Genomic DNA, 111,855 nt, shown 5'->3' on the forward strand with positions numbered 1-111,855 from the left:
GGCGGGGAGTTCCGTGGTGACCGTCGGGGTTCGCGGGATGACCGTGGCGGGTTCCGTCGTGATGATGCGCGTGGGTCTTCAGGCGGTTCGTTCCGGCGTGATGACGCGCGTGGGTCCTCCGGCGGGTCCTTCCGTCGCGATGACGCGCGTGGGTCCTACCGGCGTGATGACGCGCGCGGAAGCTCGCGTGGGGAGGACCGGTACGGCCGGGACCAGGGCGACGGACGTGACTCGCCGCGCGCCCGCAGGGACGGCGGTACGCGGGCCACGTACGGGCATGACGGCGGCCGTTCCGAGCGGCCCGCGCGGGACGACCTCGGTCTCTCCGGCGAGGACATCGAGTACGAGTCCTCCGGCGGCGGCCGTGCGGAGGAGCGCGGCGGGTTCCGGGTGGACCGGAGCGGGCGCAGGGAAGGCCCCCAGGGTTCGTCGCGGGCCCGTTACGGCAGGCGCGACGAAGGAGACCGCGGCGGCGCGGGCCGCACGCCCCGGCGGGACGAAGGCGCCCGCAGCGGGCGGGTGTCCAAGCGCGACGGCGTCCACACGCTGGGCGACTCGCGGCGCGGCGCCGGAGACCGGGCCACGCCCAAGGACCGGTTCAAGACCGCACGCCAGCCCGTCCGCGACCGCGACTTCTACCCCGAGGGCTACACCGACGAACGCGACACCACCGAGGTCCCGGGCGGGGTGCGCCTGCAGAAGGTGCTCGCCCAGGCCGGGGTCGCCAGCCGCAGGGCCTGCGAGGAGATGATCGGCGACGGCCGCGTCACCGTGGACGGCCAGGTGGTGCGCAGGTTCGGCGCCAAGGTCGACCCGGCCAAGCAGGTCATCCACGTCGACGGCAGGCGTATCCCGACCGCGCCCGACCTGGTCTACTACGCGCTGAACAAGCCGATCGGCGTGGTGTCGACCATGGAGGACCCGCAGGGCCGGCCGTGCCTGGCCGACTTCGTGGAGGAGCTGGCTCCGCGGCTGTTCCACGTGGGCAGGCTTGACACCGAGACCGAGGGCCTGCTGCTGCTCACCAACGACGGCGAGCTGGCCAACCGGCTCACCCACCCGAGCTACGGGGTGCCGAAGAAGTACTGGGCCAAGGTGCCCGGCCCGATCCCGCGCGACCTGGGCCGCCGGCTCAAGCAGGGCATCGAGCTGGAGGACGGCATCGCCAAGGCCGACGACTTCCAGATCGTGCAGGAGCACGGCCAGCAGGCGCTGGTCGAGGTGGTGCTGCACGAGGGGCGCAAGCACGTCGTACGACGCATGCTGGAGGAGTCCGGCCACCGGGTCATCGACCTGGCCCGCATCGAGTTCGGCCCGGTGAAGCTGGGCCGCACCAAGCCCGGCACGCTCAGGGCGCTGACGCTGCGTGAGGTCGGCGAATTGTACGCCGCGGTGAAGCTGTAACCTGGCCACGACGCTGGAGCCCGTGCGAATCTCCGCACGGGCTCTCCCGCTATAGAAGGAGCGAAGCGCATGGTGCGGGCGATCCGCGGCGCGATCCAGGTGGACGCCGACGACCGTAACTCGATCATCGAGGGGACGACCGAGCTGGTCGCCCAGGTCATGGAGCGCAACGAGCTCACCACGGACGACGTGATCAGTGTGCTGTTCACCGCCACTCCCGACCTGACGGCGGAGTTCCCGGCGCTGGCGGCGCGCAAGCTGGGGTTCCACGAGGTGCCGCTGATCTGCTGCACCGAGATCGGCGTGCCGGGTGCGCTGCCCAGGGTGGTGCGGCTCATGGCGCATGTCGAGACCGATCGGCCCCGCTCGGCGATCCAGCATGTGTATCTGCGCGGCGCCGTCGCGCTCCGTCAGGACATCGCCCAATAAATCGCCCAATAATCTGCCCGTACGACTCCCGTACCGAAATCAGGACAACGACATGGCCTCCGAACTCCGCACCGTGCTGGTTGTGGGCACCGGTCTCATCGGCACCTCGCTGGCGCTCGCGCTGCGCAAGCACGAGGTGCGCGTGCTGCTCGCCGACCGAGACCAGGGGGCCGTGCGGCTCGCGCGCGAGCTCGGCGCCGGTGAGGAGTGGCGGCCCGGCGAGAGCGCCGACCTGGCGGTGATCGCGGTGCCGCCCGGTTACGTCGCCACCGAGCTGCGGCGGCTGCAGGAGGGCGGCGCGGCGCGGTTCTTCACCGACGTGGCCAGCGTCAAGGCGGAGCCGATCGACCGGGCGCGCGAGCTGGGCTGTGACCTGTCCGCGTACGTGGCCTCGCACCCGCTGGCGGGCCGTGAGCGGTCCGGGCCGGGCGCGGCCAGGGCCGACCTGTTCCTGGGGCGGCCGTGGGCGTTCTGTCCCACGCCCGAGGCGTCCGCGGAGGCGACGGCGGCGGTGCTGCGGCTGATCGAGCTGTGCGGCGCGAACGCGGTCGAGGTCGACGCGGCCGAGCACGACCGGGCGGTCGCGGTGATCTCGCACGCCCCGCACGTCGCGGCCTCGGCGGTGGCGGCTCGCTTGGCCGACGCCTCCGATGTGGCGCTCGGCCTGGCCGGTCAGGGGGTGCGCGACGTGACCAGGATCGCCGGCGGTGATCCCGGCCTGTGGCTGGGCATCCTGTCCGGCAACTCGGCCCCGGTCGCCGAGGTGCTGGAGGCGGTCTCCCGTGACCTGGCGGAGGCGGCGTCGGCGCTGCGGGCGCTGTCCGGGGGCGACGGCACCGCGTCCGGCGAGCTGACCCAGCTGCTCAAGCGCGGGGTCGTGGGCCACGGGCGGATCCCGGGCAAGCACGGCGGCCCGGCTTCCGCGTACGCCGTCGTCCAGGTCGTCATCGGTGACAGTCCGGGCCAGCTGGCGCGGCTGTTCCAGGTGTGCGACGAGGTCGGGGTCAACGTCGAGGACGTCCGCCTGGAGCACGCTCCCGGCCTGCCCCTGGGCGTGGCCGAGCTGTCGGTGCAGCCCGACGCGGCCGGCTCGCTGAGCCAGGCCCTGCGCGAGCGCGGCTGGCAGGTGCCGTAGCGGCATGGTGAAGGGTCCCGGCGTGGTGCCGGGACCCTAGGTGGTTCAGCGCCGGGTGATCGCTTGGCTGACGGCGTTGGGGCCGTCGTACTCGCGGTCGGGCATGGCTTCCAGGGCGCGCATCGTGTCCTGGTCGGCGCCGTGTTTGCGGGCGGCCTCCAGCAGGTCGGCCTTGGAGGCCGGGTAGTCGACACCCTTGAGGTGCTTCTGCAGCTGGATCGGGTTCGGTGCTGTAGTCATAACCCATTGCTACCCAAAAGTCACAGATTGTAACGATCAAGCGCCTTTCGTGCTCGTTCGACCTCCGGCGGCAGTGCCTCGCGCCGGGCCAGGGCGCGGCGGATCCGGGGGAGGGCGTCGAGCAGGCCGCGCCGGCCCGCCCTGCCTTGACGCAGGGCGTCCAGCGACCGCCGGGCCACCACCGGCCACGGACGGCGCAGCACGGCCGTCAGCAGCGCGTTGCGCGCCGCCAGGGCCTGCCGGGCCGCAGGGTCGCGGGGAGGCGTCGGGTGGTGGTGTGCCACCACGTCGTCGGCGTAGGCGAGACCCCAGCCGCGCGCGGCCAGGTCCAGCGCCAGCCGCTCCTCCTCGCCGAAGAAGAACACCACGTCGTCGAAGCCGCCGGCCTCCAGGAAGGCGTCCCTGCGCACCACCGCGCCGCACGCCAGGAAGCCGAGCACGCTCGGGCCGGGCAGGTCGGCGGCGACCCCCAGCGGCGAGCGGCGCATCTCCTCGCTGACCGGGTCGAGCCGCTCCTCGGGCCCCACCAGCAGGCGCGCGCCGAGCACGGCCAGGCGCGGGTGGGCGTCGAAGAGCCCGGCCGCCCGCTCCAGCGCCCCGGGCGCCCACCACGAGTCGTCGTCGGCGAAGGCCACGTACGGGGTCCGCGCCAGCCGCACGCCCACGTTGCGGGCGGGCGCGCCGAGGTTACGGCCGTTCTCCACGACCTGGACGTGCGGGTGGTGGCGGCGGACGAACCCGGCGGTGCCGTCGGTGGAACCGTTGTCCACCAAGATCACCGGGCCGCGATGGCGGGGGAGCGAGCGCTGCAGCGTGCGCAGGCGGTCGCGGGTCACCACCACCACCGTCACCTTGCTGTCAGCTCTCACGCACGGCTTCTCACCCGAGGGAGTCCGCTCATGCCTTGACGGGCCGGGGAAGCCGGGATAGAAAGACGGTAACAGCGTTACCGAGAAGAAACGGCGTTACCGAACATGAGCGTGACCGCGTACCAGCAGGCCCAGCAGGAGGGGCAGGGCGTCGTGCGGGCAGTGATCCTCGACGCCGCCAAGAGCCTGCTGATCGGCGAGGGGCCCGCGGCGCTGACCGTGCGGCGCATCGCCGGCGAGGCCGGCTGTTCCACCAAGGTCATCTACACGCTGTTCGGCGGCAAGGACGGGCTCTGCCGGGCGCTCTGGCTGGAGGGTTTCGCCCGGTTCGAGCGGCGGCTGCTGGAGGTGCCCCACGACGACGACCCGCTGGAGCGGCTGCGGGCCGGCGTCGCCGCCTACCGGGAGTACGCGCTGGAGGAGCCGGAGTACTACCGGCTGATGTTTCAGGGCGCCCTGTCCGGCTACATCCCCGACGAGGCGGCCAGGGATGCCGCCCGGCGGACGTTCCGCCTGCTCGTGGGCGGCGTGCGGCGCTGCCTCGACGAGGGGCGGCTGCGCGGCGGCGACGCCGCGGAGATCGCCGACGTGCTCTGGATGGCCATGCACGGCGCGGTGAGCCTGGAGCTCTCCGGCTTCTTCGACCGGGCCGAGGCCGGGCGCCGCTACCGGCTGCTGTGGACCTCGGTGCTGCATCCCTTCCTCGTTCCAGACGAGAGGACCACCCCATGACGTCCCACCCGTACCGCGACGGCTTCGCCCCCGTCACCGAGGAGATCACCGCCTACGACCTGGAGGTGACCGGCCGGATCCCGGCCGAGCTGAACGGCCGCTACCTGCGCAACGGCCCCAACCCGCTGAGCCTGGACGACCCGTCCGCCTCCCACCTGTTCCTCGGCGAAGGCATGATCCACGGCGTGCGGCTGCGCGACGGCCGCGCCGAGTGGTACCGCAACCGGTGGGTGCGCAACGCCGCCGTGGCCCGGCGGCTCGGCGAGGAGCCGCGCTCCACGCTCACCCACGAGGGCATGGACTTCGCCCCCAACACCCACGTGCTCGGCATCGCCGGGCGCACCCTGGCCACCGTCGAGGCCGGGGCACTCCCGTACGAGATGAGCTACGAGCTCGACACCATCGGCCCGTGCGACTTCGACGGCGGCCTGCCCGGCGGGTTCGCCGCCCACACCCACCTCGACCCGGCCACCGGCGAGCTGCACGCCATGGCGTACTTCTTCGGCTGGGACCACCACCAGCACATCGTGCTCGACGACAAGGGCACGGTCGTGCGGACCATGGACATCCCGATCGCCGACGCGCCCATGCTGCACGACTTCGCGCTCACCGAGAAGTACGTGGTCATCTACGACCTGCCGGTCACCTTCAGCATGGCCCACGCCGAGCAGGGCGCCTCGCTGCCGTACGCGTGGAACCCCGGCCACGCCTCAAGGGTCGGCCTGCTGTCGCGGGCGACCGGCGAGGTGAGCTGGGTGGAGGTGCCGCCGTGCTGGGTCTTCCACACGCTCAACGCCTACGACGACGGCGACCAGGTGGTGGTCGACCTGGTGCGTTACCCGCAGCGGTTCGTCGACGCCCGGCTCGACCTGGGCGGCACGCCGACGCTCGACCGCTGGCGTGTCGACCCGGTCGCCGGCACCTTCACCGAGACGCGGCTGGACGACAGGGCGCAGGAGTTCCCGCGCATGGACGAGCGGCTGACCGGCAGGCCCTACCGCTACGGCTACACCGCGGCCGCCCGCGACCTGATCGACGTGGTCTATCCCGACGACACCGAGCTGGAGGACCTGCCCGACGAGGCGTTCGACAACACGCTGATCAAGCACGACCTGGCGGCGGGCACGCAGCAGGCCCGCCAGTTCGGAGTCGGCGCTTACGTGGGCGAGCCGGTGTTCGTGCCGTCGGGCGACGCGGAGGACGACGGGTACGTGCTCACCTTCGTCAACAACCCGGACAGAGGCGCGGCCGACCTGGTGATCCTGCCGGCGCAGGATTTCACCGGCGACCCGGTGGCCACCGTCCACCTGCCGGTCAGGGTGCCGCTGGGCTTCCACGGGAGCTGGGTCGCCGACTGACCGGCTCGTCGCGGTGGCGCGAGACGGTAACCTCGTGAGGTTGGGTCAGCACACGTGAAGAGGGAGAGCCGTGGCCGGTCTGGTCGTCGCCATGGACGGCCCTTCGGGGTCGGGCAAGTCGAGCGCGTCGCGCGGGGTGGCCCGCGCGCTGGGTCTGCGCTACCTGGACACCGGAGCGCAATACCGGGCGATGACCTGGTGGATCCTCCGGCAGGGCGTCGACCTCGCCGACTCCGCCACGATCGCGGCCCGCTGCGGCGAGCCTGAGATCGTCTCCGGCACCGACCCCGACAGCCCTGCCATCCACGTCGGCGCCGTCGACGTGGCGGGGCCGATCCGGGAGGACGAGGTCACCTCGGCGGTCTCCGCCGTGGCGGCGGTGCCCGAGGTGCGGGCCAGGCTCGTCGCCCTCCAGCGGGAGATCATCGGCGCCGGCGACATCGTGGTCGAGGGCCGCGACATCGGCACCGTCGTCGCCCCCGACGCCCCCGTCAAGATCTACCTGACGGCCAGCCCCGAGGCCCGCGCCCAGCGCCGGTCGGCGGAGCTGGCCGGCACCACGGCGGAGGCGCAGCAGGCGGCCCTGGCCAGGCGCGACACCCTCGACTCGACACGCAAGACGGATCCACTCTCGATGGCGGATGGCGCCGTCGAGCTCGACACCACCGCGCTCAACCTCGACGAGGTGATCGCGGAGGTGTTGAGACTGGTCAAGGAGCGCACCTGAGCGGTGCGGGACTCATAAGGATGAGACACCATGTCTACGGGGGATTGGGTCGAGGCTGAGCTCGACGATCTCGAGGTTTCCGGCGACGTCGGCGATAGCACGCCGCTGCCGGTCGTGGCCATCGTCGGGCGGCCGAACGTCGGCAAGTCCACGCTGGTCAACCGCATCATCGGCCGCCGGGAGGCGGTCGTGGAGGACGTGCCGGGGGTGACCCGCGACCGGGTGACCTACGAGGCCAACTGGCGCGGCCGCCGCTTCACCGTGGTCGACACCGGCGGGTGGGACCCTGACGCCACCGGCATGGGCCTGCGCATCGCCGAGCAGGCGCAGGTCGCGACCGAGCTGGCCGACGTGATCGTGTTCGTGGTCGACGCGACCGTGGGCGCCACCGACGCCGACGAGATCGTCGGCTCCGTGCTGCGCCAGTCGGGCAAGCCGGTGATCCTGGCCGCCAACAAGGTCGACAACCAGCAGGTCGAGCTGGAGGCCGCCGCGCTGTGGTCGCTCGGCCTCGGCGAGCCCTACCCCGTCTCCGCGCTGCACGGCCGCGCCAGCGGCGACCTGCTCGACGTGGTGCTCGACGCGCTGCCCGAGACCCCGCGCGAGCGCTTCGCCGACGAGCGCGGCCCCTACCGGGTGGCGCTGCTCGGCAAGCCCAACGTCGGCAAGTCCTCCCTGCTCAACAAGCTGGCGGGGGAGGAGCGGGTGTTGGTCGACCCGATGGCCGGCACCACCCGCGACCCCGTCGACGAGCTGATCGAGCTGGGCGGCCGCACCTGGCGGTTCGTCGACACGGCCGGCATCCGGCGGCGCGACCGCGAGCTGCAGGGCGCCGACTTCTACGCCGCCATGCGCACCCGCTCCGCGCTGGAGCGCTCGGAGGTGGCGGTCGTGCTCATCGACGCCAGCGAGCCCCTCACCGAGCAGGACCTGCGCATCATCGGCCTGGTGATCGAGTCCGGCCGGGCCATGGTGGTCGCGTTCAACAAGTGGGACCTCGTCGACGAGGACCGCCGCTACTACCTGGAGAAGGAGATCGACCGGCAGCTCGTCCGCACCCCGTGGGCGCTGCGGGTCAACATCTCCGCCAAGACCGGCCGCCACGTCGACCGGCTGGTGCCGGCCCTGGAGCGGGCGCTGGAGTCCTGGGCGACCCGGGTGCCGACGTCCCGGCTGAACGCGTTCCTGACCGAGCTGGTGCAGCAGACGCCGCCCCCGGTGCGCGGCGGCAAGCAGCCGAAGATCCTGTTCGCCACACAGGCGTCGATCGAGCCGCCCAAGTTCGTCCTGTTCACCTCCGGCTGGCTGGAGGACACCTACCGGCGCTTCATCGAGCGGCGGCTGCGCGAGGAGTTCGGCTTCGCCGGCTCGCCGATCGAGGTCACGATGAAGATCAGGGAGAAGCGCCAGAAAAAGGATCGCTGATACCATCGTCGGCAACGCGTCGACGGAGACGAGTAGCCGGGGTCCACGCGGGCCGAGAGAGCCGCCGATGCTGTGAAGGCGGTCCCGCGCCCCCGGTGAAGACACTCCTGAGTGCGGGGAGGAAATGCCCCGCCGGCCTGACCCCCGTCACCGGGTCCGAGAGGCCGCCCTTTCCCGGGCGGCGAAAGTGCGGTGGCACCGGGAGCTCCCTTCTCCCCCGCACTCCCAAGGGGTCATACACCTTCCTCATCAGGAGCTGTCATGATCTCTCGTGTCCTGTCCGCCGAGCTCGCCGAGCACGCCGGGCAACGAGTGACGATCGCCGGCTGGGTCCATCGCCGCCGGCTGCTGAAATCCGTGTCCTTCCTCGTCGTCAGGGACCGCTCAGGGCTGGCCCAGGCGGTCACCGCGGGCGACCTGCCCGCCGAGGAGAGCGTCGTCCAGGTCACCGGCAGGGTGACCGTCAACCCGCAGGCGCCGGGCGGCGCCGAGTTGACCGAGCCGGAGATCGAGCTGCTGTCACGGCCGGTCGAGCCTCCGCCGTTCGACCTGTTCAGGCCCGTGGTGGCGGCGACGCTGCCGACGGTGCTCGACCACGCGCCCGCCGCCCTGCGCCATCCGGCGCTGCGGGCGCCTCTGGAGATCTCGGCCGCGAGCGTGGCGGGGTTCCGCGCAGCGCTGGACCGGCTGGGGTTCACCGAGGTGCACACCCCGAAGATCGTCGCGTCGGCCACCGAGTCCGGCGCGAACGTGTTCGGCATCGACTACTTCGGCCGGCCCGCCTACCTCGCCCAGTCGCCGCAGTTCTACAAGCAGGCGATGGTGGGCGTGTTCGAGCGGGTGTACGAAGTGGGGCCGGTCTTCCGGGCCGAGCCGCACGACACCGTACGCCACCTGGCCCAGTACACCAGCCTCGACGCCGAGCTGGGCTTCGTCCGCGACCACCGGGACGTGATGGCGGTGCTGCGCGAGGCCGTGGCGGGCATGCTGGAGTCGGTACGCGAGCGCGCCGCCCCGGCCGTGGCCCTGCTCGGCGCCGAGCTGCCGGGGGTGCCCGACGAGATCCCGGCGATCCACTTCACCGAGGCGCAGCGGATGACGGGCGAGGACGAGCCCGACCTCTCACCCGCCCAGGAGCGGTGGCTGTCGGAGTGGGCGCTGAAGGAGCACGGCTCGGAGTTCCTGTTCGTCACCGGCTACCCGATGGCCAAACGGCCCTTCTACACCCATCCCGACCCCGGCAGGCCCGGCTACTCCAACGGCTTCGACCTGCTCTTCCGCGGCCTGGAGCTGGTGACCGGCGGGCAGCGGCTGCACCGCCATCAGGACTACCTGGACGCGCTGGCCGCCGGCGGTGAGAGCGCGGAGCCGTACGAGGGATATCTGCGGACGTTCGCGTACGGGATGCCCCCGCACGGCGGGTTCGCCATCGGGCTGGAGCGGTGGACGGCGCGCCTGACGGGCGCGGCGAACATCCGCCAGGTCACCGCGTTCCCGCGCGACCTGCACCGCCTCACGCCGTAGCGGCCCGGCCCGCCGTCCGGGCTCACCGGACGGCGGGTCAGCCGGTACGGGGGAGCGCCAGCACCTTGCGCAGTCCGGGCAGCACGCACAGCCCGGTCACCGTCTGGCTGATCAGCAGGGCGTAGCCGACGCCGGTGACGCCCGCCACCGGGAACAGCGCGATCACGGTGGCGAACACCAGCAGCGTCATGCCGATCTGCACGGTGGCCAGCTTCCTGGCCTCGCTGCGGGCCCGCAGCGTGCCGAGCCGGATCTCCACCAGCGCCATCGGCAGCACCCCGACGGCCATCAGCCGCAGCAGCGGCGTGCCGGCCTCGGCCAGCTCGGGCCCGAACACCCGCAGGATCAGCGGCGCCCCGGCCACCACGACGGCCACCACCGGCCCGACGATCAGGAAGGTGCGGCGCAGCGCGTCGCGGGTGCTCCGCGCCAGCCGCCCGGCGTCGAGCGAGCCTTCGACGGTCAGCGAGACCGCCATGTTGGCCGCCAGCAGCCCCATCATGCAGCCGAGCGTGTGGGAGATGGAGAAGTAGCCGAACAGCTCGGCGTCGTTGAGCCAGGCGCCCACCATGACCGGCACCAGGTAGAGCACGAGCAGCGTGGACAGGGTGCCGGAGAAGTCGCCGGCCACGAACCGGCCGATCTCCCGCAGCCGCGGCGGGGTGGCGTTCGCGCCGGTGCGGGCCACGTGCCGGGGCACCGCCACCTTGAAGATCAGCAAGGTGACCGGGATGAGGGCGAGCGCCGTGGGCACCATCCACGAGACGAAGATCCCGCCGTACAGCCCGCCCACCGGCAGGGCCCCGGCCAGCACGACCAGCAGCACCATCTTGGCCAGCCCGAACACCGTGCTGTTGACCGGCACCCAGACGGCCTGCCGGAGCCCGGCGAGCACCACGTCCTGCAAGGTGAAGATCGTCCACACCAGCACCGACGCGAGGAACACCACCGCGGGCACGAACCCGGCCAGCTCCCCGTAGGCGGGCCCCCACAACGGCAGCGTCAGCAGGAACCCGAGCGCCGCCAGCACCGCCGTGATGCCGGCCACCCCGTAGCCGCGCAGCACCAGCCCGCCCGTGCCGCGCCCCGACACCGGGATGAACCGGGCCATCACCCCCACGAACGCCAGCCCGACGAGCGAGGAGAACAGCCGCATCGCCGTGATCATGAGCTGGCCCTGGCCGAACGCGGCCGGGTCGTACAGCCGCACGGCCAGGAACCAGTAGCCCAGCCCGAGCAGCGCCGTGACCGCGGTGTTGACCATGAGGGCGTAGCCCTGGAGGAAGAGCGGGTCGCGCAGGTCGATGCGGAGCCGGGCGACCAGCCCGGTCCGGCGCGGGACCGCCCCTGTGTCACTCGTCATCAGGAGGCGGTCCTTCCAGCGGCGGCCGGACACCCAGCCGCTCCAGCAACGGGATCAGGCGACCGGCGTCGAGCGGGTCGGCGGGCAGCACGTGCCCCGTCCACCAGCGCGCGACACCGGGCGTGGGACCGCTGGGGATCAGACGCTCGGCATCGAGCCGGTCGGCGGTGGGGATCGGGCGGTCGGCATCGAGCCGGTCGGCGGTGGGGATCGGGCGGTCGCCGTCGAGCGGGTCGGCGGGGGGAATCGAGGGGTGGGCATCGAGCGGGTCGGCGGGCAGGATCGTGGTCAGGTAGTCGTCGAGGGGCGGGTCGTACACGAAGCCCGGCACCACGCCGTGCGACTCCAGCGCGGCCACGACCCGGTCGCGGTCGGCCACGAGCAGCGGGACCCGCAGCAGCGGCCGCACCGGCGCGTCCGTCACCCCAGGCGCGGCCCACGGGGTGGCGCGCAGCGCCGCGACCCCGGCCAGCCTGCGCTCCCGCTCGCGCCCGATGGCGCGGATCCGGGAACGGTGCAGGCGCAGCAGGGCGCGGCCGGGGCGCATCCGCCAGTCGTCCAGGTCGATGCGGAGCCACGGGTCCATCGCGTCCAGGTCGCCCGCCGCCTTGGCCACCTCGCCGGCGGTGGTCGGGTAGCGGTGGCCGGTCCACGTCATGAGGCCGAGCCGCTTGAGCGCGTGCCACACCGGCCGCACCAGCCCGGTCCGGTAGACCGCCTCCCGCAGCAGCGGCCGCAGCACGGCCGACACCTGGGCCCGCGCCGGGCCGGGCAGCAGCAGCTCCTCGCGGGCCGCGGCCAGCTCCCGCAGCGCGGCCGGATCGGCGGCCGTCAGGAAGCCGCCGGACATCGCCCGCCCGTGCTTGGCCAGGCTGAACACCCCGGCCTCGCCCCACAGCCCGGCCGGCCGGCCGTCGGCCTCCGTCTGGAAGGCGTGCGCGGCGTCGTCCACCAGCACCAGCCCGTGCCGGGCGCACGCGGCGCGCAGCCGGGCCACCCGGTCCGGCACCCCGTACAGATGCGTGGTGAGCACGCCCGCCAGCCCGGACCAGTCGACCCGGTCGACGTCGATGTTGCCGTCACGGGCCGAGACCGGCGCCATCACCGGCGTCAGCCCCGCGGCCAGGGCGACGAAGAGCACGGTCTCGCAGTTCGTCGGTGCGATCAGCACCCGGTCGCCGGGCCGGAACCAGTGGCGCAGCGCCAGCAGCAGCCCGAACCGGGCCGACGGCACGTGCAGGCAGCCCTGCCCGAGCCGCTCGCCCATCCGGGCCTCCAGCTCGGTCGCCCTCATGACGCCGTCCGTCGCGGGTCGCGGGTCCGGCCGGCCTCCACGACGCGACCCCGCGCTCGCCGGAGCCGGCCGGGGGACCTCACGAGGTCACCCGGCGCTTGCCGTAGCTCTTCAGCACCCGGTCGGCCAGCCGGTACAGCGCGGGCGTGCCGAGGACGGCCCGGCGGGCCAGCCGCACCGGCTCGGTGCGCGCCCAGTGGAGGCCCGCCCGCGCCGTCCGCCGCCGCACCACGCCCTCGGCCACCGGAACGGTCCTGCTGGCGAGCGCGTCCTTGTACTCGTAGCCGGCGCCCACGCTCAGGTCGATCGCGTCCAGCCCGGCCTCCGCCGCCGCCTCGGCCATCCGCAGATGCTGGATCAGCCCGGGGGAGTATTTGGCGAACTCCGGATCGTACGCGGGGAACCAGCCGACCAGCGTCGAGCGGCTGCGCAGCCCGAAGTGGCCGGCGACCGGCGTGCCGTCCGCGTACAGCATCGACAGCACGCCGCCGAAGTCCTTGGAGTCGATGGCGTGCAGCCGCTCCACCAGCTCCACCACCCACGGCCGGGCGAACCGGTCGGCGCGGCCGCTGCGCGCGTACTGCCCCGACTTCCACGTGCGCAGCAGCCGGAACTGCTCGACCTCGCCGGGGCTCACCGCGAACGTGGACGTCACCTCGCCCGCGTCGCGGCCGAGCTTGCGCTCCTTGTACTGGGTCGTCTTGAGGAACTTCGGCGACCGTTCGCGCAGCCCTTTCAGATAGGCCTGGTAGCCCTCGGTCAGATCGAGCACGACCGCGTCCTGCGTCAGAGTCACGTACGGGGCGAACCACGGCTGGTCCCGCACCAGGCAGCCGAACTCCCACACGTGCAGCCCGCACGCCCGCAGCAGCCTGCCCGCCTCGAACACGGCGCCAGGCCGGTGCACCACCCCCTGGCACAGCGACACCCACGCGCCGACGGCAGCCCCGACGCCGGAACGTTCCTCGTATGGGAGGAATCCGGCGATGCCGTCACCGTCGCGGATCACCGCGACCCGGACCCGGTCGCTGACCTCGCCCATCACCAGGGCGAAATCAGGGCTCAGGAACGGGTTGTCCAGATGAGGCTGCTCCCGTTGCATCTCCCGCCAGGCGTCGATCTCCGACGTCCCCAGTTCGCGCGGACGCAGAACACCGATCTCATACACGCTCGCCCCCTGCTTCTCGATGTGAGGAGGAACAGCGTAGTCCCGGTCGATGCTCCAGGAGTGGGAGTTATACGAGCGTTGAGCGTGTTGTGGAGCGACGCGGCATGAACCACGCCAGCGCCGCGCCGAGCAGGCAGATGAACGCCGTCACGAGGAACATCTCGGTGTACTCGACGTGCAGCGCGCCCCGCACCTCGGCGGTGTACTCGGCGAGCCGCCGGGCGTACTCGGCGGGTTCGACGCCGAACGGCACCGGCGTGTCGAGGTGCGCGGTCAGCGACTGGAAGCGGTAGAAACCCCAGGCCGAGACGGCGGCGATGCCGATCAGCATGCCCATCATCCTGGCCACCACGACCGCCGCCGACGCCACGCCGTGCTGCGCCGGCCGGGTCACCCGCAGCGCCGCCGCCGACACCGGCGCGATCACCAGGCCCACGCCCAGGCCCGCCACCACCAGCGTGGCGTCCATCATCAGCCGGGCGTCCGCCAGCTCCAGCGGCCATCGGCTCATCAGCCCGTAGCCGGCGGCGGCCACCAGCAGGCCCGCCGCGGTGACCACGCGGCCGCCGGACCGCCGCGTCAGCAGCCCGCCCAGCAGCGCCCCCACCGGCAGCGCGATCAGGAACCGGCCCAGCACCAGCGCCGCCTCCAGCGCCTCCAGGCCGAGCAGCGTCTGGGCGGTGAACTGCACGAACACCATCGTCACCAGCAGCGCCGCCCCGGTCAGGAAGCTCACGCCCAGCGTGGACAGCAGCGGGCCCTTGGGCACGCCCGTGAGATCGAGCAACCGCACGGGCGAGCGGATCTCCCACCAGACGAACGCCGCCCCCACCAGCGTGCCCGCCCCGATCAACGGCGGGCCCCAGGCGGGCAGCACGGCCGCGGCCGGGTCCGGGTTGTACAACCCCACCACCAGCAGCCCCAGCGCCAGCGCGAGTAACCCGCCCCCGACCCAGTCCACCCGCACCTTCACGGGAACCTCCGGCGGCACGCCCGCGCCGCTCCCGGCGGGGATGCCCCATTGCACGGCGAGGGCGGCGGCGAGCGCCAGGGGGAGGTTGATCCAGAAGATGGCGTGCCAGTCGCCCAGCTCCACCCCGAGCACCGCGAAGCTCGGGATCAGCGCCAGCACCCCGCCGTACACGGGCCCGAGCGCGCTGCCGAGCTCCTGGGCCGCGCCGACCGCTCCCAGCGCCACCGGCCGCTCGCGCTCGCCCCACAGGTCGCCGATGAGCGCCATGGTGATGGGCAGCAGCGCCCCTCCGGCGATCCCCTGGACGGTCCGGCCCGACACCACCATGATCTCGGACGACGCCAGCGCCGTCAGCACCGAGCCGGCCGCGAACGCCGCCAGGCAGGCGTGGATCAGCGGCCGTCTGCCGTAGCGGTCGGAAAGCTGCCCGAGCAGCGGCATCGCGGCCACGTAGCCGAGCAGGAAGCCCGTCACCACGGGTGTGGCCCGCTCCAGCCGGTTCAGCGGGATGCCGAGGTCGGTGGCGATGTCGATGAGGACGGTCACCACGACGTACGCGTCGAGCGCGGCCAGCAGCACCACCGCGCCGCCGACGCCGAGCGCGACCCGGCGCGCGCGCCTCATCCGGCCGACGGGGGCGGCGTGATCGTCACCGGCGCGTCGTAGTCGGCCAGCGTCACGCTCACGCTGCCGCCCTGCAGCGGCAGCTCGACCTTGGTGAGCCTGCTGGTGGCCTTGTCGACCCAGACCGTGCCGTTGACGGGCTGGGTGACTCCCGGCACGAGCGTGCCGAGCGTCTGCTCGGAGAACCCGGTCGCCACCCGGTAGGCGCCGCCCTCCTCGGCCTGGACCAGCGGGTCGGAGGCGGATTCGAGCAGCTGGGCGATGCCCTTGGCGGGGTCGAGGATCAGCGAGGGATCGTACAGCTGGGCCAGCTCCCGCCGGGTCAGCTTCTGGAAGCCGCCGGTCGGGCCCTTGAAGTGGACGGTGTCGCCGATCAGCGCGAAGGTGATCTCCTGGAGGCTGCCGAACACCTCCAGGGTGATGGTGCCGTCGGCGTCGCCCTGCGCCGTCAGCCGGCCGTCGGCCTTCTTGACCGGGACGTTCGGCTTGCCGTCCGTGGCGATCGAGAACGCCGCCGACTTCACCGACCGCATGGCCGCCGCGGCCTTCTTCATCAGGTCGGGCCCCGCGGGCAGCTCCTCGCCACCGCCGGACGAGCAGGCCGTGAGGCCCGCGACGAGGAGGACGAGGAGCAGCTTTCTCAGCATGAAGCGGATCGTAGCGAGCGGTGGCGCGCGCCGCGCGCGCCGCCGGTATCGGTTGGGTGTCAGCGCAGCTTCTTCAGATGCTCCACGATCGGCGCGAAGGCCCCCTCCAGCTCGCCGAGCTGGTCGTCGGTCAGCCGGTCGACGAAGTGTTCGCGGACGCCGGAGACGTGGACGGGCGCCACCCGCTGGATGGTGTCCCAGCCCTCGTCGGTCAGCACCGCGAAGGTGCCGCGCCGGTCGTCGCGGCAGTCCTCGCGGACGACCAGCCCCTTGGCCTCCATCCGGGAGATCTGGTGGGAGAGGCGGCTGCGGGACTGGATCGTCGCGTCGGCCAGATCGCTCATGCGCATCCGCCGGCCAGGGCTCTCCGAGAGGTTGACCAGGATCTCGTAGTCGTTCAGCGACAGCGCGTGTTCCTGCAGCTCCCGGTCCAGGCGGTGCATGAGGAGCTTGTGCAGCGCCAGGTGGGTTCGCCAGGCACGCTGCTCAGCGGGGGAAAGCCAGCGAGGCGCGCTCATGATCTCCTATCCGGGACACGTCCGGCGGCCGGCCACGACGGTGGCGCCGCCTGTGGGACTCGTATCAAGGTTAACCGGGGATGGCGGCTCTCCTGGCAGGGGTGTCGGTGATGGCGGCCACCAGGATGTCCGGCTCCGCCCGCCACTCCAGCAGATGCCGGCCCGCCCAGTCGCCCTCACGGGCGGACAGCTCGTCGAGGGTCAGCTCGCCCCGCTTGATCAGCGCCTCCTTGCGCGCCCACACCCGGATCAGGTCCTCGTTGCCGCCGGCCTCCTTCCGCTCGCGGGGCGTGAGCGCCATCCCGGCGAGCATGCGGTCGAGCGGGCCGGGCGGCACCCGCTCGGCGTCGACGCCGACGCGGCCGTGGCCGGCGGCCGCGCACACGTAGCCGCGCGTGTGGCTCAGGCTGACGCCCACCGCCGGGGCCTCCTCCAGGTACGGCCTGCCGTGGCCGGGGCCGTGCACGTGGCAGACCTGGGCTAGCGTGAGCCGGTGCGGGGCGACGCCGAGGAGCTCGGCCGCGCAGAGGCGGACCAGCAGGTGGGCGGCGACGAAGGCGTGGCGGTCGGCCTCGTGCCGGAACCGCGCGGCCCGCTCCCGTTCGGCGGAGGTCAGCAACGTCACCGGGGCGTCCACCTCGTCAGGCCGACCGCCCATCACCAGCGCCATGTCCGCAACGTACACCGTGACCCGGATTTGCCCATCCGCCAACCAACCACAAATCCGGCGAAACCTACGATTAATTGAGGTTCGCCTATAGCGCGCCCTGGGAGTGCGACATGGTTCAGCTCATCAGAAGCGGGCTCGAAGGACTGCGCGAGAGATGCGCCGGGCGTGTGGTCTCCCCGAAGGACGACGGCTACGAGAGCATGCGGAAGATCTGGAACGGCGCCGTCGACCGCCACCCCGGCGTGATCGTCCGGTGCGGCGGGCCCGACGACGCTGAGGCGGCCGTCGCCTACGCCCGGCAGGAGGACCTGGAGATCTCCGTGCGCGGCGGCGGCCACGGCTTCGGCGGCCTGGCCGTGACCGACGGCGGAGTCATGCTCGACCTCAGCGCGCTGCGGCAGATCGAGGTCGACGCCGCCAGCCGGTGGGCGTCCTGCGGCGGCGGCGCGACCTGGGCCGATCTCGACGCGGCCACCCACGTGTACGGGCTGGCCACGCCCGGCGGCACGATCAGCCACACCGGCGTCGGCGGGCTGACGCTCGGCGGCGGCTTCGGCTGGCTGAGCCACGACCACGGGCTGACCGTGGACAACCTGGAGTCGGCCGACGTCGTGCTCGCCGACGGGCGGCAGGTGCACGCCTCCACCCGCGAGCATCCCGACCTGTTCTGGGCGCTGCGAGGCGGCGGCGGCAACTTCGGCGTCGTCACCTCCTTCGCCTTCCGGCTGCACCCGGTCGGGCCCGAGGTGCAGGTGGGGATCCTGTTCTGGGAGGCGGAGCGGGGCCCCGAGGCGATCGAGACGATCGACCAGGCCGTGCGGAGCCTGCCGGAACACGTCGGCGTGCTGATCGCCTTCGGGATGAGCGCACCGCCCGCCCCGTTCGTCCCCGAGGAGCACCGCCTGCGGCAGGGGCACGCGCTCATCGTGGCCGGGTTCGGCTCGCCCCGGCATCACGCCTCGGTGCTGGAGCCGATCACGCGGGCGCTGCCGCCGCTGTTCTCGTTCGCCGCGCCGATGTCGTACCCGCAGCTCCAGTCGCTGCTGGACGACACCGTGCCCTGGGGGACGCCCGCCTACGAGAAGGCGCTCGACCTGCCGTCGCTCGGGACGGACGCGATCGCCACGCTCTGCGAGCAGGCGGCGCTCAAGGGGTCGCCGATGTCGTTCATACCGGCGTTCCGCCTCGACGGCGCCTTCAGCGCGATCCCTGACGACGCCACCGCCTTCGGCGGCAGCCGCGAGCCGCACTACACGCTGTCCGTCATGGCGCTCACGCCCACGGCGGACGCCCTGGAACAGGAGAGGACGTGGGCCCGCGACGCCTGGTCGGCGCTGCTCCCGTACTCCCGGGGCACCGGTGCGTACGTGAACTTCCTCACCGACCAGGACGAGGACCGCGTGCGGGCTTCCTACGGCGAGGAGAAGTACGCCCGGCTGGCCGCGATCAAGGCCGAGTACGACCCCGACAACGTCTTCCGACTCAACCAGAACATCAGGCCCGCCACCGGCTGAGGAGATAGCCCGGGGTGCCGGGGAACGGAGTGTCCGGCGGCGCGTCGCGCAGGGTGGCCGTGCCCTCCGACGGCGGCACCGCCGGGCAGCGGGCGCCCTGGGCCGGGATCTCCAGGTCGACCAGGTAGCGGTCGAAGACCGCCGTCGCGCAGTCGCCCATGCCGTACACGCCGTGCCCCCAGCCCTCGTAGGTGAGCAGCCGGGCCTCGCGCCCGATCTGCCGCGCGGCGGCGGTGGCCCACGCGTAGGCGGTGGCCGGGTCGTGCAGGGCGTTGGCGAGCAGCAGCGGCGGCGTGCCGTCGACGCGCAGCCGGTGCTGCGGGTTCGGGATCGGCGCCCGCGTGCCGGCGCAGGCCGCCAGCATGCCGTACGCGAGCGGGCTGACCAGCATGTCCGGCGCGATCTTCGCCGACCGGCGCAGGTGGGCGGTGTACTCGCGGTGGTCGCGCACCGGCAGCAGATAGTCGAGACAGAAGACCCGCGACGCGTCGTTGACCGTCTCCTCCTGCGGGGCCGCGGCCAGGAGCCGCTCGGCGGGCCCGCCGGTCTCCAGCGCCACCAGGAACCGGGCCAGCCCGGAGTAGTCCGGCCCGTAGAACGCGCCGAACGCCTGCCTGATCAGCGTCGTCCTGGAGAGCGGCACGCCCGGCTCGCCGGGGAAGGTCAGCTCGCCCCGCCCGGCGCGCTCCAGCAGCTCCGCCCAGACGGCCCGCACGTCCCTGCCGTGCAGCGCGCAGGACTCCGTCCGGCCGCACCAGGAGACGAACTCGTCGAAGGAGTCCTGCGCCGCCCGCGACTCGGTGTCGAGGAAGGCGCGGGTGCGCAGGCTGTGGTCCATGTTGCTGTCGAGCGCCAGCGCCCGCACCCGGTGCGGGTAGCGCTCGGCGTAGAGCTGGGTGATCAGCGTCCCGTACGAGAGGCCGTAGGCGGTGAGCTTCCGGTCGCCGAGCGCGGCGCGCAGCGCGTCGAGGTCCCGCACGACGCTGCCGGTGTCGACGTGGTCGAAGAGCGGCCCGGTGCGGGCCCGGCAGTCCTGCCGGTAGCGCTCGTTGTGGGCCAGGAGCGCCTCGAAGCCCGCCCGGCTGCCGACGGTGAGCGGGTCGGGCGCCCGCAGGGCCAGTTCCAGCGAGCACCGGACGGGGTGGCTGCGGCGCACCCCGCGCGGGTCGTAGCTGACCACGTCGAACCTGCTGGTCAGCTCGGCGGTGAAGGCGATCCGGTTCGTGATCACGGCGTCCACCCCTGAGCCGCCGGGACCGCCCGGGTTGATCACCAGGGAGCCGATGCGGGCACCCGGATCGCTGGCCTTGCGGCGGGCCAGCGCCAGGTCCAGCGTCGGCCCGCCGGGGTCGTCCCAGTCGACGGGCACGGCGAGCGTGCCGCACTCGACCTCCGGCGCTTCGGGACAGGGGGTCCACGCGATCCCGCCCGAGGCGCCGGCCGGTAAGACGGGCACGAGGGGGAGGACCGCGGCGATGACGAGGCTGAGGATCAGGACAGATCTTCGCATGACGCGTCCAATCGTCGGTGGGACCCGATCGTCGGACGGGCCCGCCGGCGGCGCCATCGACCCTGAGTACGGTCTTCGCGTCGTCCTCAGGTATCAGCCGAGCAGGACCGACATCCAGCTCTCCACCTCGTCAGGGTGGCGGGGGAGCGCCGCCGACATCAGCCGCGCCCCGTCGGCCGTGATGACCAGGTCGTCCTCGATGCGGACGCCCAGCCCTCGGAACTCCTCCGGCAGGGTGAGGTCGTCCGGCTGGAGGTAGAGGCCGGGCTCCACGGTCAGCACCTGGCCCTCCTCCAGCACGCCGTCCAGATACGTCTCCGCCCGCGCCCTGGCGCAGTCGTGCACGTCCAGGCCCAGCATGTGGCCGCTGCTGCAGAGCGTGTAACGGCGGTAGAGCCCGGTCTCCATGAGCGCGTCGGGGGAGTCCTTCAGCAGGCCCCATTCGTGCAGGCCCTCGCAGATGACGCGCATGGCCGTCAGGTGGAACTCGCGGAACCGGACGCCCGGCCGCAGCGCCGCGATCGCGGCCGACTGCGCCTCGTAGACCAGCTCGTACACCTGCCGCTGCACCGGCCCGAACCGGCCCGAGAGCGGCAGCGTGCGGGTGACGTCGGCGGTGTAGAGGGTGTCGGTCTCCACGCCGGCGTCCAGCAGCAGCATGTCGCCCGGGTCGAGACGTCCGTCGTTGCGGATCCAGTGGAGCACGCACGCGTGCGCGCCGGAGGCCACGATGCTCTCGTAGCCGACCGCGTTGCCCTCCAGCCGCGAGCGCAGTCCGAACACGCCCTCCAGGTAGCGTTCGCCGCGCGGGTGGCCGAGCGCCTGCGGGAGTGCCCGCACCACGTCCTCGAAGCCGCGCACGGTCGCGTCCACCGCGGCCTGCAGCTCGCCGATCTCCCACTCGTCCTTGACCAGCCGCGCCTCCGCCAGGAAGCTCTCCAGCTCGGCGTCGCCGCCGCCGGGCTCCACCGCCTCGTCCACCGCCGGGTCCACGCCGCGCAGCACCCGCGCGGGTCCCTTCAGATCCAGCTCGCGCGGATGCGCGCAGTCGATCTGGTAGAGCTCCGCCGCCTCCGCCAGGTCGGGCCTGCGGCCCACCCAGAACTCGCCGTAACGGCGGTCCCGGTAGAACTCCTGGCCCTCCTCGCGAGGGGAGCGCGGTCGCGTGTAGAGGGTCGCCTCACCGGACGGCTCGATCACGAGCACGTCACCGGGCTCGCCCGCGCCCGTCAGGTACGAGAAGGCGCTGTGCGGGCGGAACCGGTAGTCGCTGTCGTTGCTGCGCACCTTGAGCGTGCCCGACGGCACGACCAGCCGTTCCCCGGGGAACCGGCTCGCCAGGGCCGCCCGCCGCTTGGCCGCCCACGGGGCGACGGGCAGCGCGCGCACGCCGGTCCGCCGCGTGTCCGCCCAGCCCGTCCGCATGAACGCGGCCAGCTCCTCGGAGATCGGCAGGTCGTGGCTCCCGGTGTTGAGAGGCTCGGTCACAGCGGCTCCAACAGTGGTATTTCATATGGCAAGTACGGTCAGCTTACGGGAGTCCTTGACGGCCTCCCACCCCCTTGCTTGCCTGTAACCACGACGGGGTAACTCCTAGCCGAGGTGGTACGGATGCTGATCAGCACGATCTTGCACGGCAAGGGAAGCGACGTGACGACGGTGGCGCCCGACGCGACCGTCCGTGAGTTGCTGGCCCGGCTGGCCGAGCACAACATCGGCGCCGTCGTCGTGTCCGCCGACGGCGTCACCATCGACGGGATCGTCTCCGAGCGCGACGTGGTGCGCCGGCTGCACGATCGCGGCGCGGGCATCCTCGGCGAGCCGGTCTCGTCGATCATGACCGCCGAGGTGCGCACCGTCGCCCCGGGCGACCGGGTCGACGAGCTGCGCAAGACCATGACCACCCACCGCGTGCGGCACATGCCGGTGGTCGAGGACGGCCGCCTGGCCGGCATCGTCAGCATCGGCGACGTGGTCAAGAACACCATCGAGGAGCTGGAGACGGAGAAGGCCTCACTGGTGGACTACCTCCACCGCTGACGCGGGTGGGACGCTGTCCAGGTGATGTACCGCCCCCCGCCTGACTACCCGCGCGCGTCGAGCAGCCCGACGATCATCCTGCTCGTCGCCGGGCTGACCGGGGTGCTGGGCTTCCTGATCGGCTTCCTCACCGGGCTCGGGTCAGGAGAGCTGGCGGCGGCCCCCGCTCCCCGGGTCACCGTGACGGTCGAGGGAGAGCTCGACCCCGACGCGCAGCCCACCGACCCCGTCCCGTCCGACCCCGTCCCGTCCGACCCCGTCCCGTCCGACCCCGTCCCGTCCGACCCTGCCGCGTCCGACCCTGCCGCGTCCGATCCTGCCGCGTCGCCTCCGGCCGCCGACCCGTCCGCGTCGGCCCCCGTCACCTCGGACCCGTCCGCCGGCGCCCCGGACGACCCCGTCACGTCGAACCCCGGCGATCCGCTCGCGTCGATGCGCACCCTCGTCGTCGGCGTCGACATCCAGCCCGGCACCTACCGCACCACCGGCCCCGCGGGCGGCGGGGGCCAGTGCTACTGGGCCCGCATGAACAGCACCACCGGCGACATCGGGGACGTCATCGACGCCGGCATGCCCTCAGGCCCGGCCACCGTCACCATCGCCGCCACCGACAAGAGCTTCCAGACGGCCGGCTGCGCCGAATGGACCAGGGCCTGACGGACCGCCGGAGCGGTGCCTGTTTGCGGAGGTGACACCCGCGTAGGAGGATGCGCTCAGCCCCACGCGAGGAGGAAGCCATGTCGGTGTTGCGGAGCTTCGTAGACAGTGTGCGCAACGGCGCGATCGAGGTCGTCGACCTCACCGCGCCCCTGTCGGAGGAGACGCCGATCCTCCAGTTGCCCGAGCCGTTCGGCAACACCATCCGGTTCCGGCTGGAGGAGATCAGCCGCTACGACGACCGCGGCCCGGGGTGGTACTGGAACGACATCCACACCGGCGAGCACACCGGCACGCACTTCGACGCGCCCATCCACTGGGCGACCGGCCGTGACGGCCAGGACGTCTCCCAGGTGCCGGTGACCAGCCTGATCGCGCCGGCCGTGGTGCTCGACTTCACCGCCGAGGCGGGCAAGGACCCCGACTTCCTCCTCCAGATCGACCACGTCAAGGAGTGGGAGCGCGCCAACGGCCCGCTGCCCGAAGGCGGCTGGCTGCTCTACCGCACCGGCTGGGACTCGCGCTCCGGTGACCAGGACACGTTCCTCAACGCCGACGAGACCGGCTCGCACACCCCCGGCGTCTCCGCCGAATGCGCCAGGTGGCTCGCCGAGCAGACGCCGATCATCGGGCTGGGCGTCGAGACCGTCGGCACCGACGCGGGCGCCGCCCACTCCTTCGACCCCGCCTTCCCCTGCCACGCCTTCTTCCTCGGCGCCGGCAAGTACGGCCTCACCCAGCTGCGCAACCTCGACCGGCTCCCGGTCACCGGCGCGGTCGTGGTGGCGCCGCCGCTGCCCATCCTCGGCGGCTCGGGCAGCCCGGTGCGGGTGCTCGCGCTGGTGGAGCGGGGCGAAGGGTGATCGTCGCCGAGGCCGTCGGCGGGCTGCTCGCCGCGGCGGGCGTACGAGCCGCGTTCGGGGTCGTCGGCAGCGGCAACTTCCACCTCACCAACGCCCTCGTGAGCCACGGCGTGCGCTTCGTCGCGGCCCGTCACGAGGGCGGTGCGGCCACCATGGCCGACGCCTACGCCCGGATGACGGGCGAGGTGGCGGTCGTCTCCGTGCACCAGGGGCCCGGCCTGACCAACGCGATCACCGGCCTCGCCGAGGCCGCGAAGAGCCGCACCCCGCTCGTCGTGCTGGCGGGCGAGGCCACCGACGCCCGCTCCAACTTCCACATCGACCAGGACGCCGCCGTGCGCGCGGTGGGCGCCGTCCCGATGCGGGTCACCGCCCCCGCCGAGGCGGCCCGGCACACCCTGGAGGCGTTCCGCGTCGCCTGCGACGAACGCCGCACGGTCGTACTCAACCTGCCCCTCGACGTGCAGGCCGCCGAGACGGAACTCGGCGGGGAGCGACCGGAGCAGGCCCCGGGGACGGAACTCGGTGGGGAGCGGCCGGAGCGGGCCGCGGGGACGGGTCCGGGCGGGGAGCGGCCGGACTACACGGGCGCGAGCGAGCTGGACCGGGCCGCGGCGGCTGTTCGTGAGAGCCGTCCCGGCGCGCCCGCCGCCTCCGCCGAGCAGCTCGACGGGTTGCGCCGGTTGCTCGACGGGGCCGAACGGCCGGTGTTCGTCGCCGGGCGCGGAGCACGGCACGCGCGGGCCGAGCTGGTGGAGCTGGCCGAGCGGGCCGGCGCCCTGCTGGCCACCTCGGCCGTGGCCAAGGGCCTGTTCCGCGGCAGCCCGTGGGACCTCGACGTGAGCGGCGGTTTCGCCACGCCGCTCACGGCCGAGCTGGTCCGGGGCGCGGACCTGGTGGTCGGCTGGGGGTGCGCGCTCAACATGTGGACCACCCGCCACGGCTCGCTGATCGGCCCCGGCGCCAAGGTCGCGCAGGTCGATCTCGACCTGGCCGCCGTCGGCCTGCACGTGCCCGCCGACCACGGCGTGGTGGGCGACGTGGCCGAGGTCGCCCGCGCCCTCACGGCCGGCGGCGAGCGGGCCGGCTACCGCTCGCCCGAGCTGGCCCGCCGCATCCGCGAGGAGGGCCGCTGGCGCGCGGTCCCGTACCACGACGAGAGCGGCGGCGGCCGCGTCGACCCGAGGACTCTCACCATCGGCCTGGACGACCTGCTGCCCGCCGAGCGGATCGTGGCGACCGACTCGGGCAACTTCATGGGCTACCCGGCGATGTTCCTGGACGTGCCCGACGAGCGAGGGTTCTGCTTCACGCAGGCGTTCCAGGCGGTCGGGCTCGGGCTCGCCACCGCCATCGGCGCCGCCGTGGCCCGCCCCGACCGGCTGCCGGTGGCGGCGCTCGGCGACGGAGGCGCGTTCATGGGCATCGCCGAGCTGGAGACCGTCGTCCGGCTCGGGCTGCCCATGGTGGTCGTGGTCTACGACGACGAGGCCTACGGCGCCGAGGTGCACCACTTCGGCCCGCACGGCCACCCGCTCGGCACCGTCCGGTTCCCGCCCGCCGACCTGGCCGCGATCGCGCGCGGGTACGGGTTCGCGGCCGTGACCGTCACCGGGCCGGCCGACCTGGCGGGCGTGGCCGAGTGGCTCAAGGGCCCGCGCGAGCGGCCCCTGCTGGTGCACGCCAAGGTCACCGGCGACCGCCCCTCCTGGTGGCTGGAGGAGGCGTTCAGGGGCCACTAGAGCTTGCGGTGGGTGCGGGCCTCCTCGGCGGCGGCCAGCACCACCGCCAGCGCCGCCCCGCCGCCGGCCGCGACCGCCGCGGCGATCGCGCCCTCCACGAACGGCACGTCCGCCAGCACCACCCGGCCGGGCTCCTCCAGCAGGCGGGCGGTGAGCACCGAGCTGCCCAGGTCGGGGATGAGCAGCACGCCGTCGCCCCGGTCGACCTCGCGCACCGCCGCCTCGATGCGGTCGATGCTGACCCCGAGCCCGCCGTCGCCGGTGCCGCCGGCCGCCGCCACGGGCGCCTCCCTGCCCGCGATGCCGCGCGCCAGCTCCGCCGTCTCCGCGGCCAGCCCGGCGCTGTGGGCGACGAGGACCACGCCCACCATCAGGCCGCCGCCTCGGCCAGCGCCGCCATGATCAGCGCCGCCGACGCCGCGCCCGGGTCCTCGTGGCCGATGCTGCGCTCGCCCAGGTAGCTGGCGCGGCCCTTGCGGGCGCGCAGCGGGATCGTCGCCTTCGCCCCCTCCTCGGCCGCGCGCGCCGCCCGCTCGAACGCCTTGTGCTCGTCGGCGCCCTCCTGTACGGCCTGCGTCAGGGCACGGGCGGCCGGAGCGAGCGCGTCGATCATGGTCTTGTCACCCTGGGCGGCCTTGCCCAGGCGCTCCACCGCCTGGACACCGGACTCGAACGCCGCCGCGAACCCGGCGAGCGTCACCGGCGTGTCCAGCGACTTGCCGAGCTGCCGGAACAGCGACCCGTACAGCGGGCCCGAGGCGCCGCCCACCCGGCGGATCAGTGTCGTGCCCGCGGACACCAGCACCTGCGCGGGGGAGGTCGGCGGCCACTCGGTCAGCGCCTTGCCCACCTCGGTGAAGCCGCGGTCGAGGTTGGTGCCGTGGTCGGCGTCGCCGATCGCGGCGTCCAGGCCGGTGAGCCGGTCGCGGTGCAGCCTGACCGCCCTGGCCGCGCCCTCGGTCCAGGCGAGGAAGAGATCGGTGTCGAGCATCCCGGCCATCATCGCCCCCACCGCAGGCCGGGCGTCTCCACCGGGGCGTCCCACAGCCGGGTCAGCTCGCCGTTGAGGCGGCAGACCGTGATCGAGAAGCCCTGCATGTCGAGGCTCGTCACGTAGTTGCCGACCAGCGAGCGCACCACCCGCGCGCCCTTGCCCCGGACGAACGCCTCCACCTCGGCGAACACCACGTACAGCTCGATCAAGGGGGTGCCGCCCATGCCGTTGACCATGACGAGCAGGTCGTCGCGGAGCGGGAGGTCGCCGTGGATCGCCTCCATGGCGAGCGCGGCCAGCTCGCGGGCGGGGGCCATCGGCGCGCGCGACCTGCCCGGCTCGCCGTGGATGCCGATGCCCAGCTCCACCTGGTCCTCGGGCAGGTCGAAGGTGGGCTTGCCGGCCGCGGGCGTCACGCACGAGGTGAGCGCCACGCCGAACGAGCGGCTGTGGTCGTCCACCTCGCGGGCCACCCGCGCCACCTCCTCCAGCGGCGCGCCCTCCTCGGCCAGGGCCCCGGCGATCTTCTCCACGAACAGCGTCGCGCCGGTGCCGCGCCGGCCCGCCGTGTAGAGGGAGTCCTGCACGGCCACGTCGTCGTCGACCAGCACGCTCGCCACCGGGACGTCGTCGCACAGCTCGGCGGCCATCTCGAAGTTCAGCACGTCGCCCGTGTAGTTCTTGACGATGTGGAGCACGCCCGCGCCGCCGTCGGCCGCCCTGGTGGCGTCGATGATCTGGTCGGGCACCGGGGAGGTGAAGATCTCACCAGGGCAGGCGGCGTCGAGCATGCCGTGGCCCACGAAGGCGGCGTGCAGCGGCTCGTGCCCCGACCCGCCGCCGGAGACCAGGCCCACCTTGCCGGGGCGCGGACCCTCCGCCCGGTAGACCACCCGGTCGCGTACCCGCAGCGAGGGGTGCGCCGCGGCGAGGCCGTTGAGGGCGTCCTCGACCACGGATTCGGCCGTGTTGATGAGCTTCTTCATGGTCTGAACATCTGCCCGTTTTCCGCTGGAGGCAAGCACCGGGCGGAGTAGGCTACCGTCTGCACATGGCCGAGATCGTGTACCCGCCGGTGATCGCAGCCGCGCGGACCTTGTTTCGCGTGCTTGACTACCGCTTCCACCTGGAGGGCACCGAGCACGTGCCGTCGACGGGCGGCGCCGTCCTGGTGAGCAACCACATCAGCTACCTCGACTTCATCTTCGCCGGCTACGCCGCGCTGCCGGCCAGGCGGCTGGTGCGGTTCATGGCCAAGCAGGACGTGTTCGACCACAAGATCTCCGGCCCGCTCATGCGCGGCATGAAGCACATCCCGGTCGACCGCGGCGCGGGCGCCGGCTCGTACGCGACCGCGCTGCGCATGCTGAAGGCGGGCGAGATGGTCGGGGTGTTCGCCGAGGCCACCATTAGCCGTTCGTTCACCGTCAAGGAGATCAAGAACGGCGCGATCCGGATGGCGCAGGCCACCAAGGTGCCGGTCATCCCGGTGGCGCTCTGGGGCACGCAGCGGCTGTGGACGAAGGGCAGGGAGCGGCGCATCTTCCAGCGCCACGTGCCGATCACGATCCTGGTGGGCGAGCCCATCCACCCCAAGCGCGGCGAGGACGTCGCCGAGCACACCACGGCCCTCCACGCGCGGCTCTCGGAGCTGGTCGACCGGGCGCAGCGCACCTACCCGGAGATCCCGCAGGGCGTGTGGTGGCAGCCGGCCCACCTGGGCGGCACCGCGCCCACCCCCGAGGAGGCGGCGGCGCTGGACGCCGCGGAGGCCGAGGCCCGCGCCGCGAAGAAGGCGGCGGGCGGCGGCGCCCACGAGGAGCCGGCCGGAACCTAGATGGCCGTCTGGTAGGCGCTCGCCCGCATGCCCGCCAGCAGCGTCTCCGTCTGCGACAGCGAGTAGCGGTGGCGCGGGTCGTGGTGGAGCAGCCCCTCGATGAGCGGGCGCATCACCCCGGCCCGGCGCGGCGGCGGGAACGGCCCGCTGCGCGCCATGCCGAGCACGGTCGCGGCGTCCTGGCCCGGGTAGGGCGGCTGGCCCTCGATGGCGCTGTAGAGCGTGGCGCCGAACGACCACATGTCGGCCTCCTTGCTGGCCGGGCCGCCGTAGAGCCGCTCGGGGGCCATGAACGCGGGCGTGCCGCGCAGCCGCCTGGAGGTCGTGGTCTTGCGGATGTCGCCCTCCGCGGTGGCGATGCCGAAGTCGGTCAGCACCACCCGGTCGCCGGTCAGCATCACGTTGGCCGGCTTCACGTCACGGTGGAGCACCCCTGCCTGGTGGGCGGTGCGCAGCGCGGCCAGCAGATGACGGCCGATCGCCGCCACCGACTGGGCGGGCAGCGTGCCCACCTGGGAGAGCAACTGGTGCATGGAGAGCCCGTCGAGATACTCCATCACGATCCAGAGCTTGCCGCCTTCTTCGATGAGGTCGTGGACCGTGACGATGTTCGGGTGCGACAGCCTGGCCGCCATCCGGGCCTCGCGCAGCACGCGCCGACGCACCATCTCGGCCTCGCCGGTGAGCGTCAGCTCCTTGAGCGCCACCTCCCGGTGGAGAAGCCGATCGAACGCGCGCCATACGACGCCCATGCCCCCACGACCGGCCTCCTCGTTAAGGAGGTACCGTCCGCCGATCTCCCGCATACCATCCCCTCATTGACAGGGGTAATCATGTCATCTCAGCGCACTGTTGTGGGTGCCTAACGTGATCCGGTTATGTCGGGAATGGTAACGCCGCTGGTCACCCGCTTGGAAGTCGGAAAGAATACCACCCGTCCGATCCAGCAGACCGCGAGCAACTGGACCACCGTCGCCCCGGCGAAGACCGCCGGCAGCCCGGCCACCTCTCCCGCGAGCCCGCCCAGCGCCGCGCCGAGGGGCATGCCGCCCATCCCGAGCAGCCGGTAGGCGGCGTTCACCCGGCCGAGCAGCTCGCCGGGGATGATCCGCTGCCGGGTGCTGATCACGAGCACGTTCGCCGCGGCCCCGGACACCCCCCACACGACCGCCGTCGCGTACAGCAGCCAGGGGACCGGCAGCAGGACCGGCACCAGGTGCGCCAGGGCGCAGACCGCCCAGAGCATGACGAAGGCGGGCGCGTCCCCGGCCAGGCGACCGGCCCGGCCGGCCACCAGCGATCCGGCCAGGGCCCCGACGGCGAACACGGTGAGCATGAGGCCGTAGCCGCTCGGCGCCAGGCCCATCGGCGAGCCGTCGCCCACCACCCAGAGCACGAGCACCCCGAAGTACGCGGCGCCGGCCGTGTTGATCAGCCCGGCCGACAGGGCCAGCGTGCGCAGGAACCGGTGCGACCACAGGTAGCGCAGCGACTCGGCGATCTCCCCGGCGACCGGCCGCGGCGCCGCGCGCGGGGCCAGGAACCGGCCGCGCATGCCCAGCAGGAGCAGCCCCGCGACCCCGTACAGGAGTCCCGGCGCGCCCAGCACGGCGGCGGGCAGGACCGTGACGAGCAGGCCCGCCAGCGGCGCCCCGGCGAAGTCGTTGCCCAGGATCTGGACGCCGACGACGCGCCCGTTGGCCCGGGTCAGCTCGGTCTCCGGCACGGCCATGGGCAGCGCCGCCTGGGCGGAGGTGTCGGCGAACACCTCCGACACGCACGCGAGGAACACGGCGGCCAGCAGCACCCACAGGTTCATCAGCCCGAGCGCGGCCAGCGCCGTCGCCACGGCCAGCACCGCGGCGCGCGCGGCGTTCGCCGCCACCATGATCCGCCGGCGGTCCAGCCGGTCGACGAGCGCGCCCGCGGGCAGCGCGAGCAGCAGCCACGGCAGCGTCGCCGCCGCCCCCGCCAGCGCCACCAGGGCGGGGGAGCGGGTGAACGAGACCGCCATCAGCGGCGCGCCGACCTTCAGCACGCCGTCGGCCAGGTTGGACAGCGCGGTGGACGACAGCAGGAAGCCGAAGGATCGGCCGAGGCGTGTCAAGACGGGGCTCCGTTAGTGTGTAAGGAGAACTGTGCATGGATTCCTTTGCAAAGATAGGTTTGCACACTGTGGAGCGCAAGAGCTATTCCGCCAGGACCCTCGACACGGGCGCGCTCAAGTCGTTCGCCCACCCCCTGCGCCTGCGCCTGTACGAGCTGCTGGAGGAGCGCGGCCCCGCCACCGCCACCCAACTCGCCGGCCAGGTGGGGGAGAACACCGGCGCCACCAGCTACCACCTGCGCGAGCTGGCCAGGCACGAGATGATCGAGATCGTGCCGGGGATGGGGCGCGGCAAGGAGAAGTACTGGCGGGTGACGCCGGGCGGCTACTCCTACGGGGAGACCCCGCCGGAGCCGGAGGCGGCCGAGGCGCTGGAGTTCCTCATGGACGACCTGATCCGGCAGCGCGGCGCGGAGCTGGCCCGCTGGCGCGAGGAGGAGCGGGACGCGCCGGAGGAGTGGGTCCAGGCCAGCGGCTTCGGCCGCCGCGCGCTGCGCCTGACGCCCGCCGAGACGACCGCGATGCGGGACGCGATCTTCGCGGTGCTGGAGCGCTACCGGGCCCTGTCGGACGCGCGCATCGAGGAGCCGGCGGCGGACCCGGCGCTCGGCCGCGTCGTCGTCCACTTCGACGTCTTCCCGGTGGGCGCGCGCCGGGATCCGGAGCCGGAGTGAACACCTGCGGGGTCCGCCGCGTACCTCAAGGTGACCAGTCCGAGGATCCGGAAGGGGATGACGGCACGTGCGATCTCGACAGGGACACCGCCGTCTCGCTCTCGCCGCGGCCTGCCTCGTCACCGTCGCCGCCGGCACGGCCTGCACCGCCCCGGCCGTGCCGCAGGCGCCCGACACGGCGCAGGTGGCCGACGCGGTGCCGACGGAGATTCCGGAAGAGCTGATGGCGCCGCCCGCGACGAGCCTGACCCAGGAAGGGGACGCCGAGCCCACCGCGCAGGCTGCGGAGAGCGGCGACGACAGCGAGACCCGGCCGACGAAGTGGGGGCCGTTGTCCGCGGCCGACCGGGATCTGATCAAGAAGGTTCGTCTCGCCACGCTGTGGGAGATGACGATCGCTCAGGAGGCGATACAGCGGGGAAACAGCTCACGCGTACGGGAGATCAGCCGGGAGATCTCCGAACAGCACCACGCCCTCGACAACGAGGCCCGCGACCTGGCGCAGAAGCTGGACGTGCGGTTGCCCGTGCGGCCGACCGAGGACCAGCAGAAGTGGATGGCCGACATCTCCGGCAGATCGGGCCGCGACTACGACGTCACCTACGTGAAGTGGCTGCGGCTGGCGCACGGGCAGATCTTCGCCTTCATCGGGCAGGTGCGCGGCAGCACCCAGAACACGCTGGTGCGCACGTTCGCGGAGTCCTGCAACAAGGCCGTGCTGAACCACCAGCGGCTGCTGGAGAGCACCGGCCTGGCCGGGCCGGAGGCGTTCCCGGATCCGCCGGAGGTGTGATCCGACGAGGGTCGGGGTTTCCGAATCAGGATATGTCAGGTTAGGTTTGCCTAACCTGACATACTTTGAGGAGAGAGACCCGCCATGACCGAGCCCTTCCGCATGTTCGGCGTCCGCGTCGGCAGGCTGGACCGCCTGAGCCCGACGTTCCTGCGCGTCACGTTCACCGGCGACGACCTGCGGCATTTCGCCGACAACGGCTATGACCAGCGGATCAAGCTCATCCTGCCGGTGCCCTCCCACGGACTGAGCCGGTTGCCCGGGGGCTCCGACTGGTACGGGCAGTGGCGCGCCATGCCCGACGAGGACCGCAACCCGATGCGCACCTACACCGTCCGCCGGGCCCGCCCCGAGGCTTGTGAGCTGGACGTGGACATCGTGCTGCACGGCGACACCGGCCCGATGTCCCGCTGGGCGACGGCGGCCGAGGTGGGGGACGAGCTCGTCGTGCTCGGGCCCGACGGCCGCTACCAGGGGCCGCCCTCCGGCCTGGAGTTCCGCCCCCCGGAGGGCACCGGCGCGGTGCTGATCGCCGGTGACGAGACAGCCGCGCCCGCCATCTGCTCCATCCTGGAACGCCTGCCCGCCGGCGTCGAGGGCGAGGCGCTCCTGGAGGTCGCCATCCGGGGAGACTTCCTGCCCGTGGAGACCGGCAGCGCGGTCAAGGTCACCTGGCTGGCCAGGGACGGCGCGCCGCACGGCGCCCACCTCGTCCCGGCGGTGCGCGAGGCGGCCCACCGGCTGCTGCCCGCGCTGCCGGCGTCCGAGGACTTCCAGGACGTGGACGTCGACGCGGGCGAGCTCTGGGAGGTGCCCGAGGCGCCGTCCGGCCCGCTGTACGCGTGGCTGGCCGGCGAGGCCGCGATGATCAGGACCCTGCGGCGGCACCTGGTCGCCGAACGCGGCATGGACCGCCGCGCGGTGGCCTTCATGGGCTACTGGCGGCTGGGACGCTCGGAGGACTGGGCGGCCTGACCGCCGCCCGCGCCGGATCTCCCCTGGTCATGCCGCCGCCGTGAGGGTTTCCTGCCCGGTGGCAGGGTAGCCGGACCGGGACAGGCTGTCGCGGGGGGCACCATGGACGGCTTCGTACTCACCTACGACCACTACGATCCCGAGGCGGAGAAGCTGCGCGAGGCGATCACCTCGACCGGGAACGGCTACTTCTGCACCAGGGGCACCGCCGAGTGGGAGGACATCGGCGAATTCCACTACCCGGGCACCTACACCCACGGCGGGTACAACCGGGAGACCTCGATCTTCGACGGTCACCCGGTGCTCAACGAGGACCTGGTCAACCTGCCGAACTGGCTGCCGCTGAAGCTGCGCGTCGAAGGCGAGGGGGCGGTCCGGTTCGGCGACGTGGAGGTGCTTGGCTACCGGCACACCTACGACATCCGGCTCGCCCTGGTCCAGCGGGACCTGCGCTTCCGCGACGCCGCCGGCCGCGTGACGAGCCTGCGCAGCCGCCGGTTCGTCAGCATGGCGCACAGCCACCAGGCCGCGATCGAGTGGACGCTGACGCCGGAGAACTGGTCGGGCCGGGTCGAGGTGGTCTCCGCGCTGGACGGCCGCATGAGCAACCACATCGTGGTCCGCTACCGCGACCTGGAGGGCCGTCACCTGGATCCGGTGTCGCCGCGCACGTTCGGCCCCGACGTGATCGCGCTGGAGGTGAAGACCCGCCAGTCCAACCTCTACATCGCCCAGGCCGCCCGCACCCGTGCCTTCCACGGCGACCGGCCCGCCGCGACCGAGCGGCGGCTGCACCAGATGGCCGACTACATCCAGGAGGTGCTCAGCTTCGACGTCGAGGAGGGCCGGCCCAGCCGGGTGGAGAAGCTCGTCTCCATGTTCACCTCGCACGACAACGCCATCACCGAGCCGCTGGCCGCCGCCGGCCGGCACGTGCTGCGCTACCCCGACTTCGCCGGGGCGCTGGACAAGCACGAGTCGGCCTGGACCGAGCTGTGGGAGAGCTGCGACGTGCGCCTGCCCGCCGAGCCGCGCGCCCAGCTGCTGCTGCGCCTGCACATCGCGCACGTCCTGCAGGTCTGCTCCCGGCACACTGCCCGGCACGACGCCGGCGTGCCCGCCCGGGGCCTCAACGGCGAGGCGTACCGGGGACACGTCTTCTGGGACGAGATGTACGTCTACCCGTACCTCAACCTGCGCCTGCCCGAGATCACCCGGGCCCTGCTGCTGTACCGGCACCGGCGGCTGACCGAGGCGCGCGCCGCCGCGGCCGAGGCCGGTTACCGGGGCGCCATGTTCCCCTGGCAGAGCGGCAGCGACGGCACCGAGGAGACCCAGCAGCTGCACCTCAACCCGATGTCCGGCGAGTGGGACCCGGACCTCAGCCACCACCAGCGGCACGTCAACGCGGCGATCTTCTACAACGTGTGGCGCTACTTCCAGGCCACCGACGACCTGGAGTTCCTGCGCGACTACGGGGCCGAGCTGATGCTGGAGATCGCCCGCTTCTGGGCGTCGATCGCGCACTTCGACCCCGCCAGGCAGCGGTACGAGATCCACGGCGTGATGGGGCCCGACGAGTTCCACGAGCGCTACCCCGACACCGAGGAGCCGGGGCTGCGCGACAACGCCTACACCAACGCCATGGCGGCCTGGATCGCCGCCACCGCCCCCAAGGTGCTCGACCTGCTGCCCAGCAGCCGCGCGGCGAGCATCCGGCGCAGCCTCCAGGTCACCGACGAGGAGCTGGCGACCTGGGAGGACATGAGCCGCCGCATGTACATCCCGTTCCACGACGGCGTCATCAGCCAGTTCGAGGGCTACGGCGACCTGGAGGAGCTCGACTGGGACCACTACCGCGCCCGCTACCACAACCTCCAGCGCATGGACCGGATCCTCAGGGCCGAGGGCAAGGACCCCAACCGCTACAAGCTGTCCAAGCAGGCCGACACGGTCATGTTGTTCTTCCTCTTCGACGAGCAGGAGCAGCGCGAGCTGTTCGGGCGGCTCGGCTACGACTACGACGCCGACCTGGTCAAGCGCACGATCGAGTACTACGACGCGCGCACCACGCACGGCTCGACGCTCAGCTTCGTCACCTACGCGGGGGTGCTGGCCGCCATCGACCCGGAGAGCTCGTGGGAACGCTACCTGGCGGCGCTGGAGAGCGACGTCAACGACGTGCAGGGCGGCACCACCCAGGAGGGCATCCACATGGGCGTCATGTCCGGGACCCTCGACCTGCTCCAGCGCTGCTACGTCGGCACCAGCATCACCGGTGACGTGCTCAGGCTGTCGCCCCGCCTGGTCGACCGGCTCGACGGCGTCTCGTTCTCCATGCGTTTCCGCGGCACCACGCTCAGGCTGAGCATCGAGGGCGACCAGCTCATCCTGTTCACCCAGGCGGAGGGGTTCCGGGGCCCGCTGCACGCGGGCGTGGGCGACGACGTCCGCGAGCTCGTCCCCGGAGGGACCTGCGTCTTCACCATCCCGGGAGGGCCACCCGCCCGAGAGAGGGGCCGCACCATGCCCGCCGCCGGATTCCAGGGCGCGATCTTCGACGTCGACGGCGTGCTCGTCGACTCGCCGCACCAGCGCGCGTGGAAGGACGCGCTGCGCGAGCTGATGGAGGGGGAGTGGGCGGACGTCCGCGACCGGACCACCTGGTCGGACGACCGGTTCACGCCGGAGGTCTACCAGCGGGTCATCTCCGGCAAGCCGCGGATGAGCGGCGCGCTGGCCGCCCTGCAGTACTTCGAGGTCCCGGACGCCGAGCGGCGGGTCGAGCAGTACGCCGCGCACAAGCAGCAGATAGTGGTACGGCTCATCGACGCGGGGGAGTTCACCGCCTATCCGGACGCCCTCCGCTTCGCGCTGGCCGTCCGCGCGGCCGGCATCCCGTCGGCGGTGGCGTCCTCGTCCAAGAACGCCGACCTGTTCCTGCGGAGGATCCGGCTCGACACGTTCGCGGCCGAGCAGGGACTGTCCTACGACTTCATCCGGCGGGGCCAGACTCTCGCCGACTTCTTCGACGCCGACCTGTCGGGCCGTGACTTCGAGCACGGCAAGCCCGACCCGGAGATCTTCGTCACCGCGGCCGCCGAGCTGCACGTGGCTCCGGAGGACTGCTTCGTGGTCGAGGACGCCGTCAGCGGCGTCCAGGCCGCCAAGGCCGGCGGCATGGCGGGGCTCGGGGTGGCCCGCGCGGACGACGCGCGGATCCTCGCCGGCGCGCACGCCGACCTCGTCGTCACCAGCCTCGACGAGGTGGACCTGGGCGCCCTGGCCGCGCACCGGCTCGACCGGAGGCCCGCCTGACACATCACCACGTACCACCGGCCGAGAAAGGTCTGATCATGAGCAGCGAACTGTCCCGCCGCGCCGGCGCGGCCCGCCCCGCGGCGCCCGTCCGGCTGATCCACCTCGGGCTCGGTGACTTCTTCCGCGCCCATCAGGCCTGGTACACCGAGCACGCGCCCGACGGCGAGGAGTGGGGTTTCGCCGCCTTCGGCGGGCACGAGGCGTCGGACCTGCTCGCCGCCCAGCAGGGCCTCTACACGCTCATCACCAGGAGCGCCCACGGCGACCGGTTCGAGGTGATCGCGACCGTGTCCGAGGCATGGCCCGCGACCGACCACGACGCCCTGCTGCGCCTGTTCCGCGCGCCCGAGGTGGCCGCCGTCACCCTCACCGAGCTCGGCGCCCGCGACCACCCGGACGTCCGGGAGGACGTGGCCGCCCTGCGCGCCGACCCGGCCGCGCCGGTGCGCACGACCCGCGGCCGGCTGCTCGCCGGCCTCGCCGCCCGCCGCCGCGCCGACGCGGGCCCGGTCACGCTGGTGGCGTGCGACCACACGGCCGGCAACGGCGCCATCCTGTCCCGCCTGCTGTACGAGATGGCCGACGAGGTCAATCAGGAGCTGACCGGCTGGCTGGACGAGAACGTGTCCGTCGTCGCCACCGTCGCCGACCGGGTCACCCCGCACACCGGCCCGTCCGGGCTGCGCGCCGTCGCCGAGGCCACCGGCCGCGACGACCGCGTCCCGGTCACCGCCGAGCCGTACGCCGAGTGGGTGCTGGCAGGCCGGTTCCCGGCCGGCCGCCCGCGCTGGCAGGACGCCGGCGCCCTGCTGACTACCGACGTCACCCCGTACGAGCATCGCAAGCAGTGGCTGGTCAACGGCTCCTGCTCGCTGCTCGCCTACGCCGGCTCGATCCGCGAGCACGCCACGCTGGCGGAGGCGATCGGCGACGACGCCTGCCGCGGCTGGCTGGAACGGTGGTGGTCGGAGGCCGGACGGCATCTCGGCCGGGCCGCCGCCGGCCTGAACGCGTACCGCCAGGCGCTGCTGGAGCGGATCGCCAACCCGCGCATCCGCCACAGCCTCGCCAGGATCGCCGCCGACGGCTCCCGCAAGCTGCCGGAACGCGTCCTGCCCGTGCTGCGCGCCGAACGCGCCGCCGGCCGCGTGCCGGAAGGGGCGGCCCTCATCCTGGCCGCCTGGATCAGCCACCTGCGCGGCCACGGCGCCCCGGTCAGCGACCCGCGCGCGGCCGAGCTGACCGTGCTCGCGGCAGGCCCGCCGGCCGAGGGCGCCCACCGCGTCCTGGACGCGCTCGACCCGGAGCTCGGCGCCGACGACACGCTGGTGGCGGCGGTCCGCGACGCCGCCACCCGCTTCGACCGCGTCAGAGTGTCCTGACCGAGATCACCGCTCTCAGCCCATGTGCGGGTAGCGGTGGTCGGTCGGCGGAGTGAACAGCTCCTTGACCGCGCGGGCGCTGACCCACCTGACCAGGTTGTACATCGAGCCCGCCTTGTCGTTGGTGCCCGACGCGCGGGCGCCGCCGAACGGCTGCTGGCCCACGACCGCCCCGGTCGGCTTGTCGTTGACGTAGAAGTTGCCCGCCGCGAAGCGGAGCTTCTCCGACGCCGCCGCGATGGCGTAGCGGTCCTGGGCGATGAACGCGCCGGTCAGCGCGTACGGCGAGACGCCCTCCATCTGGGTGAGCACCGCGTCGAAGTCGGCGTCGTCGTAGACGTGCACGCCCAGGATCGGCCCGAAGTACTCCTTGACGAAGATCTCGTCCGTCGGGTCCGCCGACTCCAGGATGGTCGGCTTCACGAAATAGCCGGTCGAGTCGTCGTACGAGCCCGTCAGCACGTCGATGTGCGAGGCCGAGCGCGCCCGGTCGATGGCGGCCTTGTGCTTGGCGAAAGCCCGCTCGTCGATCACCGCGCCCATGAACGCCGACAGGTCCGACGCCACGTCGCCCACGGTCAGCGACTCGGCCACGGCCACGAAGTCGTCGCGCATCCGGTCCCACACCGAGCGCGGCACGTACGCCCGCGACGCCGCCGAGCACTTCTGGCCCTGGTACTCGAAGGCGCCCCTGATCAGCGCCGTCGACAGCACCGCCGGGTCGGCCGACGGGTGGGCCAGCACGAAGTCCTTGCCGCCCGTCTCGCCGACCAGGCGCGGGTAGCCGCGATAGGAGGCGATGTTCTCGCCCACCGTGCGCCACAGGTGCTGGAAGGTGGCGGTCGAGCCGGTGAAGTGGATGCCGGCCAGGTCGGGGTGGGTGAGCGCCACCTCGGAGACCGCCTCGCCGTAGCCGGTCACCAGGTTGATGACGCCCGGCGGCAGCCCGGCCTCCTCCAGCAGCCGCATCGTGAAGTGCGCGGCGAACTGCTGCGTCGGCGACGGCTTCCACACCACCACGTTGCCCATCAGCGCGGCCGAGGTCGGCAGGTTGCCGGCGATGGCGGTGAAGTTGAACGGCGTGATCGCCAGCACGAAGCCTTCGAGCGGGCGGTACTCCATCCGGTTCCACACGCCGGGCGAGGAGATCGGCTGGTCGGAGTAGATCTGCCGGGCGTAGGCCACGTTGAAGCGCAGGAAGTCTATCAGCTCGCAGGCCGCGTCGATCTCCGCCTGCTGGACGGACTTCGACTGGCCGAGCACCGTGGCCGCGTTGAGCGTGGCCCGCCACGGCCCCGCCAGCAGGTCGGCGGCCTTCAGGAAGATCGCCGCCCGCTCGTCGAACGGCAGCGCGCGCCAGGCCGGGGCGGCGGCCAGCGCCGAGTCGATCGCGGCCCGCACGTCCTGCGCGCCCGCCTCGCGGGTGCGGCCGAGCACCGCGGCCTTGTTGTGCGGCTGCACCACGTCGATGGGCGTGCCGCCGCCCAGCCGCTGCTCGCCGCCGATGGTCATGGTCAGGTCGAGCGAGGCGCCGGACAGCTCCTTGATCCGGGACTCCAGGGCCGCGCGCTCCGCGCTGCCGGGCGCGTACCCGAGAACCCGCTCGTTGGCCGGGGCCGGCACATTGCTGATGGCATCCATAATCACTTGCCTCCAAGGGCACGAAGGAAGAAGGCGACGTTCGCGGGGCGCTCGGCCAGCCGGCGCATGAAGTAGCCGTACCAGTCGGCGCCGTACGGCACGTAGACGCGGACCGTGTGACCGGCTCCGGCCAGGGCCTCCTGCCGGTCCGTGCGGATCCCGTACAGCATCTGATACTCGTAGTCGCCACGGGAGCGGCCGTGGCGGTCGGCGAGCAGTTCGGTGATGGAGATCAGCCGGTCGTCGTGCGTCGCCACCATGGGGTACCCCTTCCCCGCCATCAGGATACGCAGGCATCGCACGTACGCCTTGTCCACGTCCGCCTTGCTCTGGTACGCGACCGAGGCGGGCTCCCGGTAGGCGCCCTTGACCAGCCGCACGCGCGACCCCTCGTGGGCCAGGGCGCGGCAGTCGTCCTCGCTGCGGTGCAGGTAGGCCTGGACGGCCACGCCCGTCGAGGGGTGCTCGCGGCGCAGCTCGCGCAGGATCCGCAGCGTGGAGTCGACCGTGGTGTGGTCCTCCATGTCGAGCGTGACGGTGGAGCCGCCCGCCGCGGCGGCGGCGCAGACGGCCCGCGCGTGCTCCAGCGCCAGGTCCTCGTCGAGCGCCTGCCCGACGGCCGACAGCTTCACCGACACCTCGGCGGCGCGGCCCAGCTCCAGCGGGCGCAGCTCCTCCAGCAGCGTGAGGTACGCCTTGGCGATGGCGGCGGCGTCACCCGCGTCGCGGGTCTCCTCGCCGAGATGGTCGACGGTCACGGACAGGCCGGTCCCGAGCAGCCGGAGGATCGCCTCACGGGCCTCCGGCACGCTCTCACCGGCGACGAAGCGGTCGACGACCCTGCGCGTGAGCGGGAAGCCCGACACGGACCGGCGCACCAACCGGCTCCCCGAAGCGGCGAGCAGCACTTGTCCCAACATGCGTCCAGGCTAAAACCGCAGGTCAGAGGGGTCTATGGACGCGAGTAACGCCAGGTGTGGCAGGCTGTCATACACATGCACAACACCGCTGATCTGCAGGAGATCGTCGACGAGATCGCGGGCCTGCTCGGCGCTTCCGCGACGCTGGAGGACCGCTCGTTCCGCCTGCTCGCGTACGGGGCGCAGCACGGCGACATCGACACCGTCCGCCAGGAGTCGATCCTGCGCCGGCGCGCCTCGCAGGAGGTGCGCGACTACTTCGAACGCTACGGCATCGCCCGGGCCGACGGCCCCGTCCGGATCCCGGCCGACGACCGGCTCAAGGTGCTGGCCAGGATCTGCTGGCCGTTGCGCCACGGCGACGTCACCTACGGCTACCTGTGGCTGCTCGACTCCGGCAGCCTCGCCGACACCCGGCTGCACCGCGTCGCCCCGCTGGTCACCAGGGCCGCCGCCGCGCTCGCCCACGAGGCCAGGAGCCGCCAGGACCTGGGCCGCCGGCTCGACGCGCTGCTGTCGCCCGACCCGCAGGAACGGGCCGCCGCCTCCCCGGAGATGTCCGGCCCGGTGGCCGCCGTCGCGGTGCGCGAGTCCGAGGAGCGCGCCGCCGCGCTGTGGACGCTCCCGCGCGGGGTGCTCGCCCGCGCCGGCTCCCCGGTCGCGCTGCTCGCCCCCGCGCACCTCGCCGCCGAGGTCGCGCGGACGGTCCAGGGCGCGTACGGGACGGCCGCGGGCATCGGCGCGGCCCGGGCCGACCCGGCGGACGCCTGGCTGAGCTGGCGGGAGGCGCGGCAGGCGCTGCGCGTGGCGGAGAACTTCCCCCGGCACGCGCCGGTCGCCCGCTGGGAGGAGCTGGGCGCGTACCGGCTGCTGGCCCGGCTCGGCGTGGGCGACCTGCGCGAGCTGGCCGAGGCGGTGGCGCCGTTCGACCCGGAGCTGGCCCGCACCGTCGAGGTCTACCTCGACCTCGGCGGCCACGCCCAGAAGGCCGCCGCCGAGCTCGGCATCCACCGGCAGACGCTCTACTACCGGCTGGGCAAGGCCGAACGGCTCACCGGCCGCGACCTGTCCGACGGCGACGACCGCCTCACCGTCCACCTGGGACTCAAAGCGTCCCACCTGCGCTGACCGCCCTGCTCAGGCGGCTGTGGCAGGGGGTCAGGCCAGGTGGCGCAGTGCGGCCTCGTCGCCGGGGCCGCCGCGGGCGGCCAGTTCGGCGGCCACCCGCTCGCGCAGTCCGGCGTCCTTGTGCCCGTCGTACTTGAACTTGCCGCGGAGCTCCTCCACCGCCAGCCGCAGCCCCAGCAGCCCCGAGAGCAGCCGCGGCATCCGCGCGGGGTCGCCGTGCCCCGGCTCCTGGTCGGCGAGCTGGGCGCGCAGGATCTCCAGCTTGCCCTCGGGGCCGGTGACGATCTCGGCGTGGCAGACGAGCTGGACCGAGGAGTAGTACGTGGTGGGCACGCCGAGCGACGGGTCGGCGCCGCTCTCGGCACGCCACTTGCCGGGGACGTACGTCCAAGGGCCCGCCACCGACAGGAGGACCTTGGGGTTCTCCTCGATGGCGGGCCAGATGGGGTTGGGCCGCGCGAGATGCAGCCAGATCGTCCGCTCGTCCCGCAGCAGGAACTGGGTGGGCACCACCACCGGCAGGTCCCTACCCCTGCCGGCGGCGATCAGGTGCCCGAACTGGTTGTCCTTCAGGTAGGCGATGGACCGCTCGTCGTCGCCCGCGTCCCAGGGGTGGATCAGCATGTCACGACGATAGGCGACGGGTGACGGGTCAGGCGCAGGCGGCCTCGTACACCCGGACCAGCTCCTGGCTGACGCGCTCCCACGAGTAGCGGGAGCGGGCGCGGTCGGCGCCGGCGTAGCCGAGCGCGGTGCGCAGCGTGGGGTCGGTGAGCAGCTCGCGGGCCAGCCTGGCGGTGCGCGACGGGCGGTCCGGCGGCACCAGCAGCCCGGTGACGCCGTCGATGACGGAGTCGAGGTGGGCACCGACGGACGAGGCGATCACCGGCACGCCGCAGGCCATCGCCTCCAGCGCCACGATGCCGGTCGGCGCCTCGCGCGGCACCGTCACGACCGCGTCGGCGCTGCGCATGAGCTTGGGCACCGCCGCCCGCTTGACCTGGCCGAGCAGGGTCACCTGGGACGCCACGCCGAGCTGCTCGGCCAGCGCGCGCAGCCGGCGCACGTCCGCGTCCTCGTCGAGCAGTTCGGGCGCGGGCCCGCCGGCCAGCACGAGCTCGACGTCGGGAAGCCCCTGCAGGGCCCGCACGATGGTCTGCGCGCCGCGGTCACTGGTGAGCGGGCCCACGTGCAGGAGCCGCTTGCTGGTGCCGCGCGAGGCGGTGACGCCCCGGCGGTGGAAGCGCTCGGTGTCGACCCCGTACGGCACCACGGCGATGTGGTTGCGCGGCACGCCGATCCGGATCAACGCCGACTCCTCGTCGCCCGAGCCGGCGATGACGGCCCTGGCGCGGCGGCCGAGTGCCCGTTCCAGGGGCAGACGCGCGGGATCCACGGTGTGGAAGGTGTGCGTCACCGGAACGTCCAGGTCCTTGGAGCCCGTGACGGCGGCCAGGCCGCTGGTCCAGGAGTGCGCGTGGATCACGTCGGGGCGGTCCTGCCGCCACCGCTTGCTCAGATACTCGCCGACGTCGTTCAGATAGGGCACCACATCGGCCGGGCTGAGGTCACGAGCCGGGCCCACGTCGATGTGTTCCACCGTGACACCCGGGGCCACCCGCGTCTTGGGCTTGCCCTCATCACTGTTACGGCGGGAATAGATGGTGACGTGGTGATCGCGCCCGAGCTCGCGGGCTACGGAGAGAATGTGGTGGCGCTTGTTGCCGGAACCAGAAGCGACGATCGCGATATTCATGGCACACCTCAGCGTGAAAAAAGCTTTCAAGGTGTGCCTGCGTCTTAGGCACGTCTGTGTCTAAGCCGACAATACCCGTATTCCCGGTGTTCGCAAACCCATGCCAATCAGACGCCTCGAAGAGCGAGGACCACGATCTCGTCCCACACCTGCCCGCCGGAGAACGTGTTGCGGTCGGCCTCGATGGCCTTGACCACGGCCGACGGCGCCTGACCTGCGCATCTGCTCAGCACGTCGGCCAGCCGCTCCTCGCCGTACGGCTCGCCCTTGTCGTTCCTGGACGAGATGAGCCCTTCTGAGTAGAGCACCATCGTCTCGCCCACGCCGAGCGTGATCTCCTCGGTGCAGGTCTCCGCCTCGGCCGCGATGCCCAGCGGCACCCCGCCGCCCGCCGTGAAGCGCACGTAGCCGTCGGGCTGCACCAGCGCGGCCGGATGATGGCCGGCCGACGACATGCGGATCCTGCGGCCCTTCACGAACCCTGCCACCGCCATCACGAACAGGCCGGTGCTCTGCTTCACCAGCGCCTCGTTCACCTTGCGCACCACCGGGTCCGGGTCCTGCTCCCAGACGCTCAGCACCCGCAGCCCGCCGCGCACCATCGCGCTGACCGACGCGGCCTCCTCGCCCTTGCCCGCCGCGCCGCCCAGGGCGAACCCCCAGCCGCCGGGGAGCGGGAACACGTCGTAGAACTCCGCGCCCACCGACGAGCCGGGGTGGTAGACGGCCGCCGCCTCGTAGCCGGGCACGTTGGGCAGGCTCCGCGGGACCACGCTGGCCGTCAGCGCGTCGGCCGCCCGCGAGCGGCTCTGGAAGCTGTTCTGGGCGCGTACCGCCATGCCGAGCTGCAGCCCCACCTCCTGCATGACGCTCAGGTCGGCCAGCGTGAACGGCTGGCGGTCGTGCGTGCGCACCAGCGTCAGCACCCCGTCGCCGCCGCCGATCGGCACGCACAGCAGCGAGCCCGCGCCCATCGCCGTCAGCACCGGCCCGTCGGCGCAGAAGCCGAGCAGCGACTCGTCGTCGACCATCTCGAACACCACGCCGGAGCCGCGCTCCAGCACCTGGGCGACCACCTGGGCGCCGGCCGGGTCGCTCGACTCCACCTGCCGGATCACCTCGTTGACCGGCAGGTTCTTCGGCCCCATCACGATCGAGCGCCGCGGCAGCCCGTCGCGCACGACGTCGGCCACCACCCAGTCGGCCCACTCGGCCGCCAGCAGCCGGGTGGCGCGCGGCAGCGCCACCGGCCGGCGCAGCGCCTCCTCGTCCAGGAGCAGGGCGGCCATCCTGGACAGCAGGTCCTGCCGCCTGGCCGCCGCCAGCAGCGCCGTGCCGTCGGCCTCCTCCGGCCGCCTGTCGCCCGGCTCGGGCAGCTGCACCTCGATCGGCAGCGCCACCACCGCCACCATCTGCTGCGGCTCGCCCGGCATGGTGAGCCGCGCCATGGCCAGTTGCACGAGATGCGTGCGCCCCTGGTGGGCGAGCCTGGTCTCGAACGCGGCCGGCTGGCCGGTGCTCAGCACCGCCGTCAGATGGGACCGGAACGCCGCCCGCCTCGACACGTCCACCAGCAGCGGGAAGGATCGGCCCACGAGATAGCCGTCGGGGCTGCCCAGCAGCCGCGAGGTCTCGGGATTGATCCGCCGGACCGTACCGCCGCCGTCGAGCACGATGACCGGCACGGGAAAGGCCCGGAACACCTGCCGCAGCAGCTTCAGCTCCCGCTGGGAGCCGTCCTTCTTGCCGGACTGCCTCCTGGGCCCCCTGCTGAGCTGCTCGCGCGCCTCGGCCAGCAGCTCCACGGCGGTGTCGAGCTCCGCCAGGGCGGCGTCCAGAGTGGGCGCGAGGTCCGAGGGGTAGGCCGCCCTCGCCTCACGCAACGACGAGACCCGCCCGGTCAGCGCGTCCAAGGCGTGTTCGAGGTCCGGCATGCTCACCCTCCGACGCTACGCCACCCGGGATAATGGTAGCCATAAGGGGTAGATGCTTGCTGCTATGGAATCCACCGCGATGATCACCCCTGGGCTGGCCCGCGACCTGGCGACGCTGGGCAGACTGGGAGAGGACACCTCCACCGAGACCGTGCTGCGCGGCCTGACCACCGCGCTCGCGGCGGGTGTCCCCGGATGCTCGGGCGGGTCGGCCGAACACTGGCGCGACCGGCGTGTCCTCACCTCCGGCTCGCACAGCGAACTGATCACCCTCGTCGAGGGCGAGCGTGAGATCGGCGAGGGCCCCTCCACCGAGGCCCGCCAGACCGGCGCCCGGGTGGCCGTCGCCGACGTGCTCACCGACACCCGCTGGCCGCGCTACGCCGCCCTGGCCACCCGCTGCGGGGTCCGCTCGGTGCTCGCCGTGCCCATCAAGGTGCCGCCCGCGCTGCTGGTCGTCGGCCTCTACTCGGTGCGGCGCGACGCGTTCTCGCCGCAGGGGGCGCAGTCGCTGGCGGAGATGCTGACCGAGCAGGTCGGCGTCGCCATGGCCAACATGTCGGACTTCGACGAGGTCCGTACGGACGCCGCCCAGCTCCAGGAGGCCCTGGCCGGGCGCGCCCTCATCGACCAGGCCAAGGGCATCATCATGCAGACCAGCGGATGCACCGCCGAGGCCGCCTTCGACGAACTGCGCAGGATCTCCCAGCACCACCAGGTCAAGGTGGCCGACCTGGCCAGGCTCCTGGTCGAGGAGCACCAGCGCAAGAACCGCCGCCGCTAGCCGATCGCCGCCAGGGCGTCGTCGAGGGTGTCGTAGATCGGCAGCCGCTGCGCCAGGCCGGTGATCCACATCACCTTGGACTTGGCGTACTCGACGCCGATGAGCGCGAACTTCGCGCCCGAGGTGAGGCTGGTCTGCCAGTGATGGACGATCAGCCCCAGCGCTCGCGAGTCCATGAACGTCACCCCGGCCAGGTCGAGTATCAGGTCCGGCCCCGCCAGGGAGAGGTAGTCCGCGAACTGCTCGCGCGTCGTGGCGTCGAGCACACCGTCGACCCTGATCACGGCAATCTCGTCAACGGTGGACGACGTCAGGCTCAGGGCGGCCGTGGACCCCTCGCCGTTCTCGGGCACTGTCACGGGGCAACCTTACTGTCACTGAAGTAGAGAGGAATACTCCTTCGGGAGTAGGGCATACTGGTGTCCGAAGTCCAGCAGAGGGCTTTCGTCTCGAACGTTGAGCGAGGCGTGCCTCTGTATGGGCTTTTCCTGTTACAGAGGCCGCCTGCCACCCCATAGAGGAGCAGCGATGGCTGTGCAGGAACTCGTCCTCGAAGAGATGACCGCCGAAGAGCTCCTGGCCGAGATGGTCGGGGAAGGAACCCCCGACAGTCTCAGAGAACGGCTTCGCGAGCGCATCGTGGAGATGCACCGGCCGCTGGCGATGGAGATCGCCCGGCGCTACCGCTACCGCGGCGAGCCGCTGGAGGACCTCCTCCAGGCGGCGTACGTCGGGCTCATGAAGGCCATCAACGGCTTCGACCCCTCGCTCGGCCACGCCTTCAGGGGCTACGCCGTCGTCACCATGACCGGGGAGGTCAAGCGTCACTTCCGCGACCGCACCTGGGCGATCCGGGTGCCCCGCCTCTACCAGGAACGCCGCTCCGAGCTGAACCGGCTCGTCGCCGACCTCAGCCAGGACCTCGGCCGCTCGCCGACCGTCGCCGAGCTGGCCGCGAAGATGAAGATCTCCGAGGAGGACGTCCTGCTCACGCTCGACGCCTCCGCCGCCTACAGCACGCTCTCGCTGGACGCGCCGCTCGGCACCGATGACGACGCCGCCTCCCTCGGCGACGTCATCCCCGAGGACGACGACACGCTCAGCACCATGGTCGACCGCGAAGCCGTCAAGCCGCTCATCGACGCGCTCCCCTCGCGCGAGAAGCACATCCTGCTGCTGCGGTTCTTCGGCAACATGACCCAGGCAGAGATCGCCGCGGAGTTCGGCATCTCGCAGATGCACGTCTCCAGGATTCTCCGCAAGGTCCTCGACCAGCTGCGCGCAGAGCTGACCGTCGGTTAAGGGGGAACGCCGGGTGATGACAGAGGACATCCATCCTCAGGCGGGCTCACCGGGCCCGCCACCCGGCGCGCGCGTGCGCAGGCTTCATTTCCGGCTCCCGGACCTGCCGCAGGTCCGGGAGTTCGCCGCGTCCGGGGCACGAGAGCTCGGCATGCGCCATGAGGCCGTGGACGACTTCGTCATCGCCGTCAACGAGGTGGCCACCAACGCGGTCACCCACGGGGACGACGCGGCGCGGGTGCGCCTCTGGTCCGACTCCGGGGACATCGTGATCGAGGTGCACGACGACGGCACCTGGAAGCCGGGCCCGCTGCCCGGCTCGGTGGGCGGCATGGGGCTGTGGGTGGCCCGGTTGCTGTCGTCCGACCTGACCCTTCACATCGGCGGCGGAAGCACGGTGACCATGAGGTTTCCGGGCAAGAGCTGATATCAGCCGCCGACTGGCCCACGTGCAAAGAGCCGCGCCCGGCGTATCGAGTACGCCGGGCGCGGCCGCTTGTCCTGATCGGCTAGCGCCGGCTACGGCCGCGCCAGCCTCCGTAGCTCTTCACGCTCGCCGTGCCGATGCCGGCCTGGTGCAGCGCCAGCAGCGTCAGGCCCAGCAGCATGAACGTGGTGCCGGAGATGCTTCCGGCGATCTGCGTGTCCAGCAGGTCCAGGAGGAAACCTAAACCGAAGACGATCGCGGCGACTATCGCGAGCATGTGATCCTCCTCCTACACCGTGGTCTTGCTGGACGACGCCGGGTTGTCCCGGCCTGACATGGCGAGCAGTCCCTCCAGTACGCCCCGGTACTCGCGGAGTGCCTGCCGGAGCCGCTCGGTGTCGTCGCCGCCGTCGCTCTTCCAGCGCTCGCGCAGCTCTCCCGTACGGGACCGCAACGCGTTCGTCAGCGAGTCGACGACCTCGCCCACGAGCCCGTCGGCGCGGTGGACCGCTTCCGCCGGGTCGTCGACGAAGGAGGCCTGCACGTCCCGCCAGCGTGACTGCACCTCGTCGGGGTCCTGCTCGAACAGGGGGAACGCCTGGGGAGCGGCGTGCGAGGGTGGATCCTCGGCGGGCTGGGCGGGCCCGGGGCCGGCCGCGGTCACCTGCTCGGTCGCCGTCACCGTGTCGTGCGGTCCGTCATACGGGGAGTCGGGGTCGGGATCCCGGGTCGCGTCATGGAGCGGGTCGGCGTGCGCCGTCCCGTCATGGAGCGGGTCGGCGTGCGCCGTCCCGTCATGGAGCGGGTCCGGGTCACCGGGCGCCGGGTGGGGGCCGGTGTCATCGGTGGTCTGCCTGTCGGACACGACCAGCACGTCCTCGTCATTCCTGCCGTACGGCTCCCGGTGGGTGCCGCCGGCCTTGTCGTCCGTGGTGTACTCGTCGTCGCGGTCGTTCCGTACCTGCTGGTCGGAGCGCTGCGACGGCACGTTCAGCTCGTCGTTCATACCCGTCACCGTCCTCGGGTCGTCTCGTGCAGTAATTCCTCGAAGAGCGCGCGATAGTGGACCATCGCCTGGCGCAGGTCCTCGGTCGAGGCCTCCTTGCGGGTCGCGCGCTCGCTGATGTCGTGCGCCTTCCGGTAGTGGGTCAGCGTCTCGGCGTGCCCCACCGACAGGTCGGCGATCCGCTGGCGGAAGTCCTCCGTCGGGTAGCCGCGCTCGGCCATGACCGCCGTCACCAGCTGGTCGGCCTCCGCCACGGCGGATTCGGGGGCGTCCACGAAGCGCTCCTGCACCTCGGCCCACCGGTTGGCGTAGTCGTCACGTGACTGTTCGGGAAGCGGCTTGATGTCCAGCTCGGCGTGGCGCTGCTCGCGGGCGATCAGCTCCTGCTCGGCCTCGCGCTTGCTGTCGTGCTCGGCCATCGTGCGCTCGTACTCGGGGCCGAAACGGTCGCGCAACCGGCTGCGGCGCTGTTGCTGCACGACCACGTAGGCCACCGCGGCGACCGCCGCGATCGCGACCACGACGAGGGCCACCCAGATCAAGGTGTCCATATTGTTCGCCTCCGGTCTCTTCTGTTGAGACCGCGAACTGCCCAGCGAAGCGCCGGTGAAACGCCGCCTTCAGCCCTCTTCCAGGGCCTTTCTGGCGGCTTCCAGCACGGCTGCGACGTGGGAGCCGCCAGGGGCCGCAGGGATCTCCACGAAGCCGGTAGCCGGGTCGTAGCCGACGTCGAGCCCGGCGTCGACCAGCCGCTTGGCCCACCGCAGCGCGGTGTTGAGCCGCTCGGGCGCGGGCGGCCTGCCCTGCGCCGCCGCCGACAGGTTGCGCAGGTTGGTGGCGGGGCCGGACTGGGAGTGGGCGCGCTCCAGCTTCCACGGCAGCGCCCGGCTGTGGTCGAGCATCGGCTTGGCCAGCCCCGCGGCCCGCTTGGCCTGCAGCACCCCGGACTCGCTCACCCCGAAATGGGCGGCCAGCTCCTGCACGCTCAGCCCGCGGGCGACCAGCCTGGCCAGCTCGTCGCGGTCGATCGTCGGCCTGCGCCCCATGGGCCACCTCCGGGCATGACGTGCGGACGCGCAAGAGAACCACCGGCGCCGGCGGGTGCGGACGATCTCGCCGACGTCGCGGCGCCAGAGACGACGAAGCCCTGATGAGAATCGCTCCCCATCAGGGCTTTAACGTCGGGATGACAGGATTTGAACCTGCGACCCCTTGACCCCCAGTCAAGTGCGCTACCAAGCTGCGCTACATCCCGTGGTGCTGTCGCGTGGCCGAGCTTCTCGCTCTGCTCCGCGGGGAAAACATTACCATGCGCCACGGACCTCTCGGCGCCACCTTTCCGCCGGTCCGCCTGTTGCGAGCGGACCCTAGAGTGTCCCCATGGGCATGGTCGGGACGGTCGGGCTGGTGCTGCATCCTCAGCGCGACTCCAAGGAGGCGATCGACATCATCCTCGGCTGGGCCGCCGGTCGTGACGTCACGGTGCTCGGGCTGCCCGAGGAGGTGGGGCGGATCGACTGCAGCGCGGTGGCGGTCGACGGCGAGACGCTGGTGGAGCGGGCCGACCTGGTGGTGAGCCTGGGCGGCGACGGCACGATGCTGCGCACGATGCGGCTGATCGCCGGTCGCGGCACTCCGGTGCTCGGCGTCAACCTGGGGCGGCTGGGCTTCCTCGCCGAGATCGACGTGGCCGAGCTGTCGGAGACGCTCTCGGCGATCGACCACAACCGCCACACCGTGGAGCCGCGGATGGCGGTCCGCACCAGGCTCGGAAATCAGGAGCTGATGGCGTTCAACGACATCGCCCTGGTGCGCTTTCCCGGCGACGGGCTGGCGGCGGTGACCGTCACCGCGGCCGGCAACCCGTTCGTCAACTACGCCGCCGACGCGGTGATCGTGGCCACCTCCACCGGGTCCACCGCCTACAGCTTCTCCGCGGGCGGGCCGGTGGTCTCGCCGCGGGTGGAGGCGGTGCTGGTGGTGCCCGCGGCGGCGCACTCGGCGTTCAACCGGGCGCTGGTGCTGCCGGCGGACGAGGAGGTCAGGCTGGAGCTCCTGCCGTCCAGCGGGCAGCTCGCCGTCGAGCTGGACGGCAGGGTGGTGGGCCGCCTCGGCCCCGGCGACCGGATCACGGTGACGGCCTGCCCGGGAGCCGCCAAGGTGGTGCGCCTGGGCACCACCTTCTACGAGCGCGCCCGCCGCAAGCTCCGGGTCGACGGCAGCGCCGAGATCGCCTGAGCCGGCCCTCTACGGCGAGGAGCCGGCGCGGCGGTGGCGGGCGCGGCGGGGGAGCGGCCGGTCGCCGTACGGGCCGTCCGGCCCGGGAAGGGGAGCCCGCGGGGTGTCGTCGGCGAAGAAGGACTCTCCGGAGGGCCGGGGCGCGGGCTCCGGTTCGCCGGAGGCGGCGCCGGACGGGTTCGCGTGGCGGGAGGTGACGAGGGCGGCCAGCGCGGTGGTGATCGGCACGGCGGAGATGAGCCCCAGCGTGCCCACCACGCTGCGGGCCACCTCCTGGGCGATGACCGGCGTCGTCAGCACCTCGCCCAGCGGCTGCTCGCCGATGCTGAACAGCAGCAGCAGCGGCAGCGACGCCCCCGCGTACGCCAGGATGATCGTGTTGATGACCGACGCGATGTGCGCCCGGCCGATCCGGCTGCCCGCCCGGTAGAGGCGGCGGAACCCGTAGGACGGGTTGGCCGCGGCCAGCTCGGAGACGGTCACCGACTGGGTGACCGTCACGTCGTCCAGGACCCCCAGCGCGCCGATCATGATGCTCGCCAGCAGCAGCCCCTGCGTGTCGATGGACATGCTCATGTCGAGGGTGAACGAGCTGTCGTCGGTGATGCCGCTCAGCTTGGCGACCCCGATCACCGCGTACGAGAGCACGCCGGTCACGGCGAGGCTGGCCAGCGTGCCGAGCACCGCCATCGAGGTCGCCAGCGTGAACCCGTGCGTCAGGAACAGCACCGACAGCATGATCGCCGAGGCGCCCACGATCGCGACCAGCATCGGCGGCTCGCCGCCCAGGATGCCGGGGATCACGAACGTGAGCAGCAGCACGAACGTGATCGCCAGCCCCAGCAGCGCCGTCAGCCCCCGCCAGCGCCCGAACGCGATCACCGCCAGCGCGAACGCCGCCCCGAGCAGCAGCAGCGGCGCCGACCGGTCGTGGTCGGACAGCTGGTAGGCCGGCATGCCCTCCTCGGCCTGCGGGTTGTGCAGCAGCACCACGTCGTCGCCCGCGGTGAAGCGCTGGGAGCCCGGCCCGCTGGGCAGCGACAGGGTGACCTGGCGGCCCTCGTCGCGCCCCTCGCCGACGGTGACGGTCGCCTTGCCGCAGGTCGCCGGGTGCGGCTCGGGCGCGCCGGGCTGCGTCTCACCGCACGGCTCCAGCGCCACCGCGGTGATCGTGCCGGCCACCCGCTGGAACCCGGTCTGCTCCTGGGCCGCCTCCGGACGCCCGTCCGGCCACAGCAGCACCAGCGCCGCCAGCGTGACGGCCGCCAGCGGCAGCAGAACGGCCAGCGTGGCCACGACGGCCCGCCGTGAGGCGGGCACCGCGGTGCCGTGCGCATGATCGTGCGCATGATCGTGCGCGTGGTTGGCGCCCATCCCTGATCAGACCTCCTCGTCCGGTCGGCGAGTGCGACAGTACTGCACGTGGACGGGGTGGGTAGTCCATCGGAATGGCGACGCTCGTGGGCACCTCGGGGTGGCAGTACGCGGACTGGCGCGGCGTCCTCTATCCCGAGGGGGTGCCGCAGCGGCGCTGGCTGGAGACGTACGCGGAGACCTTCCCCACGGTCGAGAACAACAACGCGTTCTACCGGCTGCCGAAGCCGGAGACGTTCGCCGGCTGGCGCGAGCGCACCCCGGACGGCTTCGTCATGGCGGTCAAGGCCAGCCGCTACCTCACCCACATCAAGCGGCTGGACGAGCCGGAGGAGCCCGTCGCCAGGCTGATGGCGGCCGCGTCGGGGCTCGGCGGCACGCTCGGCCCGATCCTGCTGCAGCTCCCGCCCACGCTGCGGGCCGACCCCGGCCGGCTGGAACGCTGCCTGAGCTGCTTCCCCGGGCACGTCAGGCTGGCCGTGGAGTTCCGGCACGAGTCGTGGTGGACCGGCGAGACCCGGGCGATCCTGGAGGCCCGCCAGGCCGCCCTGTGCTGGGCCGACCGGCTCAACCAGCCGCAGAACCCGTTCTGGCGGACCGCGCCGTGGGGGTACGTGCGGCTGCACCAGGGCCGCGCCGCCGACGGGTTCTCGTACGGGGACGCGGCGCTGAAGACCTGGGCCGGGCGGGTCCGCGAGGCGGGCTGGCGGGACGCGTACGTGTACTTCAACAACGACCCCGGCGGCGCGGCGGTGCGGAACGCCACGCGCTTTGCCAGACTGCTTTAGGTGCGTACCCGCCTGTATCGGGACGGCCGGCTGGAGAAGGAGAACTTCCCCCTGGCCGAGGTCTCCGACCACGTGTCCGACCACCGCAACGCGATCTGGATCGACCTGTGCCGGCCGACGCCTGAGGAGCTGACCGCGCTCGGCGACGAGCTGGGCCTGCACGAGCTGGCCGTCGAGGACGTGCTCGCCGACCACCAGCGCCCCAAGGCCGACGTCTACGCCAACCACCTGTTCATCACCGTGTACGCGATGCGCTTCGACGGCGACCGGTTCGCCCCGGCCGAGATCGACGTCTTCGTCACCGAGACCGCCCTCGTCACGGTCAGGCTGGATCCGGCGGTCGACCTGGACGAGGTGGTCCGGCGCTGGGACGCCGCGCCCGCGCTGGCCGGGAACGGGGTGCTGTTCCTGCTGCACGGCCTGCTCGACTGGGTGGTCGACGGCCAGCTGGAGCTGGTGCTCGACCTGGACGGAAGGGCCGAGGACCTGGAGGAGGAGCTGTTCGAGGAGCGGCCCGCCGACGCCAGGGAGGTGCAGCGGAAGATGTACGAGCTGCGCAAGACCTCCGCGCATTTCCGCAAGGTCGTGATGCCGATGCGGGAGCTCTTCGGCACCCTGCTCCACCGCGACCAGGGCGTCCTGCGCGGCTCCCAGATGATGCCCTACTACCAGGACGTCTACGACCACGTGCAGCGCACCGCCGAGCTGCTGGAGTCGCTGCGCGACCTGCTGGCCAACATGCGCGAGACGCGCCTGGCCCAGCAGGGCTTCCGGCTCAACCAGATCATGAAACGGCTCACCGGCTGGGCGGCCATCATCGCGGTGCCCACCGCCATCACCGGCTTCTACGGCCAGAACGTGCCGTTCCCCGGTTCCGGCCAGGCGGTGGGCTTCTGGATGTCGCTGGCGCTGGTGTCCGTCGTGTCGGTGGCGCTGTACGTGGTGTTCAAGAAGAACGACTGGTTGTAGGGCGGCGGGCAGGGCACGCCCCGGTCCTCCAGCGTCAGGCCGACCCGCACCGTCACCTCGCGCGCGCCGCCGGCCGGGTGCAGCGGCAGGCAGCGCCCGCCGGCGACGAGCGTCCTGCGCCCGATCGGGGTGGCGATCAGCGACAGCTCGCCGTACGCGGCCGGCGCCGCCAGCCGCAGCAGCCACGCCCCCTCGGGCGTACGCGACCGGGTCCCTTCGAGCGCGTAGTAGTCGAGCACGCCGCCGCCGGTGGACACCACGGCGCGCATCGTGAAGCCGCGGCCCTCGGCGGTGAACAGCTCCGCCGAGGGCGCACGGTAGACCGAATGGACGTACGCGAGAGCGAACGCCCCGGAGGGCGGCAGCACCAGCCCGTTGACGGCCGGGCGCCCCGGCCCGCCACCGGAGCCGAGCGCCAGCACCGCGGCGAGCGAGAGGGCCAGCCGGATCAGCCCTTCTCCTTGAAGTAGCGGGCCGCGCCGGGGTGCAGGGCGACCGGCCGCACCTGCTGGGCCAGCGCCGGGTCGAGCTTGTCGGCCTCCGGGTGGACCGCGACCAGCTCCTGCTTCTTCTCGAACAGCGTCCGGGTGATGTCGTAGGCCAGCTGCTCGTCCATGGTGTCGGGCACCAGCAGCACGTTGGCGATGCCGACCGTCTCCACGGAGCCTTCGAGCTTGTAGACGTCCAGGCCGATGTCGAGCCCGACGTACTGCTCGCCGTACTCGCGCTGCATCTCCGCCAGCACGTCGGCGGTGTCGATGATCTTGATGTCGGGCTTGCTGGTGGCCAGGTCCACCACGCCGGCCGTGGGCAGGCCGCCGACCCAGAAGAACGCGTCGACGGTGCCGTCCTTGACGGCCTGCACCGACTCGTTGATCGACAGCTGCTGCTTGCTGATGTCGGTGTCGGGGTCGAGCCCGGCCGCCTCCAGCATCCGCCTGGCCACGACCTGCGTGCCGGAGTTCGGCGGGCCGAGCGAGACCGTCTTGCCCTTCAGGTCGGCCACCTTCCCGGCCTGCACGCCCGGGGCGACCACCACGTGCGCGTAGTTGTCGTAGATCCGGGCCAGCGCCTTGACCGGCTGCTTCTCGGTGAACGAGCCGGTGCCGTTGACCGCGTCGGCGGCCGTGTCGGCCTGGGAGAAGCCGATGTCGGCCTTGCCGGTGGCCAGCAGCTTGATGTTCTCGACGGAGGCGGAGGTGACCGAGGCGGTGGCCTGGGTGTCGGCGATGTTGGCCGACAGCTGCTTGGCCAGGCCGCCGCCGTAGACGTAGTAGACGCCGGTGGTGCCGCCGGTGGCGATCGACAGCCGGTTGCCCGAGCCTCCGCCGGCGCCTCCGCAGCCCGCGATCAGGCCGGCCACGGCGAGCACCGCAAATATCCGCTTCACGCTGGGACGCTCCTTCTTCTGATGAGGTGGACGGCTGCCGCGACGGCCAGCACGGCCAGGCCCGCGACGATCGGGACGGGTTCGAGGAACAGCAGCAGCACGGCGGCCACCGCGGCCAGCAGCCGCTCGGGCGCGCCGGCCAGGCCGCCGGTGGCCATCGCCAGGGCCGCCACCGCGACGGCCGACACCGCCGTCATGGCCAGCACGGTGCCGAACGGCCCCTGGCCGAGCAGCGCCTGGCCGTGCGGGGTGAGCACGAACGCGAACGGCACGAGGAAGGCCGGCAGCGTGTAGCGCCAGGTCATCATCATGGTCCGGTACGTGTTGCCGCCGGTGATGGCGGAGGCCGCGACCGCCGACAGCGCGGTCGGCGGGCTCACCTCGGACAGCACCGCGTAGTAGAAGATGAACATGTACGCCTCGGCCTGCCCCACGCCGAGAGCCGTCAGCGCGGGGGCGATGATCACCGCTGCGATGATGAAGCTGGCCGTCACCGGCACCGCCAGGCCGAGCAGCATGACCGCCAGGGCCGCCATCACCGTGGTCAGGATCAGGTTGCCCGCGGCGAAGTCCACGATGATCGAGCTCAGGTTCAGGCCGAGCCCGGTCTGGGTGATGACGCCGACGATGATGCCCGCCGCCGCGCACACCGCGGTCACCGGGAGCACCTCCAGCGTGCCCTTGGCCAGCGCCCGGCCGATCCGCCTCGGGCCCATCCGGTGGGCGGGGTCCAGGAACGACAGGGCGAACGCGACCGCGGTGGCGATCACCACCGACTGGAACGCCGACCGGTCCATCGCCATCAGCACCACGATCAGGATCAGCGAGCTGAAGTGGTAGCCGAAGCGCAGCAGCAGCCTGCCGACGCCGGGTGTGTCCACCCGCACGGCGTGCGTGCCGAACCGGCGGGAGTCGATCTCGATCGCCAGCAGGATGCCCAGGTAATAGAGGATCGTCGGGATCGTCGCGTAGATCAGCACCTGGAGGTAGCTGACCCGCATGACCTCCGCGATGATGAACGCCGCCGCGCCGAGTGTCGGCGGCGACAGGATGGCGCCGATGCCGGCGGCCGCGAGGATGCCGCCGGCGGGCTCTCTCGGGTAGCCGGCCCGCCGCAGCACCGGCCAGGCCACGCTGCCCAGGCTCACGGTGGTCGCCACGCCCGAGCCGGACACCGTGCCGAGCAGGAATCCTGCGGTGGTCACGGTGCGGCCGGGGGCGGCGCGTGACCTGCGGAAGGCGGAGAAGCTCAGGTCGATGAAGAACCTGCTGGCGCCGGAGTAGTCGAGGACCGCGCCGTAGACGGTGAAAAGGATGATGTAACTCGCCGCCACCTGGAGAGGGACGCCGAAAAAGCCTTCCGTGCCCGTATAGAGCTGCGACACGATCTGGTCGAGGTCGAGACCTCGGTGGCCGATCGTCCAATCGACGGGCAGCATCGCGCCGTAATAGGCATATGCCAGAAAAATGGCGCAAATGATGGAGAGAACCGCGCCGACCGTGCGGCGCACCGCCTCCAGCAGGAGCAGGGTCAGGCCTATCCCGGCGATCACGTCCAGCTCCGACAGCGCCGCGCCCGACCCTCGATCGCGGAACGACTCGATGTCCGCCAGCGGGTACACGAGCACCGCCAGCGAGGCCAGCGCCAGCAGCCAGTCACCGACGGTCGGCCACTCGCCTTTCCGGCGCACCGGACCCTCCGCCCCGACCTCCACCGGAAGCGTGTCCCCGAGCGGCGCCGGACCGGGCTCCTCCGCCGCCCCGGTCGTCCGGTCGAGGACCAGCGTGTCGTCAGGGGTGTCCGGGCGGTCGGTGTCCGGGCGGGAGGGGGTGTCCGGTGAGACGCCGATGACCACCGTGTCCGCCGACGGGCTCGCGCCCTTCGGCGGGTCGGCGGCCGGGACGTCGCGCAGCGTCGGCGCGTCCGGGAGGACCCCCGTAGCGCGGACCTCCGGCAGCGTCGGGGCCTCGCCCAACGTGAGCGCCCTGGCGTCCGGGTGCGTCGCCGCCCCGGCGGGCGGCCCGGACCGGGAGAAGCGGGCGCGCAGGCGGTGCGCGAACGGCCCGTCCAGCCGCCGGCCGAGGCGCCGCAGATCGCCGGGGAGGTGACGGAGGCGGCTCAGGGACTGCGCCGCGCCCGACCGGTAGCAGAGGAACACCAGCGGCAGCGCCGCCGCCAGGAACGTCATCCGGTGCTGCAACGCCTCGACCGGCCAGAACACGACCGCGATCGAGTAGGCCGAGAGCAGCCCGCCGACGACCCACACGCCGAGCCGTAAGGGGCCTGCGAGCTGGCGGGCCGGGCGTTCCTGTTCGCGGGCCTGTACGGGCCCGGCCTGTCGGTCGCTCGACTCGGTCAAAACAACTCCCTCTGACACGGCGTTGGGGGCAATGTACGAGCCCTTTACCGGCTGTGGGAAGAGCCGTGACGTTTATTTGATCTATTGACCGGGTTGGAAGCGCGGCGCGCACATCGCCGCCAATTCCGCGACCGGCACCACCCCGGCCTGGCAGCCGTCGCGCAGCCGCACCGCCGCCCCGCCGCCGGCCGCCTCGCGCGGTCCCACGACGAGCTGGAAGGGAACCAGCCGGTTGACCCTGATCCGGGCGCCGAGGGTGCCCCGGCCCGGCTCGACGAGCTCGGCCCGCATCCCCGCCGCCACGCAGCGCCGTACCACGTCGCCCGCGGCGGGCAGCTCGGCGTCGGACAGCGGCAGCACCACCGCCTGCACCGGCGCCATCCAGGCGGGGAACGCGCCGCCGTGCACCTCGATCAGGTGGGCCACCAGCCGCTCCAGCCCGCCCACCACGCTGCGGTGCACCATCACCGGCCGGTCGCCGCCCGCGTACTCCAGGTCGAAGCGCTCCGGCTGGAAGGAGTCGACCTGCACGGTCGACAGGGTCGACTCGCGCCCCGCCGGGTCCGCGATCTGAATGTCGATCTTGGGGCCGTAGAAGGCGCCCTCGCCGCGCTCCTCGTCGTAGGCCCGCCCGCGCTGGTCGAGCACCTCGCGCAGGATCGACTCCGAGCGGTCCCACATCTCCGGGTCGTCGACGAACTTGGCGCCCTCGCCGCGCAGCGACAGCCGGTAGCGGGCGGCCTCGATGCCGAGCTGGGCGTGCGCGGCCTCGATCAGGTCGAGCGCGGCCGACACCTCGCCGGCCGCCTGCTCCGGCCGGCAGAACACGTGCCCGTCGTTGAGCTGGATGGCCCGTACCCTGGTCAGCCCGCCGAGCACGCCGGACAGCTCCGAGCGGTACATGCCGCCCAGCTCGGCGATCCGCAGCGGCAGGTCGCGGTGGGTGCGCGGGCGGGAGCGGTAGACGAGCGCGTGGTGCGGGCAGAGGCTGGGCCGCAGCACGAACTCCTCCCCGCCCACCCGCATCGGCGGGAACATGTCCTCGGCGTAGTGCGCCCAGTGCCCGGATCGCTCGTACAGCTCGCGCTTGCCCAGCACGGGCGAGTTGACGTGCTGGTAGCCGTTGCGGCGCTCCAGCTCGTACACGTAGTCCTCGACGGCCTTGCGGACGGCGGCGCCCGCGGGCAGCCAGAAGGGGAGCCCGGAGCCGATCAGCGGGTCGGTGTCGAAGAGGCCGAGCTCGCGCCCGAGCCTGCGGTGGTCGTTCATGATCGTCCTTCGCGTGGAAAGGGCGAACGACCGACTCTCCCGGGCATTCGCCCGGGAGCAGGAATCAGCGCGCCGGGACGGGGTCCGGCGTCGTCGTGACGAGAGCGCGCTGCATGAGTCCGACGATAGCAGCCTGACTCTCGCGTCCGCCCCCGGAAAATTCGGCAGTGGTATAAAGAACCGTGGCCGAGATCACCCTGAACGTCCGCCAGCTGCAGGCGTTCGCCGAGGTCGGCTACCAGGTGGCCGCGGGAGCCGGGGCCCACGGCGCGATGACCGCGCTGCGCGAGGTGGTGCCGGTCGACGCCTACGAGTTCGTCGCCTTCGACCCCGCCACCGGCCGCCACCAGAGCGTCGTGTCCGACGGGCACCGGCGCGTCGACGGCGACGCCGCCGAGGAATACACCGGGCTGGAGGCCTACCGCACGGCGATGGCCACCCGCCGGCCGGTGGTCATGCCGGAGCCGGGCACCGAGCTCTACTTCCGCCGCCATCTGGCGCCCTACGGGTGGCGGGCGGGGCTGACGGCGCCGCTGTTCCTGGCCGAGGGCCGCTACACGGGCCTGCTCCACCTGGCCGCCCGCGACGCGTTCCCCGAGCTGACCGGGCCGCTGGTGACGGCCGTGAGCCCGATGCTGGCGCACGTCACCGACCTCACCCGGTGCGTGATCGACCCGGTGGGGCTGCCGCCGGGGTTCCACGCGGTCGCCTTCGACCGGGCCGGCATCCTGCGCGAGGTCCCCGGGCGGCCGGTCTCCGAGGCGCTGCGCGACGATCCGGCCATGCCCGCCTACGCGCGCGCGTTCATCGACTCGCGCGAGCTCGGCCGTCACGGCCTCTGGCTCGACCGGAGCGGGCAGTGGCACGAGACCCGGCTGCTGCGCGCCGGCGTCGGCTACCAGGGCTCGCTGCAGGGCGCGGTGGTGGCCGAGCGGCCCTGCTCCCTGCCGTACGACCTGACGGGGCGCGAGGTGGACGTGCTCACCCGGGTCGCGGCCGGCGACTCCAACCCGCAGATCGCCGCCGCGCTCGTGCTCAGCGTCCGCACCGTCACCACCCACCTCGAGCACATCTTCGCCAAGCTGGCCTGCGACAGCCGCACCCGGCTGACCACGAAGGCGCTGGCCGAGGGCCTGTGCCGGCTCGACGTCTAGACCGGCTCGTCTAGAACCGGCTCTGTTAGACCGGCTCGGCCGCCCAGCCGGCCGGCACCGTCACCAGCAGCAGCTCGAACCAGACCGTCGTCGTCCCGTCACCCCGGGTGTAGCCCCAGCGGTTGCTGAGCGCCTCCAGCATCGGCAGCCCGCGCCCGCTCGTCGCCCGCGGGTCGGCGCCGCACACGCACGGCGGGCCGTCAGAGCCCGCGTCCTCGACGCACACCAGCACCGTCGCTCCCGTCGCGCGCAGCCGCACGGTGAACGAGCCGCCCCCGCCCGAGCGGGTGTGCAGCACCGCGTTCGTGGCCAGTTCGCTGATCAGCAGCGCGCAGTCGTCGTGCAGCGGGTGGTCGCGGCCGAGGGTGCCGGTGACCAGGCCCCTCGCCCTGGCGACCGCCGCCGGGTCCCCGGGGAAGCGCATCTCGAGGTCGTGCTCGGGCTGATGGACGTCCGGTCGTGTCACGCTGACCCCCCGTTTCGGCGACGTTGTTCGACGCGCGAACCCACCCCCGCGGATTATCGCGAAAAGGTAGGAATCGCCTTTCCGGCGATCGGCTGTCGGGGTGCCGCGCCGGACCTTGTACGCTGCGATCGACGAGTCGACTAGGAGGGGTGCCTGGGTGAGCAGCCTGGAGGCCGTCTGGGTGCAGCGGTACGACCACCCGGGGGCGGCGGTCGTGACCGGAGTTTTCGACATCCTGCACGTTGGCCACGTGCGCTATCTCGGAGAGGTGGCCGCCCGGGGGCTGCCCCTGGTCGTCGGCGTAGAGGACGATCCTCGCGTACGGGCGTGGAAGGGCCCCTCGCGGCCGTTCAACCCGGCGGTGGAGCGGGCCGAGGTGCTCGCCGCGCTGCGCGCGGTGACCGGCGTGTTCATCGTCACCGGGCCGCCGGAGGCGCACGCGCCTGAGCACTACATCGATCTGCTGGCGCCGATGCGGCCGGGCGCGCTCGCCCACACCGCCGGCGACCCGCACGCCGGGGGCCGGCGCGCCGCCGCGGCGCTGCTGGGGGCCGAGTGCTGGGAGATGGAGGCCATCCCCGACCGCTCCACCACCCGCATCGTCAACGCCGCGGGCAAGGGGTAGCCCGGCCTCTCCCGTACGACGGCCGGGATGGGAAGACACCTGGCCCGGGGTCACCTGGGTGCGGAGCATGATCGCGTACCCTCCTGACATGATGTCCGATCGGCTCGCGCGCGGGGTCACCGACCTGCTCGCCCCGCAGGTCCTGGTGATCTCCATGCCGCCGGCCATCGGCCTGGTCGCCCAGGGCTGGACGGGGGCCGCGTGGGGGCTGGTGGCGTCGGTGCTGTGCGGGGGAGTGCCCGCTGCGGTGATCGCCGCCGGGGTGCGGTCGGGCCGCCTCGACTCCCACCACATCGTGGATCGGGCGAGCCGCCCGGGGCCGCTGCTGGCCGCCGTCGCGGGCGTGCTGGGCGCGCTGGTGCTGCTGGCCTGGCTGGGCGCGCCGCGGCTGCTGCTGGCCGCCGTGACCGCGATGCTCGCCGCGCTGGCCGTGACCATCCCGGTCACGTTCCGCTGGAAGATCTCCTTCCACGCCGCCGTGTGCGCGGGCACGGTCGTGGTGCTCGCGTACGTGCTGCCCGCCGTGCCGGTCCTGCTGGCCGGGGCGGCGGTGGTGGCGCTGGTCTGCTGGGCCAGGGTCCGGCTGGCGCACCACACCCCCGCCCAGGTGGCCGCGGGCACGGCCGTGGGCGCGCTCGTCACGTGGGCGACGCTGGCGGCGTTCGGGGTGGAATAGCCCCGCGGGAGCCGGGGTTTGCGTGGGTATGGATGCCGTGAGCCGTGGCCGGGTCCGCGTCGAGCCCTCGGCCAAGCGTGTCAGGATCTTTCTCGGTGGACGCCCGGTCGCCGACACCACCCGCGCCCTGCTGGTGTGGGAGGTGCCCTACTACCCGGCCTACTACGTCCCGCTGGACGACGTCCAGGCCGAGCTCAAGCCGACGGGAGCGGTCGAGCGCTCGCCGAGCCGGGGCGACGGGGTCGTCCACACGGTGACGGCGGGCGGGAAGGAGGCGGCCGACGCCGCCGTCACGTACCCGGACTCGCCGCTGGAGGCGATCAGGGGTCATGTCCGCTTCACCTGGGACGCCATGGACGCCTGGTTCGAGGAGGACGAACAGGTGTACGTGCACGCCCGCAGCCCCTACACCCGCGTCGACATCCTCCCCAGCTCCCGCCACGTCCGGGTCGAGGTCGCGGGCGTGACGGTGGCCGACTCGCGGCACGCCCGCATCCTGTTCGAGACGGGCCTGCCGCCCCGCTACTACCTGCCGAAGACGGACGTCCGGCTGGACCTCCTGGAACACACCGGCACCGTGACGCACTGCCCCTACAAGGGCACCGCCGAATACTGGTCGGTCAACGGCGAGAAGGACCTGGCGTGGTCGTACCCGACCCCGCTGCCCGAGAGCGAGCGCGTCGCCGGCCTGATCGCCTTCTACGACGAGAAGGTCGACGTCTACGTCGACGGCGAGCTCCAGGAACGTCCCAAGACCGTCTTCGGTTGACAGGCCGGGGCCGAGTCCATCACCCTTTCACTACTTCATTAGTGAAAGGGTGTTATGATCGAGTTCCAGCTCGACCGCGGGTCGGGCGTCGCCACGTACCTCCAGCTCGTCCACCAGGTCAAGCACGCGCTGCGGCTCGGCACGCTGCGCCCCGGTGACCAGTTGCCCACCGCGCGGGAGGTCGTCGAGAAGCTGGCGATCAACCCCAACACCGTGCTCAAGGCCTACCGGGAGCTGGAGCGTGAGGGGCTCGTGACGGGCCGGCCGGGGCTCGGCACGTTCGTGGAGCGCGGCTTCGGCGGGGCCGGGCTGGCCGAGCACACGCGGCTGCGGCGGGGGCTGGCCGCGTGGGTGCGTGAGGCCAGGGACGCCGGGCTTGACGAGGAGGACCTGCGGGCGCTGTTCGCCGCCGTCCTCTCCGACGCCTCCCGGGAGGGCGTGGCGTGAGCGCGCCGATCCTGGAGGTGCCCGTGCTGGAAACCACAGGGCTGAGCGTGCGGCGCCGGCGCGCGTGGGCGCTGTGCGACTGCTCGCTGTCCGTGCCCGCCGGGCGGGTCGCCGCGCTGGTCGGCCCCAACGGGGCCGGGAAGACCACGCTCATGCTCGCCGCCGTCGGCCTGCTCGCGCCCGACCGGGGACACGTCTCGGTACGGGGGACCGCCGCGTTCGTGGCCCAGGACAAGCCGCTGTACGAGTCGTTCACCGTCGGCGAGCTGCTGGAGTTCGGGCGGCGGACGAACACCCGCTGGGACGGCGAGGGCGCGCGGGCCCGGCTGGACGCGCTGGGCGTCCCCCTCGGCCGCAGGGCGGGCAGGCTGTCCGGCGGGCAGCAGGCGCAGGTCGCGATCACTCTCGCCCTGGCCAGGACGCCCGACCTCCTGGTCCTGGACGAGCCGCTGGCCAACCTCGACCCGCTGGCCCGGCACGACGTGATGCGCACCCTCATGGGCGAGGTGGCCGGGCGCGGCCTCACCGTGCTGCTGTCCTCGCACGTGATCGCCGACCTGGAGGACACCTGCGACTGGCTGGTCGTGCTCAACGGCGGCCGGCTCCAGGTCAGCGGCGACATCGACGACCTGCTGGCCGGCCATCTGCTGCTGTCCGGCCCGGCGGAGGCGGCCGAAGGGCTGGAGGCCGTCTCCGCGACCGGCACCGGCAGGCACGCCACCCTGCTGGTCCGCGGCGACCGCGCGCTCGGCCCGCGCTGGAGCACCCGCCGCCCCAACCTGGACGAGCTGGTCATGGGCTACCTGCGCAGCCCTCAGGCGGCGGCGCTGCCGGGTCCTGCGGGGGTGGCGCGATGATCTGGGTCACCTGGCGCCAGCACCGGGCGCAGCTCCTGACCACCGCCGGCTTCCTGGTCGTGCTCGGGCTGCTGCTGCTCGGCTCCGCGACCGAGGCCCGGAGCTATGTGTCCGGCTACTTCCCTGACGGCTGCCCCGCCGGTTTCGCCCACTGCGGCTCGGTCGAGGTGGCGGTGGGCCTGGGGGAGCGGTACGACGCCGTCTACACGCTGTTCGGCTGGATGCCGCTGGTGCTGCCCGCGCTGATCGGCGCGTTCTGGGGGGCGCCGCTGCTCGGCAGGGAGTACGAGCGCGGCACCCACCGGCTGGCCTGGACCCAGTCGGTGCCGGTGCGGCGGTGGCTGGCGGTCAAGCTCGGCGTGCTGGGCGGCGCGGTGGTGGCCGGCGGGCTGCTGCTGTCGCTCATGGTCAGCCTGTGGCGTCCGGTGTTCAGGGAGGGGATCGACTCCGGGTTCGGCAACATCGGGGTGTTCAACATGACGGGGGTGGCGCCGGCCGCGTGGTGGCTGTACGCGTTCGCGGCCGGAGGGTTCGCCGGGACGCTGTTCAGGCGCACGCTCCCGGCGATGGCGCTGGTCGTGGCCGGGGTCGCGGCCACCATGTTCACGCTGTTCGCGCTCAGCGACCACTACGCCCCGCCGGACCGGGCCGTGCTGTCGGGCACGGTCGTGCTCGACGACCCCGACGCCCGGCTGGTCGGCGCCACCTGGGTGGACCCGTCGGGGCGGGCGGTGGACGACCCCGCCGCCTGCGAACGGGGCCTCGACACCGGGCGGAGCAGCGCGAAAGCCGAGGCGTGGCAGGACTGCCTGTTCGCCGAGGGCTACGCCTACGCCGTCACCTACCACCCGCCGGAGCGGTTCTGGCGCTTCCAGTGGACGGAGGCGGGCATCCTGGTGGCCGCCTCCGCCCTGCTGTGCGCCCTCACCGCGCGCCGCGTGCTGCGCCGCCGGGGGTGAGACCGTCAGGTGAGCAGTCTGGCCAGCACCCTCGTGCCGAACTCCAGCCCCGCCACCGGCACCCGCTCGTCCTTGCCGTGGAACATGCCGAAGTAGTCGAGATCCGGCCGCAGCATGAGCGGCGCGAACCCGTACCCCTGGATCCCGAGCCCGGCGAACGACTTGGCGTCCGTGCCGCCGCTCATCACGTACGGCACGGGCCTGGCCAGCGGGTCCTCGGCCACCAGAGAGCCGGCCAGCTCGTCGAAGAACGACGACGGGTACGGCGCCGCCGGGGCGTCCTCCAGGTTGACGAACTCGCGGGTGATCTTCGGGCCGAGCAGCTCGTCGAGCGTCTCCAGGAACTCCTCCCGCAGCCCCGGCAGGTAGCGGCCGTCGACGTGCGCCTCGGCCGAGGAGGGCACCACGTTCACCTTGTAGCCGGCGGCCAGCATCGTCGGGTTGGCCGAGTTGCGGATCTGGGCCTTGAACAGCTCGCCCAGCGGGCCGAGCCGGGCCGCCTCGGCGTCCAGCCGGTCCAGGTCCACCGGCTGTCCGGTGATCGCCGACAGCTCGCGGATCAGCGCCGCGACCGGCGGCGTGAGCCGTACCGGCCACTGGTGTGCGGCCAGGCGCGACAGCGCGTGCGCCAGCGTGGCCACCGGGTTGTCGACCGGAGGCTTGGAGCCGTGACCGGCCACGCCGTGCGCGGTCAGCTTCATCCAGGCGGTGCCGCGCTCGCCCACCGCCACCGGGTAGACCCGGTGGCCGCCGGACGTGACGCTGAACCCGCCCGACTCGCTGATCGCCTCCGTCACCCCGTCGAACAGCTCACGGTGCTCGGTCACCGCGTGGCGGGAGCCGTAGTCGCCGGTCGCCTCCTCGTCCGCCAGGAACGCCAGCACCAGGTCGCGCTTCGGCCGCTGCCCGCGCGCCCGCATGCCGAGCACGGTGGACAGGGTCATCGCGCACGAGCCCTTCATGTCGACCGCGCCCCTGCCGTACACGCAGCCGTCGACGATCTCACCGGAGAACGGATGCATCCGCCACTCGGCCGGGTCGGCGGGCACCACGTCCAGGTGACCGTGGATCAGCAGCGCGTCGGAGGAGTCGCCGGCCATCCTGGCCACCACGGTCGTGCGCCGGGGCGCGGACTCGAACACCTCAGGCTCCAGCCCGGCGTCGGCCAGCAGCGTGGCGACGTACTCGGCCGCCGGGCGCTCGCCGGAGCCCGGGTTGGTGGTGTCGAACCTGATCAGGTCCGAGCAGATCTCGGCGACGCTCTTCACTTCCCGCCCTCCAGCTTCAGCGGCGCGACCTCGGGCGTCTCGAACCCGAACAGCTGACCGTAGAAGGCCAGCTCGGCCTCCAGCGCCGCGACGATGGTCTCCTCCCTGCGCCAGCCGTGCTGCTCGCCGGGGAAGGTGAGCAGCGCCCACCGCTTGCCGTGCCGGTCCAGCTCGGCGACGAACCGCTCGGCCTGGCTCACGTCCACGATCGCGTCCTCCAGCCCGTGCAGCATCAGGCACGGGCCGGACGCCCGGTGCGCGTGCAGCAGCGGCGAACGGTCGGTGTAGCGCTGCCGCGTCTCCGGCAGCGGCCCGATCAGCCCGTCCAGATAGCGAGACTCGAAGTCGTGCGTCTCGGCCGCCCAGCTCTCCGGGTCGGTGATCGCGTACTGCGCGACGCCGCCCGCGAACACGTCGCTGTGCACCAGCGCCGCCACCGTCGTCCAGCCGCCGGCGCTGCCGCCCCTGATCGCGATCCTGGCCGCGTCGGCGCGGCCCAGCTCCACCAGCCCGCGCGCCACTACGGCGCAGTCGTGCACGTCCACCACGCCCCACTGGTGGCGCAGCCGCTCCCGGTAGGCCCGCCCGTATCCGGCGGAGCCGCCGTAGTTGACCTCGGCCACGCCCAGCCCGCGGCTGGTGAAGTAGGCGATCTCCAGGTCGAGCATGACGGGGCTGCTGCCGGTCGGCCCGCCGTGCACGAAGATCACGTACGGGGCCGGGCCCTGGACGCCGAGCGGCGGGTACACGTGCGCGTGCACCCCCTCGATCGTCATCGATTCCGGCTCGGCCAGCAGCGCGCGGTCCGGCAGCGGCCGGGGGGCCGACACGGTCTCCAGCCCGCCGCCGTCGAGGTCGGCCAGCACCACCTCCAGGGGCGAGAACGGGGTCGCGGGCACCGCCGCGGCCTTCCCGCCCGCCGCCGAGACGGTCGAGGCCCAGTGGGTGGCCTCGCCGCCGATCTCCCGCAGCTCGCCGGTGGCCGGGTCGAGCACGCCCAGCCGCCGCCGGTCGGCCGTGCCGTACACCAGCACCAGGCGGTCGCCGGCGAGCGCCAGCCAGGTCATGCCCGGCTTCCACGGCGCGTTGCCGAACTCCAGCTCCATCGGCGTGAGGTTGCGCCCGCGGACGCCGTCGCGGCCGATCTCGTGCACGTTCCACCAGCCGGTCGGGTCGGTGACCGCGTACAGCGTGTCGTCGTCGCGCCACTCGGCCTGCACGACCGACTCCTCCCGGCCGCCCGCCACCACCGTGTACGGGCCCGCGACGCCGTCGTCGCCGAGCGGGGCGACGCACAGCTCGGTGCCGTCCCACGGCATGTCCGGGTGGTCCCAGCCGATCCAGGCGACGTGGCCGCCGCCGGGGGAGAGACGCGGGTTCATCAGGAAGTGCTGCGCCTTCGCGACCACCCGCACCTCGCCGCCGGAAAGGGGGCCGGGAAGAGGGATCGCCACCAGGTCGCGCACGTCGTCGGTCTCCCGCACCGCCCACACCTCGGCCCGGCCCGGCGGCAGGTAGAGGTCCCCGTAGCGGGCCGGGCCCTCCGGCGTCAGTGGCACCGGGTCGCCGCCGTCGACGCGGTAGACCCGCTGGTCGGCCCAGTTCGTGAACACCAGGCCGCCGCCGGGCAACGGCCGCCACGAGCGGCCCCCGTACTCGACCAGCCGGTTGCGCGCGTTCCAGCCGCCGGGCAGCGCGTCCGCGCGCCCGCCGCCGGGCAGCCCGCGCACCACGCACCGCCGGCCGCCCTCGTGCGGGCGCGGCTCGTCCCACCACACCTCCACGCCCGCGGGCGTGGCGACGGCCTCGACCCACTGGGGGCCGCCGTCGGTGCGGGCCACATCAATCGCTTCAATACTCATGTCTCACCAATTGCCATCGGACTCGGGCAGGGACATCTCGGGTGGGTGCAGGACGTACGTGATGCCGCCGCTGCCGGAACTCCTGAGCCACACGCGCTCGAACGCCGCCCGCGGATACACCCGCCGCACCCGGCCGTCGGGCACGGCCGGGTCGTTGACCCGCACGTCGCCGCCGGCCGTGAAGCCGGTCACCACCATGAGGTTGCCGCTCGTGGAGTAGCCGGACCCGGGCAGCTCGCGCTCCTTGAAGGACAGCGACACCACCACCGGGATCCCGGCGCGGGCGAACCGCTCCAGCTCGGCCGCCGACCTCAGCCGGGTCACGAACCCGCGCAGGCCGTACGAGCCCGCGTACGCCACGTTGAACGGCCAGTTGCCGGTGCCCAGGTAGCTGCGGTCGTAGGTGCCGCGCGCGGCGTGGTCGACGGCCGGGTGGGGGCAGCCGCCGCCGACCCATCCCAGATCGTCCGGCCCGCGGCCCCAGTAGGCCAGCACCATGGACGTCGCGGCGGGGCCGCACCAGTTGGCGCCGCCGCCGTCGTACTCCGGGTGGTGGCCCGCGTGCGCGTGCTGCCAAAACGCCGGCACGTCCAGCTCCACCGGCTCGCGGCCGGACGGCGGCGAGCCGGACGGGTGCGGCGGCAGCGCCGACGCCATCACCGCGAGCCCGTCGACCCGCGCGCCCGCCCCGCACGCCCGCACCCGGACCCGGTAGGCGGTGACGGGCCGCCGGGCCACGAACGTGTCGACCGCCACGTCGCCGTCGTCGTCGCCCTGGCCGGCCACCGACGTGCGCGGCTCGCCGTGCTCGGACCAGCGGCCCATCACGTACCACTTGGTGCGGCGGCCCTCGGCGGTGACCGCCTGCAGCTCGACCTCGATCCAGGAACCCGGCGGGGTGCGCGCGGTCCACGACGGCACCAGCTGCGTCGCGGGGAAGCCGATCCGCTGGTCGTCACCGGTCCAGCCGTCCCCGGTGTCCGGGAGCACGGGGGGCACGGCGAAGCGGGTGAGGGCGACGCGGGGCCGGTCGACAGTGAGCACCAGCCCCATTGTGGGGTCGCGCCGCAGGTCACGCATCGGATGTTTTACGTACTGGCCTGATTGTCGGTCGTGATCACTATCGTCCGGGCCATGACTCAAGCAGTGCAGGCGTACTCCTACGCCGGGGCCTCCACGCTCGCCGACGGCAGGCTCGGCCTGTCGACCTCCGGCGGCACGGCGCTGTCCGGGCCCCACACGCACCCGAGGTTCTTCAGCGGCCTGCTCACCCAGGCCGCCCCGGCCGCGGCCGGGCTGCTGGCGGTGGCCGACGTGGCGCTGGCCCGCTACCACCAGCCGCGCCCCGGCTGGACCCGCGACCCGGTGGTGACCTGCGACGGCGACCGGCTCAGGTTCGAGTCGTTCTCCGCCTGCGGCGGCGTCTACGCCCGGCTCGACGTGACCGCCCTCGACGGCGAGGTGCTCGACCGCGGCACCACCAACGTCGACGTCAACGGCCCGCTGCGCGAGTCGCTGCGCCGGGTCGGCGGCCGTGACCCGCTCCACCTGGGCGTCGGCCCCGACGAGCTGACCGTCACCACGCTCGACGGCGCCGTGGTGGAGAAGAAGGTGCCGCTGCCGACCCGGTGGCTGCGCGGCTTCGCCGAGGTGCAGGTGATCGCGGCCGGGTTCGACCTGCGGGCCGAGCTGAACGGGCCGCAGGCGGTGCGCTTCCTGCGCTCGCTGCCGCGCCGGGCGCGCGGCGCCGTCTGGGCCGCGCCCGCCGGACGCGACCTGCGCCTGGCCGCCGGCCCCGGCCGCGGCGCCGTCTGCCTGTCGGGCACCGGGCGGATCGTCACGCTCATGCCGCTGCTCAGGTTCGCCAAGGCGCTGCGCGTGTACGGCCCCGCGGGCGACGCCGAGCACCAGGCGAGCGCGTGGGAGCTGGAGCTGCCCGGGATGCGCTACACGCTGGCGGTCTCGCCGCAGCCGTGGCGCGGCTTCTCCGGCGAGGGTCAGGTGCTGGAGGACCTGGCCACCGACGAGGCCGCCGGCGACGCCGACCTGATCGGCATGCTGCTCAACTTCGAGCCCGCCGTGGAGATCGGGCTGCTCGCCGACCGCTCCGGCCTCCCGCCCGCGCGGGTGCGCGCCGCGCTCACCCAGCTCGGCACCGCCGGCCGCGTCGGGTACGACCTGCACGACGCGTCCCACTTCCACCGCGAGCTCCCGTACGACCGCGACCAGGTCGCGGAGCTCAACCCGCGGCTCACCGCGGCCCGCGCCCTGGTGGAGTCGGGCGCGGTGCGGCTGGAGGGCGACCACGCGGAGGTCACCACGCCGGGCGGCGTCCGCTGGGTCGCGGTCGGGCCGGGTTCGTGCACCTGCGAGTGGTGGTTCGACCACCGCGGCTCCCGCGGCCCGTGCAAGCACGTGCTCGCCGCCAGGATCGCCGCCCGCGCCACCGTGGAGGCCCCCGTCTGACACGGCCCCGGGTTCAGGGGTCCGTGTCGCCGTGTCGTAGGGCCGGCCGGGCTACAGGTAGAGGCCGGTGTTGTCGTCGGAGGCGGCCGGGGTGAAGGTGCGGCCGGTGCGGAGCGCGTACAGCTCGGCGAGGGTCGCGCCCGACGGGCCGATGCCGTCGGAGGAGCCCAGCCAGGCGACCGCCTCCTCGCGCGACAGCGGGCCGACCTCCAGCTGCGCCAGGCAGCGGCCGGGACGCACGACGGCGGGATGCAGGCGGGTCAGGTCCTCGTTCGTGGTGATCGCCACCAGCACGTCGCGGCCCTGGCCGAGCAGGCCGTCGGTCAGGTTGAGCAGCCGCGACAGGCCCTGGCCCGCCTGCGACTTGGCCGACGCGCTGATCAGCTCGTCACAGTCTTCGAGCACGAGCAGCCGCCAGCGCTGCTTCTCGTCCTCGTCGTTGTCGTAGCCGACGGCCACCTCCATCAGGTAGCCGGGGTCGTCGAACAGCCGCTCGGGGTCGAGCACGCAGTCGACCTGACACCAGTCGTGCCACTGCTTGGCCAGCGTGCGCAGCAGTGTCGTCTTGCCGGTGCCCGGCGGGCCGTGCAGCAGGAGGAGGCGGCCGTTCACGTCGCCGGGGGTGATCGTCATCAGGTCGGCCAGGCCGCCGCGCACCCGCTCGGCGTAGTTGCCGCTGATCTGGTCCCACGGCTGGGCGGTGATCGGCTTCTCCGACCGGTTGCCGCCGTGGGAGCCGCGCCACCAGAAGCCCATCTCCACGTGGTCGGTCTCCGGCGCGGCCTCCTCGGCGCCGGCGACGCTCTCCTTGAGCACGGTGCGGGCCAGGTCCTCGCTGATCGCGCTCACGCTCAGGGTGGCCGAGCGGTTGCGGTGCCTGATCACCCGCAGGGTCCAGCCCTCGCCGCAGATCAGCCGCGACTCCATGCCGTCCTCGACCATGGCGGTGCGCACCACGCGGCCCTCGGCGGGGCGCAGCGGCGCGTCGGCGCGGACCCGCTCCAGGCTGGCGACCCGCGACCACGGCTGCAGGCCCGTCGCGAACGGCGACAGGGCCAGCGCGTCGATCACGTCGACGGCCGAGTCGGAGTCGTCGAGCCAGATGTTCATGGGAAGCTCGGCGTCTTCCGGGCTGGGGAACGGCACCTCCCTGATGACAGACATGGGGTCTATGATCACATCCTCGGGTGCGCGTGTCGAAAACTTTAACCTGCTCGCTTCAGCTCACCGTCACTTTTTCCGCCCATCGGCATGGTCAGCCGGTAATCCGCCTCGTTGTCGTCGGTGCGCTCCAGCGTCACCCGCATGCCGCCGGCGCTGTCGTACACCGCGCACAGACCGCCCAGCCCGCCGAGCCGGAACGACAGCTTCTTCTCCGACACCTCCGTCACCTGGAGTGTGCCGGTCTCGCAGCCCGCGTCCTCGCCGGGGGCGTGCCAGGTGCCGGTGCTCTCGCCCTCCTCGAGGGTGATGGCGACGGGTTCGTCCTCGAACTTCCTGTCCAGCATCTCGCTGTCGGCGGTGCCCTCCCACGTGCCGGCGAACGCGGCCGGGATCCGCAGGTCGCCCCGGCCGCTCTGAGCCGGTGAGCGGGTGGGCTCCTGACGCACGGGCTCCTCGGCCTGGGTGGACTCTCCGGCTCGGGTCGGCTCCCCGGCCGGGGTCGGCTCCCCGCTCGGGGACGGCGGGACCGTCGTGGAGACGGTGTTCTGAGTGGGAAGGGCGGCGGAGTCCCTCGCGCCGAGGTACGTCCACAGCAGCGCCGCGCCGCCGGCCGCCAGCGCCACCACCACGGCCAGCGCGCCGACCAGCACCGCCCTGGAGCGCCCGCGCCCGGGCCCGGTGGTGAGAGCGGGGGCCCCCGGCCCTGTCCGATCCACCCTCCGCCCTTCGCCAGCACCCGTCCCGGTGGGGCCGTCGACCGGGCCGGGGGAGCCGGGGTTGACCAGCTGGACCATCAGGGAGGGGGCGGTGGGGCGCAGGGCCGGGTCCTTGGCGAGGGCCGAGGCGATGGGGCCGCGCAGACGCGGGGGGAGCGGTCGCAGGTCCGGTTCGGTGTGCAGGACGCGGTGGAGCACGGCGGGGACCGTGTCGGCGCCGAACGGGCTCACCCCGGTCGCCGCGAACAGCACGGTCGCCGCCCACGCGAACACGTCGGAGGCCGGGGACGCCGGGGCGCCGCCGATCTGCTCGGGCGACAGGTAGGCGGGGGTGCCGATCAGCCCCGACGTCATGGTCGCCGCCCCCTCGGCCCTGGCGATGCCGAAGTCGACCACCCGCGGCCCGTCCGGCCCCAGCAGCACGTTGGCCGGTTTGAGGTCGCGGTGCACGATGCCGGCCGCGTGGATCGCCGCCAGGGCCGTGGCCGTGCCGATCGCCACCCGCTCCAGGTCGCCGCCCGCCAGCGGCCCCCGGTCGCGCACCCGCTCGAACAGCGAGGGGCCGTCGATGAACTCGCTGATCACGTACGGGCGTGGCCCGTCGGTCGAGGCGGCCAGCACCCGCGCCGTGCAGAACGAGGCGATGCCCTCCAGGGCCGCCAGCTCGCGCGCCAGCCGCGCCCGCGTCTCGCGGTCGCCCGTGCTCAGCAGCTTGATCGCGACCGGCTCGCCGGCCTCGGAGTGCGCCAGGTAGACGACGCCCTGCCCGCCCTCGCCGAGCCGCCCGGCCAGCCGGTAGCCGCCGAGCTCGGCCGGATCGCCGGGCGTCAGGGGAGTCGCCATGGTTCGTTACGTTACAGGTCGCCCCGGTTCGCCGGTATGGTGATCGATCTCTCCGCCGGGGGCGTCGGGGTGCTCGCCGGGCGCTGATCCGTACCTGGAAGCTGCGCTAGCGTTCGGCGGGTGAGGACCATCGACTGGGTGGACGGCGCCGTCGAGCTCGTCGACCAGACCCGGCTGCCCGACGAGTGCGTGACCCTGCGCGTCGAGACCGTGGACGAGCTGGTCGGCGCCATCCGCCGGCTCTCCGTGCGGGGCGCGCCCGCGCTCGGCGTGGCGGGGGCGCTCGGCGTGGTGCTGGCCCGCGGCGACCAGGATGCCGTCGCCCGGCTGCGCGCGGCCCGGCCCACCGCCGTCAACCTGGCCTGGGGCGTCGACCGGGCCGCCGCCCGCATCCCGGAGGGGCCCGAGGCGGTGCTGGAGACGGCGCTGCGCATCAGGGACGACGACATCGCGGCCTGCCACGCCATGGGCGAGCGGGGCGCCGAGCTGCTCGAAGGCGACCGGCTGCGCATCATGACCGTGTGCAACACCGGCGGCCTGGCCTGCGTCGAGCGGGGCACCGCGCTCGGCGTCGCGCAGACCCTGCACGAACGCGGCAGGCTCGCCGAGGTCCTCGCCCTGGAGACCCGCCCCCTGCTGCAGGGCGCCCGGCTCACCGCCTGGGAGCTGGCCAGGATGGGCGCGCCGCACCGCCTCGTCACCGACGGCGCCGGACCGTACCTGCTGGCCAGGGGAGGCGTCGACGCGGTGCTGATCGGCGCCGACCGGATCGCCGCCAACGGCGACACCGCCAACAAGATCGGTTCGTACGCGCTCGCGCTCGGCGCGGAGCGGGCCGGGGTGCCGTTCATCGTCGTCGCCCCCGAGAGCACGATCGACCCGGCCACCCCGTCGGGCGAGCACATCGAGATCGAGGACCGCGGAGCTGACGAGATCGTGGCCTTCCGCGGCACGCGCGTGGCTCCCGAAGGCACGGACGCGCTCAATCCCGCCTTCGATGTGACACCACATGACCTGATCACGGCGATCGTGACGGAAGAGCGGGTCATCCGGCCATAGGTAAAATCAACCGAATATCCTCACCTGAATGAGGGAGGACGTTACGCTGAGTGTTCAAGGTGACGTCTTCCGGGAGTAAGTCATGGCCATTGACTTGATCAGCAGGAAAGCGTGGGGTGCCCGATCGCCGCGCGGGAGCCATACCCGGCTCGACTCGACCAAGGGCGTGAAGGTCCACTACACCGGCGGGCGGGTCGACCCCCGCATCGTCGACGAGCATGACCGTTGCACGACCCTGGTCCGCTCGATCCAGAACTCGCACATGGACGGCAACGGCTGGATCGACATCGGCTACTCGTTCGTGGCGTGCCCGCACCGGAAGGTCTTCGAAGGCCGAGGGCTCAACCGGTTGCCCGCCGCCAACGGCTCCGGGCTCAACCGGGGCCACTACGCGGTGCTCGGGTTGGTGGGCAACGCGGGGCTGTTGGAACCGCCTGACGGGATGTTGCACGCGATTCTGGACGCCATTGACCATACCCGGCAGAACGGGCGGGCGGGCGATGAGATCAAGGGGCACCGTGACGGGTACGCCACCGACTGCCCGGGCGGGCCGCTGTACGCGTGGGTCCGCCGGGGCGCGCCCCGGCCCGACGGCGGGGGCAACGGCGCCCCTGAGCCGCCGGGCGTGCCGCCGTTCCCCGGCCGGCTGCTCAAGTACCCGCCGGTGACGCGCGGCGACGACGTGCGCACGTGGCAGGCCAAGATGGCCGAGCGCGAGTGGGAGATCGACGTGGACGGCGCGTACGGGCCCCAGTCGCGCGACGTGTGCCGCCGCTTCCAGCGCCAGCAGAAGATCGACGACGACGGCGTAGTGGGCCCCGTCACATGGCGGCGCACGTGGGAGGCACCTCAGGGGTAGGACTGGGGCCGACCCCCGGTTACCTCGTAAATCAGCCTATGCGTACTATCCGACCATGGATCTGGCTGCGGGGTTTCCTTCCACCTCGCGCGACGACTGGCGGGCGTTGGCCATAGCGGTGCTGCGCAAGTCCGGCGTCGACGCGGAGACGCCCGAAGAGGCGCTGTCCCACTCCACCTATGACGGGCTGGCTGTCGCACCGCTGTACGACGCCGCCGACCTGCCCGCGTCCGCGCCGTTCGAGCGCGGCTCGCGACCCGCCGGCGGCTGGGACGTCAGGCAGCGGCACGCGCTGCCCGACCCCGAGGCGGTGATGGCCGACCTGGAGAACGGGGTGACCTCGCTCTGGCTCGTCGTCGGCGACGGCGCGATCCCGGTGGCCGAGCTGCCCGGGGTGCTGAAGGGCGTCTTCCTCGACCTCGCGCCGGTCGTCCTGGAAGCGGGCGAGCGGACGGCCGAGGCCGCCGAGGCCCTGCTCACGCTGGCCGGTGACACCCCGGTCCAGGGCAACCTGGGCGCCTCGCCGCTGAGCCCCGAGGCCGCGGAGCTGGCGGCCCGGTGCGCCGCCGGGCATCCCGGGCTGCGGGCCGTCACGGTCGACGCCACCCCCTACCACGACGCGGGCGGCGGCGACGCCGAGGAGCTCGGCTGCTCGCTCGCGCTCGCCGTGGCCGGCCTGCGCGCGCTCACCGCCGCCGGGCTCACCGTCCAGCAGGCATGCGACCAGCTCGAGTTCCGGTACGCCGCCACCGACGATCAGTTCGCCACCATCGCCAAGCTGCGGGCGGCCAGGCGGCTGTGGGACCGGGTCACCGAGGTGACCGGCGCCTCCGGGTCGCAGCGCCAGCACGCGGTGACCAGCTCGGCCATGATGACCGGCCGCGACCCCTGGGTGAACATGCTGCGCGCCACCGTCGCCTGCTTCGCGGCCGGGGTCGGCGGCGCCGACGCGGTGACCGTGCAGCCGTTCGACGCGGTGGTCCGGCCGCCGGACGCGTTCTCCCGCCGGATCGCCCGCAACACGCAGTCGCTGCTGCTGGAGGAGGCCGGCGTCGGGCGCGTGGTCGACCCGTCGGGCGGCTCCTGGTACGTCGAGCGCCGCACCGAGGAGCTCGCCGGGCAGGCCTGGGCCTGGTTCCAGGAGATCGAGGCGGCCGGCGGCATCGAGGCCGCCGCCGAGCTGGTCGCCGGCCGCGTCGCCGCCACCCGGGAGCGCCGCGCCGCCGACCTCGCGCACCGCCGCCTCCCGCTCACCGGCGTGAGCGAGTTCCCCGATCTGGAGGAGAAGCCTCTCAACGGAGCCTCCTCCTCTGGACCGTTCCTGGCGTCCCACTCGCCCGCCGCCCTCGCCGCCGGGCTGCCGAAGATCCGGTACGCGCAGGAGTTCGAGGAGCTGCGTGACCTGGCCGACGCGCAGGCCGAGCGGCCCAAGGTGTTCCTGGCCACGATCGGGCCGGTCGCCGTGCACACGCCGCGGGCCGCGTTCGCCGCCAACCTCTTCCGGGCCGGCGGGCTCGACACCGAGACCGCGGGCCCCGGCGCCGATCCCGAGCAGATCGCCACCGCCTTCGCCGTCAGCGGGGCCACCGTGGCCTGCCTGTGCTCCAGCGACAAGCTCTACGGCCAGCACGCCGAGGCGGTCGCCGCCGCGTTGAGACGGGCCGGCGCGCGCACGGTCTGGCTGGCGGGGAAGGGTGACTATGACGGCGTCGACGGCTACGTCCACGCCGGCTGCGACGCGCTCGGCGTCCTGCGCACGACCTTCCGCGACCTGGAGGTGACCCGATGATCCCCGACTTCTCGACCGTCCCGCTCACGGCCCGCTCGTCCGGGGGCGACGGCACGGGGCCTGACGCCCCCGCCTGGGAGACGCCGGAAGGGATCGCGGTCAAGCCGCTCTACACCGGCCGCGACCTCGACGGGCTCGACTTCCTGGGCACCTACCCGGGGGCCGCGCCCTACCTGCGCGGGCCGTACCCGACCATGTACGTCAACCAGCCGTGGACCATCCGCCAGTACGCGGGCTTCTCCACGGCCGCCGACTCCAACGCCTTCTACCGCCGCAACCTGGCCGCCGGGCAGAAGGGCCTGTCGGTGGCCTTCGACCTGGCCACCCACCGGGGCTACGACTCCGACCACCCGCGCGTGGCCGGCGACGTCGGCATGGCGGGGGTGGCGATCGACTCGATCTACGACATGCGCCAGCTCTTCGACGGCATCCCGCTGGACCGCATGTCGGTGTCCATGACCATGAACGGGGCCGTGCTGCCCATCCTGGCGCTCTACATCGTGGCGGCCGAGGAGCAGGGGGTGACGCCGGAGCAGCTGGCCGGCACCATCCAGAACGACATCCTCAAGGAGTTCATGGTACGGAACACGTACATCTATCCGCCTGCGCCGTCGATGCGGATAATTTCGGATATTTTCGCGTACACCAGCGAAAAGATGCCGAAATTCAACTCCATCAGCATTTCCGGCTACCACATCCAGGAAGCCGGGGCCACCTGCGACCTGGAGCTCGCCTACACCCTGGCCGACGGGGTCGAGTACCTGCGGGCCGGGATCGCCGCCGGGATGGACGTCGACCGGTTCGCGCCGCGCCTGTCGTTCTTCTGGTGCATCGGCATGAACTTCTTCATGGAGGTCGCCAAGCTGCGGGCCGCCCGGCTGCTCTGGGCCAAGCTGGTCGACGGGTTCGGCGCGAAGAACCCCAAGTCGCTGAGCCTGCGCACGCACTCGCAGACGTCGGGCTGGTCGCTGACCGCGCAGGACGTGTTCAACAACGTCGCGCGCACCTGCGTCGAGGCCATGGCCGCCACCCAGGGCCACACCCAGTCGCTGCACACCAACGCGCTGGACGAGGCGCTCGCGCTGCCCACCGACTTCTCCGCCAGGATCGCCCGCAACACCCAGATCCTGCTCCAGCAGGAGTCGGGCACCACGCAGGTGATCGACCCGTGGGGCGGCTCCTACTACGTCGAGCGGCTCACCCACGACCTGGCCGAGCGCGCCTGGGAGCACATCCAGGAGGTGGAGGCGGCGGGCGGCATGGCCAAGGCCATCGAGGCGGGGCTGCCCAAGCTCCGCATCGAGGAGGCCGCGGCCCGCACCCAGGCCCGCATCGACTCCGGCCGCCAGCCCGTCATCGGCGTCAACAAGTACCGTCCGGACGCCGACGAGCCCATCGAGGTGCTCAAGGTCGACAACAGCGCGGTCCGCGCCCAGCAGCTGGAGAAGCTGCGCGCGCTGCGGGCCGAGCGGGACGAGGCCGCGGTCGGCCGGGCGCTCGACGCGCTCACCCACGCCGCCGCCAACCCCGGCCCCGACGCCAACCTGCTCAAGCTGTCGGTGGACGCCGCCCGCGCGAAGGCCACCGTGGGCGAGATCTCCTCCGCGCTGGAGAAGGTGTTCGGCCGGCACGCCGAGCAGGTCCGTACCATCTCAGGTGTGTACCGCGACGAGGCGGGCCCGGCCGCCGACATCGAGCGCGCCCGCGAGGCGTGCGCCGAGTTCGAGCGCGCCGAGGGCCGCAGGCCGCGCATCCTGGTCGCCAAGATGGGCCAGGACGGCCACGACCGGGGCCAGAAGGTGATCGCCACCGCCTTCGCCGACCTGGGCTTCGACGTCGACGTCGGCCCGCTGTTCCAGACGCCGGAGGAGGTGGCCAGGCAGGCGGTCGAGGCCGACGTGCACGTCGTCGGCGTCTCCACGCTCGCCGCCGGGCACCTCACCCTGGTGCCCGCGCTGAAGAAGGCGCTCGCCGACCTCGGCGCCGAGGACGTCATGATCGTGGCGGGCGGGGTCATCCCGCCGGGCGACTTCGACGAGCTGCGCGCCGCCGGGGCCGCCGCGATCTTCCCGCCGGGCACCGTGATCGCGACCGCCGCCCTGGAGCTGCTGGAGGATCTGCGCGGGCGGGCGTAGCGCTTTCCGCGTGACACCGCCCCGGCATCCGAAGTGCCGGGGCGGTGTCATTGCGGCGTGGGCGAAGATGTCAGGCTGTAGCCGGATCTGCGAGGAAGGGGCGTGGCGTGCGCTCGCTGGAGGACTACGTTCGGGGCGTCAAGGCGGGGGCGCGGGCCTGGGTCGCCCGTGCCATCACGCTCGTGGAGTCCACCAGGCCCGACCACCGGGCGATGGCCCAGGAGCTGCTCGTCGAGCTGACCCCGCTCACCGGGAAGGCGCGGCGGGTGGGCATCTCGGGAGTGCCCGGGGTGGGCAAGTCGACGTTCATCGACGGGTTCGGCACCATGCTCACCGGGGAGGGCCACCAAGTCGCGGTGCTGGCCGTCGACCCGTCCTCCACCAGGACCGGCGGCAGCATCCTCGGCGACAAGACCCGGATGTCGAGGCTGGCCGTCGACCCGGCCGCGTTCATCAGGCCCTCGCCCACGTCAGGCACCCTCGGCGGCGTGGCCAAGGCCACCAGGGAGGCGATCGTCGTGGTGGAGGCGGCCGGGTTCGACGTGGTGCTGGTCGAGACCGTCGGCGTCGGCCAGTCGGAGACCGCGGTCGCGGACATGGTCGACACGTTCCTGCTGCTCACGCTCGCCCGTACCGGAGACCAGCTGCAGGGCATCAAGAAGGGCGTGCTGGAGCTGGCGGACGTGATCGCGGTGAACAAGGCCGACGGCGAGCACGCGCTCGCGGCGCGCAAGGCCGCGCGCGAGCTGGCCGGGGCGCTGCGCATGCTGCGCTCCGACAGCGCGCCGCCGCCCGTGCTCACCTGCAGCGGCCTGACCGGCGACGGGCTGGAGGAGCTGTGGCGCCAGGTCCTGGCCCATCAGGAGGGCCTGGACCTGGCGGACAAGCGCCGCCGCCAGCAGGTGCGGTGGACCTGGACGATGGTGCACGACCGGCTGCTGGCCGAGCTGCGCGACGACCCGCGGGTGTCGGAGATCCGCGACGGGATCGAGCGCGAGGTGCTCGCCGGCACCCTGACCCCGTCGCTCGCCGCCGACCGCCTGCTGGCCGCCTTCAAGCGCTCCTGAGGACCCTGAGGACTGTCGCCTACGCCTGGCCGTCGTAGAAGGAGTCGAGGGTCTCGCCGTAGCGCTCCTCGACCGCCTTGCGCTTGACCTTCAGGCTGGGCGTCAGCTCGCCGGTCTCGACCGCGAAGTCCTGCGAGAGGATCGAGAACTTCTTGATCGTCGCGTAGCTGGCCTGGTCGGCGTTCACCTGGTCGACCGCCTTCTGGACCTCCTCGCGCATCCGGGGGTGCGCGCGCAGCTCCTCCGGGTCGGTCGGCAGGCCCTGGGCCTCGGCCCACGGCCTGGTCACGTCCATGTCGAGGGTCATCAGCGCGGTGCAGAAGTTGCGGCGGTCGCCGTGCACGAACACGTGCGAAAGGTACGGGCACGCGGCCTTGATGCGGCCTTCCAGGTGGGTCGGCGCGACGTACTTGCCGCCGGAGGTCTTGATCAGCTCCTTCTTGCGGTCGGTGATGGTCAGCCGGCCCTGGTCGTCGAGCTCGCCGATGTCGCCGGTGTGGAGCCAGCCGTCCTCGAGCGCCTCGGCGGTCTCCTCCGGCAGGCCGTGGTAGCCGCGCATGATGCCGCGCCCGCCGATGAGGATCTCCCCGTCGTCGGCGATGCGCACCTCCGTGCCGGGCAGGGGCTGGCCCACCGAGCCGAACTTCACGTTCGCCGGGCGGTTGAGGAAGCTGCCCGCCGAGGACTCGGTCAGCCCGTAGCCTTCGAGGATCGTCAGCCCGGCCGCGTCGAAGAACTCGGCGATGTCCTGCGACAGCGGCGCCGCCCCGGAGATGAAGTAGCGGATCCGGCCGCCGAAGCGGGCGCGCAGCTTGCTGAACACCAGCCGGTCGGCGATCGCGTACTCGATCTTGGTCGTCAGCGGGATCGGGGCGCCGTGCTGGCGCGCCCGGACCACCCGGACGCCGGTCTTGCGCGCCCAGTTGAAGATCTTCAGCTTGGCGCCGCCCTCGCGCTGCTGGGTGGCCGCCACCGTGTTGTGGATCTTCTCGAAGATGCGCGGGGCGGCGGCCATGAACGACGGCTGCAGCGCGCCCAGGTTGTCGGCGATGCGGTCGAGCCGCCCGTCGATCGCGGTCGGCGTGCCGATGTCGATCATCACGACCTCCAGCAGCTTGCCGAACGAGTGGGACAGCGGCAGCCACAGGAAGTGGAGGTCGTCGGAGGTGATCAGGTTGAGCTCGCGGACCGCGCTCGCCGCGTACAGCCAGTTGTCGTGGGTGAGCTCCACACCCTTGGGGCGGCCCGTGGTGCCGGAGGTGTAGATGAGCGTGGCCAGGTCGGCCTCGCCGATGGCGTCGACCATGGCGTCGTAGTCGGCCTCGGCCGCGGCCTTGCCCGGCACGTCGTCGAGCTTGATCACCCAGCCGTCGTCGCTCGCGGTGCCGTCGATCACGATCACCTGCGTGACGTCAGGCAGCTCCTTCTGCACCGAGCGCAGCTTGGCCACCTGGTCGTCGTTCTCCGCGATGACGATCGAGGTGCCGGAGTCGTTGACGACGAAGGCGCACTCGGCCGCGGTGTTGGACGGGTAGATCGTGGTCGTCGCCGCGCCGGTCGACAGCACCGCCAGGTCGCACAGGATCCACTCCAGGCGGGTGGAGCACAGGATGGAGACCCGGCGGTCGGGGCCCGCGCCGAGGGCGGCCAGGCCGAGCGCCAGCTCCCGGACCCGCTCCCCGGTGGCGCGCCAGGACAGCGACGTCCATCCGTCGCCTGACGGCGTCCGGTACGCCTCGGCTTCGGGGGTGGCCGCGATCCGGTCGCGGAGAAGAGAGGGGATGCTGGACATAGCCTGACCTCCTGTGGGGGTGTTGCAGCAGACTCTAGGACGAGTGCGCGCCTCCAGTCGACGGGCTGCGCCCCCGGCCCCCCGAGGTCCTGCCCACGAGGCACGACGTGCGTACCTCCCAGGCGCCGCAGGCGCACCGCAGATACGACACCACGCCGTCGGAGGTGGCGTGGGTGGAGACGAGGGTCAGGGCGAGCGGGTCATGGAGGTGTCTGGAGTCCATGCCCCCAAGGTGATGTAATGGTCTTGTGCATTTCAACACTTACGGCGGCAACGGGGCCGCGCTCTCGGCGGCCCTGGTCAACGCCACCGACTTCCGCCCGGGGCCGCTCGCCGGGCTGCTGACCGAGCACGAGATGCTGCGCACCGCGATGACGCCCGCCCAGGCGGGGGAGATGGAGGCCTGGGCTCTCCGCCTCGACCCGGTCTTCGGCGAGCCCGAGGTCGCCAAGCAGATCACCCTGGTCAACGACCTGCTGGAGATCACCGCTGCCAGGCCGTTCGTGAGCACCCACGACGGACTGACGCCCCACCTGCACTTCTCCTCGACCGAAGGCGACATCGTGGCCAGGGCCAAGGACACCACCGCCGGCGGCCTGGCGATGGCCATCTGCTTCTCCGACGGGCGCAGGCTCGGCCGCTGCGACCGTGAGGGGTGCCGCACCGTGTACGTGGACACCTCGCGCAACGGGCGCAGGCGCTTCTGCTCGCTCTCCTGCGCCAACCGGGTCAACGTGGCGGCGCACCGTACCCGGCAGAAGGGACTCACGGGAACGTGAATTGACGTCGGGGGATGAAGCGGGCGATAGTGTGGCAGGTGACTGCCCCTCGGATCTTCACCTGCACGCTCGCCCTGGCGGCTCTCACAATCGGAGCGTGCAGCGCCGCGCCCACCGTCACCGGTGGTGAGACCAGCGCGAGCGGCGTGGCGGGCGGCGACGGCGCGGCGGTCGCGGGAGACCCGTCGACCTCGTCCACCCCCGTGCCCACCGCGCTGACCGCCGACGCCTACAAAGGCGAGCTCGACGGCCGGCGCGACGACATGAGCAAGGCCATCAAGTCCCTGGCCGGCGCCCGCTCACTGAAGTCGCTCGACCAGCGCGTCGTCAAGGCCCAGGAGACCCTCCAGAGCGCCGCCGACGAACTGGCCCGGCTCAGCCCGCCGCCCGAGGTCCAGGCCCAGCACACGGCGTACGTCGAGAGCCTGCGCGAGGTCGCGCTCCAGCTCGGCACGTCGGCGACCAAGGTGGGCAGCAGGGACCTGTGCACCCCGTCCGCCGTCTTCACCGACCTGGACGACCCGCTGACCGCGCTCGGCCGGGCCGGCAAGGCGCTGGAGGACGCCGGCGACTACGAGGCCGACATCGTGTCGGTGAAGGCAGCGGGCAAGAAGAACAGGCGGCTCGGCAACGGCCACTTCCTGCGGAAGGGCGGCTCCGGCGGCCGCAGCTCACTGCAGATCCACAACGGCGGCACCCGCGACGCGGTGATCAGCCTGGTGCGCGGCAAGTCCAAGGTCTACAGCGTGTACGTGCGCAAGAAGGCCAAGTTCAAGATCAACAACGTGGGTGACGGCAACTACCGCATCTACTTCACCCATGGCGTCGACTGGGACGGCAAGAGCCGTTCGTTCACCCGGGAGTGCAGCTTCGAGCGCTTCCAGAAGTCGGTGCGGTTCAAGACCACCTACACCGCCACGCAGATCCGCTGGCACGACTGGCGGATCACCCTGCACGCGATCTCCGGCGGCAACGCCCGCACCGCGAAGGTCGACCCGGACGACTTCCCGGCCTGATCGCGCAAACGGGGCCTCGCGGTCGCGCGGCCCCGTTCTGACGGATCAGCTGGAGAAGAGCATGCCCACCCAGCTGCGCTGGCGGTGATGCTTGCTGTGGCCGTAGTGGCCGCCGGGCCGGGGCGCGCCCCAGGCCGGGCCGCCCGGCGCGGGCGGCGGAGGAGCGGCGTGGTAGGCCGCCTCCATCTGCGTCAGCGTCTCGAGCTCGCCGTAGTCCAGGAAGATCCCACGGCAGTTGTCGCACTGCTCGATGTGGATACCGTTGCGCTCATACGTCCGCATGTTGCCGCGGCACTTCGGGCACTGCATCTACACGCACTCCTTGGCCTCGATGTCCTGGGTGAAACCTATCGCGCGCGTCGCCGTCACGCTCTGACGATTCTGCTGCACGATTCGACCAACGAATGCTCGACCTCGTCCAGTTCCCTGCCTTCCCGGTGGGCATGGCAGACGGCCACGGCCGCGAGTTGCGCCGTCACCGCCCTGGCGGGCAGGTCGAGGCGGCGCCACGGGTCGTCGCCGCCCAGCGCCGGGCCGCCCGCCGCCAGGTAGGCGCCCAGGAAGCGGTCCCAGACCTCCGGCTCCAGCAGGCCCGCCGCGTACCACGCGGCCGGCCTGGCCAGGTCCCACGCCGGGTCGCCCACGCCGAGGTCGTCGGCGTCGATCAGCAGCCACCGGTCGCGGAACACGAGCTGGCCCAGGTGCCAGTCGCCGTGCGCGAGCAGCCCCGGCCCCGGCTCCGGCTCGGGCAGCTCCGCGAACGCGCGCCGGATCAGCCGCTCCACCGGCCCGTCGCCCTCCATCCGCCGCACCGCCCTGGCCGCCCTGCCAGGGCCGCCGGCCGCGGGCAGCCGCGGCAGCAGCGTGAGAGGCACCGCGTGCAGCCGGGCCAGCAGCCTGGCGCCCTCCTCCCAGGGGGCGTCATCCGCCTCCTCCCGCCTGATCGGGCGGCCCGCCGGCCACACCGTCACGGCCCGCCCCGACACCGTGAGCACGTCGGGCACCAGCGGCGCCAGCATCACCCCGGCCAGCGCGGCGGACGCGCAGGCGCGTAATCGCGCGCGCAGGCCGGGCACGTCCTCACGGACGGCGTGCGCCTTCACCACCACCTCGCCGCGCCGCACCACCACCGAGTCCGAGCGCGTCTGGTGACGCACCGGATCGCCGCTGCCCCCGTACGTGCCGGCGACCCCGGCCAGCTCCCCCTCAAGACCCACGCGTACAGAGTATTCGCCGGTGCGGGGGCGAGTGCGATCGGACGCCACCGCCGGATGGGGCCAAACCCCCGGCAGGACCTGCGGTTGCGGCGGCCCGCCCACGTTCGGTGTGTGCCAGTCGAAGCCTGCGGATGCCGCTGGTTGCGGAAGGTGCGTGGAATGACCTTGCGGCTCGTGGCCACGGCTTCCCTGGCGATTGCACCATGACGCGAGCCGCCCACGACAGCACCAACACGGCGCGCAACCATGCGCCGTGCCTGCGGGAGCGCACCCGCACGCTGTCCGTCCGGCAGGCACCCGCCGATCAACAAGCCCCGCAGCCGCACCGTGGATCATCCGGCGGCGAGTCACGGGCGTGTCGGAGCTGGTCGACCTCGCAGGCGCGCCATCGTGTGCGCTTGACGCCGCCGCGGTGCCGCGTGGCAGGCGCCGTGCCTCCGACCAGCGGACGGCCCTGCGTGCTCTGCGCGAAGACCCCGATGTACTGGAACTCCGCGCTGGTGGATCACCTGGACGCGGTGCTCGCCGCGGCAGCGGCCGGCCTAGGTGAGCTGGTGAAGGGGGCGCTCGGGTAGGAGGACGGTGGAGGACGAGCCGCCGAGCTTGACGCTGGCGCGGTGCGCGTGCGGTGATCGGAATCTGTGGTGGGACGCGAAGGCGGGGTTCTTCGTGTGCGGGTCGTGTGGGAATCACGTGAGCGGGGTCGAGGGGTGGGCCTGGTCGCGGACGAGGTGGGGTGACGTGCTGTCAGGTGCAGGGCAGGATGTCTTTCCGGACGTTCGTCGGGTCCCCAAGTATGAGTGGCAGCTCGCCTCCGGCCCATTGAGAAAGGCTGATCGGCTTGTTCCCATCACTCAGATCCCAGACGCCCACCGAGCTCTTCAGATCCCAGACGCCCACCGAGCTCTTCAGATCCCGGACGTCCACCGAGCGCCCTTCCGCCACGGCCAATCTGACCTTTTGTCCGGGGTCGTACGAGTTGCTTCTTGAAGGGCCGGGGCTAAAGGGAATGGGGACGGTGACTGATGCCTCGCTGCAAGCATCGATCATGACCGAGTAGATGTACGTCCCCTCAGCCAGGTCTGAAGATGTGGCCCTAACCCACAGCTGGGCTCGGCGAGGGTTGGCGTTGCGGATGTTGTAGTGAGCTCCCCCGACAGATGGGCCGCCCGAAACATCGAAGTTTCGGATGAACGCCGTTCTCGCGTTGGCTTCTTCCTCGGCCTTGGCTCTCTCCTTCTCGCGCTTGTCCTCAGCGCGTTGCGCGAGTGCGTCGGTCCGCTGTTGTTCGCTGATCTCTAAGGCGTTCATGGAGATGAGGAGCGCGGGGATGGACATGAGGCCAGCTAGGACGGTGGCGACGGCGGCCCATGCTTGGACGTTCCAGCGGACGTCTCGGACACGCCGCCGCGGACGCGGCCGGGGGCGAGCGGCGAGTCGTGTGGTGGTTCGCGCGAAGGGGCGTGGTGCGGTGCGCAGGATTGGTGTTCGCCGTGGCGGCTTCCGTCCCATACCCCATTGTGTTGCTGGGGGCATCTGATCGCGTGGCGTAGCGGGAGGAGGTGGTGATCAGTGATGAAGGTCAGCGGCTGGTGCACATGTCGCCTGGCCCGTCCGTGCTGCGCCGGGTGGTGGAGGGCTGACCCGCTTGATCGCGATTACGTGACATGAGGACGGAAGCGTTCTTGCCACGGCCGCGCAGATTCTGCCGACGATCCTGATCGCGTTGCTGCTGGAGTCTTGGTTCGTCATGCGGTTCATGCGTGGCCTCCGGAGGCCCGGAACGAGGGTGACGTCCAAGGGACTAGCCTGCGGCTTTCACGGCGAAGGTCACGTCCGTGGACGTGACCCAGGACGCCGCTACGGAGTATGCGCGCAATGGCCGCACCGGTGGACCGTGAGTGTCGATCCTCCTCCCAGGTCATGAGCCCCTCTGGGGGAGGAGTGCGGGTCGGTCAGACTAGGGGCATGAGAATCGGATTCGCCGTGCCCCAGTCAGGGGCGTGGGCCACGCCGCAGGCCATGCGCACGATCGCCACCCGGGCGGAGCGGCTCGGATACCACGAGCTGTGGACCTTCCAGCGGATGCTCTACCCGGTGGGGCACGAGATGGGGCCCACCTATCGCAGCGTGCACGATCCGCTGATCACGCTGTCCTACCTGGCCGGCGTGACCGAGCGGATCCGGCTCGGGGTGGCGGTGGTGAACGCGTTCGTGCAGCCGGTGCCGCTGGCCAAGCAGCTCGCCACCCTGCAGACCCTCTCGGGCGGCAGGCTGACGGCCGGGCTGGGGCTCGGGTGGGTGGAGGAGGAGTTCGAGGCGGCCGGGGTCGGCTTCGCGCGGCGCGGGCGCAGGGGCGAGGAGTTCGTCGAGGTGCTGCGCAAGATGTGGGGCGACGAGGTGGTGGAGCACCGGGGCGAGTTCTACCGGATCTCGCCGTCGTACGCCGACCCGAAGCCGTCCCCGGCGCCGCCGATCCTGCTGGGCGGCACGGCCGAGGTGGCGCTGCGCAGGGCCGGGCGGCTGGCCGACGGGTGGGTGAGCTCCAGCCGCGAGGACCTGTCGGGCATCGCCGGCCGCATCGCCCTGGTGAAGGCGGCGGCCTCGGAGGCGGGGCGGGACGCCGGGTCGCTGCGGTTCGTCTGCCGGGGCGTCACCCGGGTGCGGCCCGAGCCGGGGGAGCGGCGGCGGCTGACGGGCACCGTGGAGGAGATCAGGAGCGATGTCGCGTGGCTGGCGGAGCAGGGCGTGACCGACCTCTTCCACGACCTCAACTTCGACCCGCACGTCGTCACCGCCTCCCCTGACGAGGCACTGCGCCACGCCGAGGACCTCCTGGAGGCCCTCGCCCCGTCCGCCTAGCCGTCCCGAACATGCCCAATTCGTATGCTGTGTCGCACGGCGATGTCAGGCGCCGGGCCGTATCAGGCCGCTCTCGTAGGCCAGGATGACCAACTGGACCCTGTCGCGCACGTTCAGCTTGGCGATGGCCCTGGTGATGTGAGTCTTGGCAGTGAGCGGACTGATGACGAGGCGCTCGGCGATCTCTTTGTTGGAGAGTCCGAGCGCCACGAGCTTGACCGTCTCCAGTTCCCGGGAGGTGAGGGCGGCCAGCCGCTGCCCCGCACCGGGCGTGAGGTCCTGCCGGTGGGCGAACTGCTCGATGACGCGCCGCGTCACGCCTGGAGACAGGAGCGCGTCTCCGCCGGCGACGGCGGCGACCGCCCGGCGAAGTTCGGCGGGTTCGACCTCTTTGGTGAGGAAGCCGCTGGCTCCGGCGCGTAGGGCGGCGAAGACGTGTTCGTCGGTGTCGAACGTGGTGAGGATGACGACGCGACAGCCCAGAGTGGCCGGGTCGGTGACGATGCGGCGGGTGGCGGTGATCCCATCGGTGCCCGGCATGCGGATGTCCATGAGGATCACGTCGGGGTGGGTGCTCGCGGCCAGCCGTACGGCTTCGTCGCCGTCCAGGGCTTCGCCGACGACCGTGATGTCCCGGGAGCGGGCCAGCAGGCTGCGGAAGCCGGCCCGTACGAGTGCCTGGTCGTCGGCGATGAGCACCTTGATCGTCATGCCGTCGAGCCTGCCACAGGGATGTCGGCCCGCACGGCGAAGCCGCCGCCGGGGACAGGTCCTGCGGTGAGTGCGCCCCCGAGTGCGCTCACCCGCTCGCGCATGCCGGCCAGGCCATGGCCTTCAGTGACATCGGTGCCGCCCGGGACGCTGCGGCCGTTGTCGGTGATCTCGACGATGATCGAGCGAGGCTGGTAGCCGATCGTCACCTTGGCTTCGCTCGCCCCGGCGTGCTTGAGCGTGTTGGCGAGGGACTCCTGTACGACACGGTGAACGGCGATGGCGGTAATGGCGGGGACGGCCGCGCGGTCGCCGTGCTCGTCGAGGGTCACCTCGAGTCCGGCGGTGCGGGCGTCGGCGATGAGGGTGTCCAAGGAGGCCAGATCCGCCTGGGGCGCGGTGTCGCCGGGATTGTCACGCAAGATCGTGATGAGGGAGCGGAGGTCGGCCATCGCCCGGTTCCTGACATCCTTTGCCAGGCGTAGCGCGGCGGCGGCCGCTGCCGGGTCCTCCTCCAGCGCGTCGGCGGCGACATTGAGCTGCACGCCGACGACGGCCAGCGTGTGGGCGATGACGTCGTGAACCTCGTGCGAGACGCGCAGCCGTTCCTCGGCGGCGTGCGCACGGCTGTCGGTTTCGCGCAGCCGCTCGCGCCAGCGCATCGCGGCGGCGTAGGTGAGGCCCGCGGCGACGAGGATCGCCAGGAGCAGTCCTTCCCCCGCGACGTGGAGCACGTAGTGGGTCGGGTTGCGGTCCAGGACCGAGCGGAATTCGACCGCGGAGTAGACCAGTTGGGCCAGGCCGATGGCGGCCACCCAGCGCACGCGCGGTGTGGTGGCGGCGGTGAAGTAGGCGACCGCGGCCGGCCAGATCCAACCGGCGGGAGACCAATGTCCGGTGAGGTGATAGACGAAGATCCCGCCGATCGACAGCAGCAGCACGGTCATCGGCCAGCGGTGTCTGACCAGCAGGAGTGCTCCGAGAAGCAGCCCGAGGGGGATCGGGCCCTGCCAGGGGTTTGGCACCCCGGTGGCGAGGGCTACGGCGACGAAGAAGACCAAGGTGAGGGCAGCGAGCGTGATATCGGTGATCCGGGCAAGGTGCCGGACAGGAGCGGGTTCGCGCCGTGGGGGCGGCTCGGCCATGCGGAGGCTCTTTCTCGAGGGGCGACAGGTGTAACACGAGGCTGGGGCGTACCGGACGGCGTCGCCCAGGTGGTGACATGGGCGACGCCGTCGTGGTGTTCGGCTTCCGTAGTCGCGTGGACCGGCGGGCTCAAGGACTGGGGAAGTTCTGGATCCCCAGCCTGGGTCGGGCAGGTTCGGATCAGACGTGGGTGACCAAGAGGGTCACGCCTGCCTCGCCGCCACAGTCGACGAACACGGGGCCGACGCCGTTACCGATCTTGGGGTGGAGGGTTGCCTTGGCCACGAATCCCTTCGGGTCATCCTTGACGACGCGGATGTTCTGCAACACCGGGTGCTTCCTGTCGAGCCCGGCGAGCACGGCCTTGAGCCCCTTGCCGCCGCCGCAGTGGCCGGTGATCGTCACCTCCTGGCTGCGCTTGGTGGTGGGGTTGGGGCTGACCTGAACCACCGCCCTGGCGCCCTTCGGCGGCTTCGGCGCGGCCATCGCGGCGGTGGCAGCCTCGCCGGCCGTGCCGGCCTGGGCACCAGCCGGCGCGCCGGCCAGTCCCAGCAAACCGGCTGTCAAGCCCAGCCCGGCGATCGCAGTCATCACTCTCTTGCTCATGGCGATTCCTCCCGTTCTCATCCGGCTATCTCGAGGAGAAACGCTAGGCCGGGCCGCAGCGGGAGCGCGTCGTCCGTTGATCGTCACTTGACCTTGCACCGTTCGCTGTACGCGTTACCCCGAAGGGAGTAGGCATCAGGCCTCGACCGGGCGGACGAGGCCGAGACTGTCAGGGCTTCTGGATCGTGGCTCTGAGCGGCCAGGCCGACTCGGAGATGGCGCCCTGCTGGGCGCAGCGCGTGCAGGCTCTCGCCCTTGTTCAGCCGGCGGCGATCTTGCGGGCGGTAGGCCGGGTCCGACAGAACCTTCGCCGCGTGCGGCGTACGGCGTGGCATGCCCCGGCGACCTGGCCATGCGCAGCAGGTCGGGCCGGCACCCGAAGGCGACCGCTGTCATAGTCGCGGTCGCGACCGTCGTGCGCGGTTCGCGGGGGGCGTGGTGTTGGTGAGGGGCGGTTGTCCGCATGGTCGCGACACTCGTACGTGGCTTGCGGGTGGCTGCGTAGCGCGTGCGGGGTTGGTGAGTGGGGTCTAGGAGGACAGGCGCAGGGCTTCGGTCGCGACTGCGGTGCGCATGTCGCGGATGCCCGGGCGGCCGCGTACCGGGTGTACGGCGTTCGTCAGGAGGACCGCCGTCAGCCGGCGGGACGGGGAGACGATCAGGGAGGTGCCGGTGAAGCCGGAGTGGCCGAACGCGTCGTCCAGCGGGCCGACGATGCCCGGGTCGCCGATGCGGACGCCGAGCCCGTGCCGGAACGGCGCGTCGGTCACGCCCTGGTCGCGCAGCATCTCGGCCACGGTGTCCGGGCGCAATGCCGCCCCGCCGCCCAGCCTGAGCGCCTCGCCGAGCGCCAGCACGTCGTCCGCGGTGCCGAAGACGCCGGCGTGTCCCGCCACCCCGCCGAGCGCGTACGAGGTCTCGTCGTGCACCTCACCCCGCACGCAGCCCGGCCCCGGTCGCTCGGGCTTCCACTCGGTGGCGGCGACCCGTGAAAGGTCAGCGGCCCCCTGAGACAGCCCGCCCGCGGGCGCAGGCGGAGTGGGGGAGCCGATCTCGTGGAGCGGCCCACCGCGAGTGCGGGAGCCTTTCTCGTACGGTGGCTCGCCGTGAGTGGGGGAGCCGATCTCGTACGGGGGCCCGCTGTCGGTCGTGGGCTGGGTGGGAGGGCTAAAGACCGGGCGGTAACCCGTGGCCGTCAGGTTCAGGGGGCCGGTCACGCGGGCGCGGACCAGTTGGTCGAGGGGGATGCCGGAGGCCAGTTCCGCCACCCGGCCCGCCATCACCAGGCCCACGTCCGAGTACAGGTACGGCCCGCCCACCGGAGAGGTCACCGGTGTCGAGACCATGGCCGCCATGCGCGCGGCCGGAGAGGCGTCCGGGAGCTCCAGGTCGATGCGGCGGGTGGGCTGGAAACCCGCCGTGTGCGTCAGCAGGCGGCGCAGGGTGATCCGCGGGTCGCGGCCCGGCAGCCAGGCCGCCACCGGCTCGTCCAGGCCCAGCACGCCCTCCTCGGCCAGCGACAAGACGGCGGCCGTGGTGAACAGCTTGCTGATCGAGGCCAGGTCGAAGACGGCCTCGCGGCTCGCGGGCGGCCTGTACTCGGCGAGCGTGAACGCGGCGTCCCGGTAGCGCACCAGCTCGCCGGCGGCCGAGGCCGCCACGACCGCGCCGTCCACGGCGATCAGCGCGACAGCCGCCGGGCACACCCCCGGCACGGCCTCCGCCAAGATCGCGTCCAGCCGATCGGACATCCTCTAGCCCCCCGTACGTCGAATGAACCCAAACCCAGGACCCCCGAGTCGACAGATCCCCGTCAGCCGCTCAGCGCGTCGCTGAGCCGCTCCCCGTGGGAACGCAGCAGCGCGCGGGCGCCCTCCGCGTCCAGCTTGTGCCTGATCATCAGCACCGCCACCTTGGCCTGCCCGCCCGCCTCGGCCAGCGCCCGGCCGGCCGCCTCGTGGCCCGCCCCGGTGATGTCGCTGACCATGCGCACCGCGCGCGAGGCCAGCTTGCTGTTCATCGCCGACATCTCGATCATCTGGTTGCCGTACGTGCGGCCGAGCCGGACCATCGAGATCGTCGAGATCATGTTGAGCACCAGCTTCTGGGCCGTCCCCGCCTTGAGCCGGGTGGAGCCCGTCACCACCTCGGGGCCCACCACGACCTCGATCGGGTGCTCGGCGGCGGCCGACAGCGGCGCGCCCTCGTTGCACGACAGGCTGACGGTGAGCGCCTCCCGGCGGCCCGCCTCCGCCAGCGCCCCCAGCACGAAAGGGGCGCGCCCGCTGGCCGAGACGCCCACCACCGAGTCGAGGGGGCCCACTTCCAGCTCCGCCAGGGCGGCGGCGCCCGCGTCCGCGTCGTCCTCGGCGCCCTCGACCGAGCGGGTGAGCGCTTCATGACCGCCCGCGATGACGCCCTGGACCAGCTCCGGGTCGGTGCCGAAGGTCGGCGGGCACTCGGACGCGTCCAGCACGGCCAGCCGGCCCGACGTGCCCGCGCCGACGTACAGCAGCCTGCCGCCCTTGCCCATCCGCTCGGCGATCGCGTCGATCGCGTCGGAGATGGCCGGGATGGCGAGGGCCACGGCCGCCGGCACCGCGGCGTCGGCCTCGTTCATCAGTCGGGCGATCTGCAGCGTCGGCAGCCGGTCGATCTGGCTGTAACGGGGATCGCTCTGCTCGGTGGACGGCTCTGGTAGCGGATCAATCATGACGCTAATTTCCACCCTCTACTTCTCTCTTGTAAATATCTTTCAGACAATGGGTTCATGTCATACGTACGCACCGGAGCCGAACGGCTGGCCGCGGATCCGTCGCTGGCCGGCGGGACGCGCCTCGGCCTCATCACCAACCCCACCGGGGTCCTGCCCGATCTGACCCCCACCGCGGACGCGCTGCTGGCGGCCGGAGTGCCGCTGACGGCGCTGTTCGGTCCCGAGCACGGCGTCCGCGGCACCGCGCAGGCCGGCTTCAGCGAGGGCGACGCGGTGGACGCCAGGACCGGGCTGCCGGTATACGACACGCACAAGACCGAGGGCGAGGCGCTGGACGAGCTGGTGGAGCGCTCCGGCGTGGACACGCTGGTGTTCGACATCGCGGACGTGGGAGCCCGCTTCTACACCTACGTCTGGACGATGTACGACCTGCTCGCCTCGGCCGCCCGGCTGGGCCTGCGGTTCGTCGTGCTGGACCGGCCGAACCCGCTCGGCGGGACCGTCACCGAGGGCCCGCCGCTCGACCCGGCGTTCGCCAGCTTCGTGGGCCGCTTCCCGCTGCCGCTGCGCCACGGCAGGACCGCGGGGGAGCTGGCCACGCTGTTCGGCTTCGACGCCGACCTGCGCGTGGTCACCATGGAGGGCTGGCGGCGCGACATGACGTTCGCGGCCACCGGCCTGCCCTGGGTGATGCCGTCGGTCAACATGCCCACCCCCGACACCGCGCTCGTCTACCCGGGGACCGGGCTGTTCGAGGGCACGAACTTCTCCGAGGGCCGCGGCACCACCCGGCCCTTCGAGCTCGTCGGCGCCCCCTACGCCGACGAGCGGTTCGCCCCCGCGCTGGCCGCGCTCGGCCTGCCCGGCGTGCGGTTCAGGGAGACGTGGTTCACGCCCACCTTCCACAAGCACGCCGGCCTCCCGGTACGGGGAGTTCAGCTGCACGTGCACGCCCCGGAGGCGTTCCGGCCGGTGCTGACCGGGGTGAGCATGCTGCACGTGGCGCGCACGCTCTACCCGGGGCACCTGGAGTGGCGGGGGCCGGAGCAGTTCATGGACCACCTGTGGGGGTCCGGCAGCCTGACCAGGTGCCTGGACGCCGGGGAGGATCCGCGCGGCCTGTGCGCCGAGCCCGCTCCCCCTGACGGACCTCTCCTCTACGGCTGACTTCACGCCAGTTCGCGCCCGTACAGCCAGAAGACGCGCTCGGCGCGGGCGCCGACGGCGCGCGCGTAGAACCGCAGCGGGCCGACCCAGCCGATCTGGGCGGTCCGCTGCCCGGCCGCGCGCATGTCGGCCAGGCAGAGCCGGAGCAGCACCCGGCCCAGGCCGGTGCCGCGGGCCTCGGGCGCGGTGCCCATCGGCCCGAACCAGGACGGGCGGGTGCCCCAGGCGGCGAAGGCCAGCACGCGGCCGTCGCGCTCGGCGTAGTGCAGGCCGGAGGCGTTGACGGCCTCCCAGGCCCAGGCGTCGTTCCAGTGCTCGCGGGCGAACTCCGCCACCCGCTCCCGGTCGCCGCCGGCCGCGCGGACCTCGATGCCGATCTTGGCCAGGCGCTCCACGTCGGCCCGCACGTCAAGGTCGGTGTCCAGGCCGGTGTCCAGGTCTGCGGTCATGTTCCAGGCCGTGCGGTCGAGCTCGTAGCCGAGGCTCTCGGCCAGGCAGGCGGCGGGCGTGTAGCGCACGTCGATGCCGGGCCAGGCGTAGCAGGGCGGGTTCCCGGCCAGGCGGACCCGCCGGGCGCCCTGGCCGCGCAGCCACTCCTCGGCCGCGCGCAGCAGCGCCCGGCCGCCGCCCAGGCCCTGGTGATCGGGGTGTATGGCGATGAGGTCGACGTGGCCGACGGCCGGGTCCGCGGTGGACATCGACGCCATGGCGAGGCCGCCGCCGGTCACCAGCGCGGCCCAGCGGCGGTTGGCCGGCGGCGCGGCCAGCCTCTCCACCAGCGCCCCGGCCTCTTCCGCGTCATGGACGAGCGCCGCCCGCGCCACCTCGGCGGCCCGCGCCAGATCGGCGCCGCGCAGCTTGCGCAGCACCCGGACCTCTCCTGTCTCCGGGCCGGTGGGGTGGGAGGTCACCTCACACCTCGCTCATCGGGCGGGCCACGACGCTGCGCCGCTCCGGGTAGAAGCAGGCGTGCTCCTGCGGGATTCCCTCCGTCACCTGCAGCAGGGGGCGCTCGTCCGCGCAGCGCTCGCCGCGGAACGGGCAGCGCGGCGCGAACAGGCAGCCCGACTCGTCCTGCCCGGCCTCCATCGACTCCACCGGCGTCACCGGCTGCTCGCCGGGCCGCTCCAGGCCGTGCAGCACCGGGATCGCCGACAGCAGCGACTGCGTGTACGGATGCACCGGGTCGGCGATCACCGTGTCCACCGGCCCCCGCTCCACGACCTGACCCCGGTAGATCACGTACAGTTCGCCGTCGTCGCCGATGTAGCGCGAGGTGGCCACGTCGTGGGTGATGAACAGCACCGCCACCCCGAGCCGCTCGCGCAGGTCCTTCAGCAGCGCCAGGATGCCCAGCCGGAGCGAGACGTCGATCATCGACACGGCCTCGTCGGCGACCAGCATCTCCGGGTCCACGGTCAGCGCCCGCGCGATGACCACGCGCTGCCGCATGCCGCCCGACAGCTGATGCGGGTAGCGGGCCAGCACGCTGGCCGGGTCGAGCCCGACCATCGACAGCACCTCGGCGGCCCGCTCCTCGATCCACGCCTTGGACCGGCCGGTCTGCTTGGCGCGCAGGGTCAGCGGGGCGTTCAGCGTCTGGTGGATGGTGCGGGTCGGGTTCAGCGCCGAGTACGGGTCCTGGTGGATCAGCTGGATCTTGCGGAAGTGCGGCTGGCGCTGCTTGGGCTTCAGCGACGACATGGGCACGCCGTCGAGCGTCAGCTCGCCCTCGTCGTAGGTCTCCAGGCCGGCGATGATCCGGCCCAGCGTCGTCTTGCCGCACCCGGACTCGCCGATGAACGAGGCCGCGCCGCCCTTGGGGATGGCGAAGTCCACCCCGCGCAGCGCCCGCACCTCGCGTGCGCCGAGCACGTTGCCGCGCTGCTTGAAGGTCTTGACGATGCCTTCTCCGGTGATCACGCGTGCTCCCTCACCTTCACCGCGTGGCAGGCCACGATCCGGTCCCCGTGCGCGACGGCCGCGGGGTCGTCGGTGTCGCAGACGTCCATCCGCAGCTCGCACCGGTCCCTGAACACGCAGCCCCGCTCGGGCACGGTCGTCAGCGTCGGCGGCCGGCCGGGCAGCGCCCGCGCCTCGGCGATGTCGCCGGTCAGCCTGGGGATGGCCCTGATCAGGCCCTTGGTGTAGGGGTGGCGGGGGTCGCCGAGCACCTGCCTGGTCGGCCCCTGCTCGACCAGCCTGCCGCCGTACATGACCGCGAGCCGGTCGGCGACCTCGGCCACCACCCCGATGTCGTGGGTGATCACCAGCGTGGTGAGGCCGCGCTCGGCGTGCACCTCGCGGACGATCTTCAGGATGTTCGCCTGGGTGATCATGTCGAGCGCGGTGGTCGGCTCGTCCAGCACCACCAGGTGGGCGTTGAGCACCAGCGCCAGCATGATGCCGACGCGCTGGCGCATGCCGCCCGACAGCTCGTGCTGGTGCGAGTCGAGCACCCGCGCCCCGTCCAGGCCCATCCGGCCGAGCAGTTCCCTGGCGTCGCGGACCAGGCCGCGCAGGTCCTCCACGCCGTGCGAGCGGCCCAGGTCGAGCACCTGCTTGCCGACCGTCTTGAGCGGGTTGAGGGAGTTCTGGGCGGCCTGGAAGACGTACCCGACGTGCTTGCCGCGCGCCTTGCGCAGCTCCTCGCCGCGCAGCCCGACCACGTCGCCGAGCCCGTCGATGTCCACGCTGCCCGCCGCGATGCGGCCGGGCGGCTGCACCGCGTTCAGCAGCGACAGCGCCAGCGTCGACTTGCCCGAGCCGGACTCCCCGACGATGCCGGTGATCGTACCGGGCTCCAGCGTCAGCGCCACGTCCCGTACGGCGGGCAGCTCGCCCGCGGGTGTCTTGTAGACGACCGTCAGGCCGTCGATGCGCACTCCCGGCGCTTGTCCTGGCACTCCTACTCCTCACGCAGCCGGGGGTTGAAGATCTCGTCCATGGCGTCGACCACGAGCACGATGCCGAGCGTGAGCAGCAGGATCGCCAGCAGCGGCGCCAGCATGTACGGCAGCGCGGCGGTCGTGGTCAGCGCCCCGCCGCCGAACACGGACAGGTTGAGCATGACGCCCCAGTTGTCCGCCTCGTACGGGAGCACGCCCAGGAAGAACAGGCCCACCTGCGCGTACACGGCGCCGGTGACCGCGATGAGCATGTTCATCGCGATGTACGGGGCCATGCTCGGCAGCAGCTCCTTGCCCACGATGTGGGTGGTGGACAGGCCGAGCCCGCGCGCCGCCTCGATGAAGCCGCGCTCGCGCAGCGACAGCGTCTGCGAGCGCACCGCCCGCGCCACGCCGCCCCAGCCGAGCAGCCCCAGCAGCAGCCCCATCTCCAGCGCGCTGCCGAACGACCACACGGTGGAGAGCACGAGCAGCAGCGGCAGCCCGGGGATGGTCAGCTTCATGTCGGTCAGCCGCATGAGCACGGTGTCCCAGCGGCCCCGCTTGAAGCCGGAGAACAGCCCGATCGCGGTGCCGAGCACGACCGTGATCACCGCGGTGACCAGCGCGCTCAGCAGCACGTACCGGGAGCCGGTGATGACCTGGGCGAGCACGTCGCGGCCCTGCCCGTCGGTGCCGAACCAGTGCTCGGCGCTCATCGGCGCGTACAGCTGGCTCGTGTCGCGCGGCAGCACCTCGGGGTAGAACATCGGCCCGAACACGCCCATGAACGTGAAGCCGAGCACGATGACGGCGCCGACCAGGCGGCTGGGCTTGCGCTTCATCACCCGCCAGACGCCGCGCCAGAAGTTGCGGCGCATGGTCGCCGCCGTGCTGGTGGTCTCCAGGATCGCGCTGCTCACGCCGACGCCTCCTCACCGGAGCGGACCCGCGGGTCGATGACCGTGTAGAACAGGTCGGCCAGGATGTTGGCCACGATGATCGCCGCCGTGATCAGCAGGAACGCGCCGCCCATCAGCGCGTAGTCGCGGTTGACGACGCTGTCGATGAGCAGGAACCCGAGCCCCGGGTAGTTGAAGATCTTCTCGATGAAGATCGCGCCACCGAACAGCAGGCCGAGCGAGAGCGCCAGGATCGTGAACAGCGGCAGGATCGCGTTGCGCGCCACGTACCTGAAGATGATCGACCGTCGCATCCCGCGCAGCTCGGCCGCCAGGATGAAGTCGTCGCCCAGCACGGTGACCACGCTCGACTTCATGGCCAGGATCCAGCCTCCGTAGCTGGCCAGCGCGTACGTCACGACAGGCAGCGTGGCGTGCTCGATCAGCGAGCCGATGTAGCCGGCGTTGAACCCGGGCTCGAACAGGATGTCGGCGGTGCCGCCCTGCGGCAGGATCGGGATCAGCGTCGTGAAGATGGCGCCCATCAGCAGCGCCAGCACGTACTGCGGCACGCCGTGCAGCAGCGAGCCGGAGATGGCCAGGAAGTCGCCGAGCTTGCCGGAGCGCTTGATGGCCGCGTACACGCCCATGATCACGCCCACCAGGAAGCTCAGCAGCGTGCCGGCCAGCACCGGTAGAACGGTCCACTTGGCGGCCTCGCCGAGCACCGAGGTCACGGGGGAGCCGGGGTGGGTGACGGACACGCCGAGGTCGAACCTGAACAGGCCCGCCATGTAGTCCGTGTACTGCTGCCACAGCGTGCCCTCGGGCAGGAACCCGTACATCACGGCCGTGGCGCGCTCGGCCGCCTCCGGCGACATGCCCTGCTCCAGCAGCTTCTGGTAGCGCGCCGCCACCGGGTCGCCGGGGATGTTGCGGACGATGAAGAAGCTGATCGTGGCGACGACGAGAATCATGACGATCCCGCGGGCCAGGTGGCCCGCGAGACGTCGTGCGATGACCGTCATGCCTACTGAGTCTTCTTGACCATGCCGAGCTGGATCCAGACTCCGGCGGGCAGGCGAAGCAGGTCGCTCTCCTGCTCGGGGAAGCCGGTGAACCGGCTCGTGTTGGTGAACTGGGTGTTCACGTAGTCCCACAGCTGGATGACCGGCAGGTCCTGGTTGGCGGCCTTGGCCAGCTGGAGCATGATCGGCTTGGCCTCCTCGGCGCTGACCGAGTTCAGCTTGCCGGTGAGCTCACCCGGGTTGATCTCGGTGCCGTCGACCTCGACCTTCTCCGCGCCGCCCATCCAGTTGCCGCTCTTGCCCGGCTCGGCGTGCTTGATCTTGCCGGCCACGTTGGTCCAGCCGTTGGAGGCGCCGTAGAGACGCTGGTAGATGTCGTACGGCGCGGGGCCGAGCGCGATCAGCCAGAAGCCGACGTCGTACTTGCCGGCCGCGATCTCCTCCAGGTACAGCGGGTAGTCGGCGACGGTGACGACCTCGGCGTCCACGCCCGCCTCGACGAGCTGGCCCTTGATGTTCTCCTGCGCGGAGATCCAGTCGGAGAAGCCGGACGGGGCGGTCATGGTGACCTTCCAGGGGCTGCCGTCTGCCAGCGCCCACTTGCCGTCCTTCTTCTGCAGCCCGGCCTGCTTGAACTCCTCCTCGGCCTTGGCCGGGTCGGGGTTGTACGGCTCCAGGCTGTTCAGCTCGGCGCCCAGCCACTCCTGGGCCGGCTTCTGGTGGATGCCGGAGGTGGTCACCGCGGCGTTGCCGCCCTCGGGCGAGGCGACCTTGGTGACCTCGGCGCGGTCGATCAGGTAGGCCAGGCCGCGGCGCACGTGCACGTTGTCGTACGGCTTCTTGGTCTGGTTGAACGCCATGCCGACGGCCACCGGCGAGAAGCCCTTGATGATGTTGGTGCCGGGCGCCTGCTTGATCCGGTTCATCACGTCGGCCGGGGCGGCGGTGAAGCCCGCGTGGTCCAGCTTGCCGGAGATCAGGTAGTTCCAGATCTGCTCGTTACCGGTGTAGTTGAGGAACTTCACCTGGTCCGGGGCGACGTTGGCGGCGTTGTAGAACTCCTTGTTCTTCACCAGCAGCGCCTCGCCGGGGTTGACCCGCTCCAGGATGAAGGGGCCGGCGGAGACGTCCTTCTCGGGGGCGAAGGTGATGATCTTCTCGCCCAGGGCGGTGATCTCCTCGCGGGCCTTCTCGGCGTCCGCGCCCTCACCGCGCGAGGTCTTGAGCTTGTCCCAGAAGTCGGCCGGCAGCACGCTGCCCCAGATGTGCGCGGGGGCCACGAAGGTGTCGAGCACGCCGCGGGCGAACTTGCTGCTGGGGTTGGTCATGTCCTGCGTGACCTTGACCGTCTTGTCGTCGACGACCTCGACGTCGGCCGCCGCGCCCGCCGCGCCGGGGGTGATCGCGAAGGCGGTGCTGCCCTGCGTGTAGGCGATGCCGATGGACAGCCTGACGTCCTCGGCGGTCACCGGCTTGCCGTCGGACCACTTGTTGTTCGGCTGCAGCTTGATGGTGATCGCGGAGTTGTCCGGGGCGATCTCCCAGCTCTCGGCGATGCCCGGGTAGAACTGGTTCGGGTCGGTCAGGTGGTTCTTGACCCATGCGAGCTTCATCGCGTTGTACCCGAGGAAGGAGTTGCCCTTCGGGTTGTACGGGTTCGCGGGGCCGCTCGCGTCGATGCCCGGCCTGTTCACGTCGATCGTGGTGAAGAGCCCGCCGCCACCGCCGCCCGAAGAGGACTGATTGGTGGGGGTGCCGCTGCCACTGCACGCTGCTGTGACGGCGGTAAGGCCCAGCAACGCCACTACAGCTGCTAGTCGCTTCATGTACCGCTCCGGGGAAGTTCGGACCTGATGAGGATCTGTGGGATTGACCGGACCCTACGGTCAGGCGGTGAGTGCGTCAATAATCTCCAGTGGTTGTGAGGCTAATGTAACTTTCCTTCATGGGTGCTCGTGACGGCGTTTGTCTCCACAGGCCTCGGGCTCGTCAGCCCACGAGAATGACGGCGGCGCCCTTGACCCGGTCGCGCGCGATGTCCGAGAGCGCCCTGCCGGCCTCTTCGAATGTGTATGCCACGCTACTGACCTGCGGCGGGTGCTCGCGCACGAGCTCCAGGTACGCGCGCCCGTCCGCCCGGGTGTTGGCCGTGACGCTGCGCAGCGTCCGCTCCCGGAAGAGATGGCGGTCGTAGTCAAGCGGCGGGATGTCGCTCAGGTGGATCCCGGCGACGGCGAGCGTGCCGCCCCGGTCCAGCGCCTCCAGCGCGGGCGGCACCAGGTCGCCGACCGGCGCGAACAGGATGGCCGAGTCGAGCGGCTCGGGCGGCCGGTCCCCGGCCGAGGCCGCGCCCAGTTCGAGCGCCAGCTCCCGGTGACGGGCGGCGCGGGTGACCACGTGCACGACCGCGCCCATGGCGATGGCCGCCTGCGCGGTCAGATGGGCCGACGCGCCGAACCCGTAGATGCCCAGCCGCCCGCCCTCGGGCAGGTCGCTGCGGAGCAGCGCGCGGTAGCCGATGATGCCCGCGCACAGCAGCGGCGCCAGCCGCTCGGCCGGCACGTCGTCAGGCAGCGGGTAGACGTAGTCGCGCGGCGCCGTCAGGTAGTCGGCGAAGCCGCCGTCGGCGTCCCAGCCCGTGTACGTGGACTCCGGGCACAGGTTCTCCACACCGCGCCGGCAGTAGCGGCACCTCCCGCAGGTCGAGCGCAGCCAGGCCACCCCGACCCGCTCCCCGTCGCTCCCGTCGGGCCGCACCACCCGCCCGACCACCTGGTGGCCGGGCGTGGTCAGCGGCCGGTGGGGCGGCAGGTCGCCCTCGGCCAGGTGGAGGTCGGTGCGGCAGGCGCCGCACACCTCCACCCGCACCAGCACCTCGCCCGGGCCCGGCTCGGGCACCGGGCGCTCCACCATGACCAGCGGCCGGGACGCGATAGGCCCCGGCCGGTCAACCGCCCAGGCCCGCATCGGCCGCCGCCAAACGCCTGTGGGCCAGCGAGGCGTACAGGGCCGCCCCGTCGGGCAGCACGGAGTCGTCGAACAGCGCCTCGGGGGAGTGGTTGTAGGGCGCGGTCGCCGGGTCGCGGCCGGGCGGGCAGGCGCCCAGGAACACGAACGTCCCCGGCACCTCCTGCAGCACGTACGAGAAGTCCTCCGACCCCATGGCCGGATTCGGCGCGACGACGTAGCGGCCGGGACCGAACAGCTCGTCCACCGCCGCGCCCGCGAACGCCGCCTCGGCGGCGTCGTTGACCGTCACCGGATAGCCCATGCGGATCGACGCCTCCACCTTCAGGTCGTGCGCCGCCGCGATGGCCTCCACCACCTCGACCAGGCGCCGCTTGGCCAGGGCCCGGTTGCCCGCGCTGAACGTCCGGACCGTCGCCTCGAATCTTGCCTCGTCCGGGATGACGTTGTCGGCCGACCCGCCGTGGAAGCTGCCGACGGTCACCACCACCGGGTCGAACGCGTCGAACGTCCGGGTGACCGTGGTCTGCATCGCCGTCACCATCTCGCACCCGGCCTGGATCGGGTCACGCGCCAGGTGCGGGGTGGAACCGTGCCCGCCGCGCCCCTTCACCGTGGCCTCGAACACGTCGGCCGCCGACATGATCGGCCCCGGCCGCGAGGCGAACACGCCCGCCGGCAGGATCGATGAGACGACATGCATCCCGTACGCGGCCACCGGCCGGTCGCCGGCGGCGTCCAGCACCCCCTCCTCGATCATGTGCCTGGCGCCGTGCTGCCCCTCCTCGCCCGGCTGGAACATGAAGATCACATCTCCGGCCAGCTCCTCGCGGCGCGCGCTCAGCAGGTGCGCCGCGCCTGCCAGCATGGTCGTGTGCAGGTCGTGCCCGCACGCGTGCATCCGTCCCTCGACCTGGGAGATGTACGGCAGGTCGTTGCGCTCGGCGACGGGCAGCGCGTCCATGTCGCCGCGCAGCAGCACGGCCGGTCCCGGCCGGCCGCCCCGCAGGACGGCGGTCACCGAGCTGAGCGCCTTGCCCAGGGTGATCTCCAGGGGCAGCCCGTCGAGGGCCGCCAGCACCTTCTCCTGGGTACGGGGCAGCGTCAGGCCGATCTCCGGCGTGGTGTGCAGCGAGTGGCGCAGCCGGACGAGCTCGTCCCGCATGTCCTGTGCGGCTTCGGTGAACGACATGAGTCACATTCTTCATGCACCGGTTGAGAAGTCGATATGCCGCACTCGCTAGGATGATCCGGTGACCGAGCGTAAGCGGATCGACTTCTGGCTGTCCGACATGGACGGGGTCCTGGTGCACGAAGGGCGGCCGGTGCCCGGCGCCGACACCTTCATCAAGCGGCTCAGCGACTCCTCCAAGCGGTTCCGGGTGCTGACCAACAACTCCATCTACACCCGGCGCGACCTGTCGGTGCGGCTGGCCGCGGCCGGGCTCGACGTGCCCGCCGAGTCCATCTACACCTCCGCGCTGGCCACCGCCCAGTTCCTGGACGACCAGCGGCCCGGCGGCTCCGCCTACGTCATCGGCGAGGCCGGGCTGACCACCGCCCTGCACGGAGCCGGTTACGTGCTCACCGACCTCGACCCCGACTACGTCGTGCTGGGCGAGACCCGCACCTACAGCTTCACCCAGATCACCCGCGCGATCAGGCTCATCGAGGGCGGCGCCCGGTTCATCGCCACCAACCCGGACCCGATCGGCCCGTCCACCGAGGGGTCGCTGCCCGCCTGCGGCGCCGTCGCGGCCATGATCACTCGCGCCACCGGGGTGCAGCCGTACTTCGTCGGCAAGCCCAACCCGCGGATGATGCGCAGCGCGCTCAACGAGATCGGCGGCCACAGCGAGACCACCGCGATGATCGGCGACCGGATGGACACCGACATCGTGTGCGGCATGGAGGCCGGGCTGTTCACCATCCTCGTGCTGACCGGCGTCACCCAGCGTCACGAGGTCGACCGCTTCCCCTTCCGTCCGTCGCTCATCGTCGACTCGGTCGCCGACCTCGTCGATCTGGTGGAACCTGCCGGAGACTGACAGGTATGGGTGGCAGGCTTGCCGCCATGACCCGGATCTACCTGGAAGAAGGGCCGAAGAAGGTCTTCGCCTGCTCGTTCGCCTGGCCCGGCTGGTGCCGTGTGGCCAAGGGCGGGGAGGCCGCGATCGACCGGCTGATGGAGTACGCCCCGCGCTACCGCGTGATCGCCGAGCGGGCCGGCCTGGCCTTCGACCCCGGCGAGCCCGAGGTCGTCGCCCGCGTGCGCGGCGGCACGACGACCGACTTCGGCGCTCCCGAGACCGTCCCGGAGCAGGACCTGGAACCGGTCGGCGAGGAGACCGCCCGGCGCGAGGTGGCGCTGCTGCGGGCCGCCTGGGAGCTCTTCGACGAGGTCGCGGGGGAGTCGCCGGAAGAGCTGCGCAAGGGGCCGCGCGGCGGCGGGCGCGACCTGACCAAGATGGTGAACCACCTGCAGGACTCCGAGCGCGCCTACGCCCGGCAGGTCGGGGTGCGCCACAAGCCCTACCGGTCACGCGCCGACGTGGACGCGCTCCGCGCCGAGCTGGCCGAGGTGCTCTCGCGCCCGTGGCGGCCGCCGGTGGAGACCGCCTGGCCGCCCGCCTACGCCCGGCGCCGCCTCGCCTGGCACGTCATCGACCATCTGTGGGAGATCGAGGACCGTCGCTGACGGCCGCGCCGGCGGGGGGACGATCCTCGATGAGCCGGGGCAGCGCCTCGATGTGGCCGGACAGATAGGCGGCCACCGCCTCGGGGACCACGTGGCGGGAGGTGATCTCCTCGCGCTCCAGCGGCAGCCGCTCCACCTCGTAGACGCCCCGGCCCGGGTCGTCGAGCTCGGGCCCGTGGCGCAGCGCGGGGTCCATCGCCACCAGGCGGCACCCGTACACGTGCTGGGTCTTCACCCCGCCCTCCCACGGATAGCTGACCGTGGTCAGCGGCGTCACGGCCGAGACCGTCGCGCCCAGCTCCTCCAGCAGCTCGCGGCGGAGGGTGTGTTCGAGCGTGGCGTCGCCGGGCTCGACGTGACCGCCGGGCACCGACCAGTAGACGGCGCGGCCCGGCACCGTGCGGCGGAAGATCACCAGGTGCTCGTCGTCGTCGAGGAGCAGGCCCCGGACGCTGGGTCGCATGAGGACACCATATTTCACCTGGGCGTCCCTGGGGTACCCTAACCTACGGTGCCGTAACCTTGAGGAGGAGAGGATCCCTTCATGCCGATGACGCAGACGCAACTGCTCCACGAGCTCGAGCCGATCGTGGCAGGTGAGCTCGACCGCCACGAGAAGATGGCCAAGGAGTGGTTCCCCCACGAGTACGTTCCGTGGAGCGAGGGGCGCGACTTCGACGGCCCCTACGGTGGTGAGGCCTGGCAGGAGGGCGACTCCAAGCTGCCCGAGCCGGCCCGCGTGTCGCTCATCGTCAACCTCCTGACCGAGGACAACCTGCCCAGCTACCACCACGAGATCGCCACCACCTTCGGCCGCGACGGCGCCTGGGGCACGTGGGTGCACCGCTGGACGGCCGAGGAGGATCGCCACGGCACCGCGATCCGCGACTACCTGACCGTGACCCGCGCCGTCGACCCGGTCAAGCTGGAGCGCGCCCGCATGGCCCACATGCAGAGCGGCTTCATGACCGACTACGGCACGATGCTGCAGCAGCTCGCCTACGTCTCCTTCCAGGAGCTGGCGACCCGCATCGCGCACCGCAACACCGGCACGGCCTCCGGCGACGAGGGCTGCGAGCGCCTGCTCGCCCGCATCGCCGCCGACGAGAACCTCCACATGCTCTTCTACCGCAACCTGCTCAAGGCGGCCTTCGAGCTCGACCCCGACCAGACCATGCGGGCCGTCACCGACGTGGTGACCACCTTCCAGATGCCCGGCTCCAACATCGCCGGCTTCACCCGCATGGCGATGACCATCGCCCACGAGGGCATCTACGACCTGCGCCTCCACCTCGACGACGTGCTCATGCCGGTGCTGCGGCAGTGGTCCGTGTTCGACAAGACCGGCCTCGGCCCCGAGGGCGAGCGGGCCCGCGAGGAGCTGTCGGAGTTCCTGCAGAGGACCGACGAGACGGCCGCCCGGTTCGTCGCCCGCCGCGAGGAGCGCAGGGCCCGAGCCAGAGGCTGATCCAGCATGGGATGATTCGTCCCCATGGATCTCCCCGTCACGCTCGTCGTCGCGGTCGTCACGATCGTCATGGTGATCGCGCTGGCCGCGGCCGCCCAGCGTCTGCTCGGCGTCCGGTTCGGCGCGGTGCGCACCTTCCTGGCGGCCCTCCTGGCGTTCTCGCTGGCCGGGCCGCTGACCACGCCGATCCTGAGCCCTTTTCCGCAGATGGACGGCACGCGGGACGTGGGCCTCGGCCCGCTGTGGGTGCTGATCCTGGTCGTGATGTGCATCGTGCTCATCCCGATGGTCATCCTGGTCGTCGCCGAGGCGCTGGTGCCCACGGGGTCGATCCCCGGGCCGCTGGAGCTGGTCAGGTCGCTGCGCGGCCGGTTGTCGCGGGCCAGGCGCTACTCCGAGATCACCCGGATCGCCGTCAGGCACGGGCTCGGCCCGTACCTGCGCGGGCGCGGCGACCGGCCGGAGGACCACACCGGCGCCGTGCGGCTGGCCCGCTCGCTGCGGCTCGCGCTCGACGACGGCGGCGTCACCTTCGTCAAGCTGGGGCAGGTGCTGTCGACCCGGCGCGACCTGCTGCCGCCCGAGTTCATCGAGGAGCTGGGCCGGCTGCAGGACCAGGTGGCGGCCGAGCCGTGGGAGCTCGTCGAGCCGGTGCTCCGCGCCGAGCTGGGCGGGCCCGTCGAGGAGGTGTTCGCCGCCTTCGACCGCACGCCGCTCGCCGCCGCCTCGATCGCGCAGGCCTACACCGCCCGGCTGCGCACCGGCGAGGACGTCGTGGTCAAGGTGCGGCGGCCGGGCATCGGCCGCACCGTGGCCAGGGATCTCGACATCGTCCGCCGCTTGGCCGTCACCCTGGAGTCGCGCACCCGGTGGGGTCGCGGGCTCGGCGTGCGCGACCTGGCCGAGGGGTTCGCGGTGGCGATCAGGGAAGAGCTGGACTTCCGCGTCGAGGCCGCCAACATGGCCGCCGTCGCCGCCTCCGACGGCGGCGGCGTAACCTATCCCACCCCGGTCGGCGCGCTCTGCACCGAGCGGGTCCTGGTCATGCAGCGCCTGGTCGGCAAGCCCGTCACCGCCGCCACCCCCGAGCAGGGCCCCCGCCTGGCCCGCGACCTGCTCGACTGCCTGCTGCGGCAGATCCTCGTCGAGGGCGTCTTCCACGCCGATCCGCATCCGGGCAACCTCATGCTGCTCGACGACGGCACGCTGGGCCTGCTCGACTTCGGCTCCGTCGGCCGCCTCGACGCCTCCGCCCGCGCCGCGCTGCAGCGCTTCCTGCTCGCCATGAACCGGCAGGACCCGCTCGCGGTGACCGACGCCCTGCTGGAGGTGGTGCCCAGGCCGGAGGACATCGACGAGCCGGCGCTGGAGCGGGCGCTCGGCCAGTTCATGGCCAAGCACCTGGGGCCGGGCCTCGACAGCATGCGGATGTTCACCGACCTGTTCAAGATCGTCTCTTCGTACGGGCTCTCGATCCCGCCCGAGGTGGCCGCCGTCTTCAGGGCGCTGGCGACGCTGGAGGGCACGCTGGTGCGGCTCTCACCCGGCTTCGACCTGATGAGCGAGGCCCGCGCCTTCGCCGGCCGCTACCTGTCCGAGCAGTTCGACGGCGGCAACCTCAAGGAGGCGGCCGCGCAGGAGCTGGCCGCCCTGCTGCCGATGCTGCGCCGCCTGCCGCGGCGCGTGGAGCGCATCGCCAGCGCCGCCGAGCACGGCAGGCTCGGCCTCAACGTCCGGCTGCTGGCCGACGAGCGCGACCGCGGCTTCCTGACCGGGCTGCTGCACCAGGTGCTGCTCACCGTGCTCGGCGCGACCGCCGGGCTGATGGCCGTCATCCTGCTCGGCGTCGACGGCGGGCCGGTGGCCAGCGAGGAGCTCGGCATGACGCTGTTCCAGCTCATCGGCTACAACCTGCTGGTGATCAGCGCCGTGCTCGTCCTGCGCGTGCTGATTCTGATCTTCCGCCGCCCTCGGGACACTCCGGCGAAACGTACATCCTCTTGACGTAGGGATGGTCTTGGACAACCACGGCATCGGGCAGGTTTCTGACCCATCAGCCGTACACAAGACCCCTTGGGGAGCAGTGGGTGAAAATCATCGGGATCGCCGCCAGCCTCCACGCGGGTTCGTACGTCAACCGGCTCCTCGACGCCATCCGCTGCGAACTGCCGCCGGGCGCCGATCTCGAGGCGTGGCCCCGCCTGCACGAGGTGCCCCCGCACGAGCCGGGACCGGCCCCTTCGGTGGTCCGCGAGCTGCTCGCGCTGGTGGGGGAGTCGGACGCGCTGGTGCTCACCGCGCCCGAGCACAGCCTGCTGCCGGTGGAGCTGGAGTACGCCCTCGACTGGATGGCGCGGGCCGGCGCGCTGGACGGCAAGCACGTGGCCGTCATGTGCGCCAGCGCCCGCGCGTGCGGCGCCATGTGGGCGCAGGCCGAGCTCTACAAGGAGCTGCTGGGCGCGGGGGCGGTGGCCGTCGGGTCCGAGCTGGTGATCTCGCCCGTGTGCCCGCACTTCGACGACGACGGCCGGCTCTGGGCCCGCGACCTGCGCGCCCAGGTGTGCGAGACGGTCGGGCAGCTGTGCCAGGCGCACCTGCGCGAACCGGTGCTGTCGGTCTGATCAAAGATCGCGGCGCAGCCGCTTCACCTCGGAGCGCTGCTTCTTGCCCGCCAGGCGGCGCTCGACCGAGCCGCGGGTCGGCTTGGTGGGGCGCCTGCGCTTGGGCGGCGGCGCGATGGCCTCACGGATCCGCTGCGCCAGCCGCTGCTGCGCGGCCTCCCTGTTGCGGAGCTGGGAACGGTGTTCGGAGGCGGCGATCGTGATCGTCGGCGAGCCGAGCCGCTCCAGGGCGCGGGCCTTCAGCGCGGGCGGCAGCGCCGTACTGGACGCCACGTCGAAGGTCAGCTCCACCCGGCTGTCGGTGGTGTTGACCCCCTGCCCGCCCGGGCCCGAGGACCGGGAGAAACGCCAGACGAGCTCGGCGTCGGGGATGACGACCGAGTCGTTGACGACCAGCGTGGCGGGCATGACGATCCTTCCTCTGTGCACGGTCAACGTATAGACGGGCGGGAGTGCCGGGCAACGACATTTCCTGTCATACCCCCAACATCCCCGGTATGTGCGTGATTCCGCGGGGTTGACGGCGCCCCGCAAGCGGCGTATGCCACTATCGCGCATCCATCACCTGGGGGAGTCATGACGGCAGGCATCGTCGGCGTGCACGGCATCGGCAAGTACGACTACTACCTCAGGGCGGGCGGGTCCGCCGCCGGGGCGGCCACGGCCATGCGCGAGAAGTGGGACCGCTACCTGCACGCCTCGCTCGGCGGCCCGGCCAGGACGTACTTCAGCGAGGTCGCGTACTTCTCCCACCTGCTCCGCGACCCCGCCGCAACGCGCGCGGCCCCGCTGCGGGCCGCCCGCGGCGAGACGGCGGGCTGGGCCGCGAACCTCGGCTTCGGCGAGTACGTCACCGGCACGCTGAGGTCGTTCACCGCCTGGGTGCTGTCCCGGCTGGAGGGCCGGTCGGCCGCGTTCGCCGAGCTGTTCGCCCCCGAGGTCGCCGCGTACCTCACCGACCAGGGCAGGCGCGAGCGGGTCAGGGGGGCGGTCGCCGACACCATCCGCCGCAACCGGCCCAGGGTGGTCATCGCCCACTCTCTCGGCAGCGTCGTCACGTACGAGACCTTCTGGGCCTATCCCGACCTGGAGACGGACCTGCTCATCACGCTGGGCAGCCCGCTCGGCATGCGCGAGGTGATCTTCGAGCGGCTGCTGCCCGCCCCGGTCAACGGCCGCGGCGAGCGGCCCAAGGGCGTGCGGCGCTGGGTGAACATCGCCGACAAGGACGACATCGCGGCCATCCCGCCCGCGCTGGCCGGCTGCTTCACCGGCGTCGACGCCGAGGAGCTGGTCAACCTCGACTGGATCGACTTCCACACCGCCGAGAAGTACCTCGGCTGCCCGGCGCTCGGGCCGCATCTGCGACCATTCCTCGGATGAGATGGATCCTCTTCGACTACGGCAACGTCCTGTCCCTCGCCCAGCCGGTCGCCGAGGCGGAGGCCATGGCCCGTGCCGCCGGCGCCGACCCGGCCGAGTTCCTGCGTGAATACTGGGCGCACCGGCTGGAGTTCGACCGGGGCGCCCTCGGCCCGGCCGAGTACTGGGCGAAGGCCGCGGGCCGGCCCCTGTCCGCGGCCGAGCTCGACCGGCTGATCGCCATGGACGCGGCCAGCTGGTCGCACCCCGACGAGGGCTCCCTGGCGATCCTGCGCGAGCTGCTGGAGCAGGGCCGCGACGTCGCCCTGCTGTCGAACGCGCCCGCCTGCGTCGCCGACGCCCTGGACGAGCTGCCCTGGATCGCCGCCATCCCGCACCGCTTCTACAGCGCCCGGCTCGGCCTGGTCAAACCCGACCGGCGGATCTACGAGCACGTCGCCGCCGAGCTCGCGGCCGATCCCGCCGACGTGCTCTTCGTCGACGACCGCGAGGACAACGTCGAGGGAGCCCGCGCGGCCGGCATGCGGGCGGTCCGCTACACCGGCGCCCCGGCCCTCCGCGCCCACCTGGAGTGAGCCGGGGGCCGGAGGAGGGCGACGGGTGTTGTTCATCCCCCTTTGACGCCGCTTTCACAGCCTGGTCAGCGGGTGCGGACATACCTGGAGCGTGGACCGCAGATCCTTCCTCACCGCGGCCGCCGCGGGCCTCCTCGCCCCGCGGGCCGGCACGTCGCCCAGAACGCTCAGAGCCGACCCGTTCACCCTCGGCGTCGCCTCCGGAGACCCGTCCCCCGACGGGGTCGTGCTCTGGACCCGCCTGGCCACCGACCCGCTCGGCGGCGCCGGCCTCGGCGGCATGCCCTCCCGCGACGTCGACGTCGGCTGGCAGCTCGCCGCCGACGAGCGCTTCTCCGAGATCGTCACCTCCGGTACGGTCACCGCCCGCGCCCGCGACGCCCACAGCGTGCACGTCGAGGTCGAGGGCCTGGACCCGGGCAGGGAGTACTTCTACCGCTTCCGCGCCGAAGGCCGGCTCTCACCCGAGGGCCGCACCAGGACCACGCCCGACGCCGGCGTGGAGACGCCGCTGGCCTTCGCCGTCGCCGCCTGCGCCCATTTCGAGCACGGCTTCTACACCGCCTACCGGCGCCTGGCCGAGCAGGAGCCCGACCTGGTGGTGTTCCTCGGCGACTACCTGTACGAGTACGCGCCGAGCGGCTACACTGCGCTGTCCGGGAAGCGGGTCCGCACCCACACCCCCGGCAAGTGCGCCACCCTGGCCGACTACCGGCTGCGGCACGCCCAGTACAAGAGCGACCACGACCTCCAGGCCGCGCACGCCGCCGCCCCCTGGCTGGTGGCGTTCGACGACCACGAGGTGGAGAACAACTGGGCCGGCCCCGTCTCCAGCACCGGCGCCCCCGCCTTCGCCCGGCGCAGGGCCGCCGCCTTCCGCGCCTACTACGAGAACATGCCGCTGCGCCGCGGCAGCCTGCGCGGCGCCGCCATCCAGGTGAACCGGCGCGTCTCCTGGGGCTCGCTCGCCCGCTTCCACCTGCTCGACACCCGGCAGTTCCGCGACGACCAGGCCTGCGGCGACGGCGTGCGCTCCGGCTGCGACGAGCGCCTGTCCACCGGGCGCACCCTGCTCGGCGACGGCCAGTGGCGCTGGCTGGAGGACGGCCTCCAGGGCTCCGGCACCCGCTGGAACCTGCTCGGCCAGCAGATCATGATGACCCACCGCGACTTCCGCTCCGGCCCGGGACGGGACGTCAACCTCGACTCCTGGGACGGCTACGCCCCCGAGCGCACCCGCGTGCTGAACGCCCTGTCCGGCACCGCCAACCCCGTCGTCCTCACCGGCGACGCCCACATGCACCACCTGGCCGACCTCAAGACCGACTTCGACGACC

At 72.4% G+C, this 111,855-nt stretch carries 108 protein-coding genes and 1 tRNA gene (1 of these 109 cut by a window edge); 52 read left to right on the forward strand and 57 right to left on the reverse strand.

Features of this window, described 5'->3' with window-relative positions; all coding sequences use genetic code 11:
• Positions 1-519 precede the first annotated feature (519 nt).
• The 3 genes from ACZ6YG_RS06305 (at position 520) to ACZ6YG_RS06315 (ending at position 2,968) form a co-directional block, all read left to right on the forward strand.
• Complete coding sequence (locus ACZ6YG_RS06305) at positions 520-1,404, forward strand: pseudouridine synthase (RefSeq protein WP_308249218.1); 885 nt, start codon at positions 520-522, stop codon at positions 1,402-1,404.
• A 69-nt stretch (positions 1,405-1,473) separates the two neighbouring features.
• Positions 1,474-1,833 carry a chorismate mutase gene (aroH, locus tag ACZ6YG_RS06310; RefSeq protein WP_148032581.1) on the forward strand — a complete coding sequence of 120 codons (360 nt, stop codon included), beginning with the start codon at positions 1,474-1,476 and terminating at the stop codon, positions 1,831-1,833.
• A 52-nt stretch (positions 1,834-1,885) separates the two neighbouring features.
• Positions 1,886-2,968: a prephenate dehydrogenase gene (locus tag ACZ6YG_RS06315; protein ID WP_148032580.1), complete on the forward strand. Its 1,083-nt coding sequence runs from the start codon at positions 1,886-1,888 to the stop codon at positions 2,966-2,968.
• 45 nt (positions 2,969-3,013) lie between these two features.
• On the opposite strand, the gene ACZ6YG_RS06320 is transcribed toward ACZ6YG_RS06315, so the two are convergent.
• The gene (locus ACZ6YG_RS06320; protein WP_148032579.1) at positions 3,014-3,208 is read right to left on the reverse strand and encodes a DUF2795 domain-containing protein; all 195 of its coding nucleotides are present in this window, start codon (positions 3,206-3,208) and stop codon (positions 3,014-3,016) included.
• A 20-nt stretch (positions 3,209-3,228) separates the two neighbouring features.
• Positions 3,229-4,077: a glycosyltransferase family 2 protein gene (locus ACZ6YG_RS06325; protein ID WP_261808654.1), complete on the reverse strand. Its 849-nt coding sequence runs from the start codon at positions 4,075-4,077 to the stop codon at positions 3,229-3,231.
• 105 nt (positions 4,078-4,182) lie between these two features.
• Here ACZ6YG_RS06325 and ACZ6YG_RS06330 point away from each other — a divergent pair, with 105 nt between their 5' ends.
• The 5 genes from ACZ6YG_RS06330 to aspS all read left to right on the forward strand — a co-directional run bounded on the left by ACZ6YG_RS06330 (position 4,183) and on the right by aspS (position 9,843).
• Positions 4,183-4,809 carry a TetR/AcrR family transcriptional regulator gene (locus ACZ6YG_RS06330; protein WP_466017358.1) on the forward strand — a complete coding sequence of 209 codons (627 nt, stop codon included), beginning with the start codon at positions 4,183-4,185 and terminating at the stop codon, positions 4,807-4,809.
• Entirely contained in the window at positions 4,806-6,167 is a 1,362-nt protein-coding gene (locus ACZ6YG_RS06335; RefSeq protein ID WP_466017359.1) for a carotenoid oxygenase family protein, read from the forward strand. Before ACZ6YG_RS06330 ends, ACZ6YG_RS06335 begins: the two co-directional genes overlap by 4 nt.
• Positions 6,168-6,237: 70 nt before the next feature.
• A complete protein-coding gene (cmk, locus tag ACZ6YG_RS06340; protein ID WP_261808653.1) occupies positions 6,238-6,894 on the forward strand; it encodes a (d)CMP kinase in 657 nt (218 codons plus the stop codon).
• Between the two features lie 30 nt (positions 6,895-6,924).
• A complete protein-coding gene (gene der / locus ACZ6YG_RS06345) occupies positions 6,925-8,319 on the forward strand; it encodes a ribosome biogenesis GTPase Der (protein ID WP_466017360.1) in 1,395 nt (464 codons plus the stop codon).
• Between the two features lie 261 nt (positions 8,320-8,580).
• Entirely contained in the window at positions 8,581-9,843 is a 1,263-nt protein-coding gene (gene aspS, locus ACZ6YG_RS06350; protein ID WP_466017361.1) for an aspartate--tRNA(Asn) ligase, read from the forward strand.
• A gap of 37 nt (positions 9,844-9,880) precedes the next feature.
• Here the strand turns inward: aspS and ACZ6YG_RS06355 are convergent, their stop codons facing one another.
• The 7 genes from ACZ6YG_RS06355 to ACZ6YG_RS06385 form a co-directional block, all read right to left on the reverse strand.
• Positions 9,881-11,206, reverse strand: coding sequence for a lipopolysaccharide biosynthesis protein (locus tag ACZ6YG_RS06355; protein ID WP_466017362.1), 1,326 nt, complete (start codon positions 11,204-11,206; stop codon positions 9,881-9,883).
• The gene (locus ACZ6YG_RS06360) at positions 11,196-12,500 is read right to left on the reverse strand and encodes a DegT/DnrJ/EryC1/StrS family aminotransferase (protein WP_466017363.1); all 1,305 of its coding nucleotides are present in this window, start codon (positions 12,498-12,500) and stop codon (positions 11,196-11,198) included. Before ACZ6YG_RS06360 ends, ACZ6YG_RS06355 begins: the two co-directional genes overlap by 11 nt.
• Positions 12,501-12,579: 79 nt before the next feature.
• Positions 12,580-13,668 carry a GNAT family N-acetyltransferase gene (locus tag ACZ6YG_RS06365; RefSeq protein WP_271278143.1) on the reverse strand — a complete coding sequence of 363 codons (1,089 nt, stop codon included), beginning with the start codon at positions 13,666-13,668 and terminating at the stop codon, positions 12,580-12,582.
• Positions 13,669-13,735: 67 nt separating this feature from the next.
• Positions 13,736-15,265, reverse strand: a complete 1,530-nt coding sequence (locus ACZ6YG_RS06370; protein ID WP_466017364.1) for an MFS transporter — start codon at positions 15,263-15,265, stop codon at positions 13,736-13,738.
• Positions 15,262-15,912, reverse strand: a complete 651-nt coding sequence (locus ACZ6YG_RS06375; RefSeq protein ID WP_271278145.1) for an LppX_LprAFG lipoprotein — start codon at positions 15,910-15,912, stop codon at positions 15,262-15,264. Before ACZ6YG_RS06375 ends, ACZ6YG_RS06370 begins: the two co-directional genes overlap by 4 nt.
• Before the next feature lie 59 nt (positions 15,913-15,971).
• A complete protein-coding gene (locus tag ACZ6YG_RS06380) occupies positions 15,972-16,430 on the reverse strand; it encodes a MarR family winged helix-turn-helix transcriptional regulator (RefSeq protein WP_148032570.1) in 459 nt (152 codons plus the stop codon).
• Positions 16,431-16,500: 70 nt separating this feature from the next.
• The gene (locus tag ACZ6YG_RS06385) at positions 16,501-17,100 is read right to left on the reverse strand and encodes a 4'-phosphopantetheinyl transferase family protein (RefSeq protein WP_261808651.1); all 600 of its coding nucleotides are present in this window, start codon (positions 17,098-17,100) and stop codon (positions 16,501-16,503) included.
• 110 nt (positions 17,101-17,210) lie between these two features.
• On the opposite strand from ACZ6YG_RS06385, the gene ACZ6YG_RS06390 reads away from it, so the two are divergent.
• On the forward strand, positions 17,211-18,614 hold the full coding sequence (locus ACZ6YG_RS06390) for an FAD-binding oxidoreductase (protein ID WP_466017365.1): 1,404 nt from the start codon (positions 17,211-17,213) through the stop codon (positions 18,612-18,614).
• Here ACZ6YG_RS06390 and ACZ6YG_RS06395 read toward each other — a convergent pair.
• Entirely contained in the window at positions 18,595-20,124 is a 1,530-nt protein-coding gene (locus ACZ6YG_RS06395; protein ID WP_466017366.1) for an alpha/beta fold hydrolase, read from the reverse strand. The two genes, ACZ6YG_RS06390 and ACZ6YG_RS06395, sit on opposite strands and share 20 nt — an antisense overlap.
• A gap of 93 nt (positions 20,125-20,217) precedes the next feature.
• On the reverse strand, positions 20,218-21,612 hold the full coding sequence (locus tag ACZ6YG_RS06400; protein ID WP_148032567.1) for an aminopeptidase P family protein: 1,395 nt from the start codon (positions 21,610-21,612) through the stop codon (positions 20,218-20,220).
• 123 nt (positions 21,613-21,735) lie between these two features.
• On the opposite strand from ACZ6YG_RS06400, the gene ACZ6YG_RS06405 reads away from it, so the two are divergent.
• From ACZ6YG_RS06405 to ACZ6YG_RS06420, 4 genes are all read left to right on the forward strand, one after another.
• Positions 21,736-22,164: a CBS domain-containing protein gene (locus tag ACZ6YG_RS06405; protein WP_148032566.1), complete on the forward strand. Its 429-nt coding sequence runs from the start codon at positions 21,736-21,738 to the stop codon at positions 22,162-22,164.
• Between the two features lie 21 nt (positions 22,165-22,185).
• Positions 22,186-22,821, forward strand: a complete 636-nt coding sequence (locus ACZ6YG_RS06410) for a hypothetical protein (RefSeq protein ID WP_466017367.1) — start codon at positions 22,186-22,188, stop codon at positions 22,819-22,821.
• 80 nt (positions 22,822-22,901) lie between these two features.
• The gene (locus ACZ6YG_RS06415; protein ID WP_148032564.1) at positions 22,902-23,684 is read left to right on the forward strand and encodes a cyclase family protein; all 783 of its coding nucleotides are present in this window, start codon (positions 22,902-22,904) and stop codon (positions 23,682-23,684) included.
• Complete coding sequence (locus tag ACZ6YG_RS06420; protein WP_466017368.1) at positions 23,681-25,426, forward strand: thiamine pyrophosphate-binding protein; 1,746 nt, start codon at positions 23,681-23,683, stop codon at positions 25,424-25,426. The genes ACZ6YG_RS06415 and ACZ6YG_RS06420 overlap by 4 nt, the downstream gene beginning before the upstream one ends.
• On the opposite strand, the gene ACZ6YG_RS06425 is transcribed toward ACZ6YG_RS06420, so the two are convergent.
• Genes ACZ6YG_RS06425 through dhaK form a run of 3 tightly spaced genes read right to left on the reverse strand, consistent with a single transcriptional unit; the run spans position 25,423 to position 27,406 of the window.
• Positions 25,423-25,797, reverse strand: a complete 375-nt coding sequence (locus ACZ6YG_RS06425; RefSeq protein WP_148032562.1) for a PTS-dependent dihydroxyacetone kinase phosphotransferase subunit DhaM — start codon at positions 25,795-25,797, stop codon at positions 25,423-25,425. The two genes, ACZ6YG_RS06420 and ACZ6YG_RS06425, sit on opposite strands and share 4 nt — an antisense overlap.
• Complete coding sequence (gene dhaL / locus ACZ6YG_RS06430) at positions 25,797-26,417, reverse strand: dihydroxyacetone kinase subunit DhaL (protein ID WP_148034715.1); 621 nt, start codon at positions 26,415-26,417, stop codon at positions 25,797-25,799. The genes ACZ6YG_RS06425 and dhaL overlap by 1 nt, the downstream gene beginning before the upstream one ends.
• A gap of 8 nt (positions 26,418-26,425) precedes the next feature.
• Positions 26,426-27,406 carry a dihydroxyacetone kinase subunit DhaK gene (dhaK, locus tag ACZ6YG_RS06435; RefSeq protein ID WP_148032561.1) on the reverse strand — a complete coding sequence of 327 codons (981 nt, stop codon included), beginning with the start codon at positions 27,404-27,406 and terminating at the stop codon, positions 26,426-26,428.
• A 65-nt stretch (positions 27,407-27,471) separates the two neighbouring features.
• Here dhaK and ACZ6YG_RS06440 point away from each other — a divergent pair, with 65 nt between their 5' ends.
• On the forward strand, positions 27,472-28,257 hold the full coding sequence (locus ACZ6YG_RS06440) for a lysophospholipid acyltransferase family protein (RefSeq protein ID WP_148032560.1): 786 nt from the start codon (positions 27,472-27,474) through the stop codon (positions 28,255-28,257).
• Here ACZ6YG_RS06440 and ACZ6YG_RS06445 read toward each other — a convergent pair.
• Complete coding sequence (locus ACZ6YG_RS06445) at positions 28,254-29,063, reverse strand: serine/threonine-protein kinase (RefSeq protein ID WP_148032559.1); 810 nt, start codon at positions 29,061-29,063, stop codon at positions 28,254-28,256. The genes ACZ6YG_RS06440 and ACZ6YG_RS06445 overlap by 4 nt on opposite strands.
• A gap of 56 nt (positions 29,064-29,119) precedes the next feature.
• Entirely contained in the window at positions 29,120-30,364 is a 1,245-nt protein-coding gene (locus ACZ6YG_RS06450) for an MFS transporter (protein WP_219544461.1), read from the reverse strand.
• Positions 30,365-30,432: 68 nt separating this feature from the next.
• Between ACZ6YG_RS06450 and ACZ6YG_RS06455 the strand changes: the two genes are divergently transcribed.
• The 5 genes from ACZ6YG_RS06455 (at position 30,433) to ACZ6YG_RS06475 (ending at position 37,509) form a co-directional block, all read left to right on the forward strand.
• Complete coding sequence (locus tag ACZ6YG_RS06455) at positions 30,433-31,038, forward strand: winged helix-turn-helix domain-containing protein (RefSeq protein ID WP_397197077.1); 606 nt, start codon at positions 30,433-30,435, stop codon at positions 31,036-31,038.
• 67 nt (positions 31,039-31,105) lie between these two features.
• A complete protein-coding gene (locus ACZ6YG_RS06460) occupies positions 31,106-31,831 on the forward strand; it encodes a DUF4142 domain-containing protein (protein ID WP_148032556.1) in 726 nt (241 codons plus the stop codon).
• A gap of 84 nt (positions 31,832-31,915) precedes the next feature.
• Positions 31,916-32,806: a siderophore-interacting protein gene (locus ACZ6YG_RS06465; protein WP_466017369.1), complete on the forward strand. Its 891-nt coding sequence runs from the start codon at positions 31,916-31,918 to the stop codon at positions 32,804-32,806.
• A 102-nt stretch (positions 32,807-32,908) separates the two neighbouring features.
• On the forward strand, positions 32,909-36,124 hold the full coding sequence (locus tag ACZ6YG_RS06470) for an HAD-IA family hydrolase (protein WP_466017370.1): 3,216 nt from the start codon (positions 32,909-32,911) through the stop codon (positions 36,122-36,124).
• A gap of 38 nt (positions 36,125-36,162) precedes the next feature.
• Entirely contained in the window at positions 36,163-37,509 is a 1,347-nt protein-coding gene (locus tag ACZ6YG_RS06475; protein ID WP_466017371.1) for a mannitol dehydrogenase family protein, read from the forward strand.
• A 15-nt stretch (positions 37,510-37,524) separates the two neighbouring features.
• On the opposite strand, the gene pruA is transcribed toward ACZ6YG_RS06475, so the two are convergent.
• Both pruA and ACZ6YG_RS06485 read right to left on the reverse strand, forming a co-directional pair.
• Positions 37,525-39,150: an L-glutamate gamma-semialdehyde dehydrogenase gene (gene pruA / locus ACZ6YG_RS06480; protein WP_466017372.1), complete on the reverse strand. Its 1,626-nt coding sequence runs from the start codon at positions 39,148-39,150 to the stop codon at positions 37,525-37,527.
• 2 nt (positions 39,151-39,152) lie between these two features.
• Positions 39,153-40,070, reverse strand: coding sequence for a proline dehydrogenase family protein (locus tag ACZ6YG_RS06485; protein ID WP_466017373.1), 918 nt, complete (start codon positions 40,068-40,070; stop codon positions 39,153-39,155).
• Between the two features lie 75 nt (positions 40,071-40,145).
• Between ACZ6YG_RS06485 and ACZ6YG_RS06490 the strand changes: the two genes are divergently transcribed.
• Complete coding sequence (locus ACZ6YG_RS06490) at positions 40,146-41,198, forward strand: PucR family transcriptional regulator (RefSeq protein ID WP_219544469.1); 1,053 nt, start codon at positions 40,146-40,148, stop codon at positions 41,196-41,198.
• A gap of 30 nt (positions 41,199-41,228) precedes the next feature.
• Here the strand turns inward: ACZ6YG_RS06490 and ACZ6YG_RS06495 are convergent, their stop codons facing one another.
• The 3 genes from ACZ6YG_RS06495 to ACZ6YG_RS06505 all read right to left on the reverse strand — a co-directional run bounded on the left by ACZ6YG_RS06495 (position 41,229) and on the right by ACZ6YG_RS06505 (position 44,888).
• Complete coding sequence (locus ACZ6YG_RS06495) at positions 41,229-41,822, reverse strand: FMN-binding negative transcriptional regulator (protein WP_466017374.1); 594 nt, start codon at positions 41,820-41,822, stop codon at positions 41,229-41,231.
• A 28-nt stretch (positions 41,823-41,850) separates the two neighbouring features.
• Positions 41,851-42,954, reverse strand: coding sequence for a glycosyltransferase (locus ACZ6YG_RS06500; protein WP_148032548.1), 1,104 nt, complete (start codon positions 42,952-42,954; stop codon positions 41,851-41,853).
• A 107-nt stretch (positions 42,955-43,061) separates the two neighbouring features.
• Positions 43,062-44,888, reverse strand: coding sequence for a PP2C family protein-serine/threonine phosphatase (locus ACZ6YG_RS06505; protein ID WP_466017472.1), 1,827 nt, complete (start codon positions 44,886-44,888; stop codon positions 43,062-43,064).
• Between the two features lie 64 nt (positions 44,889-44,952).
• On the opposite strand from ACZ6YG_RS06505, the gene ACZ6YG_RS06510 reads away from it, so the two are divergent.
• Positions 44,953-45,672, forward strand: a complete 720-nt coding sequence (locus ACZ6YG_RS06510; protein ID WP_148032547.1) for an ANTAR domain-containing response regulator — start codon at positions 44,953-44,955, stop codon at positions 45,670-45,672.
• Here the strand turns inward: ACZ6YG_RS06510 and ACZ6YG_RS06515 are convergent.
• Positions 45,669-46,031: an STAS domain-containing protein gene (locus ACZ6YG_RS06515; RefSeq protein ID WP_466017375.1), complete on the reverse strand. Its 363-nt coding sequence runs from the start codon at positions 46,029-46,031 to the stop codon at positions 45,669-45,671. The two genes, ACZ6YG_RS06510 and ACZ6YG_RS06515, sit on opposite strands and share 4 nt — an antisense overlap.
• A 169-nt stretch (positions 46,032-46,200) precedes the next feature.
• Here ACZ6YG_RS06515 and ACZ6YG_RS06520 point away from each other — a divergent pair, with 169 nt between their 5' ends.
• Together ACZ6YG_RS06520 and ACZ6YG_RS06525 are read left to right on the forward strand one after the other, a co-directional pair.
• Positions 46,201-46,974 carry a SigB/SigF/SigG family RNA polymerase sigma factor gene (locus ACZ6YG_RS06520; protein ID WP_148032546.1) on the forward strand — a complete coding sequence of 258 codons (774 nt, stop codon included), beginning with the start codon at positions 46,201-46,203 and terminating at the stop codon, positions 46,972-46,974.
• Positions 46,975-47,047: 73 nt separating this feature from the next.
• Positions 47,048-47,401, forward strand: a complete 354-nt coding sequence (locus ACZ6YG_RS06525) for an ATP-binding protein (RefSeq protein WP_261808649.1) — start codon at positions 47,048-47,050, stop codon at positions 47,399-47,401.
• An 82-nt stretch (positions 47,402-47,483) separates the two neighbouring features.
• On the opposite strand, the gene ACZ6YG_RS06530 is transcribed toward ACZ6YG_RS06525, so the two are convergent.
• The 5 genes from ACZ6YG_RS06530 to ACZ6YG_RS06550 form a co-directional block, all read right to left on the reverse strand.
• On the reverse strand, positions 47,484-47,678 hold the full coding sequence (locus ACZ6YG_RS06530) for a hypothetical protein (RefSeq protein WP_148032544.1): 195 nt from the start codon (positions 47,676-47,678) through the stop codon (positions 47,484-47,486).
• 12 nt (positions 47,679-47,690) lie between these two features.
• Positions 47,691-48,407 (reverse strand): hypothetical protein, encoded by a 717-nt coding sequence (locus ACZ6YG_RS06535; protein WP_466017376.1) that lies wholly within the window; start codon positions 48,405-48,407, stop codon positions 47,691-47,693.
• Between the two features lie 5 nt (positions 48,408-48,412).
• A complete protein-coding gene (locus tag ACZ6YG_RS06540; RefSeq protein WP_148032542.1) occupies positions 48,413-48,958 on the reverse strand; it encodes a hypothetical protein in 546 nt (181 codons plus the stop codon).
• 69 nt (positions 48,959-49,027) lie between these two features.
• Positions 49,028-49,453 (reverse strand): hypothetical protein, encoded by a 426-nt coding sequence (locus tag ACZ6YG_RS06545; protein ID WP_466017377.1) that lies wholly within the window; start codon positions 49,451-49,453, stop codon positions 49,028-49,030.
• Positions 49,454-49,588: 135 nt separating this feature from the next.
• Positions 49,589-49,662, reverse strand: a tRNA-Pro gene (locus tag ACZ6YG_RS06550).
• A 125-nt stretch (positions 49,663-49,787) separates the two neighbouring features.
• On the opposite strand from ACZ6YG_RS06550, the gene ACZ6YG_RS06555 reads away from it, so the two are divergent.
• Positions 49,788-50,645, forward strand: coding sequence for an NAD(+)/NADH kinase (locus ACZ6YG_RS06555; protein ID WP_271279265.1), 858 nt, complete (start codon positions 49,788-49,790; stop codon positions 50,643-50,645).
• Positions 50,646-50,654: 9 nt separating this feature from the next.
• On the opposite strand, the gene ACZ6YG_RS06560 is transcribed toward ACZ6YG_RS06555, so the two are convergent.
• Positions 50,655-52,019: a YibE/F family protein gene (locus ACZ6YG_RS06560; protein ID WP_466017378.1), complete on the reverse strand. Its 1,365-nt coding sequence runs from the start codon at positions 52,017-52,019 to the stop codon at positions 50,655-50,657.
• A gap of 74 nt (positions 52,020-52,093) precedes the next feature.
• Between ACZ6YG_RS06560 and ACZ6YG_RS06565 the strand changes: the two genes are divergently transcribed.
• Both ACZ6YG_RS06565 and ACZ6YG_RS06570 read left to right on the forward strand, forming a co-directional pair.
• A complete protein-coding gene (locus ACZ6YG_RS06565) occupies positions 52,094-52,807 on the forward strand; it encodes a DUF72 domain-containing protein (RefSeq protein ID WP_148032538.1) in 714 nt (237 codons plus the stop codon).
• Complete coding sequence (locus tag ACZ6YG_RS06570) at positions 52,808-53,776, forward strand: magnesium transporter CorA family protein (protein ID WP_219544483.1); 969 nt, start codon at positions 52,808-52,810, stop codon at positions 53,774-53,776. It begins immediately after the preceding gene.
• A 448-nt stretch (positions 53,777-54,224) separates the two neighbouring features.
• On the opposite strand, the gene ACZ6YG_RS06575 is transcribed toward ACZ6YG_RS06570, so the two are convergent.
• The 3 genes from ACZ6YG_RS06575 to thrS form a co-directional block, all read right to left on the reverse strand.
• A complete protein-coding gene (locus ACZ6YG_RS06575) occupies positions 54,225-55,166 on the reverse strand; it encodes a TAXI family TRAP transporter solute-binding subunit (protein WP_148032536.1) in 942 nt (313 codons plus the stop codon).
• On the reverse strand, positions 55,163-57,526 hold the full coding sequence (locus ACZ6YG_RS06580) for a TRAP transporter permease (RefSeq protein ID WP_466017379.1): 2,364 nt from the start codon (positions 57,524-57,526) through the stop codon (positions 55,163-55,165). Before ACZ6YG_RS06580 ends, ACZ6YG_RS06575 begins: the two co-directional genes overlap by 4 nt.
• 81 nt (positions 57,527-57,607) lie before the next feature.
• Entirely contained in the window at positions 57,608-58,969 is a 1,362-nt protein-coding gene (thrS, locus tag ACZ6YG_RS06585) for a threonine--tRNA ligase (RefSeq protein ID WP_466017473.1), read from the reverse strand.
• 8 nt (positions 58,970-58,977) lie between these two features.
• Here thrS and ACZ6YG_RS06590 point away from each other — a divergent pair, with 8 nt between their 5' ends.
• A complete protein-coding gene (locus tag ACZ6YG_RS06590) occupies positions 58,978-59,949 on the forward strand; it encodes a helix-turn-helix transcriptional regulator (RefSeq protein WP_148032534.1) in 972 nt (323 codons plus the stop codon).
• A gap of 25 nt (positions 59,950-59,974) precedes the next feature.
• Here the strand turns inward: ACZ6YG_RS06590 and ACZ6YG_RS06595 are convergent, their stop codons facing one another.
• The gene (locus ACZ6YG_RS06595; RefSeq protein WP_261808648.1) at positions 59,975-60,415 is read right to left on the reverse strand and encodes an ATP-binding protein; all 441 of its coding nucleotides are present in this window, start codon (positions 60,413-60,415) and stop codon (positions 59,975-59,977) included.
• Positions 60,416-60,572: 157 nt separating this feature from the next.
• Here ACZ6YG_RS06595 and ACZ6YG_RS06600 point away from each other — a divergent pair, with 157 nt between their 5' ends.
• The 6 genes from ACZ6YG_RS06600 to ACZ6YG_RS06625 all read left to right on the forward strand — a co-directional run bounded on the left by ACZ6YG_RS06600 (position 60,573) and on the right by ACZ6YG_RS06625 (position 64,748).
• On the forward strand, positions 60,573-61,040 hold the full coding sequence (locus ACZ6YG_RS06600) for an adenylyltransferase/cytidyltransferase family protein (protein ID WP_148032533.1): 468 nt from the start codon (positions 60,573-60,575) through the stop codon (positions 61,038-61,040).
• Positions 61,041-61,128: 88 nt separating this feature from the next.
• Positions 61,129-61,716 carry a phosphatase PAP2 family protein gene (locus ACZ6YG_RS06605; protein WP_148032532.1) on the forward strand — a complete coding sequence of 196 codons (588 nt, stop codon included), beginning with the start codon at positions 61,129-61,131 and terminating at the stop codon, positions 61,714-61,716.
• A gap of 28 nt (positions 61,717-61,744) precedes the next feature.
• On the forward strand, positions 61,745-62,485 hold the full coding sequence (locus tag ACZ6YG_RS06610) for a DUF427 domain-containing protein (protein ID WP_148032531.1): 741 nt from the start codon (positions 61,745-61,747) through the stop codon (positions 62,483-62,485).
• A gap of 54 nt (positions 62,486-62,539) precedes the next feature.
• Positions 62,540-62,932: a GntR family transcriptional regulator gene (locus ACZ6YG_RS06615; RefSeq protein WP_148032530.1), complete on the forward strand. Its 393-nt coding sequence runs from the start codon at positions 62,540-62,542 to the stop codon at positions 62,930-62,932.
• A complete protein-coding gene (locus ACZ6YG_RS06620) occupies positions 62,929-63,789 on the forward strand; it encodes an ABC transporter ATP-binding protein (RefSeq protein WP_466017380.1) in 861 nt (286 codons plus the stop codon). Before ACZ6YG_RS06615 ends, ACZ6YG_RS06620 begins: the two co-directional genes overlap by 4 nt.
• Positions 63,786-64,748 carry an ABC transporter permease gene (locus ACZ6YG_RS06625; protein ID WP_148032529.1) on the forward strand — a complete coding sequence of 321 codons (963 nt, stop codon included), beginning with the start codon at positions 63,786-63,788 and terminating at the stop codon, positions 64,746-64,748. Before ACZ6YG_RS06620 ends, ACZ6YG_RS06625 begins: the two co-directional genes overlap by 4 nt.
• Positions 64,749-64,753: 5 nt before the next feature.
• Here the strand turns inward: ACZ6YG_RS06625 and ACZ6YG_RS06630 are convergent, their stop codons facing one another.
• The 3 genes from ACZ6YG_RS06630 to ACZ6YG_RS06640 are packed head-to-tail and all read right to left on the reverse strand — an operon-like array spanning position 64,754 to position 68,931.
• Entirely contained in the window at positions 64,754-66,016 is a 1,263-nt protein-coding gene (locus ACZ6YG_RS06630) for a M20/M25/M40 family metallo-hydrolase (protein WP_148032528.1), read from the reverse strand.
• A complete protein-coding gene (locus tag ACZ6YG_RS06635) occupies positions 66,013-67,878 on the reverse strand; it encodes a S9 family peptidase (protein ID WP_466017381.1) in 1,866 nt (621 codons plus the stop codon). The genes ACZ6YG_RS06630 and ACZ6YG_RS06635 overlap by 4 nt, the downstream gene beginning before the upstream one ends.
• 3 nt (positions 67,879-67,881) lie before the next feature.
• The gene (locus tag ACZ6YG_RS06640) at positions 67,882-68,931 is read right to left on the reverse strand and encodes a peptidase C39 family protein (protein WP_271276492.1); all 1,050 of its coding nucleotides are present in this window, start codon (positions 68,929-68,931) and stop codon (positions 67,882-67,884) included.
• Positions 68,932-69,012: 81 nt separating this feature from the next.
• Between ACZ6YG_RS06640 and ACZ6YG_RS06645 the strand changes: the two genes are divergently transcribed.
• Complete coding sequence (locus ACZ6YG_RS06645) at positions 69,013-70,344, forward strand: SWIM zinc finger family protein (protein WP_466017382.1); 1,332 nt, start codon at positions 69,013-69,015, stop codon at positions 70,342-70,344.
• Between the two features lie 51 nt (positions 70,345-70,395).
• On the opposite strand, the gene ACZ6YG_RS06650 is transcribed toward ACZ6YG_RS06645, so the two are convergent.
• Both ACZ6YG_RS06650 and ACZ6YG_RS06655 read right to left on the reverse strand, forming a co-directional pair.
• The gene (locus ACZ6YG_RS06650; protein ID WP_148032526.1) at positions 70,396-71,508 is read right to left on the reverse strand and encodes a DUF5925 domain-containing protein; all 1,113 of its coding nucleotides are present in this window, start codon (positions 71,506-71,508) and stop codon (positions 70,396-70,398) included.
• Positions 71,509-71,549: 41 nt separating this feature from the next.
• Positions 71,550-73,067 carry a serine/threonine-protein kinase gene (locus ACZ6YG_RS06655; RefSeq protein WP_466017383.1) on the reverse strand — a complete coding sequence of 506 codons (1,518 nt, stop codon included), beginning with the start codon at positions 73,065-73,067 and terminating at the stop codon, positions 71,550-71,552.
• 120 nt (positions 73,068-73,187) lie between these two features.
• On the opposite strand from ACZ6YG_RS06655, the gene mtnA reads away from it, so the two are divergent.
• From mtnA to meaB, 5 genes are all read left to right on the forward strand, one after another.
• Positions 73,188-74,126 carry an S-methyl-5-thioribose-1-phosphate isomerase gene (gene mtnA / locus ACZ6YG_RS06660; protein ID WP_148032524.1) on the forward strand — a complete coding sequence of 313 codons (939 nt, stop codon included), beginning with the start codon at positions 73,188-73,190 and terminating at the stop codon, positions 74,124-74,126.
• An 82-nt stretch (positions 74,127-74,208) separates the two neighbouring features.
• Complete coding sequence (locus tag ACZ6YG_RS06665; RefSeq protein ID WP_466017384.1) at positions 74,209-74,985, forward strand: peptidoglycan recognition protein family protein; 777 nt, start codon at positions 74,209-74,211, stop codon at positions 74,983-74,985.
• Between the two features lie 55 nt (positions 74,986-75,040).
• Complete coding sequence (locus ACZ6YG_RS06670) at positions 75,041-76,774, forward strand: methylmalonyl-CoA mutase family protein (RefSeq protein WP_466017385.1); 1,734 nt, start codon at positions 75,041-75,043, stop codon at positions 76,772-76,774.
• On the forward strand, positions 76,771-78,909 hold the full coding sequence (gene scpA / locus ACZ6YG_RS06675; RefSeq protein WP_466017386.1) for a methylmalonyl-CoA mutase: 2,139 nt from the start codon (positions 76,771-76,773) through the stop codon (positions 78,907-78,909). Before ACZ6YG_RS06670 ends, scpA begins: the two co-directional genes overlap by 4 nt.
• Positions 78,910-79,016: 107 nt before the next feature.
• Entirely contained in the window at positions 79,017-79,976 is a 960-nt protein-coding gene (gene meaB, locus ACZ6YG_RS06680) for a methylmalonyl Co-A mutase-associated GTPase MeaB (protein WP_148032520.1), read from the forward strand.
• A 19-nt stretch (positions 79,977-79,995) separates the two neighbouring features.
• Here the strand turns inward: meaB and ACZ6YG_RS06685 are convergent, their stop codons facing one another.
• Both ACZ6YG_RS06685 and ACZ6YG_RS06690 read right to left on the reverse strand, forming a co-directional pair.
• The gene (locus tag ACZ6YG_RS06685) at positions 79,996-81,768 is read right to left on the reverse strand and encodes an AMP-dependent synthetase/ligase (protein WP_148032519.1); all 1,773 of its coding nucleotides are present in this window, start codon (positions 81,766-81,768) and stop codon (positions 79,996-79,998) included.
• Between the two features lie 34 nt (positions 81,769-81,802).
• Positions 81,803-81,991: a hypothetical protein gene (locus ACZ6YG_RS06690; protein WP_148032518.1), complete on the reverse strand. Its 189-nt coding sequence runs from the start codon at positions 81,989-81,991 to the stop codon at positions 81,803-81,805.
• A 25-nt stretch (positions 81,992-82,016) separates the two neighbouring features.
• Between ACZ6YG_RS06690 and ACZ6YG_RS06695 the strand changes: the two genes are divergently transcribed.
• Together ACZ6YG_RS06695 and ACZ6YG_RS06700 are read left to right on the forward strand one after the other, a co-directional pair.
• The gene (locus ACZ6YG_RS06695) at positions 82,017-82,547 is read left to right on the forward strand and encodes a CGNR zinc finger domain-containing protein (RefSeq protein WP_364227437.1); all 531 of its coding nucleotides are present in this window, start codon (positions 82,017-82,019) and stop codon (positions 82,545-82,547) included.
• A gap of 38 nt (positions 82,548-82,585) precedes the next feature.
• Entirely contained in the window at positions 82,586-83,563 is a 978-nt protein-coding gene (locus ACZ6YG_RS06700; RefSeq protein ID WP_397197060.1) for a hypothetical protein, read from the forward strand.
• A 45-nt stretch (positions 83,564-83,608) separates the two neighbouring features.
• Here the strand turns inward: ACZ6YG_RS06700 and ACZ6YG_RS06705 are convergent, their stop codons facing one another.
• A complete protein-coding gene (locus ACZ6YG_RS06705; protein ID WP_148032515.1) occupies positions 83,609-83,872 on the reverse strand; it encodes a TFIIB-type zinc ribbon-containing protein in 264 nt (87 codons plus the stop codon).
• Positions 83,873-83,928: 56 nt separating this feature from the next.
• Positions 83,929-84,780, reverse strand: a complete 852-nt coding sequence (locus ACZ6YG_RS06710; protein ID WP_148032514.1) for a phosphotransferase family protein — start codon at positions 84,778-84,780, stop codon at positions 83,929-83,931.
• A gap of 431 nt (positions 84,781-85,211) precedes the next feature.
• Here ACZ6YG_RS06710 and ACZ6YG_RS06715 point away from each other — a divergent pair, with 431 nt between their 5' ends.
• Positions 85,212-85,355: a hypothetical protein gene (locus ACZ6YG_RS06715; RefSeq protein WP_397197059.1), complete on the forward strand. Its 144-nt coding sequence runs from the start codon at positions 85,212-85,214 to the stop codon at positions 85,353-85,355.
• Between the two features lie 172 nt (positions 85,356-85,527).
• Here ACZ6YG_RS06715 and ACZ6YG_RS06720 read toward each other — a convergent pair whose 3' ends face one another.
• Positions 85,528-86,118: a hypothetical protein gene (locus ACZ6YG_RS06720; RefSeq protein WP_466017387.1), complete on the reverse strand. Its 591-nt coding sequence runs from the start codon at positions 86,116-86,118 to the stop codon at positions 85,528-85,530.
• 630 nt (positions 86,119-86,748) lie between these two features.
• Here ACZ6YG_RS06720 and ACZ6YG_RS06725 point away from each other — a divergent pair.
• Positions 86,749-87,642, forward strand: a complete 894-nt coding sequence (locus ACZ6YG_RS06725) for a TIGR03619 family F420-dependent LLM class oxidoreductase (RefSeq protein WP_397197057.1) — start codon at positions 86,749-86,751, stop codon at positions 87,640-87,642.
• A gap of 45 nt (positions 87,643-87,687) precedes the next feature.
• Here the strand turns inward: ACZ6YG_RS06725 and ACZ6YG_RS06730 are convergent, their stop codons facing one another.
• The 5 genes from ACZ6YG_RS06730 to murQ all read right to left on the reverse strand — a co-directional run bounded on the left by ACZ6YG_RS06730 (position 87,688) and on the right by murQ (position 92,818).
• Positions 87,688-88,353, reverse strand: a complete 666-nt coding sequence (locus ACZ6YG_RS06730) for a response regulator transcription factor (RefSeq protein ID WP_466017388.1) — start codon at positions 88,351-88,353, stop codon at positions 87,688-87,690.
• Positions 88,350-89,498, reverse strand: a complete 1,149-nt coding sequence (locus ACZ6YG_RS06735; protein ID WP_466017389.1) for a sensor histidine kinase — start codon at positions 89,496-89,498, stop codon at positions 88,350-88,352. Before ACZ6YG_RS06735 ends, ACZ6YG_RS06730 begins: the two co-directional genes overlap by 4 nt.
• A 181-nt stretch (positions 89,499-89,679) precedes the next feature.
• Entirely contained in the window at positions 89,680-90,105 is a 426-nt protein-coding gene (locus ACZ6YG_RS06740; RefSeq protein ID WP_466017390.1) for a hypothetical protein, read from the reverse strand.
• Between the two features lie 530 nt (positions 90,106-90,635).
• The gene (locus ACZ6YG_RS06745; protein ID WP_466017391.1) at positions 90,636-91,856 is read right to left on the reverse strand and encodes a serine hydrolase domain-containing protein; all 1,221 of its coding nucleotides are present in this window, start codon (positions 91,854-91,856) and stop codon (positions 90,636-90,638) included.
• Positions 91,857-91,918: 62 nt separating this feature from the next.
• Positions 91,919-92,818, reverse strand: coding sequence for an N-acetylmuramic acid 6-phosphate etherase (murQ, locus tag ACZ6YG_RS06750; RefSeq protein ID WP_219544504.1), 900 nt, complete (start codon positions 92,816-92,818; stop codon positions 91,919-91,921).
• Positions 92,819-92,875: 57 nt separating this feature from the next.
• Here murQ and ACZ6YG_RS06755 point away from each other — a divergent pair, with 57 nt between their 5' ends.
• Positions 92,876-93,988, forward strand: coding sequence for an exo-beta-N-acetylmuramidase NamZ family protein (locus ACZ6YG_RS06755; protein WP_466017392.1), 1,113 nt, complete (start codon positions 92,876-92,878; stop codon positions 93,986-93,988).
• 2 nt (positions 93,989-93,990) lie between these two features.
• Here ACZ6YG_RS06755 and ACZ6YG_RS06760 read toward each other — a convergent pair whose 3' ends face one another.
• The 8 genes from ACZ6YG_RS06760 to ACZ6YG_RS06795 form a co-directional block, all read right to left on the reverse strand.
• Entirely contained in the window at positions 93,991-94,899 is a 909-nt protein-coding gene (locus ACZ6YG_RS06760; protein WP_466017393.1) for a GNAT family N-acetyltransferase, read from the reverse strand.
• Position 94,900: 1 nt separating this feature from the next.
• Entirely contained in the window at positions 94,901-95,911 is a 1,011-nt protein-coding gene (locus tag ACZ6YG_RS06765) for an ABC transporter ATP-binding protein (protein WP_148032505.1), read from the reverse strand.
• Entirely contained in the window at positions 95,908-96,894 is a 987-nt protein-coding gene (locus tag ACZ6YG_RS06770) for an ABC transporter ATP-binding protein (protein ID WP_261808645.1), read from the reverse strand. Before ACZ6YG_RS06770 ends, ACZ6YG_RS06765 begins: the two co-directional genes overlap by 4 nt.
• 2 nt (positions 96,895-96,896) lie before the next feature.
• Positions 96,897-97,799, reverse strand: coding sequence for an ABC transporter permease (locus tag ACZ6YG_RS06775; RefSeq protein WP_261808644.1), 903 nt, complete (start codon positions 97,797-97,799; stop codon positions 96,897-96,899).
• Positions 97,796-98,806: an ABC transporter permease gene (locus ACZ6YG_RS06780; RefSeq protein ID WP_148032504.1), complete on the reverse strand. Its 1,011-nt coding sequence runs from the start codon at positions 98,804-98,806 to the stop codon at positions 97,796-97,798. Before ACZ6YG_RS06780 ends, ACZ6YG_RS06775 begins: the two co-directional genes overlap by 4 nt.
• 2 nt (positions 98,807-98,808) lie before the next feature.
• Positions 98,809-100,632 (reverse strand): ABC transporter substrate-binding protein, encoded by a 1,824-nt coding sequence (locus tag ACZ6YG_RS06785; RefSeq protein ID WP_466017394.1) that lies wholly within the window; start codon positions 100,630-100,632, stop codon positions 98,809-98,811.
• A 163-nt stretch (positions 100,633-100,795) separates the two neighbouring features.
• Positions 100,796-101,773, reverse strand: a complete 978-nt coding sequence (locus ACZ6YG_RS06790; protein ID WP_466017395.1) for a zinc-dependent alcohol dehydrogenase family protein — start codon at positions 101,771-101,773, stop codon at positions 100,796-100,798.
• Positions 101,754-102,965 (reverse strand): M20 metallopeptidase family protein, encoded by a 1,212-nt coding sequence (locus tag ACZ6YG_RS06795; protein WP_466017396.1) that lies wholly within the window; start codon positions 102,963-102,965, stop codon positions 101,754-101,756. Before ACZ6YG_RS06795 ends, ACZ6YG_RS06790 begins: the two co-directional genes overlap by 20 nt.
• Before the next feature lie 100 nt (positions 102,966-103,065).
• Here ACZ6YG_RS06795 and ACZ6YG_RS06800 point away from each other — a divergent pair, with 100 nt between their 5' ends.
• Together ACZ6YG_RS06800 and ACZ6YG_RS06805 are read left to right on the forward strand one after the other, a co-directional pair.
• On the forward strand, positions 103,066-103,821 hold the full coding sequence (locus ACZ6YG_RS06800; RefSeq protein WP_219544626.1) for an HAD-IIA family hydrolase: 756 nt from the start codon (positions 103,066-103,068) through the stop codon (positions 103,819-103,821).
• 26 nt (positions 103,822-103,847) lie between these two features.
• The gene (locus ACZ6YG_RS06805) at positions 103,848-104,471 is read left to right on the forward strand and encodes a globin family protein (RefSeq protein ID WP_148034703.1); all 624 of its coding nucleotides are present in this window, start codon (positions 103,848-103,850) and stop codon (positions 104,469-104,471) included.
• Here ACZ6YG_RS06805 and ACZ6YG_RS06810 read toward each other — a convergent pair.
• Positions 104,434-104,934: an NUDIX domain-containing protein gene (locus ACZ6YG_RS06810; RefSeq protein WP_148032499.1), complete on the reverse strand. Its 501-nt coding sequence runs from the start codon at positions 104,932-104,934 to the stop codon at positions 104,434-104,436. The two genes, ACZ6YG_RS06805 and ACZ6YG_RS06810, sit on opposite strands and share 38 nt — an antisense overlap.
• Positions 104,935-105,015: 81 nt before the next feature.
• Here ACZ6YG_RS06810 and ACZ6YG_RS06815 point away from each other — a divergent pair, with 81 nt between their 5' ends.
• The 3 genes from ACZ6YG_RS06815 (at position 105,016) to ACZ6YG_RS06825 (ending at position 108,560) form a co-directional block, all read left to right on the forward strand.
• Entirely contained in the window at positions 105,016-105,939 is a 924-nt protein-coding gene (locus ACZ6YG_RS06815; RefSeq protein ID WP_148032498.1) for an acyl-ACP desaturase, read from the forward strand.
• Between the two features lie 24 nt (positions 105,940-105,963).
• The gene (locus tag ACZ6YG_RS06820) at positions 105,964-107,943 is read left to right on the forward strand and encodes an ABC1 kinase family protein (protein ID WP_466017397.1); all 1,980 of its coding nucleotides are present in this window, start codon (positions 105,964-105,966) and stop codon (positions 107,941-107,943) included.
• Between the two features lie 83 nt (positions 107,944-108,026).
• A complete protein-coding gene (locus ACZ6YG_RS06825; RefSeq protein ID WP_187281238.1) occupies positions 108,027-108,560 on the forward strand; it encodes an NADPH-dependent FMN reductase in 534 nt (177 codons plus the stop codon).
• On the opposite strand, the gene arfB is transcribed toward ACZ6YG_RS06825, so the two are convergent.
• The gene (gene arfB / locus ACZ6YG_RS06830; protein ID WP_148032495.1) at positions 108,561-108,968 is read right to left on the reverse strand and encodes an alternative ribosome rescue aminoacyl-tRNA hydrolase ArfB; all 408 of its coding nucleotides are present in this window, start codon (positions 108,966-108,968) and stop codon (positions 108,561-108,563) included.
• A gap of 168 nt (positions 108,969-109,136) precedes the next feature.
• Here arfB and ACZ6YG_RS06835 point away from each other — a divergent pair, with 168 nt between their 5' ends.
• From ACZ6YG_RS06835 to ACZ6YG_RS06845, 3 genes are all read left to right on the forward strand, one after another.
• Positions 109,137-109,943, forward strand: a complete 807-nt coding sequence (locus ACZ6YG_RS06835; protein ID WP_466017398.1) for a hypothetical protein — start codon at positions 109,137-109,139, stop codon at positions 109,941-109,943.
• On the forward strand, positions 109,940-110,518 hold the full coding sequence (locus ACZ6YG_RS06840; RefSeq protein ID WP_466017399.1) for an HAD family hydrolase: 579 nt from the start codon (positions 109,940-109,942) through the stop codon (positions 110,516-110,518). The genes ACZ6YG_RS06835 and ACZ6YG_RS06840 overlap by 4 nt, the downstream gene beginning before the upstream one ends.
• A 91-nt stretch (positions 110,519-110,609) precedes the next feature.
• Positions 110,610-111,855, forward strand: the 5' portion of a protein-coding gene (locus tag ACZ6YG_RS06845) for an alkaline phosphatase D family protein (protein WP_466017400.1). 263 nt of this gene lie beyond the right edge of the window; the window shows 1,246 of its 1,509 coding nt (coding positions 1-1,246); it begins with the start codon at positions 110,610-110,612; its stop codon lies beyond the right edge, outside the window.

The sequence above is a fragment of the Nonomuraea sp. NPDC054003 genome (assembly GCF_055585125.1).

Coding starts and splice junctions, on each gene's coding strand:
- ACZ6YG_RS06360 (WP_466017363.1), bottom strand. CDS start 12,500: ATGAGGGCGACCGAGCTGGAGGCCCGGATGGGCGAGCGGCTCGGGCAG.
- ACZ6YG_RS06720 (WP_466017387.1), bottom strand. CDS start 86,118: ATGTCCATCCCCGCGCTCCTCATCTCCATGAACGCCTTAGAGATCAGC.
- ACZ6YG_RS06785 (WP_466017394.1), bottom strand. CDS start 100,632: ATGAAGCGACTAGCAGCTGTAGTGGCGTTGCTGGGCCTTACCGCCGTC.
- ACZ6YG_RS06690 (WP_148032518.1), bottom strand. CDS start 81,991: ATGGACTCCAGACACCTCCATGACCCGCTCGCCCTGACCCTCGTCTCC.
- ACZ6YG_RS06565 (WP_148032538.1), top strand. CDS start 52,094: ATGGCGACGCTCGTGGGCACCTCGGGGTGGCAGTACGCGGACTGGCGC.
- ACZ6YG_RS06530 (WP_148032544.1), bottom strand. CDS start 47,678: ATGCTCGCGATAGTCGCCGCGATCGTCTTCGGTTTAGGTTTCCTCCTG.
- ACZ6YG_RS06605 (WP_148032532.1), top strand. CDS start 61,129: ATGATGTCCGATCGGCTCGCGCGCGGGGTCACCGACCTGCTCGCCCCG.
- ACZ6YG_RS06645 (WP_466017382.1), top strand. CDS start 69,013: ATGACTCAAGCAGTGCAGGCGTACTCCTACGCCGGGGCCTCCACGCTC.
- ACZ6YG_RS06520 (WP_148032546.1), top strand. CDS start 46,201: ATGGCTGTGCAGGAACTCGTCCTCGAAGAGATGACCGCCGAAGAGCTC.
- ACZ6YG_RS06555 (WP_271279265.1), top strand. CDS start 49,788: ATGGGCATGGTCGGGACGGTCGGGCTGGTGCTGCATCCTCAGCGCGAC.
- ACZ6YG_RS06490 (WP_219544469.1), top strand. CDS start 40,146: ATGCACAACACCGCTGATCTGCAGGAGATCGTCGACGAGATCGCGGGC.
- ACZ6YG_RS06655 (WP_466017383.1), bottom strand. CDS start 73,067: ATGGCGACTCCCCTGACGCCCGGCGATCCGGCCGAGCTCGGCGGCTAC.
- scpA (WP_466017386.1), top strand. CDS start 76,771: ATGATCCCCGACTTCTCGACCGTCCCGCTCACGGCCCGCTCGTCCGGG.
- ACZ6YG_RS06815 (WP_148032498.1), top strand. CDS start 105,016: ATGCCGATGACGCAGACGCAACTGCTCCACGAGCTCGAGCCGATCGTG.
- ACZ6YG_RS06735 (WP_466017389.1), bottom strand. CDS start 89,498: ATGGCCGAGCCGCCCCCACGGCGCGAACCCGCTCCTGTCCGGCACCTT.
- ACZ6YG_RS06730 (WP_466017388.1), bottom strand. CDS start 88,353: ATGACGATCAAGGTGCTCATCGCCGACGACCAGGCACTCGTACGGGCC.
- murQ (WP_219544504.1), bottom strand. CDS start 92,818: ATGATTGATCCGCTACCAGAGCCGTCCACCGAGCAGAGCGATCCCCGT.
- arfB (WP_148032495.1), bottom strand. CDS start 108,968: ATGCCCGCCACGCTGGTCGTCAACGACTCGGTCGTCATCCCCGACGCC.
- ACZ6YG_RS06840 (WP_466017399.1), top strand. CDS start 109,940: ATGAGATGGATCCTCTTCGACTACGGCAACGTCCTGTCCCTCGCCCAG.
- ACZ6YG_RS06385 (WP_261808651.1), bottom strand. CDS start 17,100: ATGGCGCTGGTGATGGGCGGTCGGCCTGACGAGGTGGACGCCCCGGTG.
- ACZ6YG_RS06475 (WP_466017371.1), top strand. CDS start 36,163: ATGAGCAGCGAACTGTCCCGCCGCGCCGGCGCGGCCCGCCCCGCGGCG.
- ACZ6YG_RS06635 (WP_466017381.1), bottom strand. CDS start 67,878: ATGAGTATTGAAGCGATTGATGTGGCCCGCACCGACGGCGGCCCCCAG.
- ACZ6YG_RS06790 (WP_466017395.1), bottom strand. CDS start 101,773: ATGCGGGCCTGGGCGGTTGACCGGCCGGGGCCTATCGCGTCCCGGCCG.
- ACZ6YG_RS06470 (WP_466017370.1), top strand. CDS start 32,909: ATGGACGGCTTCGTACTCACCTACGACCACTACGATCCCGAGGCGGAG.
- ACZ6YG_RS06330 (WP_466017358.1), top strand. CDS start 4,183: ATGAGCGTGACCGCGTACCAGCAGGCCCAGCAGGAGGGGCAGGGCGTC.
- ACZ6YG_RS06745 (WP_466017391.1), bottom strand. CDS start 91,856: ATGTCCGATCGGCTGGACGCGATCTTGGCGGAGGCCGTGCCGGGGGTG.
- ACZ6YG_RS06705 (WP_148032515.1), bottom strand. CDS start 83,872: ATGCAGTGCCCGAAGTGCCGCGGCAACATGCGGACGTATGAGCGCAAC.
- ACZ6YG_RS06610 (WP_148032531.1), top strand. CDS start 61,745: ATGGATGCCGTGAGCCGTGGCCGGGTCCGCGTCGAGCCCTCGGCCAAG.
- ACZ6YG_RS06820 (WP_466017397.1), top strand. CDS start 105,964: ATGGATCTCCCCGTCACGCTCGTCGTCGCGGTCGTCACGATCGTCATG.
- ACZ6YG_RS06650 (WP_148032526.1), bottom strand. CDS start 71,508: ATGTCTGTCATCAGGGAGGTGCCGTTCCCCAGCCCGGAAGACGCCGAG.
- ACZ6YG_RS06625 (WP_148032529.1), top strand. CDS start 63,786: ATGATCTGGGTCACCTGGCGCCAGCACCGGGCGCAGCTCCTGACCACC.
- ACZ6YG_RS06640 (WP_271276492.1), bottom strand. CDS start 68,931: ATGGGGCTGGTGCTCACTGTCGACCGGCCCCGCGTCGCCCTCACCCGC.
- ACZ6YG_RS06795 (WP_466017396.1), bottom strand. CDS start 102,965: ATGTCGTTCACCGAAGCCGCACAGGACATGCGGGACGAGCTCGTCCGG.
- ACZ6YG_RS06315 (WP_148032580.1), top strand. CDS start 1,886: ATGGCCTCCGAACTCCGCACCGTGCTGGTTGTGGGCACCGGTCTCATC.
- ACZ6YG_RS06445 (WP_148032559.1), bottom strand. CDS start 29,063: ATGCGGGAGATCGGCGGACGGTACCTCCTTAACGAGGAGGCCGGTCGT.
- ACZ6YG_RS06545 (WP_466017377.1), bottom strand. CDS start 49,453: ATGGGGCGCAGGCCGACGATCGACCGCGACGAGCTGGCCAGGCTGGTC.
- ACZ6YG_RS06780 (WP_148032504.1), bottom strand. CDS start 98,806: ATGACGGTCATCGCACGACGTCTCGCGGGCCACCTGGCCCGCGGGATC.
- ACZ6YG_RS06615 (WP_148032530.1), top strand. CDS start 62,540: ATGATCGAGTTCCAGCTCGACCGCGGGTCGGGCGTCGCCACGTACCTC.
- ACZ6YG_RS06835 (WP_466017398.1), top strand. CDS start 109,137: ATGACGGCAGGCATCGTCGGCGTGCACGGCATCGGCAAGTACGACTAC.
- dhaL (WP_148034715.1), bottom strand. CDS start 26,417: ATGCTCGACACCGATCTCTTCCTCGCCTGGACCGAGGGCGCGGCCAGG.
- ACZ6YG_RS06390 (WP_466017365.1), top strand. CDS start 17,211: ATGGTTCAGCTCATCAGAAGCGGGCTCGAAGGACTGCGCGAGAGATGC.
- ACZ6YG_RS06500 (WP_148032548.1), bottom strand. CDS start 42,954: ATGAATATCGCGATCGTCGCTTCTGGTTCCGGCAACAAGCGCCACCAC.
- ACZ6YG_RS06725 (WP_397197057.1), top strand. CDS start 86,749: ATGAGAATCGGATTCGCCGTGCCCCAGTCAGGGGCGTGGGCCACGCCG.
- ACZ6YG_RS06485 (WP_466017373.1), bottom strand. CDS start 40,070: ATGTTGGGACAAGTGCTGCTCGCCGCTTCGGGGAGCCGGTTGGTGCGC.
- ACZ6YG_RS06755 (WP_466017392.1), top strand. CDS start 92,876: ATGTCATACGTACGCACCGGAGCCGAACGGCTGGCCGCGGATCCGTCG.
- ACZ6YG_RS06320 (WP_148032579.1), bottom strand. CDS start 3,208: ATGACTACAGCACCGAACCCGATCCAGCTGCAGAAGCACCTCAAGGGT.
- ACZ6YG_RS06440 (WP_148032560.1), top strand. CDS start 27,472: ATGGCCGAGATCGTGTACCCGCCGGTGATCGCAGCCGCGCGGACCTTG.
- ACZ6YG_RS06465 (WP_466017369.1), top strand. CDS start 31,916: ATGACCGAGCCCTTCCGCATGTTCGGCGTCCGCGTCGGCAGGCTGGAC.
- ACZ6YG_RS06805 (WP_148034703.1), top strand. CDS start 103,848: ATGACCCGGATCTACCTGGAAGAAGGGCCGAAGAAGGTCTTCGCCTGC.
- ACZ6YG_RS06415 (WP_148032564.1), top strand. CDS start 22,902: ATGTCGGTGTTGCGGAGCTTCGTAGACAGTGTGCGCAACGGCGCGATC.
- ACZ6YG_RS06740 (WP_466017390.1), bottom strand. CDS start 90,105: ATGAGCAAGAGAGTGATGACTGCGATCGCCGGGCTGGGCTTGACAGCC.
- ACZ6YG_RS06405 (WP_148032566.1), top strand. CDS start 21,736: ATGCTGATCAGCACGATCTTGCACGGCAAGGGAAGCGACGTGACGACG.
- aroH (WP_148032581.1), top strand. CDS start 1,474: ATGGTGCGGGCGATCCGCGGCGCGATCCAGGTGGACGCCGACGACCGT.
- ACZ6YG_RS06810 (WP_148032499.1), bottom strand. CDS start 104,934: ATGCGACCCAGCGTCCGGGGCCTGCTCCTCGACGACGACGAGCACCTG.
- ACZ6YG_RS06495 (WP_466017374.1), bottom strand. CDS start 41,822: ATGCTGATCCACCCCTGGGACGCGGGCGACGACGAGCGGTCCATCGCC.
- ACZ6YG_RS06395 (WP_466017366.1), bottom strand. CDS start 20,124: ATGCGAAGATCTGTCCTGATCCTCAGCCTCGTCATCGCCGCGGTCCTC.
- ACZ6YG_RS06540 (WP_148032542.1), bottom strand. CDS start 48,958: ATGGACACCTTGATCTGGGTGGCCCTCGTCGTGGTCGCGATCGCGGCG.
- ACZ6YG_RS06800 (WP_219544626.1), top strand. CDS start 103,066: ATGGACGGGGTCCTGGTGCACGAAGGGCGGCCGGTGCCCGGCGCCGAC.
- ACZ6YG_RS06510 (WP_148032547.1), top strand. CDS start 44,953: ATGGAATCCACCGCGATGATCACCCCTGGGCTGGCCCGCGACCTGGCG.
- aspS (WP_466017361.1), top strand. CDS start 8,581: ATGATCTCTCGTGTCCTGTCCGCCGAGCTCGCCGAGCACGCCGGGCAA.
- ACZ6YG_RS06355 (WP_466017362.1), bottom strand. CDS start 11,206: ATGACGAGTGACACAGGGGCGGTCCCGCGCCGGACCGGGCTGGTCGCC.
- der (WP_466017360.1), top strand. CDS start 6,925: ATGTCTACGGGGGATTGGGTCGAGGCTGAGCTCGACGATCTCGAGGTT.
- ACZ6YG_RS06375 (WP_271278145.1), bottom strand. CDS start 15,912: ATGCTGAGAAAGCTGCTCCTCGTCCTCCTCGTCGCGGGCCTCACGGCC.
- ACZ6YG_RS06370 (WP_466017364.1), bottom strand. CDS start 15,265: ATGAGGCGCGCGCGCCGGGTCGCGCTCGGCGTCGGCGGCGCGGTGGTG.
- ACZ6YG_RS06670 (WP_466017385.1), top strand. CDS start 75,041: ATGGATCTGGCTGCGGGGTTTCCTTCCACCTCGCGCGACGACTGGCGG.
- pruA (WP_466017372.1), bottom strand. CDS start 39,150: ATGGATGCCATCAGCAATGTGCCGGCCCCGGCCAACGAGCGGGTTCTC.
- ACZ6YG_RS06335 (WP_466017359.1), top strand. CDS start 4,806: ATGACGTCCCACCCGTACCGCGACGGCTTCGCCCCCGTCACCGAGGAG.
- ACZ6YG_RS06425 (WP_148032562.1), bottom strand. CDS start 25,797: ATGGTGGGCGTGGTCCTCGTCGCCCACAGCGCCGGGCTGGCCGCGGAG.
- ACZ6YG_RS06560 (WP_466017378.1), bottom strand. CDS start 52,019: ATGGGCGCCAACCACGCGCACGATCATGCGCACGATCATGCGCACGGC.
- ACZ6YG_RS06665 (WP_466017384.1), top strand. CDS start 74,209: ATGGCCATTGACTTGATCAGCAGGAAAGCGTGGGGTGCCCGATCGCCG.
- ACZ6YG_RS06505 (WP_466017472.1), bottom strand. CDS start 44,888: ATGCCGGACCTCGAACACGCCTTGGACGCGCTGACCGGGCGGGTCTCG.
- ACZ6YG_RS06380 (WP_148032570.1), bottom strand. CDS start 16,430: ATGAGCGCGCCTCGCTGGCTTTCCCCCGCTGAGCAGCGTGCCTGGCGA.
- ACZ6YG_RS06535 (WP_466017376.1), bottom strand. CDS start 48,407: ATGAACGACGAGCTGAACGTGCCGTCGCAGCGCTCCGACCAGCAGGTA.
- dhaK (WP_148032561.1), bottom strand. CDS start 27,406: ATGAAGAAGCTCATCAACACGGCCGAATCCGTGGTCGAGGACGCCCTC.
- ACZ6YG_RS06685 (WP_148032519.1), bottom strand. CDS start 81,768: ATGTCCAGCATCCCCTCTCTTCTCCGCGACCGGATCGCGGCCACCCCC.